The sequence below is a fragment of the Phyllobacterium sp. TAF24 genome (assembly GCF_052113785.1).
GTDB lineage: Bacteria > Pseudomonadota > Alphaproteobacteria > Rhizobiales > Rhizobiaceae > Phyllobacterium.
Genome location: NZ_JBFRDN010000002.1, coordinates 1 through 112,378, shown reverse-complemented (window position 1 = coordinate 112,378; position 112,378 = coordinate 1). Strand labels below are relative to the sequence as shown.

Genomic DNA, 112,378 nt, shown 5'->3' with positions numbered 1-112,378 from the left:
ACGGAACCGCTGCCTGACGATATGGACGAGGTGAAGAAGCTGGCGGAAACGATCGGCTATCCCGTGATGCTGAAAGCGTCGTGGGGCGGCGGTGGTCGCGGCATGCGCGCCATTTTCTCGCCTGACGATATTGCCCGTGAGGTAACCGAGGGCAAGCGCGAGGCGAAGGCCGCTTTCGGCAAGGATGAAGTCTATCTGGAAAAGCTGGTGCAGCGGGCGCGCCATGTCGAGGTACAAATTCTCGGTGATACCCATGGCAATGCGGTGCATCTGTTTGAGCGCGACTGCTCAATCCAGCGGCGCAACCAGAAAGTTGTCGAGCGCGCACCTGCGCCTTACCTCAACGAGGCGCAGCGCAAGGAGATCGCGGATTACGGTCTGAAGATCGCCAAGGAAACCAGTTATATCGGTGCGGGTACAATCGAATTCCTCATGGATTCCGACACGGACCAGTTCTATTTCATCGAGGTCAATCCACGCATTCAGGTTGAGCATACGGTCACCGAAGAAGTTACCGGTATCGATATCGTCAAGGCGCAGATTCGTATTCTCGAAGGCGCCACCATTGGCACGCCGGAATCTGGTGTTCCTGCCCAGAAAGACATCAAACTGAACGGCCATGCCTTGCAGTGCCGTATCACCACGGAAGACCCTGAGCAGAATTTCATTCCGGATTACGGCCGTATCACTGCCTATCGTGGCGCGACAGGCTTCGGTATCCGGCTTGACGGCGGCACAGCCTATTCCGGCGCGGTCATCACCCGCTATTACGATCCGCTTCTGGAAAAGATTACCGCCTGGTCGCCAACAGCGGATGAAACAATCCAGCGTATGCACCGCGCCCTGCGCGAGTTCCGTATTCGCGGTGTTGCCACCAATCTGACCTTCCTCGAAGCCATCATTACCCACCCGAAATTCGCCGATAATAGCTATACGACGAAGTTCATTGACACGACGCCTGAGCTGTTCGAGCAGGTGAAGCGGCAGGACCGTGCCACCAAGCTTCTGACCTATCTGGCCGATGTGACTGTCAATGGCCATCCGGAAACCAAAGGCCGTGCGACACCACCGGAAGAGGCGGCGCTGCCACGGGTGCCATTTATCGAAACGCCTATTCCCGATGGTACCAAGCAGCTTCTCGATCAGCTTGGACCAAAGAAGTTCGGCGAGTGGATGCGCAATGAAAAGCGCGCGCTGTTTACTGATACCACCATGCGTGACGGCCATCAGTCCCTGCTGGCAACACGCGTGCGCACGTTTGATATTGCCCGGGTGGCAGGCACCTATGCGCGTGCTTTGCCGCAGCTTTTCTCGCTGGAATGCTGGGGCGGCGCGACGTTCGATGTCTCCATGCGCTTTCTGACTGAAGATCCGTGGGAGCGTCTGGCCGAAGTGCGGGAAGCTGCGCCGAATATCCTGCTGCAGATGCTTTTGCGCGGTGCCAATGGTGTTGGTTACAAGAGCTATCCTGACAATGTGGTCAAGTATTTCGTGCAGCAGGCCGCGCGTAGCGGTGTTGATGTATTCCGCGTTTTCGACAGTCTCAACTGGGTCGAGAATATGCGTGTCACCATGGATGCGGTGCTGGAAGAGAACAAGCTCTGTGAAGCTTCCATCTGTTATACCGGCGATATCCTGAACTCGGCCCGGCCGCAGTATGATCTGAAATATTACACCGGTCTGGCGCAGGAAGTCGAAAAGGCCGGGGCGCACATTATCGCCATCAAGGATATGGCCGGTTTGCTGAAACCGGGTGCTGCAAAGGTATTGTTTAAGGCACTGCGCGAGGCAACCGATCTGCCATTGCATTTCCATACCCATGACACGTCAGGTATCTCGGCGGCGACAGTGCTTGCCGCCGTGGATGCGGGTGTCGATGTGGTCGACGCTGCCATGGATGCTCTGTCAGGCAATACCTCACAGCCATGCCTTGGCTCGATTGTCGAGGCGCTCAAGGGTACGGAGCGCGATCCCGGCCTTGACCCGGAATGGATTCGTCGCATTTCGTTCTATTGGGAAGCGGTGCGTACACAATATGCGGCGTTTGAAAGCGATCTGAAGGGCCCGGCGTCGGAAGTCTATCTGCACGAAATGCCGGGAGGCCAGTTTACCAATCTGAAAGAACAGGCGCGCTCGCTCGGCCTTGAGACGCGCTGGCATGAGGTGGCGCAGGCCTATGCCGACGTCAACCAGATGTTCGGCGATATCGTCAAGGTTACGCCCTCGTCGAAGGTTGTCGGCGACATGGCGCTGATGATGGTCAGTCAGGACCTGTCGGTTGCGGATGTGAAGAACCCGGATAAGGATATTTCCTTCCCCGACTCCGTCGTATCGATGATGCGCGGCGATCTTGGCCAGCCGCCAAAGGGTTGGCCGAAGGATATCCAGAAGAAGATATTGAAAGACGAGAAGCCGTTCACAGAACGGCCCGGCTCATTGCTGGCGCCTGCCGATCTTGTGGCGGAGCGTAAGGAGATCGAGGAGAAGCTGGAACGCAAGGTCAGTGATCAGGAATTTGCATCCTATCTCATGTATCCAAAGGTCTTTACCGACTTTGCGGTAACGCACGGGACCTATGGCCCGACAAGCGTGTTGCCGACGCATGTCTATTTCTATGGTCTGGCGCAGGAAGAGGAAGTCTTCCTCGATATTGAACGAGGCAAGACGCTGGTTGTGCGTAATCTTGCTGTGGGTGAGCCGGATGAGAAGGGCATGGTCACCGTGTTCTTCGAAATGAACGGCCAGCCACGGCGTGTCAAAGTGCCTGACCGCACCCGTGCAAGCGGTGTTGGTATCCGGCGCAAGGCGGAACTTGGCAATGACAAGCACGTCGGCGCGCCCATGCCGGGTATTGTTTCCACCGTGGGCGTCACGGTCGGCCAGAAGGTCAATGCGGGCGACGTGCTGCTTTCCATTGAAGCCATGAAGATGGAAACAGCCTTGCGCGCCGAGCGTGATGGAACACTGGCTGAAATTCTGGTGCGTGCGGGTGACCAGATAGATGCAAAGGACCTGCTCGCCGTTTACGAGTGAGGGTGTTGAGCGATGGTGGGGTGGTGTTGCGTGGTTCGACAAGCTCACCATGAGGGAGATGGGTGATGAACGGGAGTCAAGTTCTGCAACTATCGTGATGGGTGATCTTTTTGATCTGCTATCTCCAAGATTAGCGTTGCATCCTCGCTCTCCCTCATGGTGAGCTTGTCGAACCACGAACCACCTCTCATCACCGGATATAACACGCGCACGCCCATTTGTGCACATATCGGCATAAACAGGCATTGAAAAGAAACCATATGTGCAATATGGTGCGTGCAATTACGTTCTGTGCCGAGCGCGGAACCGTGCAGTTGCAGAGCATCACCTAATGACCAAAGACCTGTCGCCGGATGAACGAAAAAGCATGATCCTCAAACGGGTCAATGAATCCGGCCGTGTTCTGGCAAACGCCGTTGCGGTGGAATTTGGCGTTTCGGAGGATTCCATCCGCCGGGATTTGCGTGAACTGTCGGAGGCAGGTTTGGTTCAACGCTTCCATGGCGGTGCGGCACGCAGCAGTTCAAGCTTTCGCAGCTTTCAACAGCGCGCCAAGGATGAAACCGCTGGTAAAAAGGCGATCGCCATGGCCGCGGCTGAAAGAATTGCACCAAATTCGACAATGCTGCTGGACTCCAGCACGACGGTACTCGAATTTGTCCGCGCTCTGCCTGTAAATGCACAAATGCGCATCATCACCAGTTCGCCTGACATTGCCTCCGCTGCTCTCGACCATCCATTGTGTGAGGTCATTCTCCTCGGTGGGACGCTGAACCGGTTCACCCGCAGCGTTATCGGGCAATCGCCCCTTGCCGAAGTGCAACTCATGCATGTGGATTACTGTGTGCTCGGTGCCTGCGCCATAGACGAAAGTCTGACGTTGCGCGCCGAGAACTATGAAGATGCCCATTTAAAACTGGCAATGAGCAAGGCGAGCAATGAAGTCATTCTCCTTGCGACAGCTGAAAAACTGCTCAAGCAGGCGCCCTTTGCCATTGCTCCCATATCGATCATTTCCACGCTCATCACCGATGAAACGGCCGATCCATCGATTGTTGAACGGATACGCGGTGTGGGTGTTGAAATCGTCATAGCTGACAGTCGCGGTGCGTGATGTCGGCTCTATCAGAAATTCAAGCCGGTGATAAAATTATGGATGCCTCTGTCTATCGCAGGAAAGCTGTTTATGGCCGCTGGGCTGTGGCCTGCGCTTTCTTCTTCAATGGTTTTCTGATCGGCAGCTGGGCGCCGCAGATCCCGGTTTTCATGACGCGGCTGCACATCAGCGAATTCACGCTCGGCCTGATGATTCTGGTCTTTGGCCTCGGCGCTCTGGCGGCCATGCCCTGGTGCGGTTATCTCATTGGCAGATATGGTTCGCGTGCGGTGGTGCAGGGCTTTGCGATCTTCTGCAGCTTTTCCTTGCTGCTGGTGGCGCTGGCACCCAATCTTTACGCCGCTGCGCCCGCACTGTTTCTCTTCGGCGCTGTCATAGGCGGCATGGACGTGGCGATGAACGCCAATGCCGTGGAAGTGGAGAAGAAACTGTCCCGCGCGGTCATGTCGTCTTCGCACGGCTTTTGGAGTCTTGGTGGGTTTGCCGGTGGTGCGCTGGGCGGATTGCTCATTGAAGCCCATGGTCATCTCATTCATGCAGCTGTTGTCACCGCGATTGCCGTTGTTCTGGGCCTTGTCGCATTCCGCTACATGATCACGGAAGAAGCGCCTGTCGTGCATGAAAAGAAGGGAAAGCTGGCTTTTCCGACCAATCCACTGATCTATCTGATCGGCATCATGGCGTTGTTCTCCATGATTCCGGAAGGCTCGGTGCTGGACTGGGCCGCCCTTTATCTCAAGCAGGAGCGTGGTGCGGATATTGCCACGGCGGGCTTTGCCTTTGCGGCATTCTCGGGAACCATGTCGGTGATGCGTTTTCTGGGTGATGGTGTTCGCAACCGCTTCGGCGCGGTGAAAACCTTGCGCGTTTCCGCGTTGATTGGTGCATCGGGCATGCTGATCGCGAGCCTTGCGCCGACGCCATGGATTGCCATTCTGGCCTTCGCTTTTTCGGGGCTGGGTATCGCTAATATGGTGCCAATTGCTTTTTCAGCAGCGGGTAATCAGAAGGGAACGTCGTCAGGCGTTGCTCTTAGTCTCGTGACGCTGATGGGCTATTCCGGTATTCTCGTTGCACCATCCGCCATTGGATTTGTGGGTGGCCGGACCGGTTTTGGTCCTGTTTATATGGTGCTTGCCTGCTTGCTTGTGGTGGTTTTCCTGATGGCAAATCTTGCATCAAGTGCCGATCGGAACGAGAGCCCGCAAGCTTGATGATGGTGGCGGCCAGCCTTTGAACTAGCCGCCATTTATTACGCCCGGCGCCTTGCTGCGCCAACGGGCTTTTTGCGCTGGAGGAGGAAGTCGGTAACCCGCCGTCCGGTCTTTTTGGTCTTGAGGCCGACATTCATTTCCGGTGACAGTTCATCGGACAAATCCAGCGTAGCATGTTCGCCGATTGCATCGAAATGCTCTTCCAGCCAGTCATCGGCTGCCGCTTGGCCAAGGTCGCGCAGATATTCAAGGAATGCCCATTCCGCATTGATTTTTGACGATGCAGCCAGACCCGCCAGTGCCACATCGGCGTCGATGCGATGCATACGGATATGCTTATATTCGCCGTGCTCGAGCCTGCCGCCATCGATCAGCGAATTGACGAAGGCAATCGAGCGGAATTCCCGCAAGAGCGCCGCGTTGAACGTGATCTCGTCAATACGATCGGTGATTTCGCGGGCGGTCTTGGGCGCGCCGCGCCGCTCGATCGGGTTGATCTGGATGAGCAGCACATCTTCGGCCTTGGTCGAGTAGAAGAAGGGATAGAGCGCGGGATTGCCACCATAACCGCCGTCCCAATAGGGCTCTCCACCGATCTCCACCGCCTGAAAAATATAGGGCAGGCAAGCGGAAGCCATCACGACGTCGGCGTTCAGTTCCGATTGGGAAAAGACGCGCAGACGGCCGCTTTCCACGTTCGTCGCAGAGATGAAAAGCTTGAGCTGCGAACAGGCCTTCACCCGGTCGAAATCAATCTCGCGCTCAACCACATCCCGCAAGGGGTTGAGGTTGAAGGGGTTGAATTCGTAAGGTGAAAACATGCGCGAGAACTGCTCGAACAGATTATAGCCGACACCGTTTTCCACGGACCAGTTACCAAAAAACCGGTCCCATGGCGTGCGCTGGACCGGGCTGAATTGCCCGGTGCGGCCAACAGCCCGCCAGAATTCGTGCAGTTTCTCGCGGGCGCCCTCGGCACCATTGCGGCTCCAGCCATCGGCCAGTGCAACGGCATTCATCGCACCAGCGCTGGTGCCGGAAATACCTTCGATGGTCAAGCGCCCATCTTCAAGAATCCGGTCCAGAACGCCCCAGGTAAAGGCGCCGTGCGAACCGCCACCCTGAAGCGCGATGTTGATGGCTTTGGGTTTGTGATTCATTACTGAGCCGTCCAGCCGCCATCAACGGAGATGGATGTGCCGGTGATCTGTGCAGCTGCATCGCTGGCGAGGAAGACGACGGTCGCGCCGATCTGTTCAACGGTGGCAAATTCCTTGGTTGCCTGCTTGTCGAGCATGACTTCGCGGATCACCGTTTCGCGATCCATATTGTGCGCTTTCATCTGATCGGGGATTTGCGCCTCGACGAGTGGCGTCAGGACATAACCGGGGCAGATGGCATTGCTGGTGATGTGCTTTTCGGCAACTTCCAGTGCCACTGTCTTGGTCAGTCCGAGAACGCCGTGCTTTGCAGCCACATAGGCGGATTTGAATGGTGAGGCGCGCAGACCGTGGGCTGAGGCAATATTGATGATGCGGCCCCATCCGGCTTTTTTCATATAGGGAAGCGCAGCAGCCGTTGTGTGGAACGCCGAAGTAAGGTTGATGGCGATGATTGCATCCCATTTTTCCGTGGGGAATTCATCAACGGGCGCAACAAACTGGATACCCGCATTGTTGACGAGTACGTCCACGCTGCCGAATGTCGCGGCGGCCTGATCGATCAGAGCGCGGCATTCATCACCCTTGGACATGTCAGCCTTGATATAGGCGACACCGGTGGAATGCTTGGCGGCAATCTCCTTGGCGAGATCGTGATCTTCGGGGCGGTCGGTGAAGGAATTGATCACCACATTGTAACCCGCCGCTGCGAGCGCGTGGGCGGAACCCAGTCCGATGCCGGAGTTGGAACCTGTAACGACTGCGGTCTTCTTGGCCATGAGATACTTCCTTTGGTGTAAATAACCGTCTTAACAACCCGTGTTGAAGGTGTGTGGAATATATTGCATTGCAGCAAAATTACCAGCTTTGGCACGTGAACAGTTTGTCATGTGGTTCACTGTGCCGTGATCGTCAGATGCATTTGCTTTGAATTTGCCGCGTTAATGTCACATGGTGTTGACACAATGCATTCCCTGCGCCACGTGAGGGGAATATCTGGAGTTTGACGATGTCTGACTATTATTCGCAGCCTTTTGCCCGCCGCACCTCTGTTGGTGTGGACGTGGGCGGAGTCATGGTGGGCGGAGGCGCGCCCGTCGTTGTGCAGTCAATGACCAACACGGATACGGCCGATGTGGATGGTACGGTGGCTCAGGTGGCTGCGCTTTCGCGGGCCGGTTCGCAAATTGTCCGTATCACTGTCGACCGGGATGAGTCTGCAGCCGCCGTGCCGAAAATCCGCGAACGGCTGGACCGGCTTGGTCTCGATGTGCCGCTGGTCGGTGATTTCCATTATATCGGCCACAAGCTGCTGGCCGACCACCCGGCCTGCGCCGAAGCCTTGGCCAAATATCGCATCAATCCTGGAAATGTCGGTTTCAAGGACAAGAAGGACGCGCAATTCGGTGCCATCATCGAAATGGCGATCCGTTATGACAAGCCGGTGCGTATTGGTGTCAATTGGGGTTCGCTCGATCAGGAATTGCTGACAGCGCTGATGGACCAGAATCACGCCGCCGGTGCGCCGTTGACTGCGGAACAGGTCACGCGTGAAGCTATCGTCCAGTCTGCGCTGATTTCCTCGCAACTGGCCGAAGAAATCGGCCTGCCGCGCTCAAAAATCATTCTTTCCGCCAAGGTCAGTCAGGTGCAGGACTTGATTGCCGTCTATGCGGAACTGGCACGGCGCTGTGACCACGCGCTGCATCTTGGCCTCACCGAAGCCGGTATGGGTTCCAAAGGCATTGTTGCTTCTTCGGCAGCGCTTGGCATTCTCCTGCAACAGGGCATTGGCGATACGATCCGCATATCACTGACGCCGGAGCCCAATGGCGATCGCACCCGCGAAGTGCAGGTTGCGCAGGAATTGCTGCAGACCATGGGTTTTCGCCAGTTTATCCCGATTGTTGCCGCGTGTCCCGGTTGCGGGCGCACCACATCAACAGTTTTTCAGGAATTGGCGCAGTCAATCCAGAGCGATATTCGCGATAATATGCCGGTCTGGCGGGAGAAGTACCCCGGTGTTGAGGCTTTGAACGTGGCCGTCATGGGCTGTATCGTCAATGGACCGGGCGAATCCAAGATGGCTGATATTGGCATTTCACTGCCCGGCACCGGCGAAACGCCAACGGCTCCTGTTTTTGTCGATGGCAAGAAAGTGGCTACCTTGCGCGGTGCTGGTATTGCCAAGGAATTCCAGAAAATGGTTGCCGATTATATCGAGAACCGTTTTGGCCAGAATGCCGGTTCTCACGCGGCGGAATAACCCTCAGCTCTGCCGTTCGGCGATGAACCGGGCAGCTTCCTTCAGCAGGGATGCCTGTTCACCGAAAGGCGCAAGCAGGTCTCCCGCTTCAGCCACCAGTCCGCTGAGCTGTTGTTTCGTCCAGTCGATGCCATGCATGGAAACCAGCGTGGCTTTGCCAGCGGCGGCATCCTTGCCCGTTGCTTTGCCCATTTCGGCGGCATCAGCGGTAACGTCAAGCAGATCATCCGCCAGCTGGAAGGCAAGACCAATGGCCGAACCATATTCTGCCAGCCGCTCGCGATCTTCAGGTGAGGCATTGCCGATAATCGCACCTGCTTCGCAGGCGAAGCGGATCAGTGCGCCGGTTTTCATGGCTTGCAGGCGGATAATGCCGGCTTCATCCGGCTTTACCTTCTCTGCTTCTAGATCGAGCGTCTGACCGCCCGTCATGCCGCCAATACCGGCGGCCCGTGCCAATGTTGTTACCAACGCAACTTTTGCTTTCGCATCCAGTTCCGTTTCCTCAGCGGCAACAAGTTCGAAGGCGTAGGTAAGGAGGCTGTCGCCCGCGAGGATCGCTGCGGCCTCGTCAAACTTGCGATGAACCGTTGGCTGGCCGCGGCGCATATCGTCATTGTCCATGGCGGGAAGATCGTCATGGATGAGCGAATAGCAGTGAATGCATTCAAGTGCCGCTGCCACCCGCAGCGCTGCAAGCGTATCTGCACCGAAAAGGGCGGCGCTTTCCATGACAAGGAACGGGCGCAGGCGTTTGCCGCCATTGAGAACACCATGTCTCATCGCAGCCATAAGGCGGGGAGGACGGCTGATCTCGCCATTATCAGGGCGATCAGAAAGCAGGTCAGTCAGCAGCGTTTCCACCGAAGCGGCGCGGTGCTGCAACGTTATCTGGAACAGGGAAGAACCTTGATCTGTCATCATGATCTGGCAATGAGCGAAAAATTGTCGGCTGGTCAATGATTAGATGCATTTCTTTTGCATTTTTGCCTTGATGTCCCTGTGAACATAGCTGCAAACACACGGAAATGGTTCCCTTTGGATGGCCATTGCTCTATGTCCATGAAGGGCTTTCAATGCAGGCGGTGGGTGTGGCAAGGGTACTCGTCAGAAACAAAAGAGGTGGAGGTTATCTGGTCAGCCCAGGTGGCTCGCCTTTAGGGCGCATCATGCGTTACCTGATACTGGCGGGAATCATCCTGATGATGATTCCGATCATCTTGCTCAGCCTGTACCGGCTGCCTTTTGTTCATCCGATTTCGACCTTGATGGTGAAGGATCTTGTGACATTCTCCGGATATGATCGCCGCTGGGTGTCGATGGACGAAATCTCCCCAGTGCTGGTGCATTCCGTCATGATGTCGGAGGATGCACGCTTCTGTTTTCATTCGGGTGTCGACTGGGACGCGATGAATTCAGTTGTTTCCGATGCCATGGATGGCGAGCAGACGCGCGGTGCGTCCACCATCACCATGCAGACTGCCAAGAACCTGTTTCTATGGAACGGCCGGTCCTTTATCCGTAAAGGGCTGGAGTTGCCATTGGCGATGATGACAGATCTTGTTCTTACGAAGCGACGCGTCATGGAAATTTATCTGAACATTGCCGAATGGGGTCCGGGTGTTTACGGTATCGAGGCAGCAGCCCAGCATCATTTCAAGGTAAGCGCGACGAGGCTGACACCGCGTCAGGCGGCCTTTCTCGCCGTAAGCCTGCCCAACCCGATTGTGCGTAATCCGGCAAGACCGGGGCGCGGCTTGCAAACGCTGGCAAGGCTCAATGAGCGTCGTGCGCGGGGGGCTGGCGCATATATTGGTTGTGTGAAATAAGCACCGGATCGGCCTGAATCCCGGCATATCCACGCTTGCGACAAAAAATATGCGACTCCTGCTGGTCAAAAGCTCTCAAGACGTGTATAGCCCAGCCGAACTTTCCGGAATTTTGTCCATTGTGACAGGCTCGATCGGGCCAGCGCCGGATTTTGACTGATTACTGGAGCAGGAACAATGGCTGTACCTAAAAGAAAAACTTCTCCGTCGAAGCGCGGCATGCGCCGCTCCGCCGACGCGTTGAAGGCCCCGACTTACGTCGAAGACAAGAATTCAGGCGAACTGCGCCGTCCGCACCATGTCGATCTGAAGACCGGCATGTATCGCGGTCGTCAGGTTCTGACGCCGAAAGAAGGCTAATCCCTTCCTGGATTTCGTGATAAGGAGGACCGGCCTTGTGCCGGTCTTTTTTATTTACGTGGGGAGGCGAATGCCGTGATTTCCAACATTCCTTTGATGATCGTTCCGCTTGTCGTGTTCAATCTGGTTATCGCTGGATTGGCCGGTATTGGCGGGGCGGACCCTTGGGCGACGCAGCTCTATTCCGTGCAGATGCTATCAGGCGGTGTCTGGCGAATGACGCTTGGCGACCTGATGATCGTCCTGTCGCTTGCATTGCTGTTCTTCGAGATCATGAAGTCAACACGCACCAGCAATGCATCGGTGGTTGACCATCTCCTGTCGACATTTGTCTTCGTGGCATTTCTGGTGGAATTCCTGCTGGTACCAGCCGCCTCGCATTCACTGTTCTTCATCCTGATGGCGATGGCTTTCTTCGATATTCTGGCGGGCTTCACCGTTTCGCTGCGCTCCGCTGGCCGCGACGTCAACTTTCGCTAGAGCTAATTGTCATGCAAAACCCCGGCAGATGCGCGTATCTACCGGGGTTTTGGTTTGTCCGTCGATCAAGCGGCTACGGCTTCATTATCCGGTATGCGCATGACGACAAAGATTGAGATCGCCGTCACAACCGTAATCTCCGAGAGGATTCGCAGCAGATGGCCGAATGCTTCACCATAACTCTGCAGTACAACCTCGCGGCTGACCGGATCAAGCAGGGACAAAGCTGAAGCAAGATTGCCGGTCGCGATTTTCTGGGCTGCCTCTATGGCATCCGGGCCAGTTCCGCCGGGAAACACCGCACCCAGTTTCCAGCCAAGCAGTGCAGTCAGAAGCGCACTGACAATGGCAAGCGCAATGCCTTCTCCAGCGATACGGGTGGTGCTGAAGATGCCCGTTGCCATGCCGGCCCGTTCCTTCGGCACAACACTGACGGCAAGCCCATCCATCAACCCCCAGGGCAGACTGATGCCAAAACCAATGAGAACCAATGCAGGTAAGGTAAGCTCTACCGGTTGACCGGGCATGCAGCGGCTGAGCCAGAACAGGCCAGCAGCCGAGATGAGTAATCCGACACTGCATAATATCGCGGGCGAAAACCAGCGTGTGAGCAAAGCGGCAAGAAATGGCACGATCAGCAAAGGCGCGGAGAGGGCGAGCATCATCTGACCGGTCTGAACTTCGTTGAAGCCTTCAACGCCAATATAGCGGATAGGCAGCAGAATGAGCAGGACGACGAAGGAATAGGCCGGAGCTGCTGCCAGAAGCTGAACACCGACAAAGCGTGGATAGCGGAACAGGCTGAGATCGAGCATGGGCCTTGCAGCGCGTTTCTCGATAATCGCGAAAATGCCGAATACGAGTATCGCACCAACAAGAAGACTGACGACGAGAGGATGTCCCCAGCCAATATCCGGCGCCTGCAATATGCCTGATGTCAGAAGTGTCAGTGCGAGCGTGAAGCTGATGGCGCCGGGCCAATCAATGCCGCGAGCATCCGGATCGCGCGATTCCCGCAGCCGCGATGCGCCGAGACCAAATGCGATAATCGTAAGCGGCACTGTAACGAGGATTGCCGCCTGCCAGCCAAAATGGCTGATGAGGACGCCTGAGAGAATCGGCCCGAAGGATAGTCCCACTCCAAAGGTGATGCCAATCAGGCTGAAGGCGCGCGTGCGCTCACTTCCTTCGAATTCCTGAGCAAGCGCGGCCATGCCACCGGAAAAGGCAAGAGCGCTGGAAAGGCCCTGTGCTGCCCGCAATATATCAAACAGGACAAGGTTGGTGACAAGTGACAATGCCAGTGAGAACAGGCCAAACAGCCCGAGGCCGGTCAGGAAGATGCGCTTGCGGCCGTAATTGTCAGCAAGCGCACCGGATGCCATCAGGCTGCTGCCAAAGGCGAGCATGAAAGCATTGGTGACCCAGTTGAGTTCGACGGGGCTGCCCCCGAGGGCACGGGCGATGGAAGGGAGCGCTACAGCGGGTCCGGTAAAGCTGATCGGCATGGCCAGTGCTGCGAGGCAGACAGCAGCCAAAATCATCAGTTTTTCCGCAGAGCCGTGCGGAATTGCATGGGCAGTCATTTTTCACCTGCGATATCAAATGTGAGAGGAGTTAAGTGAAATTCATGATACACAGGCTTTAATCATTGAGAATTAGAGCATATGTCCGATAATAACGGACATTACTTCCGCAATAGGCTTGATATGGACAATCTGAATGGTCTCTTCGCCTTTGTGCGTTCAGCTGAAACCTTGAGTTTCGTTGCGGCGGGTCGGTCGCTGGGTGTTTCTGCCTCGGCGGTCGGAAAAACCATCGCCCGGCTCGAACAGAGGCTGGATGTACGCCTCTTCCAGCGCAGCACCCGGCGCATCAGCCTGACGGAAGAGGGACAGCTGTTCTACGAGCGCTGTCGCCGTATCATTGATGATCTTGGTGATGCGGAGTCCATGCTGTCGCGGACCAAGGAAGCGCCGCGTGGCCGCCTGCGCGTCAGCCTGCCGACGATTGGTTATCGCTTTCTCCTGCCGCACTTGCCGGAATTCGAGGAACTTTATCCGGAGATCGAGCTTGACCTCGATTTCAACGATCAAATCGTCAATGTGATCGAGGAGGGTTTTGACGCGGTCATTCGCAGTGGTGACTTACCCGATTCATCCCTGATGGCGCGTCGCCTTGGGCCGTTCAGGCAGGTGCTTACTGCATCATCAGCTTATCTCGACAGACGCGGAACGCCCGGGATATTGGGTGATCTGGAGCATCATGCATGTCTGCGTTATCGCTTCCCGACAAGTGGCAAATTGCAGGACTGGGTTATGGGAGGGGCAACGGACGTTGAACTGCGCCTCTCGTCCGCGCTGGTCTGCAACAATATGGAGGCGCTTTATGGGGCAACCATCCGCGGCCTTGGCATTGCCTATATGCCGGATTTCCTTGTGGCCGATGCGGTAAAAACCGGTCAGTTACACACGCTGCTTGATGATTGCTTTGTTCAGACCGGGCAGTTCTGGGTGCTTTGGCCTTCGAACCGGCACTTGTCGCCCAAGCTGCGGGTCTTTGTCGATTTCATCGCGCCCCGGTTGTTTTCCGGGACGCGATTGTAAAACAAAGGCTTGTTCAAAAAGAACAGGCCAGAGATCAGCCTTGGCCGCCGTCAGCGACGAAGCCAGCGGCTTCGATACCGGCAATAGCGGCAATTTCGTCATTATCGGATGTATCGCCGGTCACACCGACAGCGCCGAGGATTTCACCCTTGGCATTCTTGATCAAAACACCGCCAGCAACCGGAATGACGCGGCCACCGGATGCTGCAACCAGTCCTTCGACGAAATGCGGACGGTCCTTGGCAAACTTCTCAACGGTGCGCGATCCCGTACCGATGGTCAGTCCGCCGAAAGCTTTGCCAAAGGCGATTTCGAAACGCAGCATGGAAGCGCCATCTTGTTTCTGGAAAGCTTTGAGATGGCCACCGGCATCCAGCACTGCAACGGAAAGCGGGCGCATCCCGGCTTCAGTGCCTTTGGCGAGTGCAGCTTTGATAATTGTATTGGCTTTGGAAAGTGATAGCTGAGCCATAATATCCTCTTGGGTCATGCGTTGATTGTAGAATAGGCAAAACCGATCCGCCGCGAGAGCCGGATGGTCAGTCGAAAACGGATTTGGCTTTGATTACTTGTCGAGAGAATCGAGCTTGCGCTGCATGGCAGCAATCTGTTCTTTCAGCTCGTCCAGTCCTGTGTCCTTCTTGGCGGTTTCAGCGGCGGGTGCTTCTTCAGCCTCGGCTGCTCCGGCCGTCTTGTTGAGCGGAAACGGCGTGAACATGCGCATGGCGTGTTGCAGCATTTCCGTATTGCGGCGGACTTGCTCTTCCACAAGCTTGACCGGTGCGCTGATGTCCATCATGTCGATGGGTGATTTGCCAAAGGCGGTCGTCAGTTGCTCGCGCATGCGCTCCTGCTCCTTGGCAAAGGCGCTCATCGACTGTTCAAGGAATGTTGGCAGAACCACCTGCATCTGGTCGCCATAATAGGCGATGAGCTGGCGCAGGAAGGGGATCGGCAGCATGTTCTGCCCGTCCTTGTTTTCCAGTTCAAAGATGATCTGGGTCAGTACGGGATGGGTAATATCTTCGCCTGTCTTGGCGTCCTGAACGGTGAAATCCTCATTTCTCTTCACCATCTCGGCCAGGTCTTCCAACGTCACATAGGTGCTTGTGCCGGTGTTATAGAGGCGCCGGTTGGCATATTTTTTAATGACGATTTCGCCGGTTTTGGCTGCCATCTGAGAACTCCCCAACTCATGTCATCAGACTCGAACGGTCCGAATTTGCGTGCCCGCTAACTCATATACATGCGAGGATAGGGGCAAAGTTGCACAATTCAAAGTGATTTGTGCAGCGCATCCATTGCGCAGATCATTCTAGCCTTTCCCTGCCGCAGAAGCGTTAAATTTGCCTTCAGGGCGAATGCCCCTTGTCAAACGGTCGCAGGGAGGGAATTCTGTTCAGGAAACCAAGCTGAATAAATTCAGCAGTCCATATGAGGAGACGTCCATGACCCAATCCATCGTTATCGCCAGTGCTGCACGAACCGCCGTCGGTTCGTTCAATGGCGCTTTCGCCAATGTGCCGGCTCATGAGCTTGGCGCTGCGGTGATCAAGGAAGTGCTGAGCCGCGCCGGTGTCGATGGTGCCGATGTCGATGAAGTGATCATGGGACAGGTGCTGAGTGCTGGCGAGGGACAGAACCCGGCTCGTCAGGCCGCCATGGAAGCGGGTATTCCGCAGGAAGCCACGGCCTGGGGGCTCAACCAGCTCTGTGGTTCCGGCCTGCGTGCAGTAGCCCTCGGCATGCAGCAGATCGCATCGGGTGATGCGGATATCATTGTTGCCGGTGGTCAGGAATCCATGTCCATGGCTCCGCATTGCGCGCATCTGCGCGGCGGTGTGAAGATGGGTGACTTCAAGATGATCGATACGATGATCAAGGATGGCCTGACGGATGCCTTCCATGGCTATCATATGGGCAACACCGCTGAAAACATTGCCCGCAAGTGGCAGTTTACGCGCGATGATCAGGACAAGTTTGCCCTCGGCTCCCAGAACAAGGCCGAGGCTGCGCAAAAGGCTGGCAAGTTCAAGGACGAAATCGTTCCATTCACGGTCAAGACCCGCAAGGGCGACGTGATTGTCGCTGATGATGAATATATCCGCCAMGGCGCAACGCTGGATTCCCTCGCCAAGCTGAAGCCAGCCTTTGACAAGGAAGGCACAGTGACCGCAGGCAATGCGTCCGGTCTGAATGACGGCGCCGCTGCTGTTGTTCTGATGAGCGAGGAAGAAGCCAAGCGCCGTAATATCAAGCCTCTGGCACGCATTGTATCCTGGGCAACGGCTGGTGTTGATCCTTCAATCATGGGTACGGGTCCCATTCCCGCATCGCGCAAGGCATTGGAAAAGGCTGGATGGAAGGTGGAGGACCTTGATCTGGTTGAGGCCAATGAGGCATTTGCCGCACAGGCACTGTCCGTCAACAAAGATCTCGGGCTCAATCCTGACATTGTCAATGTCAATGGCGGTGCCATTGCCATCGGCCATCCGATCGGCGCATCGGGTGCCCGCGTTCTCAATACGCTGCTTTTTGAGTTGAAGCGTCGCAATGGCACAAAAGGCCTTGCCACTCTTTGCATTGGCGGTGGCATGGGCGTTGCTCTGTGCGTTGAGCGCATAAAAGACTGATCTTGAAAAAATAGGTCCCGGTTCGGCTTTTGTCGGACCGGTGTCTTGGCAGCACTAAATTTCCGGACAGCTGCTCCGTCTCTTTTTCAACAACACTGACTTTGAAATCCAACATGCATTAGGGAGGGGAAATATGACCAAAACGGCAATCGTTACGGGTGGAACACGTGGTATCGGCGCAGCCATATCCGTGGCTCTGAAAGCGGCAGGTTACAAGGTCGCTGCAAATTACGCCGGCAATGATGAAGCGGCGAAGAAATTCACGGAGAAGACCGGCATTGCGACTTATAAATGGGATGTTTCCAATTATGAGGAATGTGCCGCGGGTATCGCCAAGATTGAAGCTGATCTTGGTCCGGTTTCCGTATTGGTCAATAATGCGGGTATTACCCGCGATGCCATGTTTCACAAGATGACACCGGGCCAGTGGGGTGAGGTGATCAATACCAATCTCACCGGCCTCTTTAACATGACCCATCCCGTATGGACGGGTATGCGCGACCGCAAATTCGGCCGGGTGATCAATATTTCCTCGATCAACGGTCAGAAAGGTCAGGCCGGGCAGGCCAATTATTCCGCGGCCAAGGCCGGCGACATCGGCTTCACTAAAGCACTGGCTCAGGAAGGTGCGCGCGCGGGCATCACCGTTAATGCCATCTGCCCCGGCTATATCGGAACAGAAATGGTGCGGGCTATCGATGAGAAGGTTCTTAACGAGCGTATCATTCCGCAAATCCCCGTCGGTCGTCTGGGTGAACCGGAAGAAATCGCGCGCTGTGTCGTGTTCCTTGCCTCGGATGATGCGGGTTTCATCACAGGCTCGACGCTATCAGCCAATGGCGGGCAGTATTTCAGCTGATCCGAGATTAAATCGAATGACGCCGCAGGCTGGAGACAGTCTGCGGCGTTTCGTTTCTACGGGCGCGTGATTCTCGCTAGGACGGCCAAAGGTTAACGCCGCAGCCTGAATCTTGTCCTATTTCAGTTCCTCATCGGAGGCGATTGGTGCGAGTTACGCCGGAGTCGCACAAGATGTAGCCGTGAACAAAACGGGAAAATGAATAAAGCGCTGATTCGTCGCTGATTCGTTCTGCGTTTGATCATAGTGTTAACGGAAATGACCGTTTCGGCCTTTCGTCTCTTAACTAAGTGTAAGGAAATATTACGATTTTCTTAATCAGGCGAGAGTCTGGGGCCGTGCGGGTACAATGCTGAAATCCGGAAAAGCCATAGGTTAACGCGGATGGGCGGTTTCGAACAAATCTTACAATTGCTGATTCAGCATCTTGTGCGACTCATGTCGCAGAAAGCTAGATGTGGCCGTGAACAAAGCAGGAATCTGGTCCTAGAGCTGATTCGTCGCTGATTCGTTCTGCTCGCGTTCTATTTCTTAATGGAACACTCCGTGAATCGGATCGCAATTGTTTATCTTGAGGTCGCCGCATACTTTCTGTCTGATACCGATAATGCTATCGGATAGTGCATGCCCGGCATGCCTTGCTGGTTTTGGTAAGGCCGTCGTGCCGGTGTTGGATGTTTTTGATGAACCTTATGCCTACCCCCGAACTTCCTCTGATCCTGAGCGGTCGTGACGTCACCGCCGTTCTGGGGCCGACGAACACGGGCAAGACTCACCTCGCCATTGAGCGGATGCTGGCGCACCAGACGGGCATGATTGGCCTGCCGCTTCGCCTGCTGGCGCGTGAAGTCTATAATCGTGTTGCCGAACGCGTGGGCCTTGCCAATGTTGCGCTGATAACAGGCGAAGAAAAGATTCAGCCGCCCGGTGCGCGTTATGCGGTTTGTACTGTTGAGGCGATGCCGCGCCAGACCGATGTGGATTTCGTTGCCATTGATGAAGTTCAGCTCGCCAATGATCTGGAACGCGGCCATATCTTTACCGACCGCATCCTGCATCTGCGTGGGCGTCAGGAAACGCTGCTCTTGGGCGCGGCAACTATGCGCGGCATACTGGAAAAGCTGCTGCGCGGCATTTCCGTCGTCACGCGTCCACGCCTGTCCCATCTCTCCTATGCTGGCTCTAAGAAGATCACGCGCCTGCCGCCGCGTACCGCCATCGTCGCCTTTGCTGCCGATGAAGTCTATTCCATTGCTGAACTGATCCGCCGCCAGAATGGTGGCGCGGCTGTGGTTATGGGGGCTTTGAGCCCGCGCACCCGCAATGCGCAAGTTGAGCTTTATCAATCGGGCGATGTGGATTATCTGGTGGCGACCGATGCGATTGGCATGGGACTCAATCTCGATGTTGATCATGTCGCGTTCGCACAGGATCGCAAATTTGATGGTTATCAGTTCCGCGATCTGTCGCCGGGTGAGATCGGCCAGATTGCCGGACGCGCCGGACGACACCTGCGCGACGGTACATTTGGTGTGACCGGACAGGTCTCCGGATTTTCCGAAGAGCTGGTGCAACGGGTGGAATCGCACAATTTCGATTCGGTCAAGATTTTGCAGTGGCGCACGGCACGGTTTGACTTTTCCAGTATCGATGCATTGAAGCGGTCGATTGATACGCCCGCGCCGGTTGAGGGACTGACACGCGCGCTGCCTGCGGTGGATCAGCAGGCGCTCGAATATCTGTCAAAAGACCCTGATATCGCTCCGCTGGCCAATACGCCGGAGCGGGTAGCATTGCTTTGGGATGTCTGCGCTTTGCCGGACTACCGGAAAATAGCACCGGCCCAGCACGCCGATATCATCGCATCGATCTATACAGACCTCGTGAAACATGGTCATGTCAACGAAACCTACATGGGCGAACAGGTACATCGGGCTGATACGACCGATGGCGATATTGATGCTTTGTCGCGACGGATCGCCCAGATAAGAACCTGGACTTTTGTGTCTCATCGGCCCGGATGGCTGGCAGATCAGGCACATTGGCAAGAAAAGACGCGTGAAATTGAGGACAGATTATCAGATGCACTGCATGAACGGTTGACGAAACGCTTCGTAGACCGCAGGACAAGCGTGCTTATGAGGCGCCTGAGAGAGAATACAATGCTAGAAGCCGAAATTAGCCCTGCCGGGGACGTTGTTGTCGAAGGGCACCATGTTGGACGTTTGGATGGATTCCGTTTTACGACGGACAGCCAGATTGATGGAACCGATGCAAAAGCCGTAAAGGCCGCTGCACAAAAAGCCTTGGCGACAGAGTTCGACAATCGCGCCGAGCGCTTTGCCGCTTCCGCGAATGGCGACTTTGCCCTTGCCTCGGATGGGACGTTGCGCTGGATCGGCGCTCCTGTTGCTTCCGTGGTCTCGGGCGAGCAGCCGTTGAAGCCGCGTGCGGTGCTTCTGGCCGATGAGCAGTTGACGGGACCCGCGCGCGACAAGGTCGCTGCCCGTGTTGACCGTTTTCTTGCGCATCATGTGGATACGGTTCTCAAACCGCTTGTTGATCTTGCCAATGCCGATGCGCTGGTGGGGATCACGCGGGGATTGGCGTTCCAGCTGGTTGAAAACTTCGGCGTGTTGCAGCGCCGGGATGTGGCCGAGGATGTTCGCGGTCTCGATCAGGATTCGCGCGCAGCGCTCCGCCGTCTTGGCGTTCGCTTCGGCGCTTATCATGTTTTCCTGCCTGCCTTGCTCAAGCCCGCGCCTGCGGGTCTCCTGACGCTGCTATGGGCGCTCAAGGAAGATGCCAAGGATCGTCCGGGTTACGGCGATGTGGTGCAGGTGCTTTCCGCAGGCCGCACGTCTGTTGTAACCGATCCTGCTTTTGATCCATCCTTTTACCGCCTTGGCGGCTACAGGTTGCTTGGACGGCGCGCGGTGCGCATCGATATTCTCGAGCGTCTGGCTGATCTTATTCGTCCGGCACTGGCGTGGAAGCCGGGTGTGGGAACACGGCCTGATGGCGCCTATGACGGTACCCGTTTTGTCGTCACGCCTGCAATGATGTCCATTCTCGGTGCAACTGCCGACGATATGGAAGAAATCCTGAAGAATCTTGGCTATCGCTCGGAAGCAACCGATGTGGCTGTTGTATCCGCCAAGGTCGCTGAGCTTGATGCTGTCGCCCAGACAACTGCTCCGCAGGAAACGGCAAGTGCAGCGTCAAAAGCTGCGTCAACCACTCCAGCAGCCGAACCGGTCGGTGATCCGATCGTCAAACCAGTGGTTGAGGTTGTGGAAGCAGTTCCGGCTGCGGTAACAGAAGAAGCATCCGCGCCTGTTGCTGAAACTGCGGCAACTCCTGCGGTTGCGGAAGAGGCGCCCAAGCCTGTTCTTCTCTGGCGTCAGGCTCCCCGCTTTGAAGGCCGCCACAACAACAATAACCGCCGTTCGCAGGGTGCGCGCGAGAATCAGCGTGAGCCGCAGGCTCGCAATGGCAACGCTCCGGCGGAAGAGCGGCAACAGGGCCGCCCGAACCGCAATGCCGGTCCACAGGGCGAGCAGCGCGGCGAGCGCAGGGATTTCCGTGGCAAGGGCGGCAAGCCAGCTGGGGCTGACCGCTTCAAGCAGGATGGCGGCAAGCCATCCGGCAAACCCCAGCAACACGGTAAGCGGCCGGAACGTGAAGAGCGTCCGGTCAAGATCGACATGGACTCCCCCTTCGCCAAATTGCTGGCGTTGAAGGAGCAGATGAAGAAGTGAGGTTTTGCCTCTAAATGACGGGAACGGACCGGCAGCGCGTCGACAAGTGGCTGTTTTTTGCACGGGTGGTTAAATCCCGTTCCCTGGCGGCAAAACTGGCATCGGGCGGTAATATCAGGGTCAATAAGGACAAGATTGATCAGCCATCACACGGGGTCAAAGCCGGTGATGTGCTGACGATCACCTTGGACAGGCGCATTCTCATCTACAAGGTGCTCTCGGGTGGCACGCGGCGCGGTCCGGCTGAAGAGGCGCGGATGCTGTATGAGGATATTTCTCCACCACCTCCACCCAAAGATGCGATGAGCCGCCTTGATACTTTGCCGCGGCGTGATGCGGGCAGTGGCCGCCCTACGAAGCGCGAGCGACGGGAAGTCGACAGGCTGATGCTGGGCCGGAACGAAGAGCCAGAAGATTAGTTTGCGACAAAAAACGTGGAAATATCGAAATTCTCTCCCAATTCGTCGGCGGGGCTAAAATAATATTTCCCGAATACCTATATTAGGAGGCGATGGTTGCTTGTCGGCGGGTCATCGCGATGCGATGAATGGCACTCTGCGGACTTGAACTTTGGCTCATGTCCTGATGTGATGAAGACAATCTTTTACACGTCGAGATTTTTCGGGCCGCGTTCTGGTGCCGCAGTCCGTTCTTCCCCTCTTGTCAGCCCGGTGCCAAATCGTTACCTCAACCGCTGACACACTGACTATGGTGTCTTCAGGAGCCAGTAAATGACATATGTTGTGACCGACAATTGCATCCGCTGTAAGTATATGGATTGCGTTGAGGTCTGTCCGGTCGATTGTTTTTACGAAGGTGAGAACATGCTCGTCATCCATCCGGATGAGTGCATTGACTGTGGCGTTTGTGAACCGGAATGCCCTGCCGAAGCCATCAAGCCGGACACCGAGCCGGGGCTTGATAGCTGGTTGCAGCTGAATTCGGAATATTCGGAAAAATGGCCGAATATTTCGGCGAAGAAAGATGCGCCTGATGACGCCAAGGCAATGGACGGCGTAACCGGTAAACTGGAGAAGTACTTCTCACCGGAGCCTGGCGAAGGCGACTAGACCTGTTCAAAGCGCCATGCTTGCCCGCAAGACTGATTTGCCCTGAAAATCAAGTCTTGCAATACGTTTAATTTGAGCATGTGCAGCAAAAAGTTGATTCTGATCACTTTTCGTGTTATGGTCTGTCGATATGTTGATCATTGGACGTCAATTTCGTGGCGCTAAAGCATAAATCACCAATCGGCTAGATTTTTTCCGGACTTAACAGTTCAGGTTGAGGTTATTTGGTTGTGACCTGTCCTGCTGTTTGGTCTGGATTGCTTTGCGCGACATTATTGACGGCCGACAAACCGGGTTCCGGTTTCCAGTGATTGGTTTAACCGGTGCGTTTTGCCGGGCGCAGCAGGGAGTAATGAAGCGCATGACAGCAGTTCCGCAGAAAAAGACCGCCCAGCGTATCGGATTCAAAACGGGCGAGTTTATTGTATATCCGGCTCATGGTGTAGGACAGATCGTCAATATTGAAGAACAGGAAGTTGCAGGCCACAAGCTTGAGCTTTTTGTCATTGACTTTCAAAAAGATAAGATGCGCTTGAAAGTACCGGTCGCAAAGGCAACCGCCATTGGTATGCGCAAGCTCTCCGAGACAGATTATGTAGAACGTGCTCTGAAGGTCGTTCAGGGACGTGCCCGTATCAAGCGCACCATGTGGTCCCGCCGCGCGCAGGAATATGATGCGAAGATCAACTCGGGCGACCTGATTTCCATTTCAGAAGTTGTTCGCGATCTTTTCCGTGCCGACAACCAGCCGGAGCAGTCCTATTCCGAACGCCAGCTTTATGAAGCAGCACTCGACCGCATGGCTCGTGAAATTTCCGCCGTCAACAAGATGTCGGAAACCGAAGCTGTCCGTTTGATCGAAGTCAATCTCGCCAAGGGTCCCAAGCGTGGCGCGAAGACTGATGAAGTCGAAGCTGAAGCTGACGCAGACGTTTCCGTCGAAGACGAACAGGAAGAAGCCGCATAAAAACGGGTTCATCCATTTCAACAAAAAGCCCGGTTTTACCGGGCTTTTTTGTTATTCGCTAATGATCTTGACCTTATCGCCGACGGAAACCGTACCGCCCGGCGGCAGGGCATTGATCAACCGGAAGAGATCGAGCTTACGGTCTGTTCCCATGATCTGGTTGGACAGGCTGGCAAGCGTATCACCCGATTTGACCGTGACAACCCTGATACGCAGCGGCTTGATATTGGCCTTTTCCTGCGGCGTCAGCAGATGAAAACTCTGTGTGACCGTTTGTGCAGCTGGCATCAATGCAGTGCTGCCCGTGGGTGCTGCTGTCAGGAAGCGATAGATACGGTCGCCGGAGTTCACGACAAAAATATCAAATTCCCAACGATCCGCTTTGGCCTTTGCCGACGCGGCAGGCATGCCATTGAAGGTCGTTGCCTTGACGCTGGCGTTGTCGAGGCCCGTGACCCAGCCGCTGCGCATATAATCGACCATGGATGTCTTGCCGGATATCTGCGTTCCGTCGAAACGGATCGCGACTTCGCCGGGTCCCGTTGCCATGACAGCGGCAGCCGAATTGTCGATGACAAAGCCATCTGGAACCGTAAAGCTGACACCAAGCAGCGGATGCACAAAGGTACGACCGCGCACATAGCCTTCTTCCGGGGTGTCGCCATAAAGCAGCCCGTCAATGCCTTGCAGGAAGGAATCGCGGTCGGTCGTACCGACACCCGGCGCACCGATCTTGCGGGCATGGCCGCGCGCAAGCTCAATACGCTGCGGCGCGGAGGGATGGCTGGCAAGGAAGTCGAGGCTGGCATCGGTGGCGCCGGAGACGTTGCGGAAATCCGAATAGGCGGCCATGGATTGCAGGAACCGCGCGGCGGCAAAGGGATCATAACCAGCTTCACCGATCATCTTGATGCCGATGGCGTCAGCCTGCAGTTCCTGATTGCGTGAGAACTGCGCCATGCGCAGCTTGCCGCGAATAAGCGCTTCACGCCCCGCCTGATCATCCTGCAAAACTTCCGATACAACACGCCCGGCAATAACAGCTTCCGCCTCGCGCTGTTGACGTTCAACACCGTGATTGGCGATGACGTGGCCCATTTCGTGGGCGATAACAGCGGCGAGTTCGGCGCTGTCATTGGCCAAGGCGAGCAAGCCGCGTGTGACATAGAGATATCCACCCGGCAGCGCGAAGGCATTGATATTGGGCGAATTCAGAATGGTGATGCGGTAGGTATGGGTCGGATTATCAGAAACGGTGGTCAGATTGCCGACAACCTTGGCAACCATGCGCTCCAGCTTTGCGTCCTTATATTCGCCGCCATAGGTGGCAAGGATACGCGGATGCTGTTCGGCGCTGAGTTTCGCCAGACGGTCATTCTTCGAGACGTTGTCAACGATGACAGGGCTGGACGACGGCCCAAGCGCATCTTCCTTCGTTACATTCAAGACTTGGCAGCCTGACAGAAAGGCAAGCAGCAGCGTTGCCGAAGCCACAGTGGTGCCTCGCCCTGCCGGAAAGAATCGTCGATTGCCTATCGGGAGAATGTGCGAGCCCAGAATCATGTCCTCATGTCGTACGGCGCCAGTACCAACGCTAAAATCAAGTTCTCACTCGTCTTTTGCCTGCGGAATCGGCGTGCTTACTTTCTAGCTAACCCGTTGAGCAGGCGGGAGCAAGAATTTCATTGATTTCTTATGAGACCCATTGAGTACAAAATATGTCAAAGTGATAACTCTTGCGAGCCGAGATATTTTCGCAACAGCGCAGGACCCTTGGCCGATAACAATTCACGGGCAGGACCTGACGCTGCAACCCGGCCATTTTCAAGGAAAAACAACGTTGATGGTAGGCGCAGGGCATCTTCGGGGTGATGTGTAACCATGACAACGGTCATTCCGGTGTCTTTTTGAAGTTGGCTGACAAGATCAAGCATTTCATGGCGCAGCGCCGGACCAAGTGAAGCAAAGGCTTCATCCAGCAGCAGCACAGGCCGGTTACGAACCAGCGCACGCGCAATGGCCACACGCTGGCGTTCGCCTCCCGATAACGCCTGTGGTTTGCGCTGCTCTTTGCCGGCAAGACCAACTTTTGCGATAGCATCACGGACCGCAGCATAATCGGCCTCATCAAGCCGAAGATTGGACTTGCGGCCAAGGCCGACATTGGCGGCGACATCGAGATGGGCAAACAGATTGTTCTCCTGAAACACCATCGAAACCGGTCGCTGCGAGGGCTCGATCTCGGTCATGTCCTGATCGGCGATCAACACCCGGCCGGATACAGGCGTCTCAAAACCGGCTATCAGATTGAGAACGGTCGACTTGCCTGCACCGCTTGGTCCAATGATCGCAGCGATGGATGATGGTTCGATGGCAAAGTCGAAATGCATGGCCATATCGCCATAATCGAAGCGAACGGCATCAAGCCGGATCGCTGCTCCGCCCCCCGCCAACTTTCTCACCGGTTCAGTCATTTCTTTCATTGTCCTGTCGGGTGAGGCTGGCAGCACCGCGATCTGCCGTGAACATCAGCAAGAGGCAGAGAGCGCCCAGGATCAGCGCCAATCCTGCTGCATCCTGTGTGCGATAACTTCCCATGCGCTGCAAGAGCAGGAAAGGCAGAGTCTGGATGGAATCATTGCCGAAGAGCGCGATGGTTCCAAGATCGCCAAGCGACAGGGCCATGGCAAAGGCGAAGGCAACAACTATGGGCAGGCGCAAGACGGGCCAGTCGATCAGGCGCAACCGATCCCACCCTGATATGCCGAGTTGAAGGCAAAGCCTGTTGTGACGGCTTGCAGCCGTATCCCAGGCGGGGCGCAGGATGCGGAAGGCGAAAGGCACGGCCATGGCGGCATTAACGCAAATGACCATAACAGGCGCAAGGCTGAATGGGTCGATCACATGGCGTGAAAGAATGAACCAGCCAGCACCAATGACGATGGGCGGTACGACCATGATCAGGCTTGCACCCAGATCCAGCGAACGCTCGAAAACGCCTGGCGCCGATGCCTGCCTTTGGCTTTGCAGATATTCCCGTGCCATGACAAGCGAGAGCGAGATAAGCACGCAGAGGAGGGCGGCTCCCGCGCCAAGCACGATGCTTGTGATAATAGCGCGCCAGACAGCGAATTCCGTCATCAACCGGGACAGATCAGCGCCTAACCCCGAGACAACGGTTCCTGCCATGGGAAGACCAACGAAGAACAGGCCAAGGACGATTATTGCTGTATTGGCGATTTTTGTTGTCCGGTTCGGTCGATCAAACCGTCGGGCACTTGTCTGAAGACTGAAACCCTCTTCTGCCGGTTTGCCCGTCAGGCCGAGCAGGAGCAGAACGGCTATCGTCAAGCTCAACTGCAGCAGTGTAAGCGATACGGCGCGGGCAATGTCGAAGTCAAAGTGCAGGGATTGGTAGATCGCAACCTCCAGCGTGGTTGCGCGCGGCCCGCCGCCCAGCGTCAGGACGATGGTGAACGATGTGATGCAGAGCATGAAGATCAGTCCGGCAATACCGGAAAGATTGCGCCTGACGACCGGCCATTCGATCAGTTTGAACCGGGCCCAACTGCCCATGCCAAGCTGCGAGGATAGTTTCCAATAGTCGGAGGGAATGGAATCAAGGCTGGCAAGTATGAGCCGTGTCGCCAGTGGCAGGTTGAAAAAGACATGCGCTATCAGAATGCCGGTAAGGCCATAAATATTGGGTCTGGCATCGATTCCAAGCTTGTCAAAACCAAAAGCAAGCAGGCCATTGCGGCCATAAATGCTGGTGATGCCAAGGACCGCGACAAGCGCGGGCAGGGCCAATGGCAGGGCAAAGAGGCGTAAGATGAGCGCCCGGCCCGGAAAGGCGGGATGTTCATGCAGCGCCCGGGCGAGGGGAATGGCAAAAGCAACCGCAAGCAGCATCGATAGTAGCGCCTGCATGAGGGTAAACCGCGCCACACGCCATAAATAGCTGTCGAAAGCCGCAAAGCCTTCGGTGCTTCCACGCAGCGCTTCCCCTGCAAGGCCGAGAAGAGCGCCACCCGCAAGCACCGCCAGAAAGGCGAGGGCAATGGCCCCGGCCCATGGTTTCAGCATGCGGGTGGCAGTCATGGTGCTACAGGCTCATGGCCGCCAGCCATTCATCGATCCAGGCTTTGCGGTTCTTGGCAACCTCTTCGGCTGGGAAGATCAAAGTCTTGACTGGTTTCACAAGGTTCTCGAAGGCCGGGTTGAGCGCGTCAGTGGTTTTGGCCGCCGGGTACATCCAGTTGTTTTCAGGAATGGCATCCTGAAATGCCGGACTGGTCATGAAGCTTAGAAACTGCGCCGATAGCGGGTTTTTCGCACCGTTGACAGTTTGAGCCGCGACCTCGATCTGCAAGTAGTGCCCTTCGCTGAATGAAATCGCCTTGTAGCGATCCACCCGTTCGGCGATCAGATGATAGGCCGGAGAAGTGGTGTAGGACAGAACGAGGGGGGCCTCGCCCTTGGTAAAGAGGCCATAGGCTTCGGACCAGCCTGGTGTGACGGTCAAAACGCGATTTTTCAGCTTGGCCCAGGCTTCACCGGCCTTGTCGCCATAAACAGATTTAACCCAGAGAAGCAGACCGAGGCCGGGCGTCGAGGTGCGCGGGTCTTCGATGACGATTTTCTGCGTCGGATCGCCTTCGACAAGTTCTTTCAGAGTCTCGGGCGGCGTTTTCAGCTTTTCCGAATCATAAATGACGGCGAAATAGCCGTAGTCATAGGGAACGAATATATCATCCTTGTAGCCACCGGGGATATTCACCGCGCTGGTGTCGATGCCATGGGGCGCAAAAAGATTGGTTTCCTTGGCCTCATAGGTCAGATTGGTGTCGAGCCCGAGAACAATATCGGCCTTTGTCGATTCGCCTTCGAGTTTGATGCGGTTGAGCAGCGCAACGCCATCGGCAACGGCTACAAATTCCACCGTGCATGCACATTGCTTCTCGAAAGCCTCCTTGACCTTCGGTCCCGGACCCCATTCGGCGGTGAAGCTTTCATAGGTGTAAACGGTGAGTTTGCCTTCGGCCTGTGCCACGCCAATTGGCATAAGGCCGACAAATGCGGCCAAAACAGCCGCCGCTTTTACAATAGTCTCAAATGGCCGCATCGGCGCCTCCTATCGTTCGTGGTTCAAAAGGATTGGTGCGCCGGCAAATCTGCCGCGTCTAATCCCTCCGCCGGTACAAACCGGATCAGGTTCCGCGGGTTGGCAGGGTTTCCCCTTAAGCCTCTCAGCCGGTCGATCAGACCAAGCACCCCGTTAGAGCATCGCAAGGATAGAGGTTCGGCCAGAGCGGTGCAAGCGGTCGATGCTTATGAAATCCTTATGTTTTGCCCAATCTGCCAAATCGAAAGCTGACATTCCCAGCCCTATCTTCCGCCGCGAAAACATCCCCTCACGGCCTGTTTTCCAAAAGAAAGGTTCAATCATGTTTCGGGGTCATGGCTTTTATCATTCCGGCGTCAGGGTTCAGCAGACGACAGCGTCGAGAAATCCAAAGAATAATTCGATGCGCTTGCGTCTCCGCCATCAAAAATTCCTCGCGGCACTCAATCCAAGCCTGTTTCTGGCCGTGGGCGTCGCGATTGCAGGCATTGCGGCAATTGTGCTCGGCCGGCTGGGGTAGAACCGCTTCAGCAAGCCCTGTGCGACCGGCTTTTGCCATGCTATGGCCGGTGCATGAGCAAATTCGTTCTTCTCCTTGGTGGCACGCTTCACGTTACCGATCGTCTCCGGCATCTCGTGGCGGGAGCGCGTATTCTTGCCGCCGATGGTGGGATAGTTCATGCGGGCGCGCTGGGCCTTGAACCGGAGCTGTGGCTGGGCGATTTCGATTCGACATCGCCTGAGTTGGCAGAACGCTATGCCCATATACCACGTTCGGTATTTCCCGCGGCCAAAGATATGACCGACGGCGAACTGGCGCTCAACGAAGCCTATCGGCTGGGGGCGACGGAAGTGATTCTCTGCGGTGCTTTTGGTGGTGAACGCACAGATCATATGCTGCTGCACCTGACCATGGCGACCCGCTATGCTGCGGAAGGCCGAAAGATTATCCTGTCGAGCGGGACCGAAGAAGCGCACCCTCTGGTTGCAGGGGAATATTCGTTCGATTTTGCTGATGGAACTGTGTTCAGCATTGTTGCATTTACGTCCCTGCGTGGATTATTTATCCGTGGTGCGCGATGGCCGCTGGAAAATATGGAACTTTCTTTCGGTTCATCGCTTACAGTGTCGAATGCCGTGTGTGGAAATCTCCACGTATCGCTTCGTTCAGGCAATGCAGTTCTGATTGCGGCGCCGTAAAATTGCCCAACGCTTGTAAAACAAAGCGGAAAATGCAATTCTTGCGGTACAGCATTGGGGACGCAAGCTGGTAGGTTTAGTTTTAAAACGGGAGAGGTCTTCCATGTTGAAAAGTTTGTCGACAGTAGCAGTTGCAGCCGTTCTGGCACTTTCAGTGGCCGGTTGTACAACTGGTGAGCAGCGCGCTGCAGGTTATGGTGTTGGCGGTGCAGCCCTTGGTGCATTGGCCGGTGGTGCAATCGGTGGTGGCCGTGGTGCGCTCGCTGGTGCAGCTATCGGTGGTGTTGGCGGCGTCGCCGTTGGTGCCGCAACAGCCAACAATGATGGTGGTGGTCGTCGTTATTGCACGTACGAAAACCGCTATGGCGAGCGCTATCGCGCACCTTGCCGCGGTTACTAATTCTTCCCCATCAGGGAATACAGGACAGGCCGGGAAACCGGCCTGTTTCTGTTTGTGGGCACTGCAGCCTGCTCAAGCCGATCTTTCTTCTGCCGCATTAGGGCTTCAAGGTTTGCCCGCTATATTCATGTTGAGAGGATTTACAATGGGTTTTCGTTTAGCCGCGATTGCGGTTTCAGCGCTTCTGGCCATGTCGTTGGCTGGCTGCGAAACGAGCGAACAGAACCAGCGTGCCGGGACGGGTGCGCTGATTGGCGGCGGTGTTGGTGCACTTGCCGGACAGGCACTCGGACATAATACCAAAAGCACGGTGATTGGTGCGGCCGGCGGCGCGCTTCTGGGTGCAGCTGTTGGTACTGCAACAACACCGAGCGGTAGCGGTAATGGCAACCAGAACCTTTGCCGTTATCAGCGGCCCGATGGCAGCATTTATAATGCTCCCTGTGAAGGCAATGGCGGCCGTGGCGCAGGCTATGGCGGTTATAACAATGGCGGCGGCTACTAAACAGCAGCACGTTGCTGAATGAATGCAGACAGGCCGGATTTCCGGCCTGTTCTGTTTTATATGGTAAAGATATTTGACAGCGGCGCCAATCTCGCCGACAAGCGCCCGTCGGCACTGATGTCACGCAATAGCGCTCATTTTCCAGAACTGAAAAACTCCATGGCTCCTCCACTTCTTCGTCTTGACCGGATTGCATTGACGTTTGGCGGCACACCGCTTTTGACCGATGCGGCTATCTCCGTCAGCGAGGGCGACCGTATCGCCCTTGTTGGCCGCAATGGTTCGGGCAAGTCAACGCTGCTGAAGATCGCGGCAGGCTTTATTGCGCCAACCGACGGCGAAGTGTTCCGCCACCCTGGTGTGACGGTTCGCTATCTGGCACAGGCGCCCGATATGGAGGGCTTCGCCAATGTCCGCGATTATGTCGAAGCAGGTCTTGGACCGGCGGATGATCTTTATCGTGTCAGCTATATTCTCGAACATCTCGGTCTGACCGGAGAGGAAAAACCTGACAATCTGTCGGGCGGTGAGGCCCGCCGTGCGGCATTGGCCAAGGTTCTGGCACCGCAGCCGGATATCCTGCTTCTTGACGAGCCAACCAATCATCTGGATTTGACAACCATTGAATGGCTGGAAGGTGAGCTGAGGCAGATCCGCTCCAGTATCGTGGTCATCTCCCACGACAGGCGCTTTCTCGAAAACATCAGCCGCGCGACGGTCTGGCTTGATCGCGGCGTTACGAAACGGCTTGATCAGGGTTTTGGCGCTTTCGAAGAATGGCGCGACAAGGTGCTTGAGGAGGAAGAGCGCGATCTGCACAAGCTTGGCCGTCAGATCGTGCGTGAAGAACATTGGTTACGCTACGGCGTTACGGCACGGCGCAAACGCAACATGCGCCGCCTCGGCGAGCTGCACACCATGCGCGGCGAATTCCGCAATCATCGGCGCGCGCAGGGAACGGCGGTTCTCAAAGCCAGCGACAGCAAGGAATCCGGCAAGCTGGTCATCGAGGCGGAACATCTGGTCAAGACTTATGGCGAGCGTGTGCTCGTCAAGGATTTCTCCACCCGCATCCAGCGCGGCAACTGTGTCGGCTTTGTCGGCCCGAACGGTGTCGGCAAGACCACGCTTCTCTCCATGCTGACGGGTTTGCTGGCACCCGATAGCGGTTTTATCCGTCTCGGGACCAATCTTGAAATCGCGGTGCTCGATCAGAAGCGCGACAGTCTCAACCTTGAGCAGACGCTTTCCGACTATCTGACGGATGGTCGCGGTGAGAATGTCATTGTCAATGGCGAGCAGCGTCACGTCGCGTCCTATATGAAGGATTTCCTGTTTCAACCGGAGCAGCTGCGCACGCCGATTCGCGAACTCTCCGGTGGTGAAAGGGCGCGCCTGATGCTGGCGCGCGTCCTCGCCCGTCCGGCCAATCTGCTGGTGCTTGACGAGCCGACCAACGATCTCGACATGGAAACGCTTGATCTCCTGCAGGAACTGGTTTCCGGTTTTGCCGGAACGGTGCTGCTGGTCAGCCATGATCGCGATTTCCTTGATCGTACCGTAACGTCAGTCATCGCACCCGAGGGTGACGGCCGCTGGCTGGAATATGCGGGTGGCTATACGGATATGCTGGCACAACGCAAGGAAGCGGCACTGGCAACCCGCAAGGAACTCAAGACCGCCAAGCCGCAGACGTCCGCTGATGCATCCAGCGAAAAGCCAGCGGCGCAGCGCGAGGAAAAGCGCAAGCTTTCCTACAAGCAGAAATTTGCGCTGGAGAATCTGCCGGGCAAGATGGAGGTGCTGCACGCCGACATCCACAAGCTTGAGGCGAAGCTCGCTGATCCCAATCTTTTTGCCAAGAACCCGCAGCTTTTCAACAAGACAGTCGAGGAGATTGGCAAAAAACGGCATGACCTCGAACGTTTCGAGGAAGAGTGGCTGGAACTCGAAATGCTGCGCGAGGAAATCGGCGGCTAAAGCAGCAAGGCCTGCTCCCGCTTCGTTACCTAACGATCTTAATTGGCTTTTGGCGCAATCTTTGCGGCGAGATTCTCAATACGGGTTGTGACCTCGGAAAGAACACCTGTTATGGCCGTGTCGTTCTTATCTGCTTTTTGCAGCGCCTCGTCACGACTCTTGCGCAGGGCGTCGGCCTCGTTTTCGAGGCCTTTGACACGCATCTGCAATTCATGCAGTTCATCGGTGATCATGATGCCGGCCATGACAGTCAGGCGCAGATCACCAATTTCGCCGAAAGACGATTTGAGGTGCGTTACGTAGCGGTCAAATCGTTCGGCAAGGCCGGTCAGGTGTTGCTCCTGGCCTTCGTCACAGGCCATCCGGTACGCTTTGCCGTCAATCGTAACTGTTACAGTGGCCATGGGCGTCTCTTTCAACTGATGTCGATACTACCGGTCCAGTACGGTGCGAATGGATTCCATCGCCGTTACGAGACGGCGAGAGACTTCCTTGTTTGCCGCTTCCAGGCGTTCCGCACGTCCTTCCGATGCGTCCAGCTCCTGTGCCAGCTTTCGCCGGTCCATGTTCATGCGCTGGACTTCTTCCTCGGCTTCGGCAAAATCACCTTCCTGCTCAAGGCGCATATCAACTGCGTCCTCGAGGTGAGCCAAGGCTTTTGCCAGTCTTTCCAGAACCTGTTTGAGGGTGGCTTCCTGTGCCATTTTCGCGTTTCCCCTGTGTGTCGCTCTTTGTCGCGAATCGCAAAAAGAAGAACAACTTATGCGCCGAAGTCTAGAGGGCACATCAACACCGCGTCAATCAATCCGCGTTGTCACAGTCCAGTCATGCACTGATAATACAGCTAAGGATAGCCTGTGCGACGAAAGAGCCCGCTTTTCGAAAGCGCCATTTTACCTTAGGTTTTATTGACTCCCTCATGACACCTGCTATGTGTCGCGTGCCTTTTGGATTTTGTCTGAACCGGCGTCCAGAAACGGCATTTCCTATCCTCTTCGAAAGACGGTACACATGACCAATTCTGATAAATCGAACCAAATGGCCAATGCAATCCGCTTTCTGTCGGCGGATGCAGTGGAGAAGGCCAATTCCGGCCACCCCGGCCTTCCCATGGGCGCAGCCGATATTGCGACCGTTCTCTATACCCGTTTCCTCAAGCACGATCCGAAAGCGCCGCATTGGCCTGACCGTGATCGCTTTGTCCTTTCTGCAGGGCACGGCTCGATGCTGCTTTATTCGGTGCTCTATCTTTCCGGTTACGAAGATATCACCATCGACCAGATCAAGAATTTCCGCCAGCTTGGCTCGCGTACAGCTGGCCATCCGGAATATGGCCACGCCGCTGGCATTGAAACCACGACCGGCCCGCTCGGCCAGGGTCTGGCCAATTCCGTCGGTATGGCGCTTTCCGAGCGCGTGCTGAACGCTGAGTACGGCGATGATCTGGTAAACCACCATACCTATGTGATCGTGGGTGACGGTTGCCTCATGGAAGGCATCAGCCAGGAAGCCATCGCGCTTGCCGGGCATCTGAAGCTGAACAAGCTCATCGTTTTCTGGGATCACAACAACATTTCCATCGATGGTCCCGTTTCGCTCGCTGACAATACGGACCAGTGCGCCCGTGTTGAAGCATCCGGCTGGAATTCCATCAATGTCGATGGCCATGATCAGGATGCAATCGCTGCTGCGATTGAGAAGGCCCACAAATCAGACAAACCAACGCTGATTGCCTGCAAGACAACAATCGGTTTCGGTGCGCCGACCAAGGCTGGCACCAACAAGGTCCATGGTTCGCCGCTGGGTGCGGAAGAACTCGCCGGTGCCCGCAAGGCACTGGGCTGGACATCCGAGCCCTTCGTAGTCCCTGCCGATATTCTTGATACGTGGCGTCTTTCCGGCCTGCGTTCCGCTGGGGAACATACAGCATGGAACAAGCGCCTGGCCGCCGCCGATGCGGAAATCCGCGCGGAGTTCGACCGTCGCATGCGCGGCGATCTGCCCGGTAATTTTGATGCCACTATCATTGCCTACAAGAAGAAGCTTTCGGAAGACAAGCCGAAGGTTGCGACCCGCAAATCATCGGAAATGGCGCTTGAGGTCATCAATGCCGTGGTCCCGGAAACCATTGGCGGTTCGGCAGACCTCACCGGTTCCAACAACACCAAGACCAGCCAGACGCAGAACATCAGCCCTGAGGATTACGGTCAGCGCTATGTGCACTACGGCATCCGTGAGCACGGCATGGCTGCTGCCATGAACGGTATCGCGCTGCATGGCGGTCTCATTCCCTACTCCGGCACGTTCCTTACCTTCTCGGATTATGCGCGCGGTGCGATGCGTCTTTCGAGCCTGATGGGCATCCGGGTCATCTATGTGATGACACATGATTCCATCGGTCTGGGTGAAGATGGTCCGACGCACCAGCCGGTTGAACATCTGGCTGCACTGCGTGCCATTCCGAACAATTACGTGTTCCGTCCGGCCGATGCCGTCGAAACCGCCGAGTGCTGGCAGTTGGCACTGGAGTCGCGCAAGACACCGTCGACACTGGCGCTTACACGTCAGAACCTGCCGACAGTCCGCACCGTGCATGTGGATGAGAACAAGTGCGCCTATGGTGCCTATGAACTCGCTGCGGCAAGCGGCAAGGCGGAAGTGACGATTTTTGCGACCGGTTCGGAAGTCGAGATCGCTCTCGCCGCCCGTGCACAGCTGGAAGCGAACGGCCATCCGGCCCGCGTTGTATCCGTGCCCTGCTTCGAGCTTTTCGAACAGCAGAGCGAAGACTACAAGCGTGCCCTGCTTGGTGATGCGCCAGTCAAGGTTGCGGTGGAAGCTGCAATTCGCCTCGGCTGGGACCGTTTCATCGGCGTTGACGGCATCTTTGTCGGCATGACCGGCTTTGGTGCCAGCGGCCCGATTGAAGAGCTTTACCCGCATTTCGGTATTACAGCGGAAGCCATCGTTTCGGCGGCAGAAGGCAAGTTGAAATAATCGGCGGTTTACCGCTTAAGCAAGGGCGCCCAGGGTCTTGACCCTCAACCCCCAAGGAGAAACTAAAAAATGACTGTTCGCGTTGCAATCAACGGGTTTGGCCGCATTGGCCGCAATGTTCTTCGCGCTATTATCGAGTCCGGCCGCACTGACATTAAAGTCGTCGGCATCAATGATCTGGGTCCAGTCGAAACCAATGCGCATTTGATGCGCTATGACTCCGTCCATGGCCGCTTCCCCGGTACTGTTACGGTATCCGGCGACACCATCGATGTTGGTCAGGGTCCGATCAAGGTAACTGCGGTGCGCAACCCGGCAGAATTGCCTTGGAAAGAGCTTGATGTTGATATCGCGCTTGAATGCACCGGCATCTTCACGGCCCGCGACAAGGCTGCGGCTCACCTCGAAGCCGGTGCCAAGCGCGTTATCGTCTCGGCTCCCGCTGATGGTGCTGATCTGACTGTTGTGTTCGGCGTGAACGATCACAAGCTGACCAAGGAGCATCTGGTTATTTCCAATGCGTCCTGCACCACCAACTGCCTTGCGCCGGTTGCCTTTGTGCTCAACGAAGCCGTTGGCATCGATCATGGTTTCATGACCACGATCCACAGCTACACCGGTGACCAGCCGACGCTCGACACCATGCACAAGGATCTTTATCGCGGCCGTGCTGCGGCTTTGTCGATGATCCCGACTTCAACAGGCGCTGCCAAGGCCGTTGGCCTTGTTCTACCAGAACTCAATGGCAAGCTTGACGGCAGCTCGATCCGCGTTCCAACCCCGAACGTCTCGGTTGTGGATTTCAAGTTCGTTGCCAAGCGTGCGACAACGGTTGCCGAGATCAATGATGCGATCAAGACCGCTGCCAATGGCAAGCTGAAGGGCATTCTTGGTTATACGGATGCGCCGAATGTCTCCATCGACTTCAACCACGATCCGCATTCCTCCATATTCCATCTCGACCAGACCAAGGTCATGGACGGAACCTTCGTTCGCGTCCTGTCGTGGTACGACAATGAATGGGGCTTCTCGAACCGCATGGCTGACACGGCCGTCGCGTTCAGCAAGGTCATCTGAGTGACTGAGGCCTGATATGTTGCAAAATGGCGGGTCGACAACACCCGCCATTTTTGTTTTTGCTTATGATAACGGGAGTGTTCGGTCTGCAAGTGACCGGATAGTCTCCGATCCAGACAGGGATGATGACCATGCCAGCTTTCAAGACTCTCGATGATGCCGATGTTAAGGGAAAACGCGTTCTTCTGCGTGTTGACCTCAACGTGCCGGTTGCCAATGGCCATGTAACGGATGCCACCCGGATCGAGCGTGTTGCTCCCACCATTCTCGAATTGTCGAAGAAGGGCGCCAAGGTCATCCTGCTTGCGCATTTCGGTCGCCCGAAAGATGGCCCGACGCCGGAATTTACCCTGAAGCCAATTTCCCATGCGGTTGCCAAGGTCCTCGGCCAGAATGTTCATTTTGCCGAGGACAGCATTGGCGATAAGGCCGCGGAAGCCGTCGCTAAACTCAATGACGGCGATATTCTGCTACTTGAGAACACACGTTTCCATAAGGGCGAAGAAAAGAACGATCCTGTTTACGTCAAGGCGCTTGCGGCCAATGGCGATATTTACGTCAATGACGCGTTTTCGGCAGCCCACCGCGCCCACGCCTCGACTGAAGGTCTGGCGCATGTCTTGCCTGCTTATGCGGGCCGCACCATGCAGGCGGAACTTGAAGCGCTGGAAAGTGGTCTTGGCAATCCGAAGCGTCCGGTTGTTGCTGTTGTCGGCGGTGCAAAAGTTTCATCCAAGCTCGATCTTCTCGGCAATCTTGTACAGAAGGTCGATGCGCTTGTGATTGGCGGCGGCATGGCCAATACATTTCTGGCGGCACAGGGTGTCAAGGTTGGCAAATCGCTGTGCGAGCATGATCTTGCCGACACCGCTCGCGAAATTATGGCCAAGGCGCAGGCCGCCAACTGCACCATCATTCTGCCTGTAGATGCCGTTGTTGCCTGGCATTTTGAAGCCAATGCGCCGTCCCACGCCTATGGTCTGGATGCAATCCCCGAGGATGGCATGATCCTCGATGTGGGGCCTCAGTCAATCGAGCGCATCAAAGGTGCGATTGATGATGCGGCAACACTCGTCTGGAACGGCCCGCTTGGTGCTTTTGAGCTAACGCCGTTTGACAAGGCAACCGTTGCGGCGGCCCGGCATGTGGCCCAGCGTACAAAAACAGGCCATCTTGTCTCGGTTGCAGGTGGCGGCGATACGGTGGCCGCGCTCAACCATGCGGGCGTTGCCGATGATATGACCTATATTTCGACCGCAGGCGGCGCTTTTCTTGAATGGATGGAAGGCAAGCCGCTTCCGGGTGTTGATGTACTCAAGCGTTAATGGCGCATTCAAGCTGATCCGGGGTCTTTAAACAGGCCCCGGATTAACGAAGAACAGAAAATGTTATCCTGTTAAATCGGTTGAAAAAATTTCAATCGTTTCAAAGGCTTGAACTGCCATTCCGTTTGATATGAGCTTCTGGTATGGGCCAGACAACGAAAAACGGAGTGCATGATCTATGAGCGAACGCCTGGAAGATATCGCAATTGCAATGGTTGCCAACGGCAAAGGCCTGCTTGCTGCGGATGAAAGCACCGCAACGATCAAGAAGCGGTTCGATACAATCGGGCTTGAATCGACAGCCGATAGCCGCCGCGACTATCGCGAAATGCTGTTCCGCTCCGATGATGCCATGAAGAATTACATCTCCGGCGTCATTCTCTATGATGAAACCCTCCGTCAGAATGCCAAGGATGGCACACCTTTCGTGCAGCTCCTGAAAGCTGCGGGCAGCATTCCGGGTATCAAGGTTGATGCGGGTGCCAAGGATCTCGCCGGTTTTGCTGGTGAGACGATCACCGAAGGCCTCGATGGCCTGCGCGACCGGTTGGCCGAATATCACAAGCTCGGTGCGCGCTTTGCCAAATGGCGCGGCGTTATCAATATTTCCGACAATTTGCCGACTTGGGGCGCTGTGAAGCAGAATGCGCAGGCTTTGGCCCGTTATGCCGCTCTTTGTCAGGAAGCCGGTATTGTGCCGATCGTCGAGCCTGAAGTGCTGATGGACGGTAAGCCCGGCACGCATTCGATTGAGCGCTGCTACGATGTGACCGAATGGGTTCTGAAGACTGTTTTCACTGAACTTTATGATGCCCGCGTTGTGCTTGAAGGCATGATCCTCAAGCCAAACATGGTTATCGATGGCAAGAATGCCCGCAAGGCTTCGGTCGAACAGGTTGCCGAGCAGACGGTTCGTCTGTTGAAGTCGACGGTTCCATCGGCGATCCCAGGCATTGCGTTCCTCTCCGGTGGTCAGTCGGATGAAGAAGCAACAGCGCATCTTTCAGCGATGAATGCTGCTCACGACCTGCCATGGAAGCTGACTTTCTCCTATGGTCGCGCTTTGCAGGCCGCGGCTCTGAGCGCCTGGAACGGCAAGTCGGAGAATGTTGCAGCCGGTCAGCGCGCTTTTGCGCACCGCGCCAAAATGAACAGCCTTGCCGCAACAGGCGGCTGGAAAAAGGACCTGGAAAAGGCCGCTTAAGCGTTTTTTATCTAAAAGCGTCTCTCATAGAGCCCGGGCCGGAATCAGGTCCGGGCTTTTTTATGTTTATGAGGCACGTTTGACCAAACCATCGGCTTTCCATCCCCTTGTCAGCTGGCTGCTGTTTCCCGTCTATGCGTGGCAGGGAATAGCGGTACGCCTGAATACGGAACGCATGGTGCCGCCGGGTGCGTTTCCGGTTGGCGAAATTGCAGGCAAGGAACCGGCAATCCGCCTGCTGGTGCTGGGTGATTCCTCGGCTGCTGGTGTGGGTGTCAGTGATGTCTGGCAAAGCCTTTGTGTGCGGCTCGCCGTGCATTTGCAGGGGCGCACTGGTCGCAAGATCATCTGGCGTGCTGCCGGGTTCAATTCGGCTACATCAGGCCAGTTGCGTGATCATGTGGTGCCCAATATCGAACGGGGCATGTGGACCCATATAGTGCTGACAACCGGCTCGAACGATACCAAGAATTTCCATTCGGTTTCCCGTTTCAAGAAGGAATTCGGCGGGCTGCTCTATGCGCTCAAGGCAAAGTGGCCTGAGACATCGATTGTCTGGTCACCAGTTATCGATTTTCGTGATGTGCCTGCCATGCCGCCGCTGCTCGGGCGCATTCTGGAAGGGCGTGCAAGTGCGATCAACGCCATGGGCGAACGGCTTTGCCGGGAACGGATGGCAATACCGGCAACGCGCCTGCCGGTGGAAGGGCCTGAAGGCTTCTCCAGTGATGGTTTTCACGCTTCGGCGCTTGGCTATGATGCCTGGGCAAAACACCTCGTGCCCTATGTGCTTAATTTGACAAATGGTGAGAGGGCATCGGGCTGAGGTTTCTGCTGTTCGATTGATTCAGCAGAGCGATTGCACCCCACCCCCCTCTGCCCTGTCGGGCATAACAACCATGAGGGACTTGGGTGGATGCAACGACAGTCACCAACGTTGCAGAATTTGACTCCCTACAACCCACCCATCCATCCGACTCACAACCCGCTATGGCTGGCAATCACGATGATCAGCATGGCAAAAATGGCTCCGGCGGCGATTTTCCAGAAATCCCCACGCTTTTTCATCCCCGGCCAGCCCAGTGGCTTGATGAGATGCAATGCCATCAGGAGAATCAGCAGCAGGGGCAAAATCTTGAGCATTGTGATAAAAAGCCTGCAGCCTGATCGGAACGGGTGAAGTGGGATTCGACAAGTGTGCGATCCCCCGCCAATTGTCAAATAGGCCTTTGACTCTGCCGCATACATTGAGGAAGGTGCGGTATCTGGGAGGATATTTATGACATCACGTTACGCGCAGGTCTATCGGGATTGGCAATCCGATCCGGAGGGATTTTGGGCCGGGGCTGCTCAGGCTATTGACTGGATGCGGCCATGGGAACAGGTGTTTGATGCCACACAGGAGCCCTATGGGCGCTGGTATCCGGGCGCTGAATGCAACACCTGCTATAATGCCGTTGACCGCCATGTGGAGCGCGGACGGGCTGATCAGATCGCCCTGATTTATGACAGCGCGATAACYGGCACAGGCCGCAAGATCACCTATGCGGCGCTGCTGGATGAGGTGAATGCGCTGGCAGCTGTGTTGATCGACAGAGGTGTCGGAAAAGGCGACCGCGTTATCATCTATATGGCTATGGTTCCCGAGGCTGTGGTGGCGATGCTTGCCTGTGCGCGGATTGGCGCTGTTCATTCCGTCGTATTTGGCGGCTTTGCTGCCCATGAGCTGGCAACGCGTATTGATGATGCGAAGCCCGTCATGATTATCGCCACTTCCTGCGGTCTCGAACCGGGGCGGGTGGTGGCCTACAAGCCGATGCTCGACAAGGCCATTGACGAGGCGGCGCACAAGGTCAGTTCCTGCCTCATTCTCGTGCGCCCGCAGCAGCCGCATGAGCTGGTGCAGGGGCGCGATTTCGACTATGCGCAAGCAGTAAGCGCGGCGAAAGACCGGAAGGTGCCCTGTGCGGCTGTAAAGGCAACCGATCCGCTCTATATTCTCTACACATCAGGCACGACAGGTCAGCCAAAGGGCGTGGTGCGCGATAATGGCGGGCATCTGGTGGCTCTGGCTTGGTCCATGGGGGCAATCTATGACACATATGCTGGCGAGGTATTCTGGGCCGCTTCCGATATCGGCTGGGCCGTGGGTCACTCATACATAACCTATGCACCGCTGTTCATAGGCGCAACAAGCGTGCTCTTCGAAGGCAAGCCGGTGGGAACACCCGATGCCGGAACATTCTGGCGGGTGATCTCAGACCATAAGGTCAAGGTGCTGTTTACGGCGCCAACGGCTTTCCGCGCCATCAAGAAGGAAGATCCGAAGGGCGAATTCATCGGCAAATATGATCTCTCCTCGCTCAAATATCTGTTTCTGGCGGGCGAACGGGCGGACACCGACACGATCAAATGGGCCGAGGAAAAGCTCGGCGTTCCCGTCATCGACCATTGGTGGCAGACGGAGAGCGGCTGGCCGATGGCCGCTAATCCCGCAGGCCTTGGCATGCTTCCTGTCAAATACGGCTCGCCGACAGTGCCGATGCCCGGTTATGACGTGCAGGTGCTTGACGATGCCGGACATCCGGTAAAGCGGGGCGAACTTGGCAATATCGTCGTCAAGCTGCCGCTACCGCCCGCGTGCCTGCCGACATTATGGAAGGCCGATCAACGGTTTCGCGATGCCTATATGGCGGAATTCCCCGGCTACTACAAAACAGCTGATGCCGGGATCATCGACGAGGACGGCTATATCTACATCATGAGCCGCACCGACGATATCATCAATGTTGCGGGCCATCGCCTCTCCACGGGCTCTATGGAAGAAGTCTTGTCGAGTCATCCGGATGTGGCCGAATGTGCTGTTATCGGCATTGCCGATCATCTCAAAGGGCAGGTACCTTGCGGCTTCATCGTGCTTAAATCCGGCGTTACCCGAGCGGCCGAAGACATTGAGAAGGATTGCGTGGCGCTTATCCGTGACAGGATCGGGCCGGTTGCCGCCTTCAAGATTACGGTTACTGCCAAGCGCCTGCCCAAGACGCGCTCCGGCAAGATCCTGCGCGGCACAATGCAGAAGATCGCCGATCAGGAGCCGTGGAACATGCCGGCGACCATCGATGACCCTGCCATTCTCGACGAGATCAAGGCGGTGCTGAATGCAAGGGGTATTGGCGTTCCCGCCGGTTGACCCCCGGGGCGTGAGAGTTAAGCTTCGATTCCCAATCAGGAGAATCGAATATGGCTTTGGATGGCAAGATCGCAATTGTTACCGGCGGTGCTCAGGGTATCGGCAATGCCATTGCCCGGCGCTTTCTGCAGGACGGCGCGAGCGTGATGATTGCCGACAGCAATGATGAACGCGGGCTTGCGGCGGTCAAGGATCTCAGCGGTTTTGGCAAGGTGCGCTTCACTTCTACGGATGTCAGCAGCAAACTTGATGTGCATAATCTGGTAGCAGCGACCCTTGATGCATTTGGCGATATCGATGTTCTCGTCAACAATGCCGGTATTGTTCACAAGGCCGAATTCCTCGATCTCAAGGAAGAGGATTTCGACCGGGTTCTGCGCATCAACCTGAAAGGGTCGTTCCTGTGTGGGCAGGCGATAGGCCGTCACATGGTGGACAAGGTGCAGAAGGGCGGGTCGCCCGGCGCAATCATCAATCTTTCTTCGATAAATGCCCTGTTTGGCCTACCCAATCAGGTGCCCTATTCCATCTCCAAGGGCGGTGTGAACCAATTGACACGGGTTATGGCCGTGTCGCTCGCCACCCACGGGATCAGGGTCAATGCCATTGGACCCGGTTCGATCAATACGGATATGCTGGAGGCTGTGAATTCCGATGCGGCTTCGAAGCAGCGCATGCTTTCCCGCACTCCGCTTGGCCGGATTGGGGAACCATCAGAAATTGCTGCCATTGCCGCGTTTCTGGCGTCCGACGATGCCAGCTATATCACCGGCCAGACCATTTATGCCGATGGCGGGCGATTGCCCCTCAATTACACGGTTCCCGTCAAATCATAGGTGCTATTTTTCACTCCCTGCTGACAGGCTCCTGACAGAAGGTTGTCAGGAGGGGTGTGCGATAGTGTCTTCATAAGCAAAGGAGACACGGACATGAATATGATTGATTTCGGCATCGTCAACACGGTGAAGCGTCTGTGGACGGGATACACGCACACACGCGAGGAAATGCGGACTGAACGCGCCATCAACAATCTTCCTGACTATCTGCTGAAAGACATTGGCTGGCCCGATGCCTATGCGGAACGTCTTGCGATGCGCAATTCGGTGAAGGACATCGCAGCTGGCAATGACAATGCCAGCGCGATTCGCCGTTCCGATCGCCTGCAGCGCCCAATGCCGCATAGAGGCAGAAAAACAAGCCAGAACGGTCATTTGACGCTAGAATACTAATTATTGAAGCCAAAGGGAGCATCTGCCATGGACCAGAAAAAGACAATCGGCCTCGTATTCATCGATCAGTTTGCTGATTGGGAATTCGGCTTGTTGGCTGGCTCAGCTGTCGAATGGTTTGGTGCGCGGATAATTGCCTTGGCTCCGACATCAGGTCCACTGAAATCCATTGGCGGCTTGCATCTTGTGCCGGATCGCGGGCTTGAGCCGCAGGATAATACCGATCTGGATGCGGTTGCCGTCATCGGTGCCAACACATGGCCGTCAGAAGACGCTCCTGACATTGCACCGCTTTTGAAGTCAGTTTTGTCAGGCGGCGGAATTGTTGGGGGCATTTGCGGCGGCACGCTGGCTCTGGCACGCGCTGGTCTTTTCGAGGGCCGCAAACACACCAGCAATGGGGCTGGCTGGATACAGTCGGTCATGGGTGAATATGCGGGCTCTTCTCTCTATCAGGATGTGCCCCATGCGGTGCGTGACGCGCATATTGTCAGTGCTGCCGGCTCGGCTCCCGGCACATTTGCCACAGAGTTTCTTGAAGCGGTTCTGCCTGAGCAGGCTGGGCAGATTGCCGAAATGCGCAGCTTTATCGCACGTGAGTATCAGGCAACGGGTTGACTGCCGAAGAAGATTTGTAACCGAACAGCGCCTCAATGAAGGCCTGAAGGAATAGTGACATGCGACGAGCAGACCGTCTCTTTCAGATTGTGCAGAAACTCCGCGGCGGACGCCTTGTCACCGCGCGCCAGCTGGCGGAAAAGCTTGAAGTGTCCGAGCGTACCATCTACCGCGATATCGCCGACCTGCAATCAACAGGCGTGCCGATCGATGGAGAGGCAGGCGTCGGTTACATCCTGCGCGAGGGTTTTGACCTGCCTCCACTGATGTTTACCCGTGATGAGGTGGTGGCGCTGGTTGCCGGAGCCCGGTTGATTACGGCCTGGGGCGGTGCTTCCATGGCGCGTGCCGCTGAGGAAGCCATCATCAAGATTGGCGCAGTCCTGCCCAAGGATGACCGCCCGCGCATCGCCAACACGCATATCCATTCGTCCAGCACCAATATCAGCAGCCATGACCGGGCGATGATCGATCTGGCTGAAAACGCTGCGGACCAATGTCAGGTGCTGTCGATCACCTATAAGGACCTTGATGGCAAGGAAAGCCTGCGCGATATCCGTCCGCTTGGCCTGTGGTTCTGGGGCAAGGTCTGGACTGTTATCAGCTGGTGCGAGCTGCGCAATGATTTCAGGACATTCCGTATCGACCGGATATCCAAGGCTGACAAAGCATTGCGCATTTTCCGTCAGGAGCGCGGCAAGACGCTGGCCGATTTCTACCGCCGTGTGGAATTGAGTGAAGCGCCTGATGCGAAGAAGGCGTCTTAAGGCGTCATATCCTCTTGGGTCATGACAAAACGTTTGTATGGAACACCATCCTGCTCGGCTTTGAACCCGATCTTTTGTGCGACATGGATCGATGCCGCATTCTCAGGATGAATCTCGGCGATGATGCGATCGATACCCACGGTGTTAAATGCATGAAGAATGAGAGGCCGTGCCGCTTCGGTCGCATAGCCCTTGCCCCATGCGTGGCGATTGAGCCGCCAACCGATTTCGATATCCGGTCCCACGGCATTATCAGGAATGAGCAGAACCCATCCTAAAAACAGTTCTGGCTGTTGTTTCGCAAAAATAGACCAATAGCCCAAACCGAAGCCGAAATTTGTCTCAATACGGGATGTGACGAAGCGGCGATGTTCTTCCGGATCATGCCAAGGTCCCGGTACATATTTCGTCACTTCCGGGTCGCGGTCCATCGCCATGCTGGCCTCAAGATCGGCCATGGTGCGCGGGCGCAGGAAAAGGCGTTCGGTCTCGAATATCGGCAGCAAAACCATTCCCTCCAAAACAAAAAAGCTCCACCAGAGGCGGAGCTTTCCTGATTTCGGAACTGCCCGTCAAGGCAATCGTGATGCTTATTCTTCTTCGTCTTCGTCCGCATTGCGGCCCTTGAGCGAAGACAGCTTGGCGAAAACCTTGTCCGCATCAAGCTCTTCGTCCTCTTCACGGACGACTGGCTGGATATCCAGATTTTCCGTAGCGGAGGCTGGCAGCAATGTGTCGCCGCCTTCGCCTGGCTGGACTGGACGGTTGCGTGAAGAACGCTCGACCTCAAGGTCGAGATCGATCTGCGAGCACAGGCCCAGTGTTACCGGGTCCATTGGCTGAAGATTGTTCGAGTTCCAGTGGGTGCGGTTGCGGATCTGTTCGATGGTCGATTTCGTCGTGCCGATGAGGCGCGAAATCTGCGCATCTTTCAGTTCCGGATGGTTGCGCACCAACCAAAGAATAGCGTTCGGACGATCCTGACGCTTGGATAGCGGTGTGTAGCGCGGGCCCTTACGCTTGGCTTCCGGCACACGTACTTTCGGCTCAAGAATCTTCAACTTGTGATTGATATCGGCTTCACCCTTGGCGATTTCCTCGCGCGACAACTGACCTGTGATCAGCGGGTCCAGCCCCTTGATGCCCTGCGCCGATTCACCGTCCGCAATAGCTTTCACCTCAAGCGGGTGCAGTTTGCAGAAACCTGCAATCTGGTCAAAAGACAGAGCGGTGTTGTCGACAAGCCAGACGGCCGTTGCCTTTGGCATGAGAAGCTGGGTGGCCATTGAATATAGTCCTCTCGTTCGTCCGCTCCGGTGAGGCGGGACGTGGGTTCAACCACAATTTCCGGGAATTCGAGGCGTTATATAGCCTTAAATTCCCCGTTCGGCAAGAATCGGTTTTCGTTACGTCCCAATGCCGTTGCCGGTTTCATCGAACTGTCACGAAACTGTCATTGCACTGCAATGCAACCGGGTGACTCATCCCTGATAAAAAAGAGGAGATTCAACCCATGTCGCACAAATTCCTTTGCTTCGGGCTGTGGACCGCTCTGGCCGCATCCGTTGCTCTGCCCGCCGCCGCTGAACCGGTTTTCAACCGCATCGCCAGCTTTCCCGTTGCAGATAATCTGCCAAAAGATGCAGACAAATCGAAGGCAACATCCTCCGAGATCATCACGGCGTCGGAAGACGGCAAGACGCTTATTTATTCCGATAGCCCTTATGGCGCGATCGGCTTTGTCGATATCACCGATGCGGCCAAGCCGAAGGCTGGCGGCCTGATCAAGGTTGAAGGCGAGCCCACATCTGTTGCCGTTGCCGGTGGCAAGGTATTGGCTGCGGTCAATACCTCGAAGGACCACAAGAATCCCTCAGGCCGGCTCGATGTGATCGATCTGGCTTCACGCAAGGTGCAGGCAAGTTGTGAGCTTGGCGGCCAGCCGGATTCGGTCGCCGTTTCGCCCGACAAGACATTCGCTGCCATCGCCATTGAAAATGAGCGCGATGAAAAACTGAATGACGGTGAAATACCGCAGCTTCCCTCAGGCGATCTCAAGATTTTTGCGCTTAAGGATGGCGCCCCTGACTGTGCCAGCATGAAAAGCGTGACGCTGACAGGTCTGTCCGAAATTGCCCCTGATGATGCCGAGCCTGAGTTCGTGTCCATCAACAAGGAGAACCAGATCGCCGTTACGCTGCAGGAAAACAACCACATTGCAATTATCGATGCGGCAAGCGGCAAGATTACATCGCATTTCTCGGCGGGTGCTGTTGATCTCGACAAGATTGACGTCAAGAACGACGGCGTCCTCAAGTTCGATGGCGGCATGAAGGGCGTGCTGCGTGAGCCGGATACTGTTAAATGGCTCGATAATGACCGGATCGTCATCGCCAATGAAGGTGACTACAAGGGCGGTTCGCGCAGCTTCACCATTTTTTCCAAGGACGGCAAGCTTCTCTATGAATCAGGCCCGTCGCTTGAGCACAAGATTGCCGAAGCTGGTCATTATCCCGATAAGCGCAACAAGAAGGGCGTTGAACTTGAAGGCGCTGAAGTCGCCAAGTTTGGCGATGTGAACTATCTGTTCATCGCCAGCGAGCGCGCCTCCGTTGTGGGCGTTTACAAGGACACCGGCAAGGACCCGGAATTTGTACAGCTGCTGCCGTCCGGCATTGCTCCGGAAGGTATTCTTGCCATTCCATCGCGCAACCTGTTCGTGACAGCCAATGAAGCCGATCTGGTCGAGGATGGCGGTGCGCGATCCCACGTCATGGTCTATGAGTTGAAAGATCAGCAGCCGTCCTATCCAAAGATCGTGTCCAAATCGAAGGATGATGGCACGCCGCTCGGCTGGGGTGCATTGTCGGGTCTTGTTGCTGATCTGAAGGAGCCGGGCAAGCTTTATGCCGTATCGGACTCGTTCTATTCCGCCGCGCCCACCATCTACACAATCGATGCCAAGCAGACCCCGGCAAAGATCACCAATGCGCTGGTGGTGACGCGCGGTGGTCAACCGGCACAGAAGCTCGATCTTGAAGGCATCACCACTGACGGTGCTGGCGGCTACTGGCTTGCCAATGAAGGCGACCAGTCCAAGCTGGTTCCTCACGCCATTTTCAACGTGAACGACAAGGGTGAGATCAAGAAGGAAATCGCACTTCCCGAGGAATTGCTCCCGCATCAGACCCGCTTTGGTCTTGAGGGGATCACCCGGGTTGGCGAAGGTGACGCAACGGTGTTGTGGATGGCCGTGCAGCGGGAATGGAAGGATGATGAAAAGGGCTTTGTCAAACTCCTGAGCTACAACATCAAGGACAAGAGCTGGGGCGCTGTTGCCTATCCGCTTGACAAGACCAAGGACGGTTGGGTCGGTCTTTCTGAAATCACCGCCCATGACGGTCAGCTCTTCATCATCGAGCGCGACAATCTTGTTGGCGACAAGGCTGCCAACAAGAAGCTCTATCGCGTGGCGCTCGAAGGTTTGAAGCCCGCGAAGATTGGCGAGAAGCTGCCTGTCGTTGAAAAGAAGCTGGCGCATGATTTCATCGCCGACCTCAAGAGCACCAATGGTTTTGTGGTCGACAAGCTGGAAGGCTTTACAGTGGATGCCGACGGCAATGGCTATGCGGTCACCGACAATGACGGCGTCGACAATTCATCCGGCGAAACCCTGTTCTTCGGCATCGGCAAGGTCGCTGCCACGAACTGACCGAGATATCGAGACTAAAAAGGCCGCGTCTTGTACGCGGCCTTTTGTTTGCCATCAGCCGACATCAAGCATGATCTTGCCGACATGCTGGCCCTCTTCCATGCGCTCATGCGCACGCCAGGCTTCATGCAGCGGGTAGACCATGTCGATAACAGGCGCGACACGGCGTTCCACCAGTAGTGGCCAGACTTTCAGCTCCAGTTCACGGGCAATTGCCGCCTTGAACTCGATTGGCCTGGTACGCAAAGTTGATCCCGTATGGGTCAGTCGCTTGACCATTATCTTGGAAACATCGGCATTGGCCTTTGCACCATTGAGGTGAGCGATCTGCACAATGCGTCCATCCATGGCAGCGGCATCATAATTGCGCTCGACATAATCTCCACCGACCATATCAAGCGTCAGGTTGACACCCTTGCCGCCGGTGGCTTGTTTCACCGCATCGACGAAATCGTGGGTGCGGTAGTTGATGGCTCTGTCAGCACCGAGCTTTAGACACGCCTCGCATTTGTCATCGGAGCCTGCGGTCGTGATGACATAGGCTCCAAAGGCGCTGGCAAGCTGGATTGCCGTGGTGCCAATACCGGATGTGCCGCCATGCACGAGAAATGTCTCGCCGCTCGTGAGGCCGCCACGCTCGAAAACATTGTGCCAGACCGTGAAGAATGTCTCGGGCAGTGCCGCTGCTTCAATAAAGCCATATCCTGCAGGGATCGGCAGAGCCGTGGTTTCATGCACCGTGCAATACTGGGCATAGCCTCCGCCCGCCACCAGCGCTGTCACGCGGTCGCCAATGCGAAAGCGGGTAACGCCAGTGCCCACAGCAACCACTTCGCCCGCAATCTCAAGGCCGGGAATATCCGACGCACCTGGCGGTGGCGGATAATGACCTTGCCTTTGCAAAATATCTGGCCTGTTGACACCAGCCGCGTGTACCTGAACCAGAAGTTCGTTCGGACCCGCCTCCGGAACGCCGCGCTTTCCCGGCTTGAGGACCAGCGGACCACCCGGCTGGGTAATCTCGATTGCGGTCATCGTCGTCGGAATCTTGCTGGCCATGAAATACTCCTTCAGTTGATTCGCTTGAATGATTTGCAATTCGAAGCGGGGGGACTGTATCCTTTCAGCATAGAGCGACAAGTGGAGGATGTTATGTCACTTTTCGATGAGGAACCGAAACGCAAGATTGCCCACGAAATCGGGCAGGAGCTTTCCCTGCTTTCCGTGGGTGAACTGGACGAGCGTATTGGCATCCTGCGCGCCGAAATCACGCGGCTTGAGGAAGAGCGCGCCCGCAAGGGCGATAGCAAGACGGCGGCCGAAGCACTTTTTCGCTGAAACGGAACGTAAATGATGCGGATGTCATGATGTCTCCGCATTGCTGACTGAGACGAATCTGTATCGGTAGTGTTACCGGTTCTGTCAAAGCATAGGGGTATCGCTGTGTTCCGCTCGTTCGTACAGGTCTTTGCCCTTTTGTGTGGCACGTCGTTTCTGGTTATGGCGTCAGGCCTGCACGGGCTTTTGCTGCCCTTGCGCGGCGGGGCGGAAGGCTTTTCCACCACATCGCTCGGTCTGTTGGGCACGGCCTGGGCTGGCGGGTTTATCACCGCCTGCCTGCTTGCACCGCGTCTGGTGCGCCGGGTCGGGCATGTCAGGGCATTCAGCGCCTTTGCCTCGATTGCTGCCATTGTTGCCCTCAGCACCGGCATACTTGTTGATCCGACGGCATGGATTGTCCTGCGTGCGCTGACCGGCTTTGCCATGGCCGGCGCTTACATGGTGATCGAAAGCTGGCTGAATGAGCGGGCAACCAATGCCAATCGCGGTCAGATTTTTGGTCTTTATATGGTGGTGAATTTTGCTTCCATCACCGCAGGTCAGATGATGATCGGCTTTGGCGATGTGCACAACGGCACTTTCTTCATGCTATCGGGTATTCTGTTTTGTCTGGCCCTCATTCCGACGGCGATTTCCACTGCTAGCAGCCCCAAACCATTGACCGAAGTGCAGCTTGATCTGCGAGCGCTTTACCGCAATTCGCCGGTGGCGTTTGTCGGCTGTATTCTTATCGGCGTTGCCAATGGTGCCTTCGGTACGCTCGGTGCCGTCTATGGTGCGGCGACAGGCATTACAACGACCGAGATTGCCCTGATGATGAGCGCCTCGGTCATGGGTGGTGCATTGATGCAGATTCCTGTGGGACGTATGTCTGACCGCACAGACCGGCGTTACGTGCTGGCCTTCGTTGCCGGTGCCGCTGCCATTGTCGGTATGCTGATTTTCCTGATCGGTTCGCGTCAGGCGACAGTCATCCTGTTCATGACCGCCATCTATGGCGGCTTGGCCTATACGCTTTATCCGGTCGCCGTGGCCCATGCGAACGACTATTCGGACACGCAGAATTTCGTCAAGGTAACCGGCGGCCTGCTGCTTCTTTACGGGTTCGGTACGATGATCGGCCCGATCCTTGGTGCCTGGTCCATGGAATATATTGCGCCGGAGGGCCTGTTTGCGATCACGGCGCTGGCGCATGTATCGATCATGACCCACGCGATCATCCGCTCACGCATGCGCGCGGCCATGCCGATTGCCATGCGAGACAATTTCCAGACCGTTCCGTCGGAACGGGCGACGCCGGAAGGTATCAAGCTTGATCCTCGCGCCGAAGCCCAGCCGGACTAGGTTTTGGTGTCGTTTTTTGTACAAAATACGTTGACATTGATAGCAATTTGAAACGACTATTCGGTATGGTCGAAACAGATGCATTTGCAGCCATTTCTGATCCAAACCGCCGCTACCTGCTGGAAGAGTTGCGGCGCGGGCCCAAGACAGTCAATGAACTTGCGGTTGGTTTGCCCATCTCACGCCCCGCTGTTTCCCAGCATCTCAAGGCGCTGCTCGACGCACGGCTGGTCAAGGTTAAATCCGAAGGCACGCGCCGGATCTATGCGGTCGATGATAGTGGCTTCGTTCACCTGAATTTGTGGCTGGATCAGTTCTGGAGCGAATGAATTCGTATACAGGGCAAATAAAAAACCCGGTCTCGCGACCGGGTTTTGATTTTAGTGCCTGCACAGCTGCCTCTCCGGCAACCGGCTGGAATTCTTTTTAACGTCAGCCAAAGGCGGTCAGTGACGTGTGGCGGTCAATCTCAGTTTTTCGATTTGCTCTTTCAGCATGAGCTTACGACGTTTCATATCGGTAATTTTCAGATCGTCAGTGGCAGGGCTGGCCTGCGCTTCGGAGATTTCCTTCTCGAGTGCACCATGCTTACGTTCAAGCGTTTCAAGATGAGACTCAATGGCCATCCGGCTTCTCCCTTGGTTGGTTTCCTACTCGTCCATGCTCTGCTTGCCAAAAGGCGAGATTATGACAGAGCCGTGACACTCTGCCACCACTTTAAGCAATTGTCGAATTTGTTTCGTAGGATTTTCTTGTCATGTAAAATATGATATGGCCACGTCCTGATCCGGTATTCTCGAACGCCGGACCAGACATTGGATTCTTCTATAACAAAATACCGGGAATCACTGCATGTCCGACCAGGATCAGGCTGACATTCGATTGGCAGTCGCACGATTGAAACAGGAGCATCTGGATTTTGATGCCGCCATACAAGCGATGATCCAGGTTGGTTGCGACCAGCTTCGAGTTCAGAGAATGAAAAAGAAGAAGCTGATCATCAAGGACAAGCTCATCGAGCTTGAAGACAAGATCATTCCGGACATTATCGCCTAATATTCCACAGCTTGAGACAAGCGGGCCGTGCATAACTTGCGGCGCCTCCGCTTTTGCTCTAATTCCTGCACACTCCGCTGATCAGAGGATGTTCAATGGCCGATAAACGCGCTGACGTCGCAATCATCATGGGTAGCCAGTCCGATTGGGCGACCATGCGCCACGCTGCCGAGACACTTGATGCACTCGGCATTTCTCACGACGACCGCATTGTTTCCGCCCACCGCACGCCAGACCGGCTTGTTACCTTTGCCAAGGGTGCACGCGATGCAGGTTTCAAGGTTGTGATTGCCGGAGCAGGCGGCGCTGCCCATCTTCCTGGTATGGCTGCTTCCATGACACCGCTGCCGGTTTTCGGTGTGCCGGTGGAATCAAAAGCCCTTTCCGGACAGGACTCGCTTCTTTCCATCGTTCAGATGCCAGCTGGCATTCCTGTCGGCACTTTGGCAATTGGCAGGGCAGGCGCTGTCAATGCCGCGCTTTTGGCGGCTGCGGTTCTCGCGCTGAACGACGCCGCGCTGGCAAAGAGGCTTGATGACTGGCGCACGGCGCAGAGTGCAAAGGTCGCCGAACGGCCGTCTGACGAGGCATAAGATGATTGCAGCAGGATCGACTATCGGCATTATCGGCGGTGGACAGCTTGGCCGTATGCTCGCCATGGCTGCGGCCCGTCTGGGCTATCGCACGGTTATTCTGGAGCCTCAGGCGGATTGCCCGGCAGCGCAGGTTGCCAATGAGCAGATTGTGGCTGCCTATGATGATCCCAACGCACTGGAACGTCTGGCTGATCTGAGTGATGTCATCACTTATGAGTTCGAGAACGTGCCCGTTGATTCGGCTGAAACGCTGAATGAGAGCAAGCCGGTATTTCCGCCACCGGAAGCGCTGAAAGTCTCGCAGGATCGTGTAACCGAGAAGCGCTTTCTCAACGCGGCGGGTATCCAGACAGCGCCATGGCGCATTGTCGAGAATGAAGGTGATCTCAAAGCGGCGCTTCTGGCCTTTGAGGGCAAGGGCATCCTCAAGACCCGCCGTTTTGGCTATGACGGCAAGGGGCAGGTCAAATTCTCCGGCGCGAAGGGCGAAAGCGCCAAGAACGCTTTTGCTGCTGTCGGCAGTGTTCCATCCATTCTGGAAGGTCTTGTCGATTTTACCCGCGAGATTTCCGTGATCGCGGCGCGTGACGAGGCGGGCAATATCCGCATTTATGACATTGCGGAGAATGTGCATAAGGACGGTATTCTGGCGACCTCAACGGTGCCTGTTTCCGTTTCATCAACGATAGCGGGAACCGCTGCCGATTCGGCGCGCAAGCTGCTGGAGGCGCTCAATTATGTTGGTGTTCTCGGCATGGAATTCTTCGTGCTGGCCAATGGAACGCTGCTGGCCAATGAATTTGCGCCGCGTGTGCATAATTCCGGCCACTGGACCGAAGCCGCCTGTGCGGTCTCGCAATTCGAGCAGCATATCCGCGCAGTTGCCGGGCTGCCGCTTGGTGATACGCGGCGTCATTCCGATTGCGTGATGGAAAATCTCATCGGTGATGATGTGGAGAAATTACCGGCGATTCTTGCCGAAAGCGGAGCTGTGGTTCATCTCTATGGCAAGGCTGAAGCGCGTCCGGGCCGCAAGATGGGCCACGTCACACGCATCACAAAGCGGCTGTAACAGCAAATAAATATGCTCCTGACCCATGAATCGCCATATGAATCATGAGTCGGGAGTTGACAATCGGGGCATTCCTTGGCTATTTCCCCGCAACGTGTTTCCGGCGCGCTTATGAGGCGCGCTTTATTATTGGTGCCCGGTTTCGGGCGTAAAGATACCGGTGCTGAAATGAAGATCAAGAATTCGCTTAAGGCTCTTAAAGGCCGTCATCGTGACAATCAGCTGGTGCGCCGCAAGGGCCGCATCTACATCATCAACAAGACTGCTCCGCGTTTCAAAGCGCGCCAGGGCTGATTTACCGTTTCACGGTTATTTGCATTTGACGTTTCGCTGATACGGATTACGATCCTGATCATGCGGAACGTTTTTGCTATTCTGGTTAGTTGTTTTCTTGTGATGCCGTCAGCGGCTGCGCTGGCGCAGGATAAATCCGGGACAGATGTTCCAGCGGCTTCGCCGCAAACGCGCACTCCCGCGGCTTCGCCGCAAACACTCCCCTCTGCGGCTGCGCCACAGGCCGTATCCCTGCCGGACAAAACTCTGGCGGAAAAGCGCGCTGATCGCCTCAATGAATTGTTTTCCGCCTTGAAGCGAGAACGCAACGAGATGAAGGCCACCCGCATTGCCGAGCAGATCCAGACCCAATGGCAGAACTCCGGCAGTGCAAGCATTGATCTGATGATGCAATGGGCCGCTGGTGCCATGGCCGAAAAGAAATATTCGGTTGCGCTGGATTTCCTCGATCAGGTCACGGTGATGAAGCCGGACTTTGCTGAAGGCTGGAACCGGCGCGCCACGGTCAATTTCCTGATGAATGATTATGGGCGGTCCATGGCCGATATCCAGAAGACGCTGTCGCTGGAGCCACGCCATTTTGGCGCTCTGGCCGGACTGGCTGCTATTTTGAAGGATACGGGGAAGAAGGAAGCTGCCCTGCACGCTTTTGAGCAGGTTCTGAGCGTTTACCCTATGATGCGCGAGGCACAGAAGCAGGCGGGCGAACTGGCTGACGATCTGGCGGGTCAGCGCACCTAGTTTTTCTCAGCTGTATAAGCAGGAAATTCGTTTGAAAAACTGTATCGGGCTGGCGATGATACACCACCAACCCGAACAGTAATCTTAGATACCGGTCAGACCGTCCGAACCGATATAGGCGATACGCAGCATATTGGTTGAGCCTGGGGTGCGCAGCGGCACACCAGCTGAAATGATGATGCGGTCGCCCGGATTGCCGAACTCTTCCTGATAGGCGATGTGGCAGGCACGATCGACCATGTCGTCAAGATCAGTCGCATCTTCGGTCACAACGCAGTGCAGGCCCCAGACGAGCGAGAGCTTGCGCGCTGTCTCGACAACCGGCGACAGGGCGATGATCGGCAGCAAGGGCCGTTCACGCGCTGCACGTAGCCCTGTGGTGCCTGACGCCGTATAGGTGACGATGGCGGACAGGTTGAGCGTTTCGGCGATCTGGCGGGCTGCCAGCGAAATGGCGTCGGCGCCTGTTGCATTTGGTTCGGGGCGCTGGGCGTGAATGATGCCGGGATAGTTGGGATCGCGTTCAACCTCTTCGGCAATGCGCGCCATGGTCGATACGGCTTCCACAGGATAATCACCCGCTGCGGATTCTGCGGAAAGCATGACAGCGTCAGCGCCTTCGAACACGGCAGTTGCCACGTCGGAAACTTCGGCGCGTGTCGGTACCGCTGCAGTAATCATCGATTCCAGCATCTGCGTGGCAACGACAACAGGCTTGCCAGCCCTGCGGCAGGCGCGAATGATCTGCTTCTGAATGCCGGGAACGGATTCCAGTGGCATTTCAACACCGAGATCGCCGCGCGCCACCATCAGCGCATCGGAAAGCTCGATGATTTCCGCAAGACGGGTAACGGCTTGCGGCTTCTCAATCTTCGAGAGCAATGCAACGCGGCCGCGCGAGATCTTGCGTACTTCGGCAAGATCCTCCGGCCGCTGAATAAAGGACAGGGCCACCCAGTCGACTTCTTCCTGCAGGACGGCATCAAGATCGCGGCGATCCTTTTCCGTCAGCGCGCTGACGCCGAGCGTTGTATCGGGCAGGCTGACGCCCTTCTTGTCTGAGATCTTGGTGCCTGATACCACGCGGCAGGTAATGGACTTTCCGTCCGAAGCTTCCGCGACCAGAGCGAGCTTGCCATCATCAACAAGCAGACGGTGCCCGGCTTCGACAGCTTCCAGAATTTCCGGATGTGGCAGGAATACGCGGGTGTTGTCACCCAGCGCCTCGTTGTTGTCGAGCGTGAAAATCTGTCCCGGAACGAGGTCAACCTTACCTTCGGTGAATTTGCCGACGCGCAGTTTCGGTCCCTGCAAGTCGGCCAGAATGCCGATTGGCCGGCCCACTTCCTTTTCGACGTTGCGCAGGCGGCGGACAAGTTCGCGCATGAGTTCATGGCTGGCATGGCTCATATTGATGCGGAACACGTCGGCACCGGCTTCAAACAGTTTGCGAATCATCGCTTCGTCTGAAGAAGCGGGACCCAGAGTGGCGAGGATTTTGACCTTACGGCGACGTCTCATCGAGGAGGGGTATCCGTTACAATTGGAGCTGAGGGAGGAGTTTCTTCCGTAAGCTGGACCATCCAGCTTGATTGTTCCCCGGTATCATACTCCTGAAATCCCGCGCGCTGGAACCCGCGCGCAAAACAATCATTGATACCGGTAATCTTGAACTGGTTTTCTGCCACGCACATATTCACCTTGCCATCCCAGCGGCCGCCGCTCTGAGCGTCCTCGGCATAGAGATAGTAATAGCGCGACGTCAGTGGGCCAACGACCAGTGTGGTGCAGGAGGACGCATTGACGTGCCACCAGCCTTCCGTGATCCAGCCCGTCTTCGCCCGATAACCAAGCGCGACGCCGACGAGATTTTGTGTGGTGTTGCACACGCGAAAATCGGCATGGGCTTTCTCCGGCGCAAAGACACTGCCTGCTACGAAAATGAATAAAAAAGCCGCTAGAAAGCTGCTCAATCGCGTCCGCTGATGCTGGTCAGCGCGGAAAATGATGCCCCTGCGCAATATTGCCTCCGTCCGTCTTAGACTCCTTTTCCGCAGTTTCACGTGCATTGTCAACGCGCTAATCGGCCTAACGTGCAGTTCCTTGACCACTGCGACAAAAGATTGGTGGTTGCATTCGCAGTCAGGGCGTGAAACACAAAAAAATCTCCCGAATAATCGCGCAAGAGAACGTTCCTATGCCGTTTTCCCCTTTCCATCTTGTCAATGGCAACGAGGCCAGAGGTCTGGTGCTGCTGGCTGATCATGCCCGCCGCGATTTGCCCGAGGAATATGGCTCGCTTGGACTGCCACCACAGCAGTTTGAACGGCATATTGCCTATGATATCGGTGTCGAGCTTTTGACTTGGAAACTGGCTGTTATGCTGGATGTTCCGGCGGTGCTTGGCGGCTTTTCCCGTTTGCTGATCGATCCAAACCGGGGAGAGGACGATCCAACGCTGATCATGCGCCTGTCCGATGGCGCGATTATTCCGGGAAACAATCCAATACCGGAAGCCGAACATCAAAAACGCGTGAATGATTTCTATCGCCCCTATCATAATGCGGTCGCGGATAGGATCGATGCGGTTGCCAAGGTAAGCGGCAAGGCACCGCTGGTCATCTCCATCCATTCATTCACTGCGTTCTGGAAGACAACGCCAAGGCCATGGCATGCGGGTATTCTCTGGGACAGCGATCCGCGCGCGGTTCTGCCGCTCATCAAGGCTTTGGAGGCTGATCCACAACTGGTGGTCGGGGATAACGAGCCCTATGACGGGGCACTGCGCAATGACACGATGTTCAAACATTGTATCGTGCCGGGCCTCGCCCATGCCTTGATCGAGGTGCGGCAGGATTTGATCGCCGATGAGACTGGCATCAGCGAATGGGCCGATCGTCTGGCACCGATCCTTGAAGCCATCAATGCTGATCCCGATATGCATGTTGTCAGGCAATATGGTTCGCGAACTGGCCCACTGGAGGAAGTTTGAACATGAACGATCTTACGGAAGAACAGCGTATTGCCCTTGAGGCGGCGGCGTTCCGGCGTCTGGTGGAGCATCTGCGCGAACGCAGCGACGTTCAGAATATCGACCTGATGAATCTGGCCGGTTTTTGCCGCAACTGCCTCTCCAACTGGTATCGGGAAGCCGCTGACGGGGCGGGTATTGCCATTTCAAAGGATGAATCCCGCGAGATCATCTATGGCGAACCCTATGCCGAATGGCAGGCCAAACATCAGCGCGAGGCCAGCGATGCGCAAAAAGCTGCATTTGAAGTGAACAAGCCTTCCCATTGAGGGTGTGGGTGGTGGTTGCGTGGCGATTGGTTCGTGGTTCGACAAGCTCACCATGAGGGAGAGTGTGGATGTAACGCTAATCGTAAAGATTGCAGAATAAAGCTCCCCTCATCCTGAGCCTGTCGAAGGGCCTCATGGTGAGCTTGTCGAACCACGAACCACGAGCCAATCGCCACACAACCGCGAACCACACCATGGGCAGCGCAAGCCCCCCGGAATGATGAATCAAACACAACTATCTTGCGATGAAACTTGATGTGTCTTGACTCATCCTAGGCGGGTCGGGCATCGGAACCCCAGAGGCGGCGCTTCCGAGTCGCACAATCAATTTTTACGGAGCAGAATATGAGCATGGATGATGTAGCGCCACAGGGTGGTGTCGAAGGTGTTGCGGCTGCGGAATTGCGGCAGTTCATTGAGCGCATTGAGCGCCTTGAGGAAGAAAAGACCACCCTTCAGGACGACATCAAGGAAGTCATGGCTGAGGCCAAGGGGCGCGGCTATGACACCAAGATCATCCGCACGATCGTTCGCCTGCGCAAGAAAGATGCCAATGAGCGCAAGGAAGAAGAAGCGATCCTCGAGCTTTATATGAACGCGCTCGGCATGGTCTGATCGGCGCTTCCGGATTTGAGGTATTGGGCAAGAGAGAACTGTTGGTTCCCTCTTGCCGCTTTAAACGCTGAAGCCTGCCGTGTTTCCCCCAAATGCCATCAAGCACCGGGAGGAGTTATCGCTCTCGGGTTCTAATTAGGCATAGGCGCCGGAATAGGGCACAAGATATGTGCAAGGCGTTGCATACATCCAGAAATTAGCGGCAGGTTGGGTCGGTTGAAGAATATCCAGCACATTGGTTTGCGGGTGACGCAACCGGTCGGCGGCCTGATGAACCAGTTTCGTTTCGCGATCTTCGTCCGGATGCCATTTATATTCATTTTTGCCGGATATGGTCAGTTCCAGCATAGACGTTCCGTTGCTCTGGCGCTCTCCCATATACACCCAGTCGAGCGGAAATGAGCCAAGGGCCATCCACCAGTCTTTGTTGGTGTAATACGCCTGCTTTACCCAATAGCGGCCTTTTTGACCTGGCTTCATTGGGGATTTTTTTGTCTCGCTGTTGATTGCGTTGATGAAGCCACGAGAAACACCTGAATCTTCATTCAACAATTGGCTGGCCATAAAATATTTGGGCGTTCCGGTCCCGTCCATATAGTGGTTGATATATTCTTCGGCCCTGCCGCCGCTTTTCATCATGACGATTTTCGCCATCTCGATGAGAGTGCGGTCAGTGCGCCATTGCGACTGCATCACCCTCATCGGTCCGGGGCCATTCTTGGCAACAAAGGCCGCAAATTCAACCGCTGATCGGGTCGACATGATCTGTACCTCAAGCAAATAAAATGAGTGTTATTTGCTCAAAGTTAATCCAACTCGGCTTCACCTGACAAGCAGCACGAAATCTCTGTCTCACCCAGCCGTGACTGATATCGCTTGAACTGACCGCGCGCCGGGTATACTCGTCAACGCGCCCACCTATTCTTTCACGATCCACTTCTTTCGAATGATGTGATCTGCCGACATTCGCGTTGGGGCAGCTGCCTCGGCCGTCAGGGAGTAAATTCAATGTCCGTATCCACAGCGCAGCTGTCTGTAAAGGCACCTGCCAATTCGCGTTCCCGCGTTATTCTGGCCAGCCTGATTGGCACCACCATCGAGTTCTACGACTTCTACGTCTATGCAACCGCTGCCGTTCTCGTTTTCCCGCATCTGTTTTTCCCCCCAGGCAATGAGACCACGGCTCTCCTGTCGTCCTTTGCCATCTTTGGCGCGGCCATGGTGGCGCGCCCGCTTGGCGCGATCTTCTTCGGCCATCTTGGTGACAAGCGCGGACGGAAAATCACGCTGGTCGGCGCCCTGTTGACCATGGGTATTGCCACATTCCTCATCGGCGTTTTGCCGACTTTTGCCAGTGTTGGCTGGTTTGCACCTGCCATGCTGGTTGTCCTGCGTCTGGCGCAAGGTTTCGCATTGGGTGGCGAATGGAGCGGTGCCGCACTGGTGGCCACGGAGAATGCACCCGCTGGAAAACGCGCCATCTTCGGCACCTTTCCACAACTTGGCGCTCCCATAGGTTTCATTATCGCCAACGGCCTGTTCCTGCTCATCGCGGCAATCCTGCCATCGGATGATCCATCACGGCCATCCCTCGCGTTTCTCGATTGGGGTTGGCGCATTCCGTTTCTGTTCTCGGCTGTCATGGTGATTGTCGGCCTATGGGTGCGGCTTAATCTGGTTGAAAGCGCAGCCTTCGAGAAAACAGTGAGCAAAGGCGAGATCAAGAAGGTCCCGCTGGTTTCCGTCTTCCAGTCACACTGGAAGCAGCTTGTGCTTGGCACTTTCTACATGCTTGCCACCTATGTGCTGTTTTATTTGATGACGACGTTCTCGCTCAGCTATGGCCGCGCAGCAACAACAGGACCAATTGCCGGTCTTGGTTATGACTATACGACGTTTGTTCTGATGATGATTGTCGGTGTGGTGTTCTTCGGCATTTTCACCATGGCCTCCGGTCCATGGGCCGACCGCTGGGGCCGCCGCAAAACACTGATCTGGGTGACCCTTACGATTGCCGTGTTCGGCCTTTTGTGGGTGCCGATGCTGTCGCTGGGTTCAGCTGGCGTCATGGCTTGGCTGATATTGGGCTTTGCCCTGATGGGAATGACATTTGGCCCGATGGGCGCATTGCTTCCGGAGCTGTTCCCGGTGAGCATGCGCTATACGGGATCGGGTATTTCCTACAACGTCTCGTCCATTCTCGGTGCCGCGGTTGCCCCCTTTATCGCTATTGCCCTGTGGAAGCTTGGCGGCGGTAGCCCGTTCTGGGTCGGCGTCTATCTCTCGGCAATGGCTGTTCTGACGCTGATTGCATTGGTGATCGGCAAGGAAACCAAGGATGTGGATATCGAAGCTTAGGTCGATACTGCTCCGAAATGAAAAAGGCGCGGCGAGCTGTGGAAGCTGCCGCGCCTTTTCTTTTGGCCTTAGTAATTCGGATTGTAGATCAGCCGGTCACGGTTTAACGGACGATTATAAACCGGTGCGCGGTTCTGGTTCTGCTTGGCAAGCGATCCGACAATCACGGCACCGAGCGCGAGACCTGCAACACCGGCGATGATTGCTGTATCGCGGTTTTTGTGGCGGCGATCAGAACGGTAATCGCGGTCACGATAGTAGTCCCGGTCGCGATAATCATCGTCGTAACGATCACGGTAGTAACGATCGCCGGACCAGCTATCATCGTCATAGGAATAATAGCCGCCTGCCTGGGCCGGAGCCGATGGGAGGCTGATTGCGCTGAACGATACGGCGGCAACCAGCAGAGCAGCGAGTGTCTTTTTCATGATGCGGTCCTCAACATTAAGTGTTGACCACAGATATAAAGCGCCTCGGCTGAACCGGTGATGAATGCCGCCGTTAGCTGCCGTTCACAGGGTGATTGTGCGGGCGTTCACATGCAAGGCGCGCCCCGCGCCCCAGCCGAAAACGGCAACGCCAATCCCCAGCAGAACAAACAGAATAGCCGTTGATGCATAGCTTTCGGTCGCGCTGTGGATCAGACCAACGAGCAGTGGGCCAATGGCAGCCAGCATATAACCAATGCATTGGGCCATGCCCGAAAGATGCGACGCGACATGCGAATCCGGCGAGCGCAGCACGATCATTGTCATGGCGATGGCGATGAGGCCACCCTGACCGATGCCTTGAATAATAGCCCACAACCAGACCGTGGAGAGCGGCGCAAACAACAGGCCAAGCAGACCGATAACCGCAATCGTGGCAAGTCCGACATTGATGAGGCGCTGGTCCTTGCAACGGACGGCAAAGGACGGAACGAGCAGGCAGGTGACGACCTGCGCCATAACAGAGACGGAGACGACAACACCGGCAGTTGTTCCATCCAGCCCGCGATCGCGCAGGATTGGCGCAAGCCAGCCGAAGATACAGTAGGCGAGAGCAGATTGCAGCCCCATGAACAGGGTAACCTGCCATGCCAGACGGTCACGCCACAGGCCAACCACCTTGAAGCCCGCATGTTTGGTACGCACCTTGCGGGCAAGGGCCTGTGGCAGCCAGATCGCGGCGACAATGAGGACGGGGAGTGCCCAGGCGCTGAGTGCAAGCGACCACGATCCGTCAAGCATCTTCTGAACGGGCAGGGTCAGTCCCGCAGCGCTTGCGGCACCGGCGCAGAGCGCCATGGTGTAAAGGCCGGTCATCATCCCGGTACGGCTGGCGAAATCGCGCTTGACGAGACCGGGCAGCAGCACATTGCCAATGGCGATACAGGCGCCGGCCAGTGCCGTGCCGATGAACAGCAAGGGCAGGGATTCCAGTCCGCGCAATGCCGTGCCGAGAGCAAGCAGCAGAAGAACACCCAAAAGCGTGCGCTCCGCACCGATCCGCTGCGCAAGGCGTGGGGCCAGCGGGGCGAATACACCAAGACACAAAACCGGCAGCGTGGTGAGAACACCTGCACCAAAGGACGAAAGCCCGGTCTGCGAAATGATCTCGGGTAGAAGCGCCGACGCGCTGGAGAAAACAGGACGGAGGTTATAGGCGATGAGAACGAGACTGAGGCCGAACAGAATCTGTGCGCCACGGCTTTTAAAATCAGGCACACGCGGCTGGGGAATGCTGTCCACTTCCGCATCGACAAGTTGTTCGGCGGCAATATCGAGATCCGTGGAGAGCCGGGAATGTTCAGTCTTGGAGTGCTGATTCATGATGCAAGCAACCGATCAAGTTCAATAAGGATGGGGGCAATGAAGGTGCGGGTGGTCGAGGCGGCCCTGTCAGGGTCTCCCGAGGCAATCGCATCGATAATGGCTGCGTGAGCGGCCATATCGGGTTCGGGGAGTTCGCCAGTTACGGTCGCCCGGATGATTTCCTGAGTGGAAACCGAAAAGAATTCGTAGACTTCGATGAGGGCAAAATTGCCCGATGCCGCGACAACCGCCTTGTGAAAAGCGAGGTCCTGTTCGACATATAAATCATGTCTGGAAGCGTTATATTCGCCGCGCTCAGCCAATAGCTGCCGCAACTCGGCAATGACTTCAGGTGTATGGCGCATGGCTGCCAGTCTTGCCGCCTCAACTTCCAGCGCACAGCGCGTCTCGACCTGATCGCGCAGGCCAGTGCGCCGGATGCGGAGCAAGCTTTCATCGGGATTGCTGATCGAGCGGACATAGGTGCCCGAGCCCTGTTTGGTTTCCAGAAAGCCCTGTGCGACAAGCACCCGCACCGCTTCACGCACAGTTCCGCGGCTGACGCCAAGCATATCGGCCAGTGCGGCTTCATTGGGGATGCGCTCCCCAATCGGCCAGCGATTGGTGATGATTTCCGCGCGGATATTATCAATGGCTGTTTCGGCCAGATTGGTGCGGGCTGCGGGTTGCATTCGGATCAAGTCCCAAAGTCATCGGATGACTTGATAACTATGGGACTTGGCTGTGCCTGTCAATGCACCTTGATGACGGTGAGCGGCTTAGCGATAAATAATGATGGGCCGACGATGCACAATAATTGGCGCGGGGCGCTCGATGATCACGGTTCTTGGCCCGAATGCTTCGAGCGGAAACCAGTAACCGCGATAGAAACGGTAACCGGGCCGAAAATAGCCATAGCCGCGATGGCCGTTGTAATAATAACCGTCGTGCCAATTATAGTAGCCGCGCCGCCAATAGACAGGCTCAGCCTGGGATTGCAGATGATCGCCCTGCATGGGCAGGAGTGGCATGGCGCTGGCGCTTTGCGCTCCGGCCAAGGTGCCGACGGCTACAAGGCCAGCGGTGACAATGCTTAAGACTGTTCTCATAATAACCTCTTCTGGGGTTGGTTGGTGCTCAGGTGTTGATCAGTCCGTGCAGGGACCGGTCAAAGGGGCGGTTCGGAAAGAGCGTTTTCATGGTGCGCTCCGGGTCGAGGCCGAAGGTTTCAGCGGCAAGAGCCGCAATCAGCGCATCGAGATCCATGGTGGGTTTCAAATCGCGGTTTTCGTAAAGGGCACTTGCGGCAAGGCCCGGCCAGTCGGCGAGAATGCGGCCACCTTGCACCGCGCCGCCCAGAATAAGCGCCGTGGTCGCCGTGCCGTGATCGGTTCCTCCCGTGCCATTGGCGGCGGCGGTGCGGCCAAATTCGGTTGCCACGAGGACAGTGGTCTGCTGCCAGACATCACCGAGCCCGTCGCGCATGGCGTCGATCATCGCATCAAGCGCCTTAAGCTGATTGGCGAGCCGGTTGTCCTGCCCGCTATGGGTGTCCCAACCGCTGGTCTCGATCATGGCAATGCGTGGACCATCGGTTCGAACCAGCGCTTCGGCAGCCGTTCTACCCGCCGCTGCAGGGTTCTGGCGTGTTTCCATATCCTTGAAAAAGCCGCGCGCTTCCATGGCAGCGCTCCAGACAGGGTGAAACTGCTGATCCTTGTCGTAGAGTTGCGCAACCCGCAGCAACAGGTCATCGGGGGCTTCGGGCAGGCTCGACGGTGCATAGGATGTAACGTCAGCCGAACCGCGCAGCGCGGCGGGTATCGTCGGGGCGAAAGCAATGGCCTTGTCGGCAGATTTCGGCAGGAGCGTCACAAGCCGGTTCAGCCAGCCATCCCGGAGCTGGTAGGGGCTGGTGCCGCCGGTTTCGAGTACATTCTGGCCGTCAAAGTGCGAACGCTCACGGTAAGGCGAGGCGACGGCATGCACAAAAAGTGCCTGCCTGTTGGTATAGAGTGTTCCCATATTGCCAAGTGAGGGATGCAGAGCAAACGTGCCGTCAAGTTTGATGGCGTCGGCGACATCAATGGCAAGCTTGCCGCGCAGTTGTGCATAGGCAGGGTCCGCATAGGGAATGACGATGTTGAGGCCATCGGCGGCACCGCGCTGGATGATGAAGACGAAGCGACGGTCCGTTGCGACATTGGCAAAGACAATGCGGGGCGCAACGAGCATCGATCCCGCACCGATTGCGGCCAGACGCAGGAAGTCACGGCGGTTGGTCATGCTCATCTCCGTTGAAAATCCGGTGAAACAAGCAGAAGGGCGATGCCCGTCTGGATGGATTCGGCGCGGTTGATTTCCGTTGCCGTCGTGCTGCTCAGTGTGGTTCCAAGAAGATTGCTCGCCAATTCGTCCGGCTTCAGACTGCGGTCTGCCTTTGCGGCCAGCCGCTGCGAAACTTCAACCCGTCGAACGAGCGCATCTGGCGCAAGCCAGCTGGCGGCGATGTCGTCATAACCGGCGGGTGAACGCGGCAGCCATACCGGCTGGCCAAGCTGGTTCAAGAGATTGGAGAAACTGGCTTTGCCGAGATCGGGATAATCCAGACCGCGCATGGCTGAAACCAGCCACTCCCATGGTGTCTTGATCTTGGAGGCCTGTGTCGCCCACGCTTCGGGCGATTCAATGAGTGCTCTGTAAACCGTTGGCAAATCCCCGTCCGAGCTTAGAAATGCCTTGCTGACCCGATCGACAGCGGCCTTTGAGGGCGTGTCTGAGATAAAGTGGCGACAGAGTTTTGTAGCAATGTGCTGGGCGGTTGCCGGATCGCTGGCCAGATCTTTCAGAACGGCGCCCGCCTGATCTTCGCCAGTTGCCCCATAGACGCGGCGGCGTATCAATCGGTCACCTGGCTGATGCAGGCCGGGGCGGTATTGGAAAATACCGGCCTCGCTGGTATCGGCCTTGCCGCCCATCCCTCCCGCAGACCAGCCGGTCAGGGCGAGGGCAAATTCCGTTACATCCTTCTGGGTGTAGCCGGAACCGACGCCGACCGTGTGCAGCTCCATGATCTCGCGGGCGAGATTCTCGTTGATGCCCGGCAGCCTGTCGGCATTGCGCTTCCTGGCACGATTGGCAAGCGGGCTGTCGGGGCCAGCGGAGCGTATCTGGTCGAGATAGATCAGCATGGCCGGATGCTGCTCGACGGCAAAGAGCAGGTCAGCAAAGCGCCCTGTTATATGCGGGCGGATTGCCTCGCGCTCAAAAGCACCCGCAAGGCTGAGCATTGGCGGATTGTCGGCCGAAACGGCAAAATGGTTTGACCAGAAATGGACGAGCGCTTCCGTGAAGGGTGTTGTTGTTTGCAGGGCATTGAGGCCGCGCGCATCGATCTCGCTGCGATAAAGCAGCCGGGCCGCTTTGTTCAGCTCCTGCCGCAGGGCAATCTTCGCGTCGCCATCAAGCGCCTGCAGCTTTACCCGGTCATTGGCGTAATTTGTTGCGATGTCACGGGTGGCTTGCATAGCCGCAAAAGCTGGCGGCTGGGCTGTGTATTGCCCGATCTGATCAAGCAGCCAATGCCGCGGGTCGGATGGAAGCGGCTCGCTTGCCCGCTTGCCCAAACCAAAGCGATTGACCGCAATGGCAGCTGTCGCATCTGTTGGCGTGGTACCCATGGTCTTCTCCGTTCGCCGCCTGTCTGGCATCGACAGTCATTGAACGGGGGAGCCAAAAGAATCCGTCGCCGGTGCCTATTCTTTTTTTGCGGGCGCCTGCCTGATGATGATGTTGCGCTTCTTCAGGCCATCGATGAGCGCCTTGCGATCTTCGGGTGAAAGGCTTTCGGCGAAGGAGACGATTGTCTGCTCGATACGGGTTCGCAGGGCGAAATCCGCCTCGCGTGCTTTGGTCAATTCGGCATTGATGGCAACCGGGTCAATGACATCCTGCGCCAGCAGCCGGGCAATCTCGGTGCGGCTTGCGCGTCCGGCATCGGCCAAAGGTATATTGTCCTTGCGTGCTGCCGACAGGTTCTGGCGCAAGGTCTTCTGCTGTTCCGGCGTCAGATATTCGGCGGCAAAACGGACACCGCGTCGATTTTCCGTCGCCCAGGAATGGCCGAATGTGTGCCAGATATATCCGCCGCCAATCACGCCTCCGGCAATGAAGACATTCAGCGCAAGCGAGGCGACGAGGAGTATATTGCGTGATCGTTCGCTCATTTACTCGTCCAGTTCATCAGAGATGTTGAAAGCGGTGACGGCATAGGCCTGATCCTCATATCCACGGGTTTCCGCGGAGTGGATGACGCCGATGACAAGCGCGCCGGTGACAGCACCGGCGAGGCCAATGCCCGCAAGGCCGGTGCCTTGCCACCAAAGATGCGCCCGCATCCAGCCAGACCGTGGTTTGCCCGATGCGGCGATGATCCGCTCGCGCAGTGCCGTGTCCGGCTGGGCGATCTGATAGCCTGACAACAGGCTGTCGAGTTCTGCGGCTGCCTTGAGTGCGGATTGGGCAAGATCGGGATGGTCCTTGATAAAGGAGACAGCCGCTGCCTGTTCCGGCGGTGGCCATCGCCTGGTATCTGCGCCGTAGATCTCAGTAAGTTCGTGAAAACGCTCCGGTGTCATCGGGTTTTCTCCTGTTCATCGGCCTCTTGCAAGATCGTCCGCAGATTACGGCGGGCGCGGGCCAGAAGGCTTTCCAGTGCTTCAATGCTTATATCCATGATCTCAGCCGCCTCGATATTGGTGAATTCCTGATAATATTGCAGCACAATCGCCTCCCTTTGCCGGTCTGGCAGGGAGGCTAGGGCTTTTCTGATCCGGTCGCTTTCGTCCTGGGTTGAAAGCGTCTCTTCCGGGCCGGGTGCCGGATCGGCACGCTCAGGTGCTTCGGCTACCGGCTGTTCGCGATGGCGGCGCAGCCGGTCGTAGCAGAGGTTGAGCGTCACCCGGTGCAACCACGTATCAAAAGTCGCGCGGCCGGACTGCCATTTGCCTGCCTGCCGCCAGAGCCTGACAAAGGCTTCCTGCGTTACATCTTCAGCCTCGTGCCTGTCGCCAAGCATCCGCACGGCCATGGCAAGGAGGCGCGGCAGCTTTCTCGATACCATGGTCCTGATGGCAGCGTCGTCGTGCTGACCGATCCGGACCAGCAGTTCTTCATCCGTCTTGCGATTGTCCAAGGCTTTGCACGCTTGCCGTTACTCCTGCGGACTGTCTGTGGCATCCTTCTTGTGCGGATGGCGTTCTTCCTTCGACAATTGTCCATCGGAATTCTTGTCGAGGCGCTCAAACCGCTTCTTCGATACAATATCCATTTCTGCGGCATCGATGAAGCCGTCATGATTGGTATCGAGGCGATTGAAGACTGCCGCCGGGTCGCGCTTGGCATTCTTCGGCGCCGGGCGCTTCAGCCATTCCTCAAGCGACAGCTTGCCGTCGCCATCCGTGTCAAGCTTGAACAGCCGTGTCCGCGCCGCCGTCTGGTATTCAGCCAGCGAAATGGTGCCATCGCCGTTGGTATCCGCTTTTGGCGCGGCCATTGCCGCAGGCGCCGCCAAAGACAAGGATAACACAGCAAGAAGAGCGGCTGGGCGTTTCAATTTCATAAAACTTTCCTTTCGGGAGATTGTCATCTGTATCGGCTTAAACGGCCCGAGCGGGACAATCCGTCGCTTGCAATCAAACTTTTTTGAGACCAGTGTTTGGGGACGACGTTGTCCCCCCACGCAGTGCGGCTGCACAACTTCCGCGAGTGTCGCAATTGAATGACATGAACCCACTGGAATCGTTGATCTTCTCTTGAGAGCGCAAAGCTGTGCAAACTGCATAGACGGTTAACTTGATGGTTTTAGAAGGATTTTTGATTCAGCACGGGACGCCGTCCGTGCACAGGTCACGCTACAGAACTGTAACATTACTGTCATATGACTGTTATATTGGTTCTATAGACGGCAGACGACGTCGGAGGCGTCACACAGTTAATCCAACAGGAGCTGCTCCTATGAACAAGCTTATTTCCACCACTGCTCTGATTGCGATCTCCGTGATTGCCACGACAGTTGGCGCATCCGCTCGTGACCAGATTCAGGTCAGCGGTTCATCCACAGTGCTGCCATATGCCAAGATCGTCGCTGAAGCTTTCGGCGAGACTTTCCCCAAGTTCAAGACTCCGGTTGTTGAATCCGGTGGTTCGGGTGCCGGCATCAAGGAATTCTGCAAGGGCGTCGGCGAAAACACCATCGACATTGCCAATTCCTCGCGTCCAATCAAGGACACAGAGTTGAAGTCTTGCGTCGATGCAGGCGTCAAGGACGTTGAAGAAATCCGCATCGGCTATGATGGCATCGTATTTGCGACCGACATCAAGGGTCCCGATTGGGCTTTGGAGCCTAAGGACGTCTACACAGCACTTGCTGCACAGATCGTTGTTGACGGCAAGCTCGTTGCCAATCCAAACACCAAGTGGAATCAGGTCAATGCCAAGCTGCCAGCTTGGGACATCGCTGCCTACATTCCTGGCGAAAAGCACGGCACGCGCGAAGTTTTCGAAGAAAAGCTGATGACTGGCGGTTGCAAGGCCACTGGCGCTGCTGATGCCATCAAGGCTGCTGGCCTTGACGAAAAGGCTGCCGCTGCTGCCTGTATCGCAATCCGCAAGGACGGCAAGGCAATCGACATCGATGGCGACTATCCTGAAACACTGGCTCGCATCGATGCGAACAAGACTGGTGTTGGCGTATTCGGCCTCGCTTTCTACGAAAACAATGCCGACAAGCTGAAGGTTGCTACCGTCAACGGCATCAAGCCAAGCACGGAAACCATTGCTACAGGCAAGTATCCGGTTTCGCGCCCGCTGTTCTTCTACGTCAAGAAGGCGCATCTCGGCGTTATTCCTGGCCTGAAGGAATATGTGGACTTCTTCCTTGCTGACCAGATGGTTGGTCCGGAAAGCCCGCTCGTAGAATACGGTCTGGTTGCTGCACCGGATGCAGAGCGTGAAGCTCAGCGCGCTGCCTTTGCAGCCGGCAAGACGATGGCTGGCAAGTAAGCCCCATAATTGGCGCGGTCGGGAATGCCTGTCCGCGCCAGTTCTTCTTCAGGCGGTACGCTTTTGAATCTGGTCTTCTGTTATTCGACCGCATCCATGAGCTTGCGACCTAGTTTACAGGACAGATCGGGGAAGCGTTGATGTCCAGCTTGTTGGTTTTAGTGATTGTCATTGCGATTGGTATTGTCGGGTTTGTTCTCGGCCGCCAGCGCGCGGTCCGCAAGGACGACAGAAGCATCAAGGCCCATTCCTTGCCGCATTATCACGGCTGGTGGGTTTTTCTGGTTTCGGTATTGCCAGCAGTTATCTTTATTGCGGTATGGGCGGTTGCCTCGGGCTTTTATATCGAACATCAGGCAGTTGCCAGCTTGCCTGCCCACAACGACCAGAGTGTCATTGCCAGTCAAAGTCTTGAAATCGGCATGGTCAGCGGTATCGCGCGCGGCCTCAACAAGCTGACCGATCAGGAACGTGCAAATCTGCCAACGACCTTTTCCGAATTGCGTCCGCTTCTGTCCGAGAAGGGCGTTGCCCTTGCGACGGAAGGTCAGGATTTCATGATCCCGATTGCCATTCAGTGGAACAAGAGCACGGCACGCGCCAACAATATCGGTGCAATAGTTGCGATTGTCCTTGCGCTGGCTGGTGCCATTTTCGGCCTGTCAGGCGTCAATGTCCGCACGCGGGCACGCAACAATGTTGAACGGATCATTCTCGGGGCACTGCTTGCCGCCTCGACAATCGCGATCCTGACAACAGTGGGTATCGTTCTGTCGATGCTGTTCCAGACAATCACCTTCTTCCAGTCGGTGACCCCTTCCAGTTTCTTCTTCGGCACCGTATGGGATCCGCGTTTTTCCGCCGCCGGTGGCGATGCAACGCAGGGCCAGTTCGGCCTGATCCCGCTGCTTGCCGGTACGCTTTATATCGCGCTGGTCGCCATGCTCTTTGCGGTGCCCGTCGGTCTCTTCGCCGCGATCTACATGGCTGAATATGCCAGCCGCAGCGTGCGCTCGGTGGTCAAGCCGCTGCTTGAAGTGCTCGCGGGCATCCCAACGATTGTCTATGGCTTCTTTGCCCTCGTCACAGTCGGGCCGTTCCTGCGTGATCTCAGCGCGGCGATCTCGGGCGGTTATCCGTTCATCATGGCACAGAGCGTGCTCACAGCCGGTATCGTCATGGGCGTGATGCTGATCCCGTTTGTCTCGTCACTGTCGGATGACATTATCACGGCAGTACCCGGTTCGCTGCGCGATGGCTCTCTTGGTCTTGGCTCGACAAAATCAGAAACGATACGCCGGGTTGTGCTTCCCGCCGCCTTGCCGGGTATTGTCGGTGCGCTGCTGCTCACCGCATCGCGCGCCATTGGTGAAACCATGATCGTGGTTCTGGCTGCCGGTGTTGCCGCCAACCTCAATATCAATCCATTCGATGCCATGACGACGATCACCGTCAAGATCGTCAACCAGCTGACGGGTGATCTGGAATTCAATTCACCGCAGACGCTGGTGGCATTTGCCCTCGGCCTCACTCTTTTCTTTATCACTCTGGCGATGAACATTTTCGCGCTTTACATCGTGCGTAAGTACCGGGAGCAGTACGAATGACCGACACAACTCTCAATCCTGCAACAACTGCCCCAACCAAAGTGATCAGGCGCGACATTGGCCTCAAGCGCCGTTACGCTGCGGAACGCCGGTTCAAACTCTACGGCATCATAGCCATTGCTATCGGCCTGTTTTTTCTGGTTGCGCTGCTCTACTCAGTTATCTCGAACGGCTACACTGCCTTCTGGCAGACGGAGCTCAATCTCTCGGTCAAGCTCGACGAAAAGATTATCGATCCGACCAACAAGCGCGCCACCGATCCAACGGTTTTGCTGACTGCCAACTATCCTGTTCTGGTGCGCAATGCGCTGGCGGAAAAGCTCGGCGTCAGCCTTGATGACAAACCTGGTATCCGCGAGTTGAGCAAGCTCGTATCCGATGGTTCGCGTAGCCAGGTGCGTGAGCTTGTCGCCGGCAATCCGGCATTGATCGGCACGACGCAAAATCTCTGGGTTCTGACCGGCGGTGATATCGACTCCGCCTTCAAAGGGCAGATCGACCTGACTGTCGATCAGGCAAACCGCAAGGTGTCTGATCGTCAGGTCGCATGGATGAATGCCCTCGCCAAGGAAGGGGTGATGGCACAGCGCTTCAACACCGGCCTGTTCACCTTCGGCGCATCGAGCCGTCCCGAAACGTCGGGTCTTGGTGTTGCGCTGATCGGCTCGCTCTACATGATGCTGATCGTGCTCTGCCTTTCACTGCCGATTGGCGTGGCGGCTTCCATCTATCTGGAAGAATATGCCAAGAAGAGCCGTCTGACCGATATTATCGAGGTCAATATCAACAATCTGGCCGCGGTTCCGTCCATTGTGTTCGGTCTTCTCGGGCTGGCCGTGTTCATCAACTTCTTCGGTCTGCCGCGGTCTGCCTCGCTGGTTGGTGGTCTGGTTCTGACCCTGATGACACTACCGACGATCATCATCGCCACCCGCGCTGCCTTGCGCGCCGTGCCACCGTCGATCCGTGCTGCGGCGCTGGGTGTCGGTGCATCGAAAACACAGATGGTGTTCCATCATGTACTGCCGCTCGCTGCACCCGGCATCCTGACCGGCACGATTATCGGCCTTGCCCATGCGCTGGGCGAAACGGCGCCGTTGTTGCTGATCGGTATGGTGGCTTTCGTTGCCAATTATCCGGTTACGCCGCTTGATCCTTCGACTGCGCTGCCGGTGCAGATTTATATGTGGGCCAACGAGGCGGAACGCGCCTTTGTGGAACGCACCTCAGGGGCTATCATCGTGCTGCTTCTGTTTCTCGCAGTCATGAATATTGGAGCCATCATTCTGCGTCGCCGCTTTGAGCGTCGCTGGTAAAAACGGGAGCGAACAATGAATCTGATGACAGAACGATCTCTCGAAAAAGCGGTAAACGACAAAATGAGTGCACAGGTCAATACGATCAAAATGCAGGGCAAGGATGTCACCGTTCATTATGGTGAAAAGCAGGCCCTGTTCGGTGTCAGCCTCGATGTGCCCGAGAAGATGGTCACAGCGCTGATCGGTCCATCCGGCTGCGGCAAGTCCACTTTCCTGCGTTCGCTTAACCGCATGAATGATACGATTGAAGGCTGCAAGATCGGCGGCAAGATCATGCTCGATGAAGAGGATATCTACAATCCGAAGATCGACGTGGTTGAGCTGCGCGCCCGCGTCGGCATGGTGTTCCAGAAGCCCAATCCGTTTCCGAAGTCCATCTTCGAAAACGTTGCCTATGGCCCACGCATCCATGGCCTTGCCAAGAACCGGCAGGAGCTTGAAGAGATCGTTGAGAAGAGCCTGCGCCGCGCCAGCCTGTTTGACGAGGTGAAGGACCGCCTGCATGAAGCCGGCACAGGTCTTTCCGGCGGCCAGCAGCAGCGCCTGTGCATCGCCCGCGCCATCGCGGTCAGCCCTGAGGTCATCCTGATGGATGAGCCCTGCTCGGCGCTTGATCCGATTGCTACGGCGAAGGTCGAAGAACTCATTGACGAGTTGCGCCAGAACTACACCATTGTCATCGTGACCCACTCGATGCAGCAGGCGGCCCGCGTTTCGCAGCGCACGGCCATGTTCCATCTCGGTAATCTTGTCGAGGTGGGTGATACGGAAATGATGTTCACCAATCCGACGGAAAAGCGCACGCAGGACTACATCACCGGACGCTTCGGCTAATCACGGGAAACAGGGATAAAAAAATGACCGAGACGCAGCATACCGTCCGTTCCTATGACGACGAACTGAAGTTCCTGACCCACAAGATCGCCGAGATGGGCGGCCATGCGGAACGCATGGTCGAACAGGCTGTTACAGCCATGGTGAATTCAGACAATGCGCTGGCCCAGCGCGTTATTTCTGATGATCTCATTCTCGATGCTGGACAGCGCGAGATTGACGAGAAAGCCATCACCATCATCGGCAAGCGCCAGCCCATGGCGATTGATCTGCGTGAAATCATCGGCGCCATCCGTATTTCGTCCGATCTCGAACGGGTCGGCGATCTCGGCAAGAACATCGCCAAGCGCGTTGTTGCCGTCACCGATACGCGCCAGACGCTTTCCGTCTATCGCGGCCTGCAGACCATCGCCGAACTCGCTTTGACACAGCTCAAGGATGTGCTCGACGCCTATGCGACGCGTTCCGTGCAGCAGGTCAATATTGTCCGCGAGCGTGATGACGAAATCGATGCGCTCTACACATCGTTGTTCCGCGAACTTCTGACTTACATGATGGAAGATCCGCGCAACATTTCTGCCTGCACGCACCTGCTCTTCTGCGCCAAGAATATCGAGCGCATCGGAGACCATGCGACGAATATTGCTGAAACGGTCTACTACATCGTGACGGGTGCACAGCTTCCAGCCGAACGGCCCAAGGAAGACCAGACCCACAGCATCATCGTTGATGAAGCCAGACAGCCTTAATCAGGAATCCAGCAATGGCGATAGCTCCCAAAATCACAGTTGTCGAAGACGAGGAAGCGCTGAGCGTCCTTCTCCGGTACAATCTTGAAGCCGAAGGCTATGTCGTCGAGACGATTGCACGCGGCGACGAGGCCGAAATTGCGCTGCGTGAAAAAGTGCCAGATCTGCTCATCCTCGACTGGATGCTGCCGGGCCTTTCCGGCATCGAACTTTGCCGCCGCCTGCGGGCACGGCGCGAGACGGAAATCCTGCCGATCATCATGTTGACAGCACGCGGCGAAGAAAGCGAACGGGTTCGCGGTCTGGCGACGGGTGCTGATGATTATATGGTCAAGCCGTTCTCGACACCGGAATTGCTCGCCCGTATCAAGGCCATGTTGCGCCGGGTCAATCCCAGCCTCCTGTCGCATGTGCTGAGCTTTGGCGATCTGAAGCTTGATCGCGAGCAGCACCGGGTGTTCCGCAAGGAGCGCGAGTTGAAGCTTGGTCCAACCGAGTTCCGTCTGCTGGAATTTTTGATGCAGTCCCCCGGCCGGGTTTTCTCACGCGGTCAGTTGCTGGACAATGTCTGGGGTGCTGACATTTATGTGGATGATCGCACTGTTGACGTCCATGTCGGACGGCTGCGCAAGGCGATCAATATTGGCCGCTCGATCGATCCGATCCGCACTGTGCGTGGTGCCGGTTATTCGTTTGGTTGATGGTTGCAAATTAGCTGCATAGCGCGTGGTTCGTGGTTCGACAAAACAACCATGAGGGAGAGGGAGGATGCAAAGCTAATCGCAAAGGTTGCAGAACATGATAGCGCCCASCTCCAAGTTCGTTTGAGCTTCTTAGCCGTGGGTCCTCGGGTCAAGCCCGAGGATGACGGAGAGGGTGAGGTGTGGGAGTCAAGTTCTGCAACCTTTGCGATTAGCTTTGCATCCTCCCTCTCCCTCATGGTTGTTTTGTCGAACCACGAACCACACCGCTCACAACCTAATGCCTGCGCGAAAGCTCCCGTGTTGCCTGTTCAATACCCGCAAGGGTCATCGGATACATGCGATCTGCGAAAATCTTGCGGACCATTGCGGTTGAGGCGGTATAGCCCCAGTACTGCTCTTTTGATGGGTTGAGCCAGGCGGCATTTTTCCAGTGATCGAGCACGCGGCTGAGCCAGATTGCACCGGCTTCCTCATTCCAGTGTTCGACCGACCCACCTGGATGGGATACCTCATAGGGCGCCATGGCGGCATCGCCGACGAAGATCACCTTGTAGTCAGGTCCATATTTGTGGATCACATCAAGCGTCGGAATCTTTTCCGCATGGCGGCGGCGATTGTCTTTCCAAACGCCTTCATAGAGGCAATTGTGGAAATAAAAATACTCCATGTGTTTGAATTCCGAGCGCACGGCGGAGAATAGTTCTTCGGCAATCTTGATGTGCTCATCCATCGAACCGCCGACATCGAAAAACATCAGCAGCTTGACGTGGTTGCGCCGCTCCGGGCGGGTCTGCACATCGAGATAGCCGTGCTCGGCGGTTGATTTGATGGTGCCTGACAGATCAAGCTCATCATCCGCGCCCTCGCGCACCCAGCGGCGCAGGCGTTTCAGCGCAACCTTGATATTGCGGGTGCCAAGCTCCACGCTGTCATCGAAATTCTTGAATTCGCGCTTGTCCCACACCTTCACCGCGCGGCCATGGCGGCCCTCATCCTGACCGATCCGCACCCCTTCCGGATTATAGCCATAGGCGCCAAACGGCGAGGTGCCAGCGGTGCCGATCCATTTTGACCCGCCCTGATGCCGGCCCTTTTGCTCTTCCAGCCGCTGGCGCAATGTTTCCATCAGCTTGTCGAAACCACCAAGCGCCTCGATCAGCTTTTTCTCTTCTTCGGTCAGATGTTTTTCCGCAAGACGCCGCAGCCACTCCTCGGGGAGATTGGCAATGTCGATACCGTTCTCGCCGGTCAGGGATTCCAGTCCCTTGAAGACATGGCCGAAAACCTGATCAAAGCGGTCCATATGCCGCTCATCTTTTACCAGTGCCGAGCGGGCGAGATAATAGAACCCCTCAACATCATAGGTCACCAGCCCGGCATCCAACCCTTCAAGCAATGTCAGATATTCCCGCAGCGATACGGGAATTTTTGCAGCTTTCAGTTCGAGAAAGAAGGGAATGAACATGACGCGATTATACCATTTTCAGATATTCAATGAATGGGGTCAGTTCACCGATGCGGTCATAAAGTTTGCGGGCCGTTTCGTTGTCATGGGCGGTGGTCCAATAGACGTATTGCGAGCCAACCTTTGTCGCCTCCATATGGACAGCTTCGATCAGCGCGCGGCCAATGCCCTGACCGCGTATTTCCGGGTCGGCGTAAAGGTCCTGCAGATAGCAGGTGTCGGCAATGGTCCAGCAATGGCGATGAAAAAGGTAGTGCGCAAGACCGACAGGCTTGCCGTCAAGCTCGGCGAGAAAGCCGCGATATTCATGCTCGCCGCCGGAAAGCAACCGCTTGAATGTCGTCTGATAAACGTCTTCGGCTACGGATGTTTCGTAGAACGTCAGGTAAGCGGTCCAGAGGCGGCGCCATTCGGGTTCATCGGCTTTCTGGACGGGGCGAATGATAATAGTCATCTAGCCCTGCCGCCTTGCCATGAAGGCCAGCCGTTCGAACAGATGCACGTCCTGCTCGTTCTTCAGCAATGCACCGTGCAGTTTGGGCAAGGCGTTCTTGGGATCAGCGCGTAAATCCTCCGGCGCAATGTCATCGGCAACGAGAAGCCTGATCCAGTCCAGCGCTTCGGAAGTTGACGGCTTCTTCTTCAAGCCCGGCACATCGCGGATCTCGTAGAATTGGGTGAGGGCAGCGCGAACCAGATTCTGCTTGATGCCGGGATAGTGCACTTCGATGATTCTGGTCAGCGTGTCGACATCGGGGAAGCGGATATAGTGGAAGAAACAGCGGCGCAGGAAAGCGTCGGGCAATTCCTTCTCATTGTTTGAAGTAATGATGACGATTGGCCGGTGCGCGGCGCGGATTGTTTCGCCCGTCTCGTAGACATAGAATTCGTTACGGTCGAGTTCCTGCAAAAGGTCATTGGGAAACTCGATATCGGCCTTATCAATCTCGTCGATCAGCAGCACAACTTTTTTGTCGGTCGTGAAGGCATTCCACAACTTGCCCGGTTTGATGTAGTTGGCGATATCGTTGAATTTGGCATCACCAAGCTGCGAATCACGCAGACGGCTGACCGCATCATATTCGTAGAGACCTTGCTGCGCCTTGGTGGTGGATTTGACATTCCACTCGATCAATTCCAGATCAAGCGCCGCAGCGATCTGCCGGGCAAGCTCGGTCTTGCCGGTGCCGGGCTCGCCCTTGACCAGCAACGGGCGCTCCAGCGCAATCGCCGCATTGACCGCCACCATCAAATCCTTGTCGGCCACATAAGCCGCTGTTCCTTCAAACCGCATCGCATTCCCTTTCATGATGGGCAAAGAGTAGGGATGTGACGCGGCGAGGGCAAGAGAGAGCAATGTGGTAGTTCGGGGGCGTTGTTTGCCAATGGGTTTGCAGTCGGACCACGAACCATGCACCGGCGGCGCTCACCCCCCTCTGTCCTGTCGGACATCTCCCCCACAAGGGGGGAGATCAGCTGTCACTACTGCCTTTGCGCAATCTGAAACATTTCCGGTTGTGCAAAGGCGTAAATGTCAATGTGATCTCCCCCCTTGTGGGGGAGATGTCCGACAGGACAGAGGGGGGTGATTGCATCCACCAACATTGCAGTTACGGAACACACTCCCCCATCACCACGCCCGCTTTCGCGTCTGGCTATTGAAAGGTGGGAAAGACGGGCGATCCAAAGGGGAACGCGGAAGTCTTGGTATTGGTAGTCTAATCAGTGCGTTCCCCCGGAACTTTCCTGTTTCAACCAAGAAAACTCCCGGATCACCCGCCTCGATGACTGGTTTATCCTTGAGAGATAAAACCTTTTCATCTGCAGGATTGTCAGTACCGCAGATGAAATCACCGATCCTTTCCTGACTTCGAAAGTTTTCCGGAGCATTCCCGCCGGAAAGGACACCATCAGAATAAGCGAGGTGAGATGGTGTTGGATAAGTTGGTGTGATTTTTTTGAGAATGGGTGGTTGCAGTAACATCGTGCGTGGTTCGACAGGCTCACCATGAGGTGCTTGGGTGGATGCAATGCTAATCGCAGAGATTGCAGCGCAAGGGTTGCAGAACTTGGCTCCCTTTCATCACCCCTCTCCCTCATGGTGAGCTTGTCGAACCACGAACCACGAACACGAAACAACAGGGCAAAGGCGTGTGGATACTCCTCATCCCAACGTCGGCACACTCTCATAAACAGGCATACCTTCAAAATCCTGTTTGCCCAGTGGAACGCCTGCAATGCGCAGGATGGCGTAGCTGATCGTCAGGTGAAAATAGAAGTTCGGCAGCACGTAATCGCGCAGGAAAGGCAGTCCTTGAAAATGCCGCGTGTTGCCGCGCCACGTTACCTCCACCGGCAATTCCTCCGTTCCATCGATTTCATCGGGGCGGATTGTCTGGAGGTAGTCAACGGTGTCGGAGATATAGGCTGTCAGCGTGGCAAAACTCTGCTCCGATTCGTGAAAGTCCTGATGATAACCGCGATTGAACACCGCATAGCGCCAGTCATCGGGCGCGGGCAATTCATGCCGGGCAAGCCGGGCCGTACAGCCCCGGACGCCATCCGCCAGAATTTGCACCTGTATTTTCAGGGGAAACATGTCCGGTGCCAACCGCTGCTCCAACAGGGGGTAGGCATCGGTGTCACGTGTCAATGCGTAAGTTTCGGCCTTTTGCAGGAACGCCGCGCAATTGCCGAGCAAGCGCGTGAAAACCGGCACGGAAGCCTGATACATGGAAATTGTCATGGTGCGTGTCCCCCACTTATCCGGCAAATCGTAACGCGCCAGAGCGTGGCCAACAACCGGATAGCTGACAAGTTGTGTCAGCAGTGGAAAATCGCTTGGCATGCACTGGTGCAATGCATCCATCCATCCTATATTGGAATCGGCGTTCTGCGCTTCTCGACAGGAGAGACATATTCCCCGGGGCCTTAATAATCCCTTAGGGAGCTGTCCCTGAGGAGGCCCGTGGGCTTCTTCACACGGCACCCACCTACTTTGTAGGTTCCCGGGATCGACTTCTCCATCGGTTGTGTGGACGCCACTTTTGTTTCATCCCGAGCTGGCGGTTGCTGGCGCCTCATGAAATCAAGCCAGTGCAACACCATTCCCCCGTCAAAGAGCTGAAGAAGAAACTCCGTCTGGAGGCCCTTGGCCGCCGGGATGCGCTGACACCAGAATTCCGCAGCGAAGCCTCGATGCGCATTGCCGATTTCGGTTTGGCGGTGCTTGCCCTTGATGCGGGAACGATTGTGTCAGGTTTCTGGCCAATTCGCTCGGAAGTGGATTTGCGTCCCCTGCTTTTCAGTTTGCGCGAGCGCGGTGCGCGGCTTTGCCTGCCCGCAATTATCGATAAGCAAACGATCCTCTTTCGCGAACTGGTGCGGGATGTACCGATGATCGATACCGGGTTTGGTACATCAGGACCAGCTGAAGATGCTGCGGTGCTTGACCCATCGGTCATGCTGGTGCCGCTGGCGGCTTTTGATATCCGGGGCCATCGCATTGGGTATGGTGCGGGCTATTATGACAGGGCGATTGCCAGTCTACAGGCCAAAGGCGTGAACCCGCGCCTTGTCGGTGTGGCATTCGACTGCCAGCAGGTTGAAACCGTTCCCGATGAGCCGCATGATGTGCCGCTGGAGGCGATCCTGACGGAAAGCGGGTTGCGCCGTTTCGGCTAGACGGATAAAGCCAATCGATCATTTCAGGCTGCGGCAGCGACCGGGCCTCTCTTTCAGGATATAGGCGTGAGATTACTCTTTCTTGGTGACATGGTGGGACGGTCGGGCCGGACAGCGGTCTACGAACAATTGCCGGGACTGATCTCCGATCTGAAACTCGATTTTGTCATCGTCAATGGCGAAAATGCCGCCGGTGGTTTTGGCATCACCGAAGAGATTTTCCACGATACGATCAATGCCGGGGCCGATGTGGTCACCACGGGAAACCATGTGTGGGACCAACGGGAAGCCCTGGTTTTCGCCGCGCGCGAGCAGCGGTTCCTGCGCCCGGCCAATTTCCCGCTTGGCACTGCCGGAAAAGGTTCTGGCGTGTTTCTGGCCAAGAATGGTGCGCGCGTGCTGGTTTCCAACATTATGGGCCGCGTCTTCATGCATCCGGACTTGCATGATCCTTTCACCATTGGCGAGGAGATTCTCGCCGCTTGTCCGCTTGGCGAGCAGGCGGATGCGGTGGTGTTTGATTTCCATGCGGAAGCCACCAGCGAAAAGCAATGTTTTGGCCATTTCGTCGATGGTCGCGCCAGCCTTGTCGTCGGCACGCATACACATGTACCGACCGCCGACGCGCAAATCCTCAATGGCGGAACGGCCTATATGTCCGATGCAGGCATGTGCGGCGATTATGATTCATCACTTGGCATGGACAAGGAAGAGCCGCTGAACAGGTTCCTGTCAAAAGTGCCAAAAGGCCGCTTCGAGGCCGCCAGCGGCAAGGCAACGATCTGCGGTGTTGGCGTGGAGATTTCCGATCGCACCGGCCTTGCTGAAAAGATTTCTCCTCTGCGGATCGGTCCGCGGCTGGAGGAAACCATTCCCGCATTCTGGAAATAGATTGATACCAACTCACCACAACCTTTTAAATCAAGGCATCGGTTTATACCCATCCGGTCTCTAACAGCTCAGGAACGACCCCATGGAAACCCTTATCTCGCATTTTGATTTCATCTATCAGCCATCAGGCCTCATCGCTCTGGTCACACTCGTGGTCATGGAAGTGGTGCTTGGCATCGACAATCTGATTTTCATCTCCATTCTGACCAACAAGCTGCCGAAGGAGCAGCAGGCGCGCGCCCGGCGCATTGGTATCAGTGCTGCGCTTGTTCTGCGGCTGGTATTGCTGTTTACCATCTCGATCATTGTGCAGCTGACGCAGCCGATATTCGAGGCTTTCGGCCATGGTTTCTCGTGGCGCGACCTGATCCTGATTGCCGGTGGTCTGTTTCTGGTGTGGAAGGCTACGAAGGAAATCCACCACACGGTTGATCATGAGGATGCCAAGGAAGATGTGATCGGCAAGGCTGTTACGCTCACCATGGGCGCAGCGGTATTCCAGATCCTGGTGCTTGATCTGGTGTTTTCGGTGGATTCCATCATCACAGCCGTCGGCATGACCGACGAGATCGCCATAATGGTTATCGCTGTTATTGCCGCGGTTACGGTGATGCTGCTGGCCGCCGAACCGCTGTCGAAGTTCATCGCCAACAACCCGACCATTGTCATGCTGGCTCTCGGCTTCCTCCTGATGATCGGCATGACGCTGATTGCCGACGGCTTCGGCTTCCATGTACCCAAGGGCTACATTTATGCGGCTATGGGCTTCTCGGCGCTGGTCGAAGCGCTTAACATGCTGGCACGCAAGGCCAAGAAAAAGCGTTGAAACCAATCACGCCCGATTTTGTAACACTCGTTTGAGGATAGTACTTCAATGACCCAGACTACATACCCCACTGCGTTCGTGCCGCTTAAGCTGGCAGATCGTTCCATTGCCTTCCAGATGCTTGCTGTTCTGATCGGCACTGCATTCCTTGCCGTCAGCTCGTGGATTGAAGTGCCGATGTTCCCGGTTCCAGTCACCATGCAGACATTTGCCGTGACGATGGTTGGCGCTCTCTATGGCTGGCGTCTCGGCGGTTTGACGGTTCTCGCCTGGCTGGGTGAAGCGATGATCGGCATGCCAGTCCTTTCAGGCGGCGGTTTCGGCTTCATCCATTTTGTTGGGCCGACAGCCGGTTATCTCGCAGCCTTCCCGGTTGTTGCAGCAGCTGTCGGCTTTTTGGCCGAGCGGGGCTTGACCCGCAACCCGTTCGCATCGGCGGCAATCATGCTGTTCGGCAATGTGCTCTGCCTCGTTCTCGGTGCATCGTGGCTTGCACATTTGTTCGGTCTTGAAACCGCATGGGCGTCAGGCGTTGCACCGTTCCTTCTCGGCGCGGTTCTCAAGTCAGGTCTGGCTGCTGCTGCTATCGAGTTGCTGCGTCGTTCGGGCATCATGGTGCGTCTGTCTTGACCATCAAACTGCGTGCACATCATCTTCTGTGCATGCTGACCTATGTCGGTAAAGGCTACAGCGTGGCCTTTACCGAGAACTATGACAGGATCATTGCCCGGATTTCAGCGGGTGAGGATATTCTGATTCAGGAGGGGCCTGATGATGTGTGTCAGCCCCTTCTTGGCGACACTGATCCGCACTGTTTTCGTGACAGTGTGCTCGAACGCGATGCCAAGGCCGCAACGGATGTCGGCCTCCTGCTGGGTAAAACCATCCAAGCCGGTGATATGCTGACGCTCGACAGTGAGACGGTTGCGCGGTTTCGTGGCGCATTCCGGCAGGGCACGACACGTGCCGCCTGTGCGGGATGCGAGTGGTTCGATCTCTGTTCGACAATATCCAAAGCCGGCTATGCCGATACGCATCTTCAACTTCCCTCATTGTGATTGTTGAGGTGCTGGACGAGACGCCGGTTTTTACCTATAAGGGCGCCATTCCAGACGCATGTTTCCGCCTGAACGGTCCGCAAACTTGGTTCGCAGGCTTCCGAGGGAAACGGCAGAACCATATCTAAGCACGCAGGGGTGCCATGGCAGGCCATTCACAGTTTAAAAACATCATGCACCGCAAGGGGCGTCAAGACGCCGTTCGGTCAAAGATTTTCTCCAAGCTCGGACGCGAAATCACCGTGGCCGCCAAGCAGGGTCTGCCTGACCCGTTGATGAACCCGCGTCTGCGCCTTGCGGTGCAGAACGCGCGCGCCCAGTCCATGCCGAAGGACAATATCGAGCGTGCCATCAAGAAGGCGGCAGGCGGTGATGGTGATAATTACGATGAGGTCCGTTATGAGGGCTACGGTCCGGGCGGCGTCGCTGTTATCGTCGAAGCGCTGACGGATAACCGCAACCGCACTGCCTCCAATGTGCGCGCAGCATTCACCAAATCCGGCGGTGCGCTGGGCGAAACCGGCTCGGTCGGTTTCATGTTCAACCGCGTTGGCGAAATCACCTACAAGCCGGAAGCCGGCAGCGCCGACAAGATCATGGATGCGGCGATCGAAGCTGGGGCCGAAGATGCCCAGAGCGACGAGGACGGTCATGTCATCCTCTGCGCCTTTGAAGATATTGGCGATGTATCCAAGGCGCTGGAAAGCGCTCTGGGCGAAGCTGAGTCCATCAAGGCCATCTGGAAGCCGCAGACATCGGCGCCAGTTGATGAAGAGAAGGCACAGTCCGTGCTGCGCCTGATCGCAACGCTTGATGATGACGATGACGTGCAGAACGTCTATGCCAATTTCGAAGTCAGTGACGAAGTTCTGGCCAAGCTCAGCGCCGCCTGATCCATTTGGTTATGTCGATAAAAAAGCCCGCCATTGGCGGGCTTTTTGTTTGTTTGGACTGGCTTGCTGCAGAACCATTGTTCCGCCCTTCGACAGGCTCAGGATGAGGGGGTGGGAGGATTGCAGGGAGCCAAGTTCTGCGATCTCTGTGATTATCGTTGCATCACCCCTCTCCCTCATGGTGAGCTTGTCGAACCACGAACCACGAACCACGCGCCCCTCACAACCCCAATGCTTCAATTCACCGGGCCATCACCACCGAGCGCTTCCATATCCGGTTCATCGGGTGTAACGCCGGTAGCACGGTTGACCAGAACGGTGATAATCCAGAGCACGACACCAACGCCGATGAGAACACCGGCGATCTTGTACTGAACCGGATCGCGGCCAGTCCAGGGACCTGCGAAAAAGGCGCAGGAGAGGCAACCCAGCACCGGCAGGATTGTCGGAGTGCGGAAATGTTCGTGGTCGACTTTCTCGCGCCGCAGGATCAGCACGGCAATATTGACGATAGTAAAAACGAACAGCAGCAGAAGCGCTGTCGTGCCGCCAAGCGCCGGAACCTCGCCGACAAAGCTGATGAGGGCAAAGGCGAGCAGGGTGGTGAAACCGATCGCGATATAGGGCGTGCGGCGGCTCGCATGTACCTTGCCGAGCAGTGGCGGCAACACATGTTCACGGCTCATGCCATAGACGAGGCGGCTGGCCATCAGCATGTTGATGAGGGCACTGTTGGCCACGGCAAACATGGTGATGAAGCCGAATATCCAGAGTGGGAAATTGGGTGCACCCGCCTGAACGACTTTCAAAAGCGGCGTTTCACCTTCGCCGAGTTCGGCAGGTGATACGAGTGTGATCGCCGAAATGGAAACCAGCACATAGATCGCTCCGGTGATGAAAAGACCGATCAGCAGAACTTTCGGAAATATCTTGGAGGGATTTTGGCACTCCTCGGCCATGTTGACCGAGTCTTCAAAGCCAACCATGGCAAAGAAGGCAAGGGTGGTTGCTGCCATGACCGACCAGAAAATACTGGAATCGGGAGCGGTGGCAAACTGGGTAATACGCGATACGTCGCCCTGTCCGGCGACAATGGCGAAAAGTCCGATGAAAATGATGATCAGAAGGCCGGTGAGTTCAACGACTGTTAATACCACGTTGGCCTTGACGCTTTCGCCTACACCGCGGAAGTTCACGATAGCCACAACAGCCATGAAAGCCAGCGCCACAAGCGTTATGCCGATACCGGTTTCAAGATTGAGCTGAAATGCGCCGGACAGATTGGCGGCGAAAGCCCGTGAGGCTGTTGAGGCCGACGTAATGCCGGAGCACATCACGGTAAAGGCAACAATGAAGGTGATGAAATGGATGCCGAATGCCTTATGGGTATAAAGGGCTGCCCCCGCAGCCTTCGGGTATTTTGTCACCAGTTCCAGATAACTCATGGCGGTGATGACAGCGACGATGAAAGCCACCAGAAAGGGCAACCAGACAACCCCGCCGACCTGCTTTGCTACCTGACCTGTCAGGGCATAGATGCCGGTGCCGAGAATATCACCCACGATGAACAGAAGCAGAAGCCAGGGGCCCATAACCCGGTGGAGACTTGGTTCTATTGGCGCTGATACAGCGGGGTTGCTACCTGTGGTCACATCAGTCATTGGGTGTCCCTCCCTTACACGCAGATAAGCTTTTGAAAAGCTATGGGCGTTGTTCAAGCTTGTCAAACCAGCCACGGTTTTACTTGTCCTCCTTAGGGCAACTGACAGCGGCGGGGTTTTGTTGCAACAGACGTGCGAAATTTCATCCCGCCCTTCAATTCAGTGGGATTTTCGCGCTATGAATTACGCCTGCGACAGCGCGAGGATCGAACATGAGAAAACTGTTGGTATCTGCAGTCTTTACCGGTCTTCTAATTCCGGTCTTGCCCGTGATGGCGGCAGAGCAGGCGGCGCAAGACCGGATCGAGCAAACAACCTATCAGTGTGAACGCGGTGTGATTGTCGATGCGACCTATATCAACACCAAGGACGGCTCCTCATTTGCTGTGATCAATGTGGAGAACAAGCAGGTGCCGATGCGAACATCGCAAAGCGGGTCCGGTGCGCTTTACATCGCGCTTGATCAGGATGACAGCTATCGCTGGCACACCAAGGGTGATGCGGCGATCCTGTCCTATCTCGATGCGGCGCCCGGCGCGCCAGAAAAGACACTGCTTTCCGAGTGTAAGGTGAGTGACGCGGAAGAATAAATCAGGCGGTTCGGGGAACGGGCTTGCTCATATAGGCAGCAAATCCTCCCATGAATGGTTCCTTGCGGTCGATACGGTAGCCCGTTTTAAGATAGAGCTGCACATTCTCGGCGAACATCTTGTTGGTGAAGAGCCGCACTTGGGTCAAGCCCATGGTATCAGCGAGCTCTTCCGCATGAGCCAGAAGCTGCCTGCCATAAATGCATCCCTAGAGCGAGACTGACGGAGCGCAATGACCTGCAAAGCAAAACGGCCCCGAATGAACGGAGCCGTTTTGAAATTCCATATGCCGAAGGGATTAAATACCCAGATTGGCGAAACGGCTCTTGAACTTGGAAACGCGGCCGCCACGGTCTGTGAGCTGCTGCGAACCGCCGGTCCAGGCTGGATGCGTGCTAGGATCGATATCGAGGTTCATCGTATCGCCTTCCTTGCCCCATGTGGAACGGGTGGTGTATTCGGTGCCGTCGGTCATCACAACCTTGATGTTGTGGTAGTCTGGATGAATATTGGCTCTCATCTGTCTTAATCCTGAACTTAAGGGGCACAAAACCAGACCCGTACAAGAGACGGAAGGCCGGTTCGGAGCCGATTGGTAGAGATGAAGCCAAACGTCACACAAACGTGGGCTTCCAAAACTGTTGGCGAGCCTATACATCAGCCTTAAAACAATAACAAGGCCATCTGGCCGCAAAGTCGCAATGCGATGCAGGATACAGGAAGACTCTTGGTATGGCCGACACGGCTTTTGCAGAAAAGAAACGGCGCTCATTGAAGCCCTTGCAGCGCATCTTCCCATATATGTCCCGCTACCGGGGTATGGTGATAGGCGCGCTGATCTCGCTCTCAATTGCCGCCGTGACCACGCTGATACTTCCGCTGGCGGTACGCCGGATGATCGACCATGGGTTCACCGGGTCAAATGGCGCTTTCATCGACAATTATTTCGGTATGCTGATTGTTCTTGCCGCAGCCTTGGCCGTCGCCTCCGCCGGCCGGTACTATTTCGTTATCACGCTCGGAGAACGTATCGTCTCGGATCTGCGCCATGATGTCTTTGCGCATTTGACCAAATTATCACCCGCATTTTTTGACAGCACCCAGTCCGGCGAGATTGTTTCGCGCCTGACCGCTGATACGACACAGATCAAATCAGCCGTCGGTGCCACGGCCTCCATTGCCCTGCGCAATCTCATTTTGGCCTTTGGTGCTATCGTCATGATGGTCATCACCAGTGCGAAGCTTTCGGGGCTGGTGATTGCGGCTATCCCGCTCATCATCATTCCGCTGGTTGCTTTTGGCCGCTCAGTACGCCGCCGTTCACGCAATGCGCAGGACACATTGGCCAATGCCACTGCCTATGCCAGCGAATCCATCATATCTGTACGCACCCTGCAGGCATTTACCAATGAAGCGCTGGCCACGGGGCGGTTTGGCGCTGCCGTCGAGGACGCTTTTACCGCTGCCCGCTCATCGGTCAAAGCACGGGCTGTGCTGACAGCCTTCGCCATTTTCATGATCTTCTCCAGTGTTGTGGCCGTGTTGTGGTTCGGCTCGCGCGATGTGCTGGCAGGTACGATTTCGCCCGGTACTCTCGGGCAGTTCCTGCTTTATGCGGTTTTTGCCGCCGGTGCCCTTGGCGCCCTTTCGGAAGTCTGGGGCGAGCTGTCGCAGGCATCAGGTGCGGCGGAACGCCTGATGGAAATCATGGCGGAAGAGCCTGCTATTGCCGCGCCGCTTAAGCCTGTCGCGCTGCCGGAACCGGCTGTGGGTTCAGTTACATTCAAGGATGTGCGTTTCAACTACCCCACACGCCCCGATGCACCAGCGCTGCGCGGCCTCGACTTCGATGTGAAGCCGGGGGAAACGGTTGCCATTGTCGGACCCTCCGGCGCGGGTAAAAGCACGGTGTTTTCATTGCTCCTGCGCTATTACGATCCGGTATCAGGCAGCATTCGCGTCGATGGTGTTGATTTGCGCGAAGCTGATCCTGCCGCTATCCGCTCGCGCATTGCTATCGTGCCGCAGGATACAACCATCTTTGCCGCGACGGCACGTGACAATATCGGGTTTGGCCGTCCGGGTGCCAGCACCGCCGATATTGAGGCTGCGGCCAAGGCGGCGCTCGCCCATGATTTCATCAAGGCGCTTGATCATGGTTATGACACGCAGGTCGGCGAACGGGGTGTGACGCTATCCGGTGGCCAGCGCCAGCGTATCGCCATTGCCCGGGCGATCCTGCGCGATGCGCCGATCCTGCTCCTGGATGAAGCAACCTCAGCGCTGGATGCGGAAAGCGAAATTCTGGTGCAGAAGGGGCTCGAACATTTGATGCGGGGCCGCACGACGCTTGTCATCGCGCACCGGCTTGCGACAGTGCTCAAGGCAGACCGCATCCTTGTCATGGAGGATGGCAAGATTGTCGAAGAAGGCACGCATCAGAGCCTCGTCAAGAAAAACGGGATCTATGCGAACCTTGCCAAGCTGCAATTTGAAGCTGGTGCGGATGCATTCAAAGGCGCGGCTGAATAGCTGCTATCCTCTGCCTGCCGCCGCACGTCCCGCCGCTCTGCCTGAAAAGATGCAGCCGCCCAGAAATGTACCCTCAAGCGCATTGTAGCCGTGATAGCCGCCACCGCCGAAGCCAGCGGCTTCCCCTGCCGCATAGAGGCCGGGCACGGGGCTACCAGCTGCATCCAGCACCTGCGACTTCAAATTGGTGTGCAGGCCGCCCAGCGTCTTGCGTGTGAGGATATTGAGCCGTACAGCGATGAGCGGCCCAGCCTTTGGATCAAGAATGCGGTGCGGCTTGGCAATGCGGGTCAGACGATCGCCGATATAGTTCTGCGCGCCGCGCATGGCGATGACCTGTGCATCCTTGGAATATTTGTTGTTGATCTCGCGGTCACGCGCCTCGATCTGTTGTTTAAGATGATCATGGTCGATCAGATTCTCGCCGGTTAGCGCATTCATCGCTTTGACCAGCTCCTGCAGATTGTCGCGGACGATAAAATCTTCGCCATGCTGCTTGAAGGCTTCCACCGGGGGCGGTGCGCCCTTGCCAAGACGGTTTTTCAGAAGAAGCTTCCAGTCCTTGCCTGTAATATCAGGGTTTTGCTCCGACCCGGAAAGCGAGAATTCCTTCTTGATGATTTTTTGGGTCAGCACGAACCAGGAATAATCATATCCCGTCGAAAGGATATGCTTGAGCGTTCCAAGCGAATCAAAACCCGGCAGAAACGGTGCGGGAAAACGGTTGCCCTTGGCGTCGAACCACAGGGAGGAGGGGCCGGGAAGAATGCGGATACCGTGGTTGGGCCAGATCGGGTTCCAGTTCTTCAGGCCTTCGGTGTAGTGCCACATGCGATCAGTGTTGATCACGCTGCCGCCCGCCCTGACCGTAATGTCGATCATACGGCCATCGACATGATGGGGCACGCCAATAACCGGGTTCTCGGGCGGATTGCCAAGCCTGTCGCGCGGCCAGTTGCGCTTGACGAGTTCCGGATTACCGCCAATGCCGCCTGATGTGACGATCACACTGGCTGCTGATAATTCGAAGCTGCCGGAGACATCGCGGGCGGATTGTTGGCCGCGGTCAACTTTCGATGGTTCCAATATGTCGCCGCTCACACCTGTGACGGCGCCGTTGGTTGTGGTCAGTGCATTGACGCGGTGGCGGCATTTAAGCGTGATCAGGCCCTTGGCAATGGCCTCGCGCACAAGCTTTTCAAACGGCGCGACAACGCCGGGGCCCGTGCCCCAGGTCAAATGAAAGCGGGGGACGGAATTGCCATGGCCGCTCGCCAGCGCGCCGCCGCGCTCAGCCCAGCCGACAACCGGAAACCAGCGCATGCCAAGCGAATGCAGCCAGCTGCGCTTTTCACCGGCGGCAAATTGCAGGTATGCATCGGCCCATTGCTTGGGCCAGTGGTCCTCGGCGCGGTCAAACTGTGCCGATCCGAGCCAATCCTGCTTGGCGAGTTCGAAGGAATCCTTGATACCGAGCCGCCGCTGTTCCGGGCTGTCGATGAAGAACAGGCCGCCAAGCGACCAGAAGGCTTGTCCGCCAACGGAATTTTCGCCTTCCTGTTCGAGCAGGATGACTTTCTTGCCCGCCTGCGCCAGCTCATTTGCGGCAACAAGCCCTGACAACCCGGCTCCAACGATGATTGCATCGGCATCCATTGCCATTCACACCTCCCAGTGGTTACGTGCGGCATGATTGCGCGGCTAAGGTTGGCACGCAAGAGTGGAATGGTGCCGTTAAGGGGTGAAAAGGGGACAGGGATGGTTGCAAATATTCTGATAGGGCTGGTCGCCCTGCTGCATGTCTATTTCATGTATCTGGAAATGGTGGTGTGGGATAAGCCGCTTGGCTTGAAAACATTCCGGCTGACGCAGGAATTTGCCTCGGCTTCCAAGGGGCTTGCGCTCAATCAGGGCCTTTACAACGGTTTTCTGGTTGCGGGTTTGATCTGGGGACTATGGCTTGGCGAGGCAGGGTTTGCCATCAAGGCATTTTTTCTTGGCTGTGTCATTGTTGCGGGGATTGTCGGCGGCCTCAGTGTCAACCGCCGGATTTTTATCGTACAGGGCGTACCAGCGATCCTTGCGCTGGCTGCCCTTACTCTGCTCTAGCGTTCGGTCAGCTTGAGCTCGATACGGCGGTTGCGCGAACGCACTTCCGGCGTATCACCGGGCTCAAGCGGCTGATACTCGCCAAAGCCTGCCGCCACCAGACGATTGGCGGAAACGCCATTGGCGATAAGGAATTTCACCACGGAAATGGCGCGGGCGGCGGAAAGCTCCCAATTGTCCTTGAACTGGCCGGTGCCTGACAGCGCTACATTGTCCGTGTGACCATCAACACGCAGAACCCAATTGATATCATCAGGGATTTCCTTCTGCAGATCGATCAGCGCCAGCGCGAGCTTCTTCATTTCGCCAGTGCCTGCTTCGTTCAGGACAGCTTGCCCTGACGGGAACAGCACTTCGGACTGAAAGACAAAGCGGTCGCCGACAATGCGGATGTTTTCGCGGTCAGACAGGATTTCGCGCAGGCGGCCAAAGAAATCCGAACGGTAGCGGTTGAGTTCCTGCACGCGTTGGGCAAGCGCCACATTCAGGCGCTTGCCGAGATCGGCGATCTTGGCGTTGGATTCCTTGTCGCGGGACTCCGACGCGTTCAGGGCTTCTTCCAGTGCGCCGATCTGCTTGCGCAGTGCCAATATTTGCTGGTTGAGAATTTCCACCTGCGAGAGGGCGCGGGCGCTCAACTGCTTTTCGTTTTCAAGGCCAGCGGTGAGTTCACTGATCTTGCCATCCGCCACCGCACCGGCTCCGGCGCCTTGTGACAGAACCGCCTGCAAACGGGATTGCTCGTTCTGTGCTTTGGTCAGCGAAGCCTGCAGATTGGCAATGGTGTCTTCCAAATCCTGCTTGTTGCCCTGTTCAAGTGACAGCATTTGCGTCAGTTCATTGATCTGCGAATTCAGCCGGTTGAGCACGGCATCCTTGCCGGTGATTTCCTGACTGAGCAGAAACTGCGCCAGCACGAAGACCGACAGGAGAAACATGATCGCCAAGAGCAATGTCGACAGGGCATCGACAAAGCCCGGCCAATAATCCACATGCCGGATAGCGCGGCGGTTGCGACCGAGCGCCATTCTCAGTTGTCCTTGCTGCGGGTGACGGACTCGCTGAGTTTCGCCAGCGTCTCGCGCATGGATTTCTGCTCTTCAGCCTGCTTTTCCACCCAGTCACGCATCATCTGCTGTTCGGAACGCATGTTCTTGACGAGACCCTGAATGCCCTCCGCCAAGCTTGCCAATGCGGCTGTCGTGCGCTGGCTGGAGCCGCCCGTTTCCTGAATGTTCTGGAGGCGTTCGGAAAGCGAGCGCAATTCATCGGTGGTGCCGCTATTGGCACCATCAAGCGCATGCAGGTCTGATCCAAGATCGGTCACACTCGACAGCCAGTTTTCCAGTTCCGTGTAAAAGCGGTTCTGCGCACGTCCGGCCTGCAGATCGAGGAAGCCGAGTACGAGAGAGCCGGAAAGGCCGAAAAGCGAGGATGAGAAGGCCGTACCCATGCCCCGGAGTGGTGATTGCAGACCGGCTTTTAGTGCATCGAGAACGCCGTTTGCGTCGCCAGTGCGTGGATCCAGCGACTGGATGGTGGTTCCTATCGATTGGATGGTTTCGAGAAGACCCCAGAACGTACCGAGCAGGCCGAGGAACACCAGGAGGCCGATAAGGTAACGCGAGACGTCGCGGGTTTCATCGAGGCGGGTGGCGATGGAATCGAGCATGGAGCGCATGGCATTGGTCGAAAGCGCCATGGACTGGCGTCGCCCGATGAGGGCACGCATGGGAGCCAGCATCACCGGCTTGGAGTTCGGATCGGAATTGCCTTCACGGAAGGAGTTGACCCAGCGCACCTCGGGGAAAAGCCTGATGACCTGACCGAATCCGAGGAGAATACCGACGATCAGCACACCAATGATGAGGCCGTTGAGGCCGGGATTGGTGGTAAAGAATCCACTGATCTGGCGGGAGAGAATGGCGGCGATAAAAGCGACAATGGCCAGAAAGATGGCCATCGACAAAAGCACAAGCCGCGGGCTGGAAAGCCTGTAAGGATCATAGTCGTCACCGTCCATGACCCGGCGGGTTGTACTGAAATCAGCCATTACATCGTCTCCGCATTCGCCACACGCCAAGCAACCTCGCTCGTGTCACTGGACGAGCGGAAATCGCACAAACCCAAATCGGTTTATGCGACCCTAACCGAAATTATGGTTAAAATGGAAGGTGGAATGCGGTGACAGCCGAATTTGTTCTGATTTTAAGCAAATTCAGCTGCACAGAGGCAAAATGCTCAGATTGGCTTCTTTAGCGTCTTGAGCAGGGCGCGCTGAATGGCTTCATTGCCAGCAATTATCGATTTGCTTTCGACAACATTCTGACTGCCATCAAAATCCGTGACGAAACCGCCGGCTTCACGCACCATGATGATGCCAGCGCCCGTATCCCATGGGGAAAGACCATCTTCCCAGAAACCGTCAAAGCGCCCAGCAGCAACTGCCGCCAGATCAAGCGCGGCGGCCCCCATGCGGCGGATGCCGGAGACTTCGCCCATGACGTTGCGCAATTGCACGAGATAGTCGCCATGATGACCGCGACCAAGATGTGGTACGCCGGTGCCGATGACGGAATCAACCAGCTTGATGCGGCCCGAAACGCGCAGACGGCGATCATTCAGGAACGCTCCGCCGCCGCGTTCTGCGGTGTAGAGTTCGTCCATCGCCGGATTAAAGATCACGCCAGCAACGATCTGGCCCTGACGTTCCAACGCGATTGAAACAGCAAACATCGGAATGCCGTGCAGGAAGTTGGTGGTGCCGTCGAGCGGATCAACCAGCCAGCGGTGCTGGCTGTCGCTGCCTTCAATTGCGCCTGACTCTTCCATCAGGAAGCTGTAATCAGGACGGGCCCGGCTCAGTTCGGCATGGATGATTTCTTCGGCTTTGCGGTCCGCCTGGCTAACATAGTCGCCGGGGCCCTTGAGCGAAACCTGCAGATTCTGCACTTCGCCGAAATCGCGCGCCAGGGAACGGCCAGCCTTCATAGCTGCCTGCACCATTACATTGAGGATCGCTGAACGCGCCATTTAAGGTCATTCTCCGTCAGAATTTGTTGATCAGGGCGCCGAAAATCCCGGCGCCCGACACCGGCTTAGTCAGCGCGGCGGACGTAGGTCAGTTCGTTGGTGTCAACGATGATGCGTTCACCCGACGAAATGAATGGCGGAACGAGAACGCGAATGCCGTTTTCAAGCACAGCTGGCTTGTAGGACGATGCTGCGGTCTGGCCCTTGACGACCGGATCTGCCTCGGTGATGGCGAGGGTAACGTAGTCAGGCAGGGAAATGCCGATCGGACGTTCGTCATAGAGTTCGACGGTGACCATCATGCCGTCCTGCAGGAACGCAGCGCGGTCGCCGACGAAATCCTTCTGCAGTTCCAGCTGTTCGTAGCTGGCGGTGTCCATGAATATAAGTGCTTCGCCCTGTTCGTAGAGGAAGGAGAAATCCTTCTGCTCAAGACGGACCTTTTCAACGGTTTCAGCGGCGCGGAAGCGCTCGTTGAGCTTGGTGCCGTTGAGGAGGTTCTTCAGTTCGACCTGATTATAGGCGCCGCCCTTGCCTGGTTTGACTGCGTTCGTCTTGACAGCGACCCAAAGGCTGTTGTCGTGTTCGATCACATTGCCAGGACGGATTTCATTACCGTTGATTTTCATTTGTTTATCCGGATTGCTGTTGAGGACCGGGCGCCGACATGTCGGCGGCAGCCGATATTGGGGCCTCCAAGACCACAAAATCGCGCGATAGGCAAGAGAAAGCGCAAAAAGAGCCGGTTAAGACCCTTTTCGCGGCTAAGCCCGAAACGTTAAGCAGCCAGCGCAGTTTCCGCTACGGAAACCCAATAGCTGATGCCATAGGGAATGGCATCATCATTGAAATCATAGGCTGAATTGTGCAGGGCAGCCGTGTCGCCATTGCCAAGGAAAATGAAGGCGCCGGGGCGCTTTTCCAGCATGTAGGAAAAATCTTCCGCGCCCATGACAGGCGGCATATTGCTGTTGACAGCACCGTCACCGGCAATCTGCCGGGCAATACCAGTGGCAAAATCCGTCTCGCGATCATGGTTGAATGTGACGGGGTAGCCCTGATCATACTTGACCTCGGCCCTGGCCCCAAAAATAGCCGCTGTGGCTTCGGCGACTTCTGTCACACGCTTGCGGGCGAATTCACGAATTTCCGGTGCAAGGGTGCGCACCGTACCTGACAGCGTTACGACATTCGGGATGACATTGGTTGCATCGCCGCCGTGAATCATCGCTACGGAGATGACGAGGGATTTGAGCGGATCAAGTTCGCGCGATACGAGCGATTGCAGGGCAAGCACCGTATGAGCGGATACAACCACGGGATCAACAGTTGTATGCGGTTTGGCCGCATGGCCACCCCGACCGATCACCTTGATCTCGAATTCGTCCGTTGCCGCCATGATGGAGCCTTTGCGCAATGCAAACTGGCCAACGGGCAGGCCGGGTGCATTGTGCATGCCATAGACTTCCTTGATCGCGAAGCGGTCCATCAGACCGTCATTGATCATCGCAAGTGCGCCAGCGCCGCCTTCTTCGGCAGGCTGGAAGATCACGGCAACCGAGCCGCGGAAATTGCGGGTTTCAGCAAGATATTGTGCCGCGCCGAGCAACATGGCGGTGTGGCCATCATGGCCGCAGGCATGCATCTTGCCCGCTGTCTTCGAAGTCCAAGGCTTGCCGCTGGCTTCCATGATCGGCAGCGCATCCATATCTGCGCGCAAGCCAATGGCAGGTCCATCGCCATGGCGGCCACGGATAATGCCGACGACGCCGGTCTGGCCGATGCCTGTCTCGACGCTGTCGCAACCGAAAGAGCGCAGTTTTTCCGCGACGAATTTGGAAGTCTCATGCACGTCATAAAGGATTTCCGGGTTCTCATGCAGATGCCGGCGCCATTCGGCGACACTCGGTTGCATTTCATGGGCTCGGTTAATCAACGGCATCTTCAGCTTCCCATTTCTGTTCGGTCATTGCGGTGTTAACGCAGCTTGTTGGCTTCAGTCAGCGCGGCCTTCATCTGGTCATCGTCGAGGCCATCCATGAAGGAATCAAGTTCGGGGTCGGTCAACCCCGCACGTCTGGCGACCATGTACCAGGCTGCAGCCTTGACGGAATCACCTTCGACCCCAAGACCCTGATAGTAAAGCTTGGCGAGCTGCGCCTGTGCTGCGACATTACCGCCTACGGCAGCGCGCAGTGTCCAGCCAAAACCGGATACATAGTCGCGGGGGCCGCCGCGCCCTTCAACAAACCACCGGCCAAGGTCAAGTTGGGCTGTGTCGTAACCGCGTTTTGCCGCCTTGATGAGATATTCGCGGGCCTTCGCATCATCGCGCGGAACCGCCAGTGTTCCGTTAGCAAGAATCTGGCTTACGGCGTATTCCCCGTCGGGAAGCCCCTGTGTGGCAGCTTTCAGAAACCATGGATAAGCATTCTCAAGACCCAGCGCGCCCGGGTGTTCCTGCACCAGAATCTGTCCGTAGTTGAATTGTGCCATGGCGTTACCACCATCGGCCGCAGCCTTCATCAGGGTCTTGGCCTTGACCGGGTCCTTGGGCGCATATTTTCCCTGAAGCAGGATGGTGCCATAGCGAAACTGCGCTTCCGGATTACCCTGTTCGGACGCCTTGCCATACCATTTTGCCGATTCAGCCAGATTGACAGGTATGCCGAGGCCGCGTGCCAGCATATCGGCAATCAGCACCTGTGCTGCACCGTCGCCGCTCTCGGCGCGGGGCAGGGCGAGATTATACGCGGTCTTATAAAGGCCGCGCTGATAAGCGCCAAAAGCCTCGTCGACGGCGCCCTTGCCGAAGCGTGTCGGATTGACAATGTCGACCGTGGGATCGCTGGCCAGTTTCGGCTTGTCCTGCTTCGGGGTCGTTTGCGGTGTTTCAAGCGACTGCGGTGCGTCGGTGGGTGCCGACGTCAATGACGGGGCGTGATTAGCCGTGGGAGCGGGCGTGTTTGGCGCAGAAGACGCAGGAGCGGCTGGTGTTTCCGTGGCTGCTGGGGCGGGCGCTGTCTGGGCTGCAGCCGCGTGCATGAAAACCGGTGAAACCGCCAGCACTGCCGCGATGGCGCAAACGAGGTTTCCGGATTTTGGTCCCATGGGCCTAGTCCTCAAATCGCGGCGCGTGCTCATCGAGCAGACGGTTCGCTTCCTTGATGGCGTCTGCCGGATTTTCATGGCCGAAAACGGCTGCGCCGAGCGCTATAAATTCTGCGCCGGTTGCCGCTGCGTCAGTGATGCTTTCCAGCGTATTGCCCGCCTGAACGATGCAGGGGATTTCGATCATTGATGCCCACCAGTCGGCAAGCTCAACATTGCGCGGATGGGCTTCAGGCGTGGTATCAGCGCCAATCTTGCCGAAAAGCACATAATCCGGCTGGGCCTCGCCAATTTCGAGAGCTGTGTGGCGATTCTTGATATTGCCGGTGCCGACAATCAGCTTGGGTGAGAATTTCTCGACATTTGCGGCAAGGTCACTGGCAGGGCCTTCCAAGTGCAGGCCGTCTGCCTTAACGCGGCCGGCAATCTGTGTGTTGCCAACGATGATGGCGGCAGCACCGGCACTCTGGATGATGGGGACAACGGTCTCCGCCATGGTCTGAAAAAGTGTTTCGTCCATCTCATAGGCAGACAGGAGCACGGAAGCGACATCGCCGCCAGACAGCGCGTCGGTCAGTTTTTTGGCCAGTTCGTCGGCGCTCGCAGCCGGGGGCGCGATCAGAACGATACGGCAGCGTTGGGGTGTCTGGTCATTGTTCATTGGCTGCAACCTTACAATCGTTCTCTATAGAATGGGCAATCGTGATGGAATTCGGGCATAGAGGATGGCCGTTCATTTGAACAGTCTTTTCGATGCCTCATCTTCCACACGTCTGTTGCATATTAGTCTTACGACGTAATTACTTAGTAGCAAACAGGTGCTTGCCGCCAAAAAGCATTTTTCAATTGCCGGTGTGATCAGCTAAGGATGAAAGACCCTCCTTACCGGATTTCCATCATGCACGATCTCCTGTTGAACCCATGGTTCTATGCCGCTGCCGTTCCGGCCACGATCCTGATCGGGTTGTCGAAAGGTGGCCTTGGCGGGGCCATGGGACAAGTCGGTGTGCCGCTGATGGCGCTGGTCATGCCGCCAGTGCAGGCGGCGGCGATCATGCTGCCAATCCTTATCATCATGGATGTGGCGAGCCTGTGGAGCTGGCGGGGCTATCGCGACAACAAAACCCTGAAGCTGATGTTACCGGGCGCTTTGCTTGGCATCGGCATCGGCTGGCTGACCGCATCTGTTGTGACCGATGACATGGTGAAACTCATCGTTGGCGCCGTCGCGATCATCTTTTTTGCGCGTTATATTTTCACCAGCGCAGCCAAACGCGCGGCGGCGCAACCGCACAATGCGGCGGCTGCAACCTTCTGGTCGACCATTGCCGGGTTCACAAGTTTTGTCGCCCATGCCGGCGGTCCGCCCTATCAGGTTTATGCCCTGCCGCTGCGGCAGGACCCGAAAATCTACAACGGCACGAGCGTTATCTTTTTCGCGATTGTTAATGCGATAAAAGTCATTCCATATTTTGCTCTGGGCCAGTTTGATGCCGAGAATCTCAAGGCCGCAGCGGTTCTGATGCCCATAGCGCCGCTTGCAACTTTTGCGGGTGCATGGATTGTAAAACGCATGCGCCCTGAGGTGTTTTATCCCTTCATGTACATCATGATCCTGCTGATGGGATTGAAGCTTTCCTACGATGGATTGGCCGCTTTGTTATAATTATGAACTAAAGTTGATCGGCCGAATCGCAACTTTCGGACTATGTAAACATTATCAATCACGACCGTCGAAGAACCGCTCCCCTACGAGGCCGGGAGTGCTGTGGTTGAATCTTGCATGACAGGAATTGGTGAATGCTATGACACAGACACAGCTCCAACAGCGGGATACCCGCATCGATGTTTTCCGGGCTCTGGCACTGCTGACCATCTTCATCAACCACGTGCCGGGAACCGTTTTTGAGCATCTGACCCATAAGAATCTGGGCTTTTCGGACTCTGCCGAGGCATTCGTGCTGATCTCGGGTATTGCAGTCGGTCTTGCCTATGGCTCGAAGTTCGAGGCGGGCAACCGCTTTCTTATAACGTTGAAAGCCTGGCGCCGTGCGGCGACGCTGTATAGCGCGCATATCCTGACGACAGTGGCAACGCTGGCGATTTTTTGCGCTGCCGGGCTTTATCTCAACCGTCCGGAATTTATGTCCTTCATCAATATCGGACCACTGATGGATCAACCGGCTGAGGCGCTGATTGGCCTTGCCACGATGGGGCATCAGCTCGGCTATAATAATATCCTGTCGATGTATGGCGTGCTGCTTCTCATGCTGCCGCTGTTCCTGTTCCTCGGCAATATCAGCCTGTCAGTCATGGTCGGATTTTCCGGCCTGCTGTGGCTGGTATCAGGTGTTTACCAGATCGCACCACCAAATTACCCGACTCCGGGCGTGTGGTTCCTGAACCCGTTGTCTTGGCAGTTCCTGTTCGTGATCGGCATTGCCGGTGTGATGCATGTGCGCCGGGGCGGCCAGATTCCGTTTAACAAATATCTGTTCGGATTTTCCGTCGGCTACATCCTGCTTGCGCTGCTTTGGGTACGCGTGCCGTTCTGGGGCGTTGATACCTCAATGGGCTTGCCGATGGTGGTGACAGGTTTTGACAAGACATTCCTGTCACTGACCCGTCTCGTCCATGTGCTGGCGCTGGCCTATGTGATCGTCTCGGTTCCGGCCATTTCCAATCTGGCACGCACGCCGGAAGATCATCCGCTGGCCATTCTCGGCAAGCATTCGCTGCCGGTGTTTATTGCCGGGACAATCCTTGCCATGGTTGCGCAGATCGTCAAGGAGATGAACCCCGGCGATGTGCTTGATGATACTTTGCTGATTGCGAGTGGAATCATGGCGCAGTTTGCGCTGGCTCATTATCTTGAATGGCTGCCGAGCATTGGCTGGGGCAAACGTCCCGTTCCGCAGGCTCACGTGGCAAAAGCAAAGCTGGTTGTTGCTGGCAGGCCTGTTCATAGCGTGGCGAGGAATTCGGGAATGAAATCCGGAACAGCGAAGACCGCGATTTCCTGATCACCCGTTGGCTTTAGCGGATATTGGCCCGTCCTGATTTTCAGGGCGGGTTTTTGTTGATTGGTCAGGAAAAACCGTTAGCCATCATTTGTTTCCATGGTCTAAGCTTCCAGATGCAAAGCGTTGGGAGGCGTGTATGGGTGGTGGAATTTTTGATCGTGATCTTGAGCGCAATGCGGCCAATTACCAGCCGCTGACGCCGCTGACCTATCTGGAGCGGGCAGCGCGGGTTTACCCGTCGAGAATAGCGATCATCCACGGCACGCAGCGCTATGATTATGGCACGTTCTATCGCCGCACCCGCCAGTTGGCTTCGGCGCTGTCTCGTCGTGGGATCGGCAAGGGCGATACGGTTACGGTGATGTTGTCCAATACGCCGCCCATGCTGGAAGCGCATTTCGGTGTGCCTATGACCAAGGCCGTGCTGCATTCGGTCAATACGCGGCTCGATGCGGCGGTGATCGCCTTCCAGCTTGACCATGCGGAAACCAAGATCGTCATTGTCGACACGGAGTTTTCAGCGGTTTTCCGCGAGGCTTTGGCACTGGCCAAGGTGAAGCCGCTGGTCATTCATTTCGTCGATACGGAATATCCAGATGATGCGCCCTATCCGCAGGGTGAGCCGTTCGGCGAGATCGATTACGAGGCCTTCGTTGCCAGTGGCGACCCTGATTATACATGGTCGATGCCCGATGATGAATGGGATTCCATTACGCTCAACTATACATCGGGTACGACAGGCGATCCAAAGGGTGTGGTCTATCACCATCGCGGCGCAGCGCTGATGGGTTATGGCAATGTGGTGGCATCCGGCATGGGGCGTTATCCTGTTTATCTGTGGACCCTGCCGATGTTCCACTGCAATGGCTGGTGTTTTCCGTGGACGCTTGCCTTGCAATTCGGCACCCATGTCTGCCTGCGCTGGGTGCGGGCAAAGCCGATTTATGATGCGATTGCCGATCTCGGCGTGACACATCTCTGTGGTGCGCCCATTGTCATGGCGGTGCTGATCAACGCAGCTGAAAAGGACAAGCGCGAATTCCCGCAGACGGTGACTTTCAATACGGCCGCAGCACCGCCGCCGGAATCCATTCTGGCCGGTATGGCTGACGCAGGGTTTGCGGTCACGCATCTCTATGGCCTGACGGAAACCTATGGTCCTGCGGTCGTCAATGAATGGCAGGATGAGTGGGATGCGCTGGAAGCCGCGTCCCGCACCGCCAAAAAGGCGCGTCAGGGCGTACGTTATGCCTCGCTTGAAGACCTTGCTGTGCTTGATCCTGAGACCATGCAGCCCGTACCCGCCGATGGTGAAACGATTGGCGAGGTCATGTTCCGTGGCAATATTGTCATGAAGGGATACCTGAAAAACCGGGCGGCCAGCGATGCAGCTTTTTCCGGTGGATGGTTTCATTCCGGCGATCTCGGTGTCATGTATCCTGATGGCTATATCCAGCTGAAAGATCGCTCCAAGGATATTATCATTTCAGGCGGCGAGAATATTTCCTCCATCGAAGTCGAAGATGCGCTTTACAAATTCCCTGCCGTGGGTGCCTGCGCCGTCGTGGCTCGGCCAGATGATAAATGGGGCGAGACACCGCTTGCCTTCGTGGAACTCAAGCCGGGGCAGGTGGCGACAGAGGAAGAATTGATCGCCCATTGCCGGACACTGCTTGCCCGTTTCAAGGTGCCAAGGCATGTGCTTTTCGAGGCAATACCGAAAACATCGACCGGAAAAATCCAGAAATTTGAACTGCGAAAGCGGGCAAAACTGATGGGAAGCTGATTGTTCGATGCAATCTTCTGGGTACTGGTGGTTTCTACTTCAATGTCGGCATTAACCGCTCGTTAAGCATTACAAGCTATAAATTGATCATCCAGTTTTCTGGATTCTTACCAAGTGGTTTGGCCACTTTGTTTGACGCCTCCCTGTTAGACTCCTGAGAGCCGCCATTTTTTGCGGCTCTTTTTTTTGTGTTCATATCTATGCGGCGGCCCTGACGTTAACCCTTTATTAAGGATAAACTTGCGCTCATGTGTGCATGCGGGCAGGTTGCTGGGGAATACCGCCCGTTGACCGTTGTGGTGACCCGCTTGCTGTCCCAGTAAGAGAGCGCTGCTTTGAGAATCAGCGGATTTTTAATGACAGGGCATGAAATGGCTGAACGGGAATATTACGCTGACAATACAATCCGGCTGGCCGATCGCATGGTCCGCTCGGAAACGTTCAATCATATCTATGATGAGGGCATGAGCCTTGTTGAAGAGGCTGCGGCCTATCTCGACGGGGAAGGCCGTGCCGAAGCCAAGCGCTTGAGCCGCATTGCGGCAACGCTTTATGCCGCCGAATCAATGCGTCTGACCACACGTCTGATGCAGGTTGCGTCGTGGCTATTGCTGCAAAGGGCCTCGCGCAGCGGAGAAATGACGCAGGAACAGGTTCTGTCGGAGAAAGCGAAAGTCCGCCTCGATACGGAATCGGCACCGGAAGATGTGGAAGGTTGGGATGAAATTCCCTTCGACTATTGCGATCTCGTGCATCGGTCACTGCGCTTGCAGGCCCGTGTCAGGCAGATGGATGACGAGATTTATAACGAGGGCACCAGCACTGGCCCGAGGCGGACGCTGACGACCAATCCAGTATCGGATCAGATCAGTCTGCTCGCTACCGCTTTCGCCCATCGCTAATCCCTTTCCGCAGAGCAATTCTATTTGAGCTGGAAAGGCTCTGGCATATGATAATCGTGCACAACATATAGATTTGTTTCTCTTTTGTTCACCTTTCTGCTGTCAAGTTCCCTGACAGCTAGATAAGGTCTCGACATGAAAGAAGCGATTCGCATCATTGGAATTGATCCCGGCCTGCGGCGTACCGGATGGGGCATCATCGAGACGCTCGGCAATTCATTGCGGTTTGTTGCCGCCGGTACCGTTCTTTCCGACGCCAAGCTTGATCTCGCATCGCGCCTTTGCCAATTGCACGACGGTCTTGCTGGAATCGTTCATGGCCAGATGCCGCACGAGGCAGCGGTCGAACATACATTCGTCAACAAAGATGCCACGGCGACACTGAAACTGGGTCAGGCGCGCGGTATTGCCCTGCTTGTTCCTGCGCTGGCCGGATTGCCAGTTGCCGAATATGCGCCCAACGCAGTCAAGAAAGCGGTGATCGGCGTCGGACACGGGGAAAAGAAGCAGATTCACATGATGGTGAAGGTGCTGATGCCCAAGGCGACATTCGATACGGATGATGCAGCGGATGCTTTGGCGGTTGCTATCTGCCATGCGCACCACAGACAGAGTGCCATTGGCCGGATTGCCATTGAACAGAAACTGGCGGCACAGCTATGATCGGAAAACTCAAAGGCACTGTTGATGAGATTGCCGAGGATCATGTGATCCTCGATGTGCATGGGGTGGGCTATGTTGCCTATTGCTCGGCGCGAACGCTGTCGAACATGCCCGGACCCGGCGAAGCAGCCGTGCTTCTGATTGAAACCTATGTGCGCGAAGATCTGATCCGTTTGTTCGGGTTCGGTACTGCGCTGGAGCGCGAATGGTTCCGCCTGTTGCAGAGCGTGCAGGGTATCGGTGCCAAGGTTGCCTTGAGCGTCCTCGGCACCTTGACGCCTTCCGAGCTCGCCAACGCCATTGCGCTGCGCGATATTGCTATGGTCAGCCGCGCACCGGGTGTCGGCAAGAAAGTGGCCGAGCGCATTGTCATAGAGCTGAAAAACAAGGCGCCTGCCTTTGCCGGTGAGGCTATGGGCACAATTGGTCTCAAGCAGGAACTGGGCGAGGGCGTTGCCCCCGCCCCGGTTGCCGATGCGGTTTCAGCGCTGACCAATCTTGGTTATTCGCGCGATCAGGCAGCCAATGCCATTGCTGCAGCGCTGCGGGATGCGGGCGAAGATGCCGACTCCGCCAAGCTGATCCGTCTGGGTTTGAAGGAACTTTCCCGGTGATACGGTTGCCTGATCCAGCGCGCTATGCGAGGACATCCGCATGAGTGATGTCAGCCGATTGATAACCCCCGACAAACGCGGTGAAGACGCCGATACGACGCTGCGTCCGCAAACGTTGAATGATTTTGTCGGGCAGGCGGCAGCGCGGGCCAATCTGAAAGTCTTTATTGAAGCTGCAAAGTCACGCGGTGAGGCGCTGGACCATGTGCTGTTTGTCGGGCCGCCCGGCCTTGGCAAGACGACGCTGGCACAGATCATGGCCAAGGAACTTGGCGTCAATTTCCGTTCCACGTCCGGCCCGGTGATCGCCAAGGCGGGTGATCTGGCGGCGCTTTTGACCAATCTTGAAGAGAATGACGTTCTCTTCATCGATGAAATCCATCGTCTTAATCCGGCAGTGGAAGAAATTCTCTATCCGGCCATGGAAGATTATCAGCTCGATCTGATCATCGGTGAAGGTCCTGCCGCGCGTTCGGTCAAGATTGATCTGGCCAAATTTACGCTGGTCGCGGCGACGACGCGTCTCGGGCTTTTGACAACACCGTTGCGCGATCGCTTCGGCATTCCCGTCCGGCTCAATTTCTATACGGTTGAGGAATTGGAACATATCGTCCGGCGCGGTGCCCGCATCATGGGTATCGGCATGACCGATGATGGCGCGCTGGAAGTTGCGCGCCGGGCTCGCGGTACACCGCGCATTGCCGGGCGGCTTTTGCGCCGCGTGCGGGATTTTGCCATTGTGGACGGGAAGGATTCCATTGACCGCCAGACTGCCGATTCCGCGCTGTTGCGCCTCGAAGTGGATGCGCTGGGGCTTGACCAGCTTGACCGGCGTTATCTGTCGATGATTGCCCATAATTTTGGTGGCGGACCTGTTGGTATTGAAACCATTGCGGCGGGGTTGTCAGAACCGCGCGATGCCATCGAGGACATTATCGAGCGTGGTTCGACAAGCTTGTCTGTTAGAGATGGTATAATGTGAAGAGGTCCACGTACCCTTTCCCGGCACGTGGACCGATTGACAGGATGCCGTTTCGACAAGCGGACATTGCAGTCCGATGGTGAGCAAGGCCCTGTCATTCGATGACACCCGAACAGTTGCAAGGGGCACCGACCCCGTATGACAAGCCAGGGAACCTCATCATGACACAGTTTGATCGTTTTGTCGGCATTGATGTGAGCAAGGATCACCTCGATATTCATTGTTTGCCCGATGGGCTGGAGCTGCGGGTAGCCAATAGCCCTGAAGGGATTGGCCTTCTGCTGCAGCGCATCGGGTCGGTTGAAGGGGTTGCCTTCGGCTGCGAGGCCACCGGTGGTTATGAGGCGTGTCTGCTCGTTGCTGCGAACGAAGCAGGCCTGCTGGTCTGGTGCCTGCATCCCCAGGACATTCGCGGCTTTGCCCGCCTCAAAGGCAAACGCGCCAAGACGGATCGTCTCGACGCCAGGGCGATTGCCGAGGTGCTGGTGATGGCCGTTGTCCATCGCATGCCGGTGGTGCGCACCAGACAGCAAAGCAGCATCAAGGAGTTAACGACGCTGCGCCGATGCCTCATCAGCATGAACAATGAGCTGAAGAGCCTGCAGGCCCGCATGACCAGTCCCGAGGCGCAAGCCGCTATCGCCGCATTGATCGCCGCACAGGTCAAGGTCAGGAAGCAGTTGGAAGCGGCCATTGCCAGTGGCCGCCCTCATATCAGGCGCATCCTCTACATGGCGTGCCTTTCCATCATAAGGGCCAAGAGCCAGCCACTGGCACGCTTCTACCAGAAACTCAGAGCCGCTGGAAAACCCTTCAAGGTTGCAATTGTGGCCATCATGCGAAAACTCATCGTCATCATCAACGCCATCATCAAAACCGACACACCATGGAGATTAGAACACCAAATCTGATCAACACCCAAACACAGTTGCTCACCATGAGGGAGAGTGGGGATGCGATGCTAATTACAAAGATTGCAGATCACAAAGGTTGCAGAATTTAGCACCCCTCATCCTGAGCCTGTCGAAGGGCCCCATGGTGAGCTTGTCGAACCACGCTCCACTCACGCTTATGCAGCCCTATCTTACGCAAATTCCATGATCACGGCATCGACAGCCAAACTATCCCCCTGTTTGGCGTTGATGGCTGAAACGGTCAGATCGCGATCGGCGCGCAGCACATTTTCCATCTTCATCGCTTCAACAATTGCCAGCGTGTCGCCTGCTTTTACTTCCTGACCTTCGCTCACATTGATCGAGACGATCAGGCCGGGCATCGGGCATAGCAGCATTTTTGACGTATCGGGCGGCAGCTTCACCGGCATCAGCTTTTCCAGCGCGGCGACATGGGTCTGCATGGCATGGCCAATGACCGACATGCCCTTCCAGTCAATGCGCATGCCATTGAGCACGGGGCGCAACTGTGCCTTCACCGAGCGGTCATCAATATAGCCGTCCCAGACCGCATCGCCGGGCCGCCAATCGCTGCGGATGGTAATGTCCTCTCCACCATGCAACGAGAGTTCAATCTTGACTGGCGGCTTGGCAATACTCTGGTGAATGCTCACCGGCACATATTCATCATTGATCCGCACGTCCCATTCGGCGCGGATTTTGCCCGTATGTGGCCGTAGACGGTCACTGAGGCCGTCGAGACGTCCCTTGCGCACCAACTCCACACTGAGAGCGATGGCGGCCAGTACGTCCCTGTCCTCGGCCGTGGGCGCGATGGGATGGAAGCCATCGGGGAACTCCTCGGCGATAAAACCGGTAGATAGCCGCCCTTCCCGCCAGCGCGGATGCTGCATCAATGCAGCAAGGAACGGAATGTTGTGCTCGATGCCGTCGACCACAAAAGTATCCAGCGCGTCAGCCATGGCGTCGATGGCTTCAAGGCGGGTTGGCGCCCAGGTGCAGAGCTTTGCCACCATGGGGTCATAGAACATCGAAATCTCGGAGCCCTCGGTCACACCGGTATCATTGCGGATGATGGCTTTGCCAACCGGGCCCTCACTCGGCGGGCGATAGCGGGTCAGGCGACCAATCGAAGGCAGGAAATTGCGGTACGGGTCTTCCGCGTAGAGACGGCTTTCAATAGCCCAGCCGTTTAGCTTGATATCCGACTGCTTGAGTTTGAGCTTTTCGCCCGCTGCAATCAGGATCATCTGCTCGACAAGATCAACACCAGTGATCAATTCCGTGACCGGATGCTCCACCTGCAGGCGCGTGTTCATTTCAAGGAAGTAGAAGTTGCGGTGCTTGTCGACGATAAATTCGACCGTACCGGCGCTTTGATAGTCAACGGCCTTGGCCAATGCCACGGCCTGCTCGCCCATGGCCTTGCGGGTTGCTTCGTCAAGAAAGGGTGACGGCGCTTCCTCGACGACTTTCTGGTTGCGGCGCTGCACGGAACATTCGCGCTCGCCCAGATAGATGCAATTGCCAAAACTATCGCCGAGCACCTGAATTTCGATATGGCGCGGCTCAACGACGAATTTTTCGATGAAAACCCGGTCGTCGCCGAAGGAATTGCGCGCTTCCGAGGTAGCGCGTTCAAACCCGTCGCGCACTTCGCTCTCGTCCCACGCAATGCGCATTCCCTTGCCGCCACCACCGGCGGAAGCCTTGATCATCACGGGATAACCGATCTGACCGGCGATCTTTTCCGCATGGGCGCCATCGGTGATAATGTCGAGAAAGCCCGGCACGGTGTTGACCTTGGCGGCATTGGCAAACTTTTTCGATTCGATCTTGTCGCCCATGGCGATGATCGCCCTGGGTTTTGGTCCGATGAAAATGATACCTTCCTTCTCAAGCGCCTCGCAGAAGGAGGCACGCTCGGACAGGAAACCATAGCCGGGATGAACCGCTTCCGCGCCTGTTGCCTTGCAGGCGGCGATGATCTTGTCCGCGACGAGATAGCTTTCGGAGGCTGCAGCAGGACCGATATGCACCGCTTCATCGGCCATTTCGACATGAACAGCATCGCGATCCGCATCGGAATAGACGGCGACCGTGGCTATCCCCATTTTCCTTGCCGACTTGATGACGCGGCAGGCAATTTCCCCACGGTTTGCAATCAGGATTTTCTTGAACACTCTTATGGACCTCCCGCACAAAATGCGTCTTTGGTTCTATTGCCAATGGCGGCTTTGCTCAACAGGTAAGATCGCTAATTGAAAGCGGGCTCCGGGGCCTTCTGCTTTTTGCCTTCGCGCCAGACCACATAGGCACCCGACGCGATGATAATGGCGATACCAAGCCATTTCGAAGCGGTCGGAAACTCCTGAAATACGAAGAGGCCAATAATGACGGCCATGACGATTTCGAGATATTGGAATGGCGCCAGAAGCGAGGCAGGTGCAAGGCGCGAGGCCTGCACAACCAGAAGATGCCCACCCGTGGCAATTGCCCCGATGGCAAACAGCAGGAACCACGACATGCCCGTTGCCGGCGTTCCCAGCGTCATATCGCTGACGCCGAACCAAGCACCCAAAAACAGAGCAATGATAACTGTCACCGTGCCGCCAATGCCCGCATAAAGCTGCATGACAAGCGGCGTATCATGGGCGCCAAAGCGGCGATTGAGAACGAGATAGACGGCAAAGAGTGCCGCCGTGCCCAGCGGCAGCAGCGACACCCAGCCGAAAAGCTCCCAGCTTGGCTGGATAACGATCAGCGTGCCGATAAACCCGATGGCAACGGCAATGCGCCTGCGCCAGCCCACCGTCTCTTTCAGGACGACAGCGGAGAGCAGCGTCAGCATCAGCGGTTCGACAAAGAACACCGCCATGGCATCAGCCAGCGGCATATATTTGACGGCGGCGAAGAAACACAGGCTGCCAATCCCCATCAGAAAGCCGCGAAACAGATTGCCCCAGAGATTGTGTGGTTTCAGAGAATGCATACCTGTCAGCGCGACAATAATCAGCAAAGTCAGGATTGTCTGGACCACGAAGCGGGAGAGCGTGACGGTCGCAGGTGGCAGGCTATCGACCGTTGAAAGCCATTTGGCGATCGCATCCATCATCGGCAGGATAAACATGGCACCGGCCATCGTTCCAACGCCCCTCATCTGCGGTGAGGTTGTGTTTTCCATGCTGTCGACCTTTCCGGGACAAATAGCTCAGGCGAGGCCTTCTGGCATATCGGCTCTGTGGAAAAATGCAATCGCCCGGAGAATGGAATACTGACGCAAAATGGCGGCAGATTTGACTTTTCAGCCAGTAAATGTTGCAAAAGGCCCCTCCCACACCCGCAAAAACAAGAAAAAAATGGAGAATCCCCATGACTTTTTCCAATAACATCATGACTGATGTGCCCGATATGGACACGACAGGCGGCCGCCTGTCGCGCGCCCGTGATGCCAAGTCCATGACAGTGGCAGAACTGGCCGAACGCATTGGTGTCCAAGCAGAAACGCTTGCCGCCTGGGAATCCGACCGGTCGGAACCGCGCGCCAACAGACTGTTCATGCTGGCAGGTTCATWGGGTGTTACGCCGACATGGCTGATGCACGGTGTCGGGCAATCGCCCGATGAGAGCGAAACAGTCGACGATAATCAGGTGCTGAAAAGCCAGATTGCGAATCTCAAGGTTCTGCATGAAGCGCTTGGCGAGCGCATTGAAGAACTCGAAAAGGTGGTGTTAAGTCTCAAAGCGGCTTGAAACCTGGGTTATCAGACCATAGTTCTGTGGTGAACGCCGGAACAGATCRCGAACTCCCATCGCGTTTCCATGCGAACCATGTAAAGATTGCTGGTGATTCGCAGCCCCTGTAGCATTGGCCAAAATACGATATGGATGACAATAACGACCTCTTTTCAGCGATAGTCAAAACAGCACGGGAACGTCAGGCGGGGGTTGCGCAACCTAAGCCCGAACCTGTTGTGACCCCGGCCGCTCCAGTGACGCCAGTCACGTCAGTGACACCTGTGAAAATCGCACCTGCTCCGGCGACCAAAGCATCCCCGCGTTCAACACCCGCAAGCAGCGGCAGCTACAGCGCTGCGGATATTGAGGTTCTCGAGGGGCTTGAGCCGGTTCGCCGCCGCCCCGGCATGTATATTGGCGGAACGGATGAGCGGGCGCTGCATCACCTTTTCGCCGAAGTCATCGACAATGCCATGGACGAAGCGGTGGCCGGCCATGCCAATTTCATCGATATCGACCTTGACGAAAACGGCTATCTCTCGGTGACGGACAATGGCCGCGGTATCCCGATCGATGCGCACCCCAAATTCAAAGACAAATCTGCTCTCGAAGTCATCATGACGACGCTTCACTCCGGTGGCAAATTTGACTCGAAGGTCTATGAGACCTCCGGCGGTCTGCATGGCGTTGGCATTTCCGTCGTCAATGCCCTGTCCGATCACGTTGAAGTGGAAGTGGCGCTCAACCGGCGTCTTTACCGGCAGCGGTTTTCCCGTGGTCATCCTCTCGGCCCCCTTGAGGATATTGGCGAGGTGCACAACCGTCGCGGTACGCGCGTGACATTTCATCCGGACCCCGATATTTTTGGTCAGGGTGCCAAGTTTGATCCTGCCCGGCTTTTCAAGATGGCGCGGTCCAAGGCCTATCTCTTCGGCGGCGTTGAAATCCGCTGGAACTGCGCGCCATCCCTGCTCGATCCGAAAGATCCGACGCCCGACAAGGCGGTTTTCCACTTTCCCGGCGGATTGAAGGATTATCTCGGCGCTTCGCTTGGCAAGGATTTTCAGGTCACGCGCGAAATGTTCGCAGGTAAGACCGAAAAGACCAGTGGCCATGGCGCGCTGGAATGGGCGGTTGCGTGGTATGGCGGCGATGGCTTTGTCAATTCCTATTGCAACACCATTCCGACAGGCGAAGGCGGCACGCACGAGGCGGGTCTGCGCATCGCCCTTACCCGTGGCCTCAAAGCCTATGCGGAACTAACAGGCAACAAGCGTGCCTCAATCATCACCACCGATGACGTGATGATTTCTTCGGCGGCCATGCTGTCCGTGTTCATCCGCGAGCCGGAGTTTGTTGGCCAGACCAAGGACAAGCTGGCGACCGTTGAAGCACAGCGTATCGTTGAAAACGCCATCCGCGATCCATTCGATCACTGGCTTGCTGCCTCGCCGCAGGAAGCATCAAAACTGCTCGAATGGGTGGTGGAACGCGCCGATGAACGCGTGAAACGCCGTCAGGATAAGGAAGTCAACCGCAAGTCGGCCGTGCGCAAACTGCGTTTGCCGGGCAAGCTTGCCGATTGCAGCCAGACCGGCGCGCTTGGTGCTGAACTTTTCATCGTCGAGGGTGATTCCGCTGGTGGTTCGGCCAAGCAGGCGCGCGATCGCGCCACGCAGGCGGTTTTGCCCCTACGCGGTAAAATCCTCAATGTGGTCAGCGCCGGTCGCGAAAAGATGACGGCCAACCAGCAGATCGGTGATCTTATCCTCGCGCTCGGCTGTGGCACACGGTCAAAATATCGCGATGAGGATTTGCGTTACGACCGTGTTATCATCATGACCGATGCCGACGTCGACGGTGCGCACATCGCCTCGCTGCTGATCACATTCTTCTATCAGGAAATGCCTGATCTTATCCGCAATGGCCATCTGTTCCTTGGCGTTCCGCCGCTTTATCGCATCGCTCAGGGCGGCAAGGTCGCCTATGCGCGCGATGATGCCCACAAGGACGAATTGATGCGCACGCTGTTCACCGGAAAAGGCAAGATCGAAATCGGACGCTTCAAAGGCCTTGGCGAAATGCGCGCCGACCAGCTCAAGGAAACGACGATGGATCGCAAGAAACGCACGCTCCTGCGCGTTCAGATCGATGAGGAATGGATCGAAGAAACCAGAATTGCGGTGGATGATTTGATGGGCACCAAGCCCGAAGCCCGCTTCCGGTTTATTCAGGACCGCGCTGCATTCGTGGAAGAGCTGGATATTTGAACATCCGTTTGAGGTAATCAGTTTGAAATGGCGGTGCTTCGGTACCGCCATTTTTGTTTGGAGGGGTGAATGCTGGTGGTTCGTGGTTCGACATAACACCATGAGGGAGATGGTGGGTTGCACAACCATTGTCGCGCCCTTCGACAGGCTCAGGATGAGGGAGA

At 56.2% G+C, this 112,378-nt stretch carries 112 protein-coding genes, 1 other RNA gene, 1 pseudogene and 1 riboswitch (1 of these 115 cut by a window edge); of the genes and pseudogenes, 67 read left to right on the top strand and 47 right to left on the bottom strand.

The window, feature by feature from the left end; genetic code table 11:
• The 3 genes from pyc to AB4Y96_RS02325 all read left to right on the top strand — a co-directional run.
• Positions 1–3,033: the 3' portion of a pyruvate carboxylase gene (gene pyc / locus AB4Y96_RS02335; protein ID WP_441915413.1), read on the top strand. 423 nt of this gene lie to the left of the window's left edge; 3,033 of the gene's 3,456 nt are visible here — the last part of the coding sequence; the start codon falls outside the window, past its left edge; its stop codon occupies positions 3,031–3,033.
• 331 nt (positions 3,034–3,364) lie between these two features.
• Complete coding sequence (locus AB4Y96_RS02330; RefSeq protein WP_441915411.1) at positions 3,365–4,147, top strand: DeoR/GlpR family DNA-binding transcription regulator; 783 nt, start codon at positions 3,365–3,367, stop codon at positions 4,145–4,147.
• Between the two features lie 38 nt (positions 4,148–4,185).
• Positions 4,186–5,364, top strand: a complete 1,179-nt coding sequence (locus tag AB4Y96_RS02325) for an MFS transporter (protein WP_091880236.1) — start codon at positions 4,186–4,188, stop codon at positions 5,362–5,364.
• A gap of 38 nt (positions 5,365–5,402) precedes the next feature.
• On the opposite strand, the gene AB4Y96_RS02320 is transcribed toward AB4Y96_RS02325, so the two are convergent.
• Positions 5,403–6,524, bottom strand: a complete 1,122-nt coding sequence (locus tag AB4Y96_RS02320; protein WP_091879733.1) for a patatin-like phospholipase family protein — start codon at positions 6,522–6,524, stop codon at positions 5,403–5,405.
• The gene (locus tag AB4Y96_RS02315) at positions 6,524–7,303 is read right to left on the bottom strand and encodes a 3-hydroxybutyrate dehydrogenase (protein ID WP_091879735.1); all 780 of its coding nucleotides are present in this window, start codon (positions 7,301–7,303) and stop codon (positions 6,524–6,526) included. The genes AB4Y96_RS02320 and AB4Y96_RS02315 overlap by 1 nt, the downstream gene beginning before the upstream one ends.
• Before the next feature lie 230 nt (positions 7,304–7,533).
• Between AB4Y96_RS02315 and ispG the strand changes: the two genes are divergently transcribed.
• Entirely contained in the window at positions 7,534–8,790 is a 1,257-nt protein-coding gene (gene ispG / locus AB4Y96_RS02310) for a flavodoxin-dependent (E)-4-hydroxy-3-methylbut-2-enyl-diphosphate synthase (RefSeq protein WP_441915409.1), read from the top strand.
• A gap of 3 nt (positions 8,791–8,793) precedes the next feature.
• Here the strand turns inward: ispG and AB4Y96_RS02305 are convergent, their stop codons facing one another.
• Complete coding sequence (locus AB4Y96_RS02305) at positions 8,794–9,711, bottom strand: polyprenyl synthetase family protein (protein ID WP_091879738.1); 918 nt, start codon at positions 9,709–9,711, stop codon at positions 8,794–8,796.
• Between the two features lie 107 nt (positions 9,712–9,818).
• Between AB4Y96_RS02305 and mtgA the strand changes: the two genes are divergently transcribed.
• From mtgA to AB4Y96_RS02290, 3 genes are all read left to right on the top strand, one after another.
• The gene (gene mtgA, locus AB4Y96_RS02300; protein WP_441915407.1) at positions 9,819–10,619 is read left to right on the top strand and encodes a monofunctional biosynthetic peptidoglycan transglycosylase; all 801 of its coding nucleotides are present in this window, start codon (positions 9,819–9,821) and stop codon (positions 10,617–10,619) included.
• A gap of 177 nt (positions 10,620–10,796) precedes the next feature.
• Entirely contained in the window at positions 10,797–10,979 is a 183-nt protein-coding gene (rpmF, locus tag AB4Y96_RS02295; protein ID WP_008121851.1) for a 50S ribosomal protein L32, read from the top strand.
• Between the two features lie 75 nt (positions 10,980–11,054).
• Entirely contained in the window at positions 11,055–11,459 is a 405-nt protein-coding gene (locus AB4Y96_RS02290; RefSeq protein WP_091879739.1) for a hypothetical protein, read from the top strand.
• A gap of 65 nt (positions 11,460–11,524) precedes the next feature.
• Here the strand turns inward: AB4Y96_RS02290 and AB4Y96_RS02285 are convergent, their stop codons facing one another.
• Positions 11,525–13,045, bottom strand: coding sequence for an MFS transporter (locus AB4Y96_RS02285; RefSeq protein WP_441915404.1), 1,521 nt, complete (start codon positions 13,043–13,045; stop codon positions 11,525–11,527).
• A 123-nt stretch (positions 13,046–13,168) separates the two neighbouring features.
• Between AB4Y96_RS02285 and AB4Y96_RS02280 the strand changes: the two genes are divergently transcribed.
• Complete coding sequence (locus AB4Y96_RS02280; protein ID WP_441915669.1) at positions 13,169–14,065, top strand: LysR family transcriptional regulator; 897 nt, start codon at positions 13,169–13,171, stop codon at positions 14,063–14,065.
• 34 nt (positions 14,066–14,099) lie between these two features.
• On the opposite strand, the gene AB4Y96_RS02275 is transcribed toward AB4Y96_RS02280, so the two are convergent.
• Together AB4Y96_RS02275 and phaR are read right to left on the bottom strand one after the other, a co-directional pair.
• Positions 14,100–14,537: a GlcG/HbpS family heme-binding protein gene (locus tag AB4Y96_RS02275; protein ID WP_441915402.1), complete on the bottom strand. Its 438-nt coding sequence runs from the start codon at positions 14,535–14,537 to the stop codon at positions 14,100–14,102.
• Between the two features lie 93 nt (positions 14,538–14,630).
• The gene (gene phaR / locus AB4Y96_RS02270; RefSeq protein ID WP_091879744.1) at positions 14,631–15,242 is read right to left on the bottom strand and encodes a polyhydroxyalkanoate synthesis repressor PhaR; all 612 of its coding nucleotides are present in this window, start codon (positions 15,240–15,242) and stop codon (positions 14,631–14,633) included.
• A gap of 271 nt (positions 15,243–15,513) precedes the next feature.
• On the opposite strand from phaR, the gene AB4Y96_RS02265 reads away from it, so the two are divergent.
• From AB4Y96_RS02265 to AB4Y96_RS02240, 6 genes are all read left to right on the top strand, one after another.
• Complete coding sequence (locus AB4Y96_RS02265) at positions 15,514–16,698, top strand: acetyl-CoA C-acetyltransferase (protein WP_441915400.1); 1,185 nt, start codon at positions 15,514–15,516, stop codon at positions 16,696–16,698.
• A 133-nt stretch (positions 16,699–16,831) separates the two neighbouring features.
• The gene (locus tag AB4Y96_RS02260; RefSeq protein WP_441915398.1) at positions 16,832–17,557 is read left to right on the top strand and encodes a beta-ketoacyl-ACP reductase; all 726 of its coding nucleotides are present in this window, start codon (positions 16,832–16,834) and stop codon (positions 17,555–17,557) included.
• Positions 17,558–18,231: 674 nt separating this feature from the next.
• Positions 18,232–21,318 (top strand): helicase-related protein, encoded by a 3,087-nt coding sequence (locus tag AB4Y96_RS02255; protein ID WP_441915396.1) that lies wholly within the window; start codon positions 18,232–18,234, stop codon positions 21,316–21,318.
• Between the two features lie 14 nt (positions 21,319–21,332).
• Positions 21,333–21,737, top strand: coding sequence for an RNA-binding S4 domain-containing protein (locus AB4Y96_RS02250; RefSeq protein WP_091879750.1), 405 nt, complete (start codon positions 21,333–21,335; stop codon positions 21,735–21,737).
• A gap of 312 nt (positions 21,738–22,049) precedes the next feature.
• Positions 22,050–22,388, top strand: a complete 339-nt coding sequence (gene fdxA / locus AB4Y96_RS02245) for a ferredoxin FdxA (protein ID WP_091879752.1) — start codon at positions 22,050–22,052, stop codon at positions 22,386–22,388.
• 352 nt (positions 22,389–22,740) lie between these two features.
• Positions 22,741–23,355 (top strand): CarD family transcriptional regulator, encoded by a 615-nt coding sequence (locus tag AB4Y96_RS02240; protein WP_175540563.1) that lies wholly within the window; start codon positions 22,741–22,743, stop codon positions 23,353–23,355.
• 51 nt (positions 23,356–23,406) lie between these two features.
• Here AB4Y96_RS02240 and AB4Y96_RS02235 read toward each other — a convergent pair whose 3' ends face one another.
• The 4 genes from AB4Y96_RS02235 to thiB form a co-directional block, all read right to left on the bottom strand.
• Complete coding sequence (locus AB4Y96_RS02235) at positions 23,407–24,834, bottom strand: M48 family metalloprotease (protein WP_244518313.1); 1,428 nt, start codon at positions 24,832–24,834, stop codon at positions 23,407–23,409.
• A gap of 242 nt (positions 24,835–25,076) precedes the next feature.
• Positions 25,077–25,829 carry a thiamine ABC transporter ATP-binding protein gene (gene thiQ, locus AB4Y96_RS02230; RefSeq protein WP_441915393.1) on the bottom strand — a complete coding sequence of 251 codons (753 nt, stop codon included), beginning with the start codon at positions 25,827–25,829 and terminating at the stop codon, positions 25,077–25,079.
• Positions 25,822–27,456 (bottom strand): thiamine/thiamine pyrophosphate ABC transporter permease, encoded by a 1,635-nt coding sequence (thiP, locus tag AB4Y96_RS02225; protein ID WP_441915391.1) that lies wholly within the window; start codon positions 27,454–27,456, stop codon positions 25,822–25,824. Before thiP ends, thiQ begins: the two co-directional genes overlap by 8 nt.
• Before the next feature lie 4 nt (positions 27,457–27,460).
• Complete coding sequence (thiB, locus tag AB4Y96_RS02220; protein WP_441915667.1) at positions 27,461–28,420, bottom strand: thiamine ABC transporter substrate binding subunit; 960 nt, start codon at positions 28,418–28,420, stop codon at positions 27,461–27,463.
• Between the two features lie 105 nt (positions 28,421–28,525).
• Positions 28,526–28,643, bottom strand: a riboswitch (TPP riboswitch).
• Positions 28,644–29,053: 410 nt separating this feature from the next.
• Here thiB and AB4Y96_RS02215 point away from each other — a divergent pair.
• The 4 genes from AB4Y96_RS02215 (at position 29,054) to AB4Y96_RS02200 (ending at position 32,565) form a co-directional block, all read left to right on the top strand.
• On the top strand, positions 29,054–29,680 hold the full coding sequence (locus AB4Y96_RS02215) for a thiamine diphosphokinase (protein ID WP_441915389.1): 627 nt from the start codon (positions 29,054–29,056) through the stop codon (positions 29,678–29,680).
• A gap of 103 nt (positions 29,681–29,783) precedes the next feature.
• Positions 29,784–30,080: a hypothetical protein gene (locus tag AB4Y96_RS02210; protein ID WP_091879763.1), complete on the top strand. Its 297-nt coding sequence runs from the start codon at positions 29,784–29,786 to the stop codon at positions 30,078–30,080.
• A gap of 145 nt (positions 30,081–30,225) precedes the next feature.
• Positions 30,226–30,585, top strand: a complete 360-nt coding sequence (locus AB4Y96_RS02205) for a YMGG-like glycine zipper-containing protein (protein WP_091879765.1) — start codon at positions 30,226–30,228, stop codon at positions 30,583–30,585.
• Positions 30,586–30,744: 159 nt separating this feature from the next.
• A complete protein-coding gene (locus tag AB4Y96_RS02200; RefSeq protein WP_441915665.1) occupies positions 30,745–32,565 on the top strand; it encodes an ABC-F family ATP-binding cassette domain-containing protein in 1,821 nt (606 codons plus the stop codon).
• A 38-nt stretch (positions 32,566–32,603) separates the two neighbouring features.
• Here AB4Y96_RS02200 and AB4Y96_RS02195 read toward each other — a convergent pair whose 3' ends face one another.
• On the bottom strand, positions 32,604–32,969 hold the full coding sequence (locus tag AB4Y96_RS02195; protein ID WP_091879767.1) for a cell division protein ZapA: 366 nt from the start codon (positions 32,967–32,969) through the stop codon (positions 32,604–32,606).
• A gap of 27 nt (positions 32,970–32,996) precedes the next feature.
• Positions 32,997–33,269, bottom strand: a complete 273-nt coding sequence (locus AB4Y96_RS02190; protein WP_091879769.1) for a DUF4164 domain-containing protein — start codon at positions 33,267–33,269, stop codon at positions 32,997–32,999.
• Between the two features lie 307 nt (positions 33,270–33,576).
• On the opposite strand from AB4Y96_RS02190, the gene tkt reads away from it, so the two are divergent.
• From tkt to AB4Y96_RS02165, 5 genes are all read left to right on the top strand, one after another.
• On the top strand, positions 33,577–35,562 hold the full coding sequence (tkt, locus tag AB4Y96_RS02185) for a transketolase (RefSeq protein WP_091879771.1): 1,986 nt from the start codon (positions 33,577–33,579) through the stop codon (positions 35,560–35,562).
• Between the two features lie 69 nt (positions 35,563–35,631).
• Entirely contained in the window at positions 35,632–36,639 is a 1,008-nt protein-coding gene (gene gap / locus AB4Y96_RS02180; RefSeq protein ID WP_441915385.1) for a type I glyceraldehyde-3-phosphate dehydrogenase, read from the top strand.
• A 131-nt stretch (positions 36,640–36,770) separates the two neighbouring features.
• Entirely contained in the window at positions 36,771–37,964 is a 1,194-nt protein-coding gene (locus AB4Y96_RS02175; protein WP_441915383.1) for a phosphoglycerate kinase, read from the top strand.
• A 178-nt stretch (positions 37,965–38,142) separates the two neighbouring features.
• Entirely contained in the window at positions 38,143–39,168 is a 1,026-nt protein-coding gene (locus AB4Y96_RS02170; RefSeq protein ID WP_441915381.1) for a class I fructose-bisphosphate aldolase, read from the top strand.
• Positions 39,169–39,247: 79 nt separating this feature from the next.
• The gene (locus AB4Y96_RS02165; RefSeq protein WP_441915379.1) at positions 39,248–39,994 is read left to right on the top strand and encodes an SGNH/GDSL hydrolase family protein; all 747 of its coding nucleotides are present in this window, start codon (positions 39,248–39,250) and stop codon (positions 39,992–39,994) included.
• Positions 39,995–40,146: 152 nt separating this feature from the next.
• On the opposite strand, the gene AB4Y96_RS02160 is transcribed toward AB4Y96_RS02165, so the two are convergent.
• Complete coding sequence (locus AB4Y96_RS02160) at positions 40,147–40,311, bottom strand: hypothetical protein (RefSeq protein ID WP_227987715.1); 165 nt, start codon at positions 40,309–40,311, stop codon at positions 40,147–40,149.
• Positions 40,312–40,447: 136 nt separating this feature from the next.
• Between AB4Y96_RS02160 and AB4Y96_RS02155 the strand changes: the two genes are divergently transcribed.
• From AB4Y96_RS02155 to AB4Y96_RS02135, 5 genes are all read left to right on the top strand, one after another.
• Positions 40,448–42,358: a propionyl-CoA synthetase gene (locus tag AB4Y96_RS02155; protein WP_441915377.1), complete on the top strand. Its 1,911-nt coding sequence runs from the start codon at positions 40,448–40,450 to the stop codon at positions 42,356–42,358.
• Positions 42,359–42,408: 50 nt separating this feature from the next.
• Positions 42,409–43,194 (top strand): SDR family NAD(P)-dependent oxidoreductase, encoded by a 786-nt coding sequence (locus AB4Y96_RS02150; RefSeq protein ID WP_441915375.1) that lies wholly within the window; start codon positions 42,409–42,411, stop codon positions 43,192–43,194.
• A 93-nt stretch (positions 43,195–43,287) separates the two neighbouring features.
• Entirely contained in the window at positions 43,288–43,587 is a 300-nt protein-coding gene (locus tag AB4Y96_RS02145) for a DUF1127 domain-containing protein (protein ID WP_441915373.1), read from the top strand.
• Positions 43,588–43,614: 27 nt separating this feature from the next.
• Positions 43,615–44,205, top strand: coding sequence for a DJ-1/PfpI family protein (locus AB4Y96_RS02140; protein ID WP_441915371.1), 591 nt, complete (start codon positions 43,615–43,617; stop codon positions 44,203–44,205).
• A 59-nt stretch (positions 44,206–44,264) separates the two neighbouring features.
• Positions 44,265–44,972, top strand: a complete 708-nt coding sequence (locus AB4Y96_RS02135) for a helix-turn-helix transcriptional regulator (protein WP_091879784.1) — start codon at positions 44,265–44,267, stop codon at positions 44,970–44,972.
• On the opposite strand, the gene AB4Y96_RS02130 is transcribed toward AB4Y96_RS02135, so the two are convergent.
• Together AB4Y96_RS02130 and AB4Y96_RS02125 are read right to left on the bottom strand one after the other, a co-directional pair.
• Positions 44,969–45,484 carry a GNAT family N-acetyltransferase gene (locus AB4Y96_RS02130; protein ID WP_441915369.1) on the bottom strand — a complete coding sequence of 172 codons (516 nt, stop codon included), beginning with the start codon at positions 45,482–45,484 and terminating at the stop codon, positions 44,969–44,971. The genes AB4Y96_RS02135 and AB4Y96_RS02130 overlap by 4 nt on opposite strands.
• Positions 45,485–45,562: 78 nt before the next feature.
• Positions 45,563–46,258, bottom strand: a complete 696-nt coding sequence (locus tag AB4Y96_RS02125) for a DUF1013 domain-containing protein (RefSeq protein WP_091879786.1) — start codon at positions 46,256–46,258, stop codon at positions 45,563–45,565.
• A gap of 227 nt (positions 46,259–46,485) precedes the next feature.
• On the opposite strand from AB4Y96_RS02125, the gene AB4Y96_RS02120 reads away from it, so the two are divergent.
• A complete protein-coding gene (locus tag AB4Y96_RS02120; protein WP_441915366.1) occupies positions 46,486–48,684 on the top strand; it encodes an esterase-like activity of phytase family protein in 2,199 nt (732 codons plus the stop codon).
• Between the two features lie 54 nt (positions 48,685–48,738).
• Here AB4Y96_RS02120 and AB4Y96_RS02115 read toward each other — a convergent pair whose 3' ends face one another.
• The gene (locus AB4Y96_RS02115; protein WP_441915364.1) at positions 48,739–49,743 is read right to left on the bottom strand and encodes an NAD(P)H-quinone oxidoreductase; all 1,005 of its coding nucleotides are present in this window, start codon (positions 49,741–49,743) and stop codon (positions 48,739–48,741) included.
• 93 nt (positions 49,744–49,836) lie between these two features.
• Between AB4Y96_RS02115 and AB4Y96_RS02110 the strand changes: the two genes are divergently transcribed.
• From AB4Y96_RS02110 to AB4Y96_RS02100, 3 genes are all read left to right on the top strand, one after another.
• Positions 49,837–50,022: a DUF1192 domain-containing protein gene (locus tag AB4Y96_RS02110; RefSeq protein WP_441915362.1), complete on the top strand. Its 186-nt coding sequence runs from the start codon at positions 49,837–49,839 to the stop codon at positions 50,020–50,022.
• Positions 50,023–50,127: 105 nt separating this feature from the next.
• Entirely contained in the window at positions 50,128–51,369 is a 1,242-nt protein-coding gene (locus tag AB4Y96_RS02105; RefSeq protein ID WP_441915360.1) for an MFS transporter, read from the top strand.
• 65 nt (positions 51,370–51,434) lie between these two features.
• Positions 51,435–51,698, top strand: a complete 264-nt coding sequence (locus tag AB4Y96_RS02100) for an ArsR/SmtB family transcription factor (RefSeq protein ID WP_091879792.1) — start codon at positions 51,435–51,437, stop codon at positions 51,696–51,698.
• Between the two features lie 117 nt (positions 51,699–51,815).
• Here the strand turns inward: AB4Y96_RS02100 and AB4Y96_RS02095 are convergent, their stop codons facing one another.
• On the bottom strand, positions 51,816–51,995 hold the full coding sequence (locus tag AB4Y96_RS02095) for a YdcH family protein (protein WP_091879794.1): 180 nt from the start codon (positions 51,993–51,995) through the stop codon (positions 51,816–51,818).
• A 226-nt stretch (positions 51,996–52,221) separates the two neighbouring features.
• On the opposite strand from AB4Y96_RS02095, the gene AB4Y96_RS02090 reads away from it, so the two are divergent.
• The 5 genes from AB4Y96_RS02090 to AB4Y96_RS02070 all read left to right on the top strand — a co-directional run bounded on the left by AB4Y96_RS02090 (position 52,222) and on the right by AB4Y96_RS02070 (position 55,128).
• The gene (locus tag AB4Y96_RS02090) at positions 52,222–52,425 is read left to right on the top strand and encodes a YdcH family protein (protein ID WP_091879795.1); all 204 of its coding nucleotides are present in this window, start codon (positions 52,222–52,224) and stop codon (positions 52,423–52,425) included.
• A 95-nt stretch (positions 52,426–52,520) separates the two neighbouring features.
• Positions 52,521–53,018 (top strand): 5-(carboxyamino)imidazole ribonucleotide mutase, encoded by a 498-nt coding sequence (purE, locus tag AB4Y96_RS02085; RefSeq protein WP_091879797.1) that lies wholly within the window; start codon positions 52,521–52,523, stop codon positions 53,016–53,018.
• 1 nt (position 53,019) lies between these two features.
• On the top strand, positions 53,020–54,093 hold the full coding sequence (locus AB4Y96_RS02080; RefSeq protein WP_441915357.1) for a 5-(carboxyamino)imidazole ribonucleotide synthase: 1,074 nt from the start codon (positions 53,020–53,022) through the stop codon (positions 54,091–54,093).
• Between the two features lie 168 nt (positions 54,094–54,261).
• Positions 54,262–54,387, top strand: coding sequence for a type B 50S ribosomal protein L36 (gene ykgO, locus AB4Y96_RS02075; RefSeq protein WP_091880250.1), 126 nt, complete (start codon positions 54,262–54,264; stop codon positions 54,385–54,387).
• A gap of 60 nt (positions 54,388–54,447) precedes the next feature.
• Positions 54,448–55,128, top strand: a complete 681-nt coding sequence (locus AB4Y96_RS02070; RefSeq protein WP_441915354.1) for a hypothetical protein — start codon at positions 54,448–54,450, stop codon at positions 55,126–55,128.
• Positions 55,129–55,212: 84 nt separating this feature from the next.
• On the opposite strand, the gene pyk is transcribed toward AB4Y96_RS02070, so the two are convergent.
• Together pyk and AB4Y96_RS02060 are read right to left on the bottom strand one after the other, a co-directional pair.
• Positions 55,213–56,649 (bottom strand): pyruvate kinase, encoded by a 1,437-nt coding sequence (pyk, locus tag AB4Y96_RS02065; RefSeq protein ID WP_441915352.1) that lies wholly within the window; start codon positions 56,647–56,649, stop codon positions 55,213–55,215.
• Positions 56,646–57,149 (bottom strand): DUF1036 domain-containing protein, encoded by a 504-nt coding sequence (locus AB4Y96_RS02060; protein WP_210275789.1) that lies wholly within the window; start codon positions 57,147–57,149, stop codon positions 56,646–56,648. The genes pyk and AB4Y96_RS02060 overlap by 4 nt, the downstream gene beginning before the upstream one ends.
• Before the next feature lie 176 nt (positions 57,150–57,325).
• Between AB4Y96_RS02060 and AB4Y96_RS02055 the strand changes: the two genes are divergently transcribed.
• The 3 genes from AB4Y96_RS02055 (at position 57,326) to AB4Y96_RS02045 (ending at position 59,043) form a co-directional block, all read left to right on the top strand.
• Complete coding sequence (locus AB4Y96_RS02055) at positions 57,326–58,120, top strand: N-formylglutamate amidohydrolase (RefSeq protein WP_441915350.1); 795 nt, start codon at positions 57,326–57,328, stop codon at positions 58,118–58,120.
• Between the two features lie 2 nt (positions 58,121–58,122).
• Positions 58,123–58,428 carry a DUF1244 domain-containing protein gene (locus AB4Y96_RS02050; RefSeq protein ID WP_112523041.1) on the top strand — a complete coding sequence of 102 codons (306 nt, stop codon included), beginning with the start codon at positions 58,123–58,125 and terminating at the stop codon, positions 58,426–58,428.
• A gap of 345 nt (positions 58,429–58,773) precedes the next feature.
• Positions 58,774–59,043 carry a DUF2312 domain-containing protein gene (locus tag AB4Y96_RS02045; RefSeq protein WP_175540565.1) on the top strand — a complete coding sequence of 90 codons (270 nt, stop codon included), beginning with the start codon at positions 58,774–58,776 and terminating at the stop codon, positions 59,041–59,043.
• Between the two features lie 135 nt (positions 59,044–59,178).
• Here the strand turns inward: AB4Y96_RS02045 and AB4Y96_RS02040 are convergent, their stop codons facing one another.
• Complete coding sequence (locus AB4Y96_RS02040; protein WP_441915347.1) at positions 59,179–59,805, bottom strand: hypothetical protein; 627 nt, start codon at positions 59,803–59,805, stop codon at positions 59,179–59,181.
• Between the two features lie 246 nt (positions 59,806–60,051).
• On the opposite strand from AB4Y96_RS02040, the gene AB4Y96_RS02035 reads away from it, so the two are divergent.
• On the top strand, positions 60,052–61,401 hold the full coding sequence (locus tag AB4Y96_RS02035; protein ID WP_441915345.1) for an MFS transporter: 1,350 nt from the start codon (positions 60,052–60,054) through the stop codon (positions 61,399–61,401).
• 68 nt (positions 61,402–61,469) lie between these two features.
• Here AB4Y96_RS02035 and AB4Y96_RS02030 read toward each other — a convergent pair whose 3' ends face one another.
• From AB4Y96_RS02030 to AB4Y96_RS01985, 10 genes are all read right to left on the bottom strand, one after another.
• A complete protein-coding gene (locus AB4Y96_RS02030; protein WP_112523044.1) occupies positions 61,470–61,829 on the bottom strand; it encodes a hypothetical protein in 360 nt (119 codons plus the stop codon).
• An 84-nt stretch (positions 61,830–61,913) separates the two neighbouring features.
• The gene (locus AB4Y96_RS02025; RefSeq protein ID WP_441915343.1) at positions 61,914–63,212 is read right to left on the bottom strand and encodes a CynX/NimT family MFS transporter; all 1,299 of its coding nucleotides are present in this window, start codon (positions 63,210–63,212) and stop codon (positions 61,914–61,916) included.
• A complete protein-coding gene (locus tag AB4Y96_RS02020) occupies positions 63,209–63,886 on the bottom strand; it encodes a FadR/GntR family transcriptional regulator (RefSeq protein ID WP_441915341.1) in 678 nt (225 codons plus the stop codon). Before AB4Y96_RS02020 ends, AB4Y96_RS02025 begins: the two co-directional genes overlap by 4 nt.
• A gap of 87 nt (positions 63,887–63,973) precedes the next feature.
• The gene (locus AB4Y96_RS02015) at positions 63,974–64,303 is read right to left on the bottom strand and encodes a hypothetical protein (protein WP_441915339.1); all 330 of its coding nucleotides are present in this window, start codon (positions 64,301–64,303) and stop codon (positions 63,974–63,976) included.
• Positions 64,304–64,331: 28 nt separating this feature from the next.
• Positions 64,332–65,480, bottom strand: coding sequence for a DUF1501 domain-containing protein (locus AB4Y96_RS02010; protein ID WP_441915337.1), 1,149 nt, complete (start codon positions 65,478–65,480; stop codon positions 64,332–64,334).
• A 2-nt stretch (positions 65,481–65,482) separates the two neighbouring features.
• Positions 65,483–66,874 carry a DUF1800 domain-containing protein gene (locus tag AB4Y96_RS02005; RefSeq protein ID WP_441915336.1) on the bottom strand — a complete coding sequence of 464 codons (1,392 nt, stop codon included), beginning with the start codon at positions 66,872–66,874 and terminating at the stop codon, positions 65,483–65,485.
• A gap of 75 nt (positions 66,875–66,949) precedes the next feature.
• Positions 66,950–67,420 carry a periplasmic heavy metal sensor gene (locus AB4Y96_RS02000; RefSeq protein WP_091879814.1) on the bottom strand — a complete coding sequence of 157 codons (471 nt, stop codon included), beginning with the start codon at positions 67,418–67,420 and terminating at the stop codon, positions 66,950–66,952.
• Entirely contained in the window at positions 67,421–67,831 is a 411-nt protein-coding gene (locus AB4Y96_RS01995) for a hypothetical protein (protein ID WP_441915334.1), read from the bottom strand. It lies immediately after the preceding gene.
• Positions 67,828–68,388: an RNA polymerase sigma factor gene (locus AB4Y96_RS01990; protein WP_441915332.1), complete on the bottom strand. Its 561-nt coding sequence runs from the start codon at positions 68,386–68,388 to the stop codon at positions 67,828–67,830. The genes AB4Y96_RS01995 and AB4Y96_RS01990 overlap by 4 nt, the downstream gene beginning before the upstream one ends.
• A gap of 18 nt (positions 68,389–68,406) precedes the next feature.
• The gene (locus AB4Y96_RS01985; RefSeq protein WP_441915330.1) at positions 68,407–68,814 is read right to left on the bottom strand and encodes an EF-hand domain-containing protein; all 408 of its coding nucleotides are present in this window, start codon (positions 68,812–68,814) and stop codon (positions 68,407–68,409) included.
• 395 nt (positions 68,815–69,209) lie between these two features.
• On the opposite strand from AB4Y96_RS01985, the gene AB4Y96_RS01980 reads away from it, so the two are divergent.
• The 6 genes from AB4Y96_RS01980 (at position 69,210) to phoB (ending at position 75,466) form a co-directional block, all read left to right on the top strand.
• Positions 69,210–70,256 (top strand): substrate-binding domain-containing protein, encoded by a 1,047-nt coding sequence (locus AB4Y96_RS01980; RefSeq protein WP_091879820.1) that lies wholly within the window; start codon positions 69,210–69,212, stop codon positions 70,254–70,256.
• A 140-nt stretch (positions 70,257–70,396) separates the two neighbouring features.
• Positions 70,397–71,863 carry a phosphate ABC transporter permease subunit PstC gene (pstC, locus tag AB4Y96_RS01975; RefSeq protein ID WP_441915328.1) on the top strand — a complete coding sequence of 489 codons (1,467 nt, stop codon included), beginning with the start codon at positions 70,397–70,399 and terminating at the stop codon, positions 71,861–71,863.
• Complete coding sequence (pstA, locus tag AB4Y96_RS01970; protein WP_441915326.1) at positions 71,860–73,179, top strand: phosphate ABC transporter permease PstA; 1,320 nt, start codon at positions 71,860–71,862, stop codon at positions 73,177–73,179. Before pstC ends, pstA begins: the two co-directional genes overlap by 4 nt.
• Before the next feature lie 63 nt (positions 73,180–73,242).
• Positions 73,243–74,016, top strand: a complete 774-nt coding sequence (gene pstB / locus AB4Y96_RS01965; protein ID WP_441915663.1) for a phosphate ABC transporter ATP-binding protein PstB — start codon at positions 73,243–73,245, stop codon at positions 74,014–74,016.
• A gap of 23 nt (positions 74,017–74,039) precedes the next feature.
• On the top strand, positions 74,040–74,765 hold the full coding sequence (phoU, locus tag AB4Y96_RS01960; protein ID WP_091879825.1) for a phosphate signaling complex protein PhoU: 726 nt from the start codon (positions 74,040–74,042) through the stop codon (positions 74,763–74,765).
• Positions 74,766–74,779: 14 nt separating this feature from the next.
• Positions 74,780–75,466 (top strand): phosphate regulon transcriptional regulator PhoB, encoded by a 687-nt coding sequence (gene phoB, locus AB4Y96_RS01955; protein ID WP_162700294.1) that lies wholly within the window; start codon positions 74,780–74,782, stop codon positions 75,464–75,466.
• Between the two features lie 277 nt (positions 75,467–75,743).
• Here phoB and AB4Y96_RS01950 read toward each other — a convergent pair whose 3' ends face one another.
• The 4 genes from AB4Y96_RS01950 to AB4Y96_RS01935 all read right to left on the bottom strand — a co-directional run bounded on the left by AB4Y96_RS01950 (position 75,744) and on the right by AB4Y96_RS01935 (position 79,782).
• A complete protein-coding gene (locus tag AB4Y96_RS01950) occupies positions 75,744–76,934 on the bottom strand; it encodes a vWA domain-containing protein (protein ID WP_441915323.1) in 1,191 nt (396 codons plus the stop codon).
• A gap of 7 nt (positions 76,935–76,941) precedes the next feature.
• Complete coding sequence (locus AB4Y96_RS01945; protein ID WP_441915321.1) at positions 76,942–77,388, bottom strand: GNAT family N-acetyltransferase; 447 nt, start codon at positions 77,386–77,388, stop codon at positions 76,942–76,944.
• A complete protein-coding gene (locus AB4Y96_RS01940; RefSeq protein WP_441915320.1) occupies positions 77,389–78,228 on the bottom strand; it encodes an AAA family ATPase in 840 nt (279 codons plus the stop codon).
• Between the two features lie 870 nt (positions 78,229–79,098).
• A complete protein-coding gene (locus AB4Y96_RS01935) occupies positions 79,099–79,782 on the bottom strand; it encodes a DUF1993 domain-containing protein (RefSeq protein WP_441915319.1) in 684 nt (227 codons plus the stop codon).
• A 39-nt stretch (positions 79,783–79,821) separates the two neighbouring features.
• Here AB4Y96_RS01935 and ssrS point away from each other — a divergent pair.
• From ssrS to AB4Y96_RS01900, 7 genes are all read left to right on the top strand, one after another.
• Positions 79,822–79,978: non-coding RNA, 6S RNA (gene ssrS / locus AB4Y96_RS01930), on the top strand.
• 52 nt (positions 79,979–80,030) lie between these two features.
• Positions 80,031–80,618 carry a 5-formyltetrahydrofolate cyclo-ligase gene (locus tag AB4Y96_RS01925; RefSeq protein WP_441915317.1) on the top strand — a complete coding sequence of 196 codons (588 nt, stop codon included), beginning with the start codon at positions 80,031–80,033 and terminating at the stop codon, positions 80,616–80,618.
• A gap of 66 nt (positions 80,619–80,684) precedes the next feature.
• On the top strand, positions 80,685–81,509 hold the full coding sequence (locus AB4Y96_RS01920) for a TIGR00282 family metallophosphoesterase (protein ID WP_091879834.1): 825 nt from the start codon (positions 80,685–80,687) through the stop codon (positions 81,507–81,509).
• Positions 81,510–81,591: 82 nt separating this feature from the next.
• The gene (locus AB4Y96_RS01915; RefSeq protein WP_441915315.1) at positions 81,592–82,335 is read left to right on the top strand and encodes a TerC family protein; all 744 of its coding nucleotides are present in this window, start codon (positions 81,592–81,594) and stop codon (positions 82,333–82,335) included.
• A gap of 48 nt (positions 82,336–82,383) precedes the next feature.
• Positions 82,384–82,965: a biotin transporter BioY gene (locus tag AB4Y96_RS01910; RefSeq protein WP_441915313.1), complete on the top strand. Its 582-nt coding sequence runs from the start codon at positions 82,384–82,386 to the stop codon at positions 82,963–82,965.
• Complete coding sequence (locus AB4Y96_RS01905) at positions 82,962–83,393, top strand: DUF1284 domain-containing protein (RefSeq protein WP_441915311.1); 432 nt, start codon at positions 82,962–82,964, stop codon at positions 83,391–83,393. Before AB4Y96_RS01910 ends, AB4Y96_RS01905 begins: the two co-directional genes overlap by 4 nt.
• 143 nt (positions 83,394–83,536) lie before the next feature.
• The gene (locus AB4Y96_RS01900) at positions 83,537–84,286 is read left to right on the top strand and encodes a YebC/PmpR family DNA-binding transcriptional regulator (protein ID WP_091879840.1); all 750 of its coding nucleotides are present in this window, start codon (positions 83,537–83,539) and stop codon (positions 84,284–84,286) included.
• A gap of 236 nt (positions 84,287–84,522) precedes the next feature.
• On the opposite strand, the gene AB4Y96_RS01895 is transcribed toward AB4Y96_RS01900, so the two are convergent.
• Positions 84,523–85,947: an APC family permease gene (locus AB4Y96_RS01895; protein ID WP_441915310.1), complete on the bottom strand. Its 1,425-nt coding sequence runs from the start codon at positions 85,945–85,947 to the stop codon at positions 84,523–84,525.
• A gap of 212 nt (positions 85,948–86,159) precedes the next feature.
• On the opposite strand from AB4Y96_RS01895, the gene AB4Y96_RS01890 reads away from it, so the two are divergent.
• The gene (locus AB4Y96_RS01890) at positions 86,160–86,537 is read left to right on the top strand and encodes an MliC family protein (RefSeq protein WP_441915308.1); all 378 of its coding nucleotides are present in this window, start codon (positions 86,160–86,162) and stop codon (positions 86,535–86,537) included.
• Position 86,538: 1 nt separating this feature from the next.
• On the opposite strand, the gene AB4Y96_RS01885 is transcribed toward AB4Y96_RS01890, so the two are convergent.
• Together AB4Y96_RS01885 and rpmE are read right to left on the bottom strand one after the other, a co-directional pair.
• Positions 86,539–86,691: a hypothetical protein gene (locus tag AB4Y96_RS01885; RefSeq protein WP_441915306.1), complete on the bottom strand. Its 153-nt coding sequence runs from the start codon at positions 86,689–86,691 to the stop codon at positions 86,539–86,541.
• 144 nt (positions 86,692–86,835) lie between these two features.
• Complete coding sequence (rpmE, locus tag AB4Y96_RS01880) at positions 86,836–87,057, bottom strand: 50S ribosomal protein L31 (protein ID WP_091879845.1); 222 nt, start codon at positions 87,055–87,057, stop codon at positions 86,836–86,838.
• A gap of 212 nt (positions 87,058–87,269) precedes the next feature.
• On the opposite strand from rpmE, the gene AB4Y96_RS01875 reads away from it, so the two are divergent.
• Positions 87,270–89,069 carry an ABC transporter transmembrane domain-containing protein gene (locus tag AB4Y96_RS01875; RefSeq protein WP_441915304.1) on the top strand — a complete coding sequence of 600 codons (1,800 nt, stop codon included), beginning with the start codon at positions 87,270–87,272 and terminating at the stop codon, positions 89,067–89,069.
• 3 nt (positions 89,070–89,072) lie between these two features.
• Here AB4Y96_RS01875 and AB4Y96_RS01870 read toward each other — a convergent pair whose 3' ends face one another.
• Positions 89,073–90,731, bottom strand: a complete 1,659-nt coding sequence (locus AB4Y96_RS01870; RefSeq protein WP_441915302.1) for an FAD-binding dehydrogenase — start codon at positions 90,729–90,731, stop codon at positions 89,073–89,075.
• A gap of 96 nt (positions 90,732–90,827) precedes the next feature.
• On the opposite strand from AB4Y96_RS01870, the gene AB4Y96_RS01865 reads away from it, so the two are divergent.
• Positions 90,828–91,178, top strand: coding sequence for a DUF1304 domain-containing protein (locus AB4Y96_RS01865; protein ID WP_441915301.1), 351 nt, complete (start codon positions 90,828–90,830; stop codon positions 91,176–91,178).
• Here AB4Y96_RS01865 and AB4Y96_RS01860 read toward each other — a convergent pair.
• The 7 genes from AB4Y96_RS01860 to AB4Y96_RS01830 form a co-directional block, all read right to left on the bottom strand.
• Entirely contained in the window at positions 91,175–92,206 is a 1,032-nt protein-coding gene (locus tag AB4Y96_RS01860; RefSeq protein WP_091879851.1) for a peptidoglycan -binding protein, read from the bottom strand. The two genes, AB4Y96_RS01865 and AB4Y96_RS01860, sit on opposite strands and share 4 nt — an antisense overlap.
• A gap of 2 nt (positions 92,207–92,208) precedes the next feature.
• Positions 92,209–93,231 (bottom strand): MotA/TolQ/ExbB proton channel family protein, encoded by a 1,023-nt coding sequence (locus AB4Y96_RS01855; protein WP_441915299.1) that lies wholly within the window; start codon positions 93,229–93,231, stop codon positions 92,209–92,211.
• A gap of 188 nt (positions 93,232–93,419) precedes the next feature.
• Entirely contained in the window at positions 93,420–94,211 is a 792-nt protein-coding gene (locus tag AB4Y96_RS01850; RefSeq protein WP_441915298.1) for an inositol monophosphatase family protein, read from the bottom strand.
• A 65-nt stretch (positions 94,212–94,276) separates the two neighbouring features.
• On the bottom strand, positions 94,277–94,840 hold the full coding sequence (gene efp, locus AB4Y96_RS01845; RefSeq protein WP_441915297.1) for an elongation factor P: 564 nt from the start codon (positions 94,838–94,840) through the stop codon (positions 94,277–94,279).
• A gap of 149 nt (positions 94,841–94,989) precedes the next feature.
• Positions 94,990–96,153 carry a M20 aminoacylase family protein gene (locus AB4Y96_RS01840; protein WP_441915296.1) on the bottom strand — a complete coding sequence of 388 codons (1,164 nt, stop codon included), beginning with the start codon at positions 96,151–96,153 and terminating at the stop codon, positions 94,990–94,992.
• Between the two features lie 35 nt (positions 96,154–96,188).
• Positions 96,189–97,322 carry an SEL1-like repeat protein gene (locus AB4Y96_RS01835; RefSeq protein ID WP_441915295.1) on the bottom strand — a complete coding sequence of 378 codons (1,134 nt, stop codon included), beginning with the start codon at positions 97,320–97,322 and terminating at the stop codon, positions 96,189–96,191.
• A gap of 4 nt (positions 97,323–97,326) precedes the next feature.
• Positions 97,327–97,983: a thiamine phosphate synthase gene (locus AB4Y96_RS01830; RefSeq protein ID WP_441915293.1), complete on the bottom strand. Its 657-nt coding sequence runs from the start codon at positions 97,981–97,983 to the stop codon at positions 97,327–97,329.
• Positions 97,984–98,220: 237 nt separating this feature from the next.
• On the opposite strand from AB4Y96_RS01830, the gene AB4Y96_RS01825 reads away from it, so the two are divergent.
• The 8 genes and pseudogenes from AB4Y96_RS01825 (at position 98,221) to AB4Y96_RS01790 (ending at position 106,203) form a co-directional block, all read left to right on the top strand.
• Positions 98,221–98,988, top strand: a complete 768-nt coding sequence (locus AB4Y96_RS01825) for a sulfite exporter TauE/SafE family protein (RefSeq protein ID WP_091879860.1) — start codon at positions 98,221–98,223, stop codon at positions 98,986–98,988.
• 139 nt (positions 98,989–99,127) lie between these two features.
• A complete protein-coding gene (locus AB4Y96_RS01820) occupies positions 99,128–100,345 on the top strand; it encodes an OpgC family protein (protein WP_091879861.1) in 1,218 nt (405 codons plus the stop codon).
• 136 nt (positions 100,346–100,481) lie between these two features.
• A complete protein-coding gene (locus AB4Y96_RS01815; RefSeq protein ID WP_441915290.1) occupies positions 100,482–102,131 on the top strand; it encodes an acyl-CoA synthetase in 1,650 nt (549 codons plus the stop codon).
• 371 nt (positions 102,132–102,502) lie between these two features.
• Positions 102,503–103,033 carry a protease adaptor protein RcdA gene (gene rcdA / locus AB4Y96_RS01810; RefSeq protein ID WP_441915662.1) on the top strand — a complete coding sequence of 177 codons (531 nt, stop codon included), beginning with the start codon at positions 102,503–102,505 and terminating at the stop codon, positions 103,031–103,033.
• A gap of 135 nt (positions 103,034–103,168) precedes the next feature.
• On the top strand, positions 103,169–103,696 hold the full coding sequence (gene ruvC, locus AB4Y96_RS01805) for a crossover junction endodeoxyribonuclease RuvC (protein ID WP_091879864.1): 528 nt from the start codon (positions 103,169–103,171) through the stop codon (positions 103,694–103,696).
• The gene (gene ruvA / locus AB4Y96_RS01800; RefSeq protein WP_441915288.1) at positions 103,693–104,310 is read left to right on the top strand and encodes a Holliday junction branch migration protein RuvA; all 618 of its coding nucleotides are present in this window, start codon (positions 103,693–103,695) and stop codon (positions 104,308–104,310) included. Before ruvC ends, ruvA begins: the two co-directional genes overlap by 4 nt.
• Positions 104,311–104,350: 40 nt before the next feature.
• Positions 104,351–105,250 (top strand): annotated as a pseudogene (gene ruvB / locus AB4Y96_RS01795) (Holliday junction branch migration DNA helicase RuvB); the annotation flags it as partial.
• A 203-nt stretch (positions 105,251–105,453) separates the two neighbouring features.
• Positions 105,454–106,203, top strand: a complete 750-nt coding sequence (locus tag AB4Y96_RS01790; RefSeq protein ID WP_441915286.1) for an IS110 family transposase — start codon at positions 105,454–105,456, stop codon at positions 106,201–106,203.
• A 173-nt stretch (positions 106,204–106,376) separates the two neighbouring features.
• On the opposite strand, the gene AB4Y96_RS01785 is transcribed toward AB4Y96_RS01790, so the two are convergent.
• Positions 106,377–108,389, bottom strand: coding sequence for an acetyl-CoA carboxylase biotin carboxylase subunit (locus tag AB4Y96_RS01785; protein ID WP_441915285.1), 2,013 nt, complete (start codon positions 108,387–108,389; stop codon positions 106,377–106,379).
• Between the two features lie 74 nt (positions 108,390–108,463).
• Complete coding sequence (locus AB4Y96_RS01780; protein ID WP_441915283.1) at positions 108,464–109,390, bottom strand: DMT family transporter; 927 nt, start codon at positions 109,388–109,390, stop codon at positions 108,464–108,466.
• Positions 109,391–109,578: 188 nt separating this feature from the next.
• Here AB4Y96_RS01780 and AB4Y96_RS01775 point away from each other — a divergent pair, with 188 nt between their 5' ends.
• Both AB4Y96_RS01775 and parE read left to right on the top strand, forming a co-directional pair.
• Positions 109,579–109,959 carry a helix-turn-helix domain-containing protein gene (locus AB4Y96_RS01775; protein WP_441915282.1) on the top strand — a complete coding sequence of 127 codons (381 nt, stop codon included), beginning with the start codon at positions 109,579–109,581 and terminating at the stop codon, positions 109,957–109,959.
• 131 nt (positions 109,960–110,090) lie between these two features.
• A complete protein-coding gene (gene parE, locus AB4Y96_RS01770) occupies positions 110,091–112,214 on the top strand; it encodes a DNA topoisomerase IV subunit B (RefSeq protein WP_441915280.1) in 2,124 nt (707 codons plus the stop codon).
• Positions 112,215–112,378: the final 164 nt, after the last annotated feature.

Bases quoted from the DNA above. Each gene is read 5' to 3' on its own strand.
- ispG (WP_441915409.1), top strand. From the start codon at position 7,534: ATGTCTGACTATTATTCGCAGCCTTTTGCCCGCCGCACCTCTGTTGGT.
- thiB (WP_441915667.1), bottom strand. From the start codon at position 28,420: ATGCCAATTGGCGTGGCACAGGCCGAAGGCAAACTCACCGTTTACACC.
- efp (WP_441915297.1), bottom strand. From the start codon at position 94,840: ATGAAAATCAACGGTAATGAAATCCGTCCTGGCAATGTGATCGAACAC.
- rpmF (WP_008121851.1), top strand. From the start codon at position 10,797: ATGGCTGTACCTAAAAGAAAAACTTCTCCGTCGAAGCGCGGCATGCGC.
- AB4Y96_RS02160 (WP_227987715.1), bottom strand. From the start codon at position 40,311: ATGCTCAAGATTTTGCCCCTGCTGCTGATTCTCCTGATGGCATTGCAT.
- AB4Y96_RS02175 (WP_441915383.1), top strand. From the start codon at position 36,771: ATGCCAGCTTTCAAGACTCTCGATGATGCCGATGTTAAGGGAAAACGC.
- AB4Y96_RS01900 (WP_091879840.1), top strand. From the start codon at position 83,537: ATGGCAGGCCATTCACAGTTTAAAAACATCATGCACCGCAAGGGGCGT.
- AB4Y96_RS02010 (WP_441915337.1), bottom strand. From the start codon at position 65,480: ATGACCAACCGCCGTGACTTCCTGCGTCTGGCCGCAATCGGTGCGGGA.
- AB4Y96_RS02015 (WP_441915339.1), bottom strand. From the start codon at position 64,303: ATGAGAACAGTCTTAAGCATTGTCACCGCTGGCCTTGTAGCCGTCGGC.
- AB4Y96_RS02130 (WP_441915369.1), bottom strand. From the start codon at position 45,484: ATGGTTTTGCTGCCGATATTCGAGACCGAACGCCTTTTCCTGCGCCCG.
- AB4Y96_RS02190 (WP_091879769.1), bottom strand. From the start codon at position 33,269: ATGGCACAGGAAGCCACCCTCAAACAGGTTCTGGAAAGACTGGCAAAA.
- pstA (WP_441915326.1), top strand. From the start codon at position 71,860: ATGACCGACACAACTCTCAATCCTGCAACAACTGCCCCAACCAAAGTG.
- AB4Y96_RS01985 (WP_441915330.1), bottom strand. From the start codon at position 68,814: ATGAAATTGAAACGCCCAGCCGCTCTTCTTGCTGTGTTATCCTTGTCT.
- AB4Y96_RS02120 (WP_441915366.1), top strand. From the start codon at position 46,486: ATGTCGCACAAATTCCTTTGCTTCGGGCTGTGGACCGCTCTGGCCGCA.
- AB4Y96_RS01950 (WP_441915323.1), bottom strand. From the start codon at position 76,934: ATGTTCATTCCCTTCTTTCTCGAACTGAAAGCTGCAAAAATTCCCGTA.
- AB4Y96_RS02055 (WP_441915350.1), top strand. From the start codon at position 57,326: ATGCCGTTTTCCCCTTTCCATCTTGTCAATGGCAACGAGGCCAGAGGT.
- AB4Y96_RS02320 (WP_091879733.1), bottom strand. From the start codon at position 6,524: ATGAATCACAAACCCAAAGCCATCAACATCGCGCTTCAGGGTGGCGGT.
- AB4Y96_RS01995 (WP_441915334.1), bottom strand. From the start codon at position 67,831: ATGACACCGGAGCGTTTTCACGAACTTACTGAGATCTACGGCGCAGAT.
- AB4Y96_RS02145 (WP_441915373.1), top strand. From the start codon at position 43,288: ATGAATATGATTGATTTCGGCATCGTCAACACGGTGAAGCGTCTGTGG.
- rpmE (WP_091879845.1), bottom strand. From the start codon at position 87,057: ATGAGAGCCAATATTCATCCAGACTACCACAACATCAAGGTTGTGATG.
- AB4Y96_RS02205 (WP_091879765.1), top strand. From the start codon at position 30,226: ATGGGTTTTCGTTTAGCCGCGATTGCGGTTTCAGCGCTTCTGGCCATG.
- AB4Y96_RS01980 (WP_091879820.1), top strand. From the start codon at position 69,210: ATGAACAAGCTTATTTCCACCACTGCTCTGATTGCGATCTCCGTGATT.
- AB4Y96_RS01870 (WP_441915302.1), bottom strand. From the start codon at position 90,731: ATGGCAATGGATGCCGATGCAATCATCGTTGGAGCCGGGTTGTCAGGG.
- AB4Y96_RS02250 (WP_091879750.1), top strand. From the start codon at position 21,333: ATGACGGGAACGGACCGGCAGCGCGTCGACAAGTGGCTGTTTTTTGCA.
- AB4Y96_RS02200 (WP_441915665.1), top strand. From the start codon at position 30,745: ATGGCTCCTCCACTTCTTCGTCTTGACCGGATTGCATTGACGTTTGGC.
- AB4Y96_RS02100 (WP_091879792.1), top strand. From the start codon at position 51,435: ATGGTCGAAACAGATGCATTTGCAGCCATTTCTGATCCAAACCGCCGC.
- AB4Y96_RS02000 (WP_091879814.1), bottom strand. From the start codon at position 67,420: ATGAGCGAACGATCACGCAATATACTCCTCGTCGCCTCGCTTGCGCTG.
- thiP (WP_441915391.1), bottom strand. From the start codon at position 27,456: ATGACTGCCACCCGCATGCTGAAACCATGGGCCGGGGCCATTGCCCTC.
- AB4Y96_RS01895 (WP_441915310.1), bottom strand. From the start codon at position 85,947: ATGACTGATGTGACCACAGGTAGCAACCCCGCTGTATCAGCGCCAATA.
- AB4Y96_RS01860 (WP_091879851.1), bottom strand. From the start codon at position 92,206: ATGGCGCTCGGTCGCAACCGCCGCGCTATCCGGCATGTGGATTATTGG.
- AB4Y96_RS02030 (WP_112523044.1), bottom strand. From the start codon at position 61,829: ATGAAAAAGACACTCGCTGCTCTGCTGGTTGCCGCCGTATCGTTCAGC.
- AB4Y96_RS02330 (WP_441915411.1), top strand. From the start codon at position 3,365: ATGACCAAAGACCTGTCGCCGGATGAACGAAAAAGCATGATCCTCAAA.
- pyk (WP_441915352.1), bottom strand. From the start codon at position 56,649: ATGAGACGTCGCCGTAAGGTCAAAATCCTCGCCACTCTGGGTCCCGCT.
- AB4Y96_RS01940 (WP_441915320.1), bottom strand. From the start codon at position 78,228: ATGCGGTTTGAAGGAACAGCGGCTTATGTGGCCGACAAGGATTTGATG.
- parE (WP_441915280.1), top strand. From the start codon at position 110,091: ATGGATGACAATAACGACCTCTTTTCAGCGATAGTCAAAACAGCACGG.
- AB4Y96_RS02045 (WP_175540565.1), top strand. From the start codon at position 58,774: ATGAGCATGGATGATGTAGCGCCACAGGGTGGTGTCGAAGGTGTTGCG.
- AB4Y96_RS01790 (WP_441915286.1), top strand. From the start codon at position 105,454: ATGACACAGTTTGATCGTTTTGTCGGCATTGATGTGAGCAAGGATCAC.
- AB4Y96_RS02110 (WP_441915362.1), top strand. From the start codon at position 49,837: ATGTCACTTTTCGATGAGGAACCGAAACGCAAGATTGCCCACGAAATC.
- AB4Y96_RS01830 (WP_441915293.1), bottom strand. From the start codon at position 97,983: ATGAACAATGACCAGACACCCCAACGCTGCCGTATCGTTCTGATCGCG.
- AB4Y96_RS01885 (WP_441915306.1), bottom strand. From the start codon at position 86,691: ATGGGCTTGACCCAAGTGCGGCTCTTCACCAACAAGATGTTCGCCGAG.
- AB4Y96_RS02125 (WP_091879786.1), bottom strand. From the start codon at position 46,258: ATGGCCACCCAGCTTCTCATGCCAAAGGCAACGGCCGTCTGGCTTGTC.
- AB4Y96_RS02325 (WP_091880236.1), top strand. From the start codon at position 4,186: ATGGATGCCTCTGTCTATCGCAGGAAAGCTGTTTATGGCCGCTGGGCT.
- AB4Y96_RS02135 (WP_091879784.1), top strand. From the start codon at position 44,265: ATGCGACGAGCAGACCGTCTCTTTCAGATTGTGCAGAAACTCCGCGGC.
- AB4Y96_RS02210 (WP_091879763.1), top strand. From the start codon at position 29,784: ATGTTGAAAAGTTTGTCGACAGTAGCAGTTGCAGCCGTTCTGGCACTT.
- ykgO (WP_091880250.1), top strand. From the start codon at position 54,262: ATGAAGATCAAGAATTCGCTTAAGGCTCTTAAAGGCCGTCATCGTGAC.
- mtgA (WP_441915407.1), top strand. From the start codon at position 9,819: ATGGTTCCCTTTGGATGGCCATTGCTCTATGTCCATGAAGGGCTTTCA.
- AB4Y96_RS01875 (WP_441915304.1), top strand. From the start codon at position 87,270: ATGGCCGACACGGCTTTTGCAGAAAAGAAACGGCGCTCATTGAAGCCC.
- AB4Y96_RS02315 (WP_091879735.1), bottom strand. From the start codon at position 7,303: ATGGCCAAGAAGACCGCAGTCGTTACAGGTTCCAACTCCGGCATCGGA.
- thiQ (WP_441915393.1), bottom strand. From the start codon at position 25,829: ATGACTGAACCGGTGAGAAAGTTGGCGGGGGGCGGAGCAGCGATCCGG.
- AB4Y96_RS02035 (WP_441915345.1), top strand. From the start codon at position 60,052: ATGTCCGTATCCACAGCGCAGCTGTCTGTAAAGGCACCTGCCAATTCG.
- purE (WP_091879797.1), top strand. From the start codon at position 52,521: ATGGCCGATAAACGCGCTGACGTCGCAATCATCATGGGTAGCCAGTCC.
- ruvA (WP_441915288.1), top strand. From the start codon at position 103,693: ATGATCGGAAAACTCAAAGGCACTGTTGATGAGATTGCCGAGGATCAT.
- rcdA (WP_441915662.1), top strand. From the start codon at position 102,503: ATGGCTGAACGGGAATATTACGCTGACAATACAATCCGGCTGGCCGAT.
- AB4Y96_RS01825 (WP_091879860.1), top strand. From the start codon at position 98,221: ATGCACGATCTCCTGTTGAACCCATGGTTCTATGCCGCTGCCGTTCCG.
- AB4Y96_RS01865 (WP_441915301.1), top strand. From the start codon at position 90,828: ATGGTTGCAAATATTCTGATAGGGCTGGTCGCCCTGCTGCATGTCTAT.
- pstC (WP_441915328.1), top strand. From the start codon at position 70,397: ATGTCCAGCTTGTTGGTTTTAGTGATTGTCATTGCGATTGGTATTGTC.
- AB4Y96_RS02115 (WP_441915364.1), bottom strand. From the start codon at position 49,743: ATGGCCAGCAAGATTCCGACGACGATGACCGCAATCGAGATTACCCAG.
- AB4Y96_RS01780 (WP_441915283.1), bottom strand. From the start codon at position 109,390: ATGGAAAACACAACCTCACCGCAGATGAGGGGCGTTGGAACGATGGCC.
- phoB (WP_162700294.1), top strand. From the start codon at position 74,780: ATGGCGATAGCTCCCAAAATCACAGTTGTCGAAGACGAGGAAGCGCTG.
- AB4Y96_RS02150 (WP_441915375.1), top strand. From the start codon at position 42,409: ATGGCTTTGGATGGCAAGATCGCAATTGTTACCGGCGGTGCTCAGGGT.
- AB4Y96_RS01850 (WP_441915298.1), bottom strand. From the start codon at position 94,211: ATGGCGCGTTCAGCGATCCTCAATGTAATGGTGCAGGCAGCTATGAAG.
- AB4Y96_RS02260 (WP_441915398.1), top strand. From the start codon at position 16,832: ATGACCAAAACGGCAATCGTTACGGGTGGAACACGTGGTATCGGCGCA.
- AB4Y96_RS02020 (WP_441915341.1), bottom strand. From the start codon at position 63,886: ATGCAACCCGCAGCCCGCACCAATCTGGCCGAAACAGCCATTGATAAT.
- AB4Y96_RS01815 (WP_441915290.1), top strand. From the start codon at position 100,482: ATGGGTGGTGGAATTTTTGATCGTGATCTTGAGCGCAATGCGGCCAAT.
- AB4Y96_RS02025 (WP_441915343.1), bottom strand. From the start codon at position 63,212: ATGAATCAGCACTCCAAGACTGAACATTCCCGGCTCTCCACGGATCTC.
- AB4Y96_RS02275 (WP_441915402.1), bottom strand. From the start codon at position 14,537: ATGGCTCAGCTATCACTTTCCAAAGCCAATACAATTATCAAAGCTGCA.
- fdxA (WP_091879752.1), top strand. From the start codon at position 22,050: ATGACATATGTTGTGACCGACAATTGCATCCGCTGTAAGTATATGGAT.
- AB4Y96_RS01840 (WP_441915296.1), bottom strand. From the start codon at position 96,153: ATGCCGTTGATTAACCGAGCCCATGAAATGCAACCGAGTGTCGCCGAA.
- ruvC (WP_091879864.1), top strand. From the start codon at position 103,169: ATGAAAGAAGCGATTCGCATCATTGGAATTGATCCCGGCCTGCGGCGT.
- pstB (WP_441915663.1), top strand. From the start codon at position 73,243: ATGAGTGCACAGGTCAATACGATCAAAATGCAGGGCAAGGATGTCACC.
- AB4Y96_RS02285 (WP_441915404.1), bottom strand. From the start codon at position 13,045: ATGACTGCCCATGCAATTCCGCACGGCTCTGCGGAAAAACTGATGATT.
- AB4Y96_RS02255 (WP_441915396.1), top strand. From the start codon at position 18,232: ATGTTTTTGATGAACCTTATGCCTACCCCCGAACTTCCTCTGATCCTG.
- AB4Y96_RS01935 (WP_441915319.1), bottom strand. From the start codon at position 79,782: ATGCCAAGCGATTTTCCACTGCTGACACAACTTGTCAGCTATCCGGTT.
- AB4Y96_RS01945 (WP_441915321.1), bottom strand. From the start codon at position 77,388: ATGACTATTATCATTCGCCCCGTCCAGAAAGCCGATGAACCCGAATGG.
- gap (WP_441915385.1), top strand. From the start codon at position 35,632: ATGACTGTTCGCGTTGCAATCAACGGGTTTGGCCGCATTGGCCGCAAT.
- AB4Y96_RS01835 (WP_441915295.1), bottom strand. From the start codon at position 97,322: ATGGGACCAAAATCCGGAAACCTCGTTTGCGCCATCGCGGCAGTGCTG.
- phaR (WP_091879744.1), bottom strand. From the start codon at position 15,242: ATGGCAGCCAAAACCGGCGAAATCGTCATTAAAAAATATGCCAACCGG.
- AB4Y96_RS02070 (WP_441915354.1), top strand. From the start codon at position 54,448: ATGCGGAACGTTTTTGCTATTCTGGTTAGTTGTTTTCTTGTGATGCCG.
- AB4Y96_RS02005 (WP_441915336.1), bottom strand. From the start codon at position 66,874: ATGGGTACCACGCCAACAGATGCGACAGCTGCCATTGCGGTCAATCGC.
- AB4Y96_RS02140 (WP_441915371.1), top strand. From the start codon at position 43,615: ATGGACCAGAAAAAGACAATCGGCCTCGTATTCATCGATCAGTTTGCT.
- tkt (WP_091879771.1), top strand. From the start codon at position 33,577: ATGACCAATTCTGATAAATCGAACCAAATGGCCAATGCAATCCGCTTT.
- AB4Y96_RS02040 (WP_441915347.1), bottom strand. From the start codon at position 59,805: ATGTCGACCCGATCAGCGGTTGAATTTGCGGCCTTTGTTGCCAAGAAT.
- AB4Y96_RS02050 (WP_112523041.1), top strand. From the start codon at position 58,123: ATGAACGATCTTACGGAAGAACAGCGTATTGCCCTTGAGGCGGCGGCG.
- AB4Y96_RS01820 (WP_091879861.1), top strand. From the start codon at position 99,128: ATGACACAGACACAGCTCCAACAGCGGGATACCCGCATCGATGTTTTC.
- AB4Y96_RS02080 (WP_441915357.1), top strand. From the start codon at position 53,020: ATGATTGCAGCAGGATCGACTATCGGCATTATCGGCGGTGGACAGCTT.
- AB4Y96_RS02240 (WP_175540563.1), top strand. From the start codon at position 22,741: ATGAAGCGCATGACAGCAGTTCCGCAGAAAAAGACCGCCCAGCGTATC.
- AB4Y96_RS02215 (WP_441915389.1), top strand. From the start codon at position 29,054: ATGAGCAAATTCGTTCTTCTCCTTGGTGGCACGCTTCACGTTACCGAT.
- AB4Y96_RS01915 (WP_441915315.1), top strand. From the start codon at position 81,592: ATGGAAACCCTTATCTCGCATTTTGATTTCATCTATCAGCCATCAGGC.
- AB4Y96_RS01890 (WP_441915308.1), top strand. From the start codon at position 86,160: ATGAGAAAACTGTTGGTATCTGCAGTCTTTACCGGTCTTCTAATTCCG.
- phoU (WP_091879825.1), top strand. From the start codon at position 74,040: ATGACCGAGACGCAGCATACCGTCCGTTCCTATGACGACGAACTGAAG.
- AB4Y96_RS02280 (WP_441915669.1), top strand. From the start codon at position 13,169: ATGGACAATCTGAATGGTCTCTTCGCCTTTGTGCGTTCAGCTGAAACC.
- AB4Y96_RS02305 (WP_091879738.1), bottom strand. From the start codon at position 9,711: ATGACAGATCAAGGTTCTTCCCTGTTCCAGATAACGTTGCAGCACCGC.
- AB4Y96_RS02095 (WP_091879794.1), bottom strand. From the start codon at position 51,995: ATGGCCATTGAGTCTCATCTTGAAACGCTTGAACGTAAGCATGGTGCA.
- AB4Y96_RS02195 (WP_091879767.1), bottom strand. From the start codon at position 32,969: ATGGCCACTGTAACAGTTACGATTGACGGCAAAGCGTACCGGATGGCC.
- AB4Y96_RS02090 (WP_091879795.1), top strand. From the start codon at position 52,222: ATGTCCGACCAGGATCAGGCTGACATTCGATTGGCAGTCGCACGATTG.
- AB4Y96_RS01855 (WP_441915299.1), bottom strand. From the start codon at position 93,231: ATGGCTGATTTCAGTACAACCCGCCGGGTCATGGACGGTGACGACTAT.
- AB4Y96_RS02170 (WP_441915381.1), top strand. From the start codon at position 38,143: ATGAGCGAACGCCTGGAAGATATCGCAATTGCAATGGTTGCCAACGGC.
- AB4Y96_RS01910 (WP_441915313.1), top strand. From the start codon at position 82,384: ATGACCCAGACTACATACCCCACTGCGTTCGTGCCGCTTAAGCTGGCA.